Source organism: Pseudomonas trutticola BRTCR10 (assembly GCF_056155105.1).
On sequence record NZ_CM149552.1, the window covers coordinates 3,566,969 to 3,672,862 of the forward strand.

Annotated in this window: 129 protein-coding genes, 1 tRNA gene and 3 pseudogenes (2 of these 133 only partly in view); 59 read left to right on the forward strand and 74 right to left on the reverse strand. The window is 58.2% G+C overall.

All coding sequences use genetic code 11. The annotated features are described in order from the left end of the window. The 11 genes from ACVVH8_RS15980 to ACVVH8_RS16030 form a co-directional block, all read right to left on the reverse strand. A protein-coding gene (locus ACVVH8_RS15980) for a phage tail tape measure protein (protein ID WP_475224746.1) crosses the window boundary here: on the reverse strand, positions 1 to 1,165 show its 5' portion. 2,300 nt of this gene lie to the left of the window's left edge; 1,165 of the gene's 3,465 nt are visible here — the first part of the coding sequence; it begins with the start codon at positions 1,163 to 1,165; its stop codon lies off the left edge, out of view. A 10-nt stretch (positions 1,166 to 1,175) separates the two neighbouring features. Next, positions 1,176 to 1,445 (reverse strand): DUF1799 domain-containing protein, encoded by a 270-nt coding sequence (locus tag ACVVH8_RS15985; RefSeq protein ID WP_475231201.1) that lies wholly within the window; start codon positions 1,443 to 1,445, stop codon positions 1,176 to 1,178. A gap of 32 nt (positions 1,446 to 1,477) precedes the next feature. Beyond that, entirely contained in the window at positions 1,478 to 1,867 is a 390-nt protein-coding gene (locus tag ACVVH8_RS15990) for a phage tail assembly chaperone (RefSeq protein ID WP_475224749.1), read from the reverse strand. Between the two features lie 9 nt (positions 1,868 to 1,876). Further along, positions 1,877 to 2,524 carry a phage tail protein gene (locus tag ACVVH8_RS15995; protein ID WP_475224751.1) on the reverse strand — a complete coding sequence of 216 codons (648 nt, stop codon included), beginning with the start codon at positions 2,522 to 2,524 and terminating at the stop codon, positions 1,877 to 1,879. A 70-nt stretch (positions 2,525 to 2,594) separates the two neighbouring features. Continuing rightward, positions 2,595 to 3,014: a phage tail terminator-like protein gene (locus ACVVH8_RS16000; protein WP_475224754.1), complete on the reverse strand. Its 420-nt coding sequence runs from the start codon at positions 3,012 to 3,014 to the stop codon at positions 2,595 to 2,597. After that, positions 3,011 to 3,607 (reverse strand): hypothetical protein, encoded by a 597-nt coding sequence (locus ACVVH8_RS16005; RefSeq protein WP_475224757.1) that lies wholly within the window; start codon positions 3,605 to 3,607, stop codon positions 3,011 to 3,013. Before ACVVH8_RS16005 ends, ACVVH8_RS16000 begins: the two co-directional genes overlap by 4 nt. Then, positions 3,604 to 3,972, reverse strand: coding sequence for a hypothetical protein (locus tag ACVVH8_RS16010; RefSeq protein WP_475224759.1), 369 nt, complete (start codon positions 3,970 to 3,972; stop codon positions 3,604 to 3,606). Before ACVVH8_RS16010 ends, ACVVH8_RS16005 begins: the two co-directional genes overlap by 4 nt. A 16-nt stretch (positions 3,973 to 3,988) precedes the next feature. After that, entirely contained in the window at positions 3,989 to 4,492 is a 504-nt protein-coding gene (locus ACVVH8_RS16015; protein ID WP_475224761.1) for a DnaT-like ssDNA-binding protein, read from the reverse strand. 55 nt (positions 4,493 to 4,547) lie between these two features. Then, positions 4,548 to 5,138, reverse strand: coding sequence for a hypothetical protein (locus tag ACVVH8_RS16020; protein WP_475224763.1), 591 nt, complete (start codon positions 5,136 to 5,138; stop codon positions 4,548 to 4,550). Positions 5,139 to 5,182: 44 nt separating this feature from the next. Then, positions 5,183 to 6,145, reverse strand: coding sequence for a major capsid protein (locus ACVVH8_RS16025; RefSeq protein WP_475224766.1), 963 nt, complete (start codon positions 6,143 to 6,145; stop codon positions 5,183 to 5,185). Between the two features lie 12 nt (positions 6,146 to 6,157). Then, complete coding sequence (locus ACVVH8_RS16030; protein ID WP_475224769.1) at positions 6,158 to 6,886, reverse strand: hypothetical protein; 729 nt, start codon at positions 6,884 to 6,886, stop codon at positions 6,158 to 6,160. A gap of 159 nt (positions 6,887 to 7,045) precedes the next feature. On the opposite strand from ACVVH8_RS16030, the gene ACVVH8_RS16035 reads away from it, so the two are divergent. Then, positions 7,046 to 7,570, forward strand: a complete 525-nt coding sequence (locus ACVVH8_RS16035) for a hypothetical protein (RefSeq protein WP_475224772.1) — start codon at positions 7,046 to 7,048, stop codon at positions 7,568 to 7,570. Positions 7,571 to 7,584: 14 nt separating this feature from the next. Here the strand turns inward: ACVVH8_RS16035 and ACVVH8_RS16040 are convergent, their stop codons facing one another. The 7 genes from ACVVH8_RS16040 to ACVVH8_RS16070 all read right to left on the reverse strand — a co-directional run bounded on the left by ACVVH8_RS16040 (position 7,585) and on the right by ACVVH8_RS16070 (position 13,812). Then, entirely contained in the window at positions 7,585 to 8,673 is a 1,089-nt protein-coding gene (locus tag ACVVH8_RS16040; RefSeq protein ID WP_475224774.1) for a minor capsid protein, read from the reverse strand. Continuing rightward, a complete protein-coding gene (locus ACVVH8_RS16045) occupies positions 8,648 to 10,066 on the reverse strand; it encodes a DUF4055 domain-containing protein (RefSeq protein WP_475224776.1) in 1,419 nt (472 codons plus the stop codon). The genes ACVVH8_RS16040 and ACVVH8_RS16045 overlap by 26 nt, the downstream gene beginning before the upstream one ends. Then, complete coding sequence (locus ACVVH8_RS16050) at positions 10,063 to 11,364, reverse strand: terminase large subunit domain-containing protein (protein ID WP_435036862.1); 1,302 nt, start codon at positions 11,362 to 11,364, stop codon at positions 10,063 to 10,065. Before ACVVH8_RS16050 ends, ACVVH8_RS16045 begins: the two co-directional genes overlap by 4 nt. Then, positions 11,351 to 11,812, reverse strand: coding sequence for a DUF2280 domain-containing protein (locus ACVVH8_RS16055; protein WP_401296675.1), 462 nt, complete (start codon positions 11,810 to 11,812; stop codon positions 11,351 to 11,353). The genes ACVVH8_RS16050 and ACVVH8_RS16055 overlap by 14 nt, the downstream gene beginning before the upstream one ends. A gap of 32 nt (positions 11,813 to 11,844) precedes the next feature. Next, positions 11,845 to 12,468 carry a putative metallopeptidase gene (locus tag ACVVH8_RS16060; RefSeq protein WP_475224779.1) on the reverse strand — a complete coding sequence of 208 codons (624 nt, stop codon included), beginning with the start codon at positions 12,466 to 12,468 and terminating at the stop codon, positions 11,845 to 11,847. A gap of 661 nt (positions 12,469 to 13,129) precedes the next feature. Next, the gene (locus tag ACVVH8_RS16065) at positions 13,130 to 13,477 is read right to left on the reverse strand and encodes a hypothetical protein (RefSeq protein ID WP_475224782.1); all 348 of its coding nucleotides are present in this window, start codon (positions 13,475 to 13,477) and stop codon (positions 13,130 to 13,132) included. Further along, positions 13,474 to 13,812: an MFS transporter gene (locus tag ACVVH8_RS16070; protein ID WP_097090027.1), complete on the reverse strand. Its 339-nt coding sequence runs from the start codon at positions 13,810 to 13,812 to the stop codon at positions 13,474 to 13,476. The genes ACVVH8_RS16065 and ACVVH8_RS16070 overlap by 4 nt, the downstream gene beginning before the upstream one ends. Before the next feature lie 179 nt (positions 13,813 to 13,991). Here ACVVH8_RS16070 and ACVVH8_RS16075 point away from each other — a divergent pair, with 179 nt between their 5' ends. Then, positions 13,992 to 14,240, forward strand: a complete 249-nt coding sequence (locus ACVVH8_RS16075) for a DUF6555 family protein (RefSeq protein WP_475224784.1) — start codon at positions 13,992 to 13,994, stop codon at positions 14,238 to 14,240. Between the two features lie 4 nt (positions 14,241 to 14,244). Beyond that, the gene (locus ACVVH8_RS16080; RefSeq protein WP_475224786.1) at positions 14,245 to 14,484 is read left to right on the forward strand and encodes a hypothetical protein; all 240 of its coding nucleotides are present in this window, start codon (positions 14,245 to 14,247) and stop codon (positions 14,482 to 14,484) included. A gap of 328 nt (positions 14,485 to 14,812) precedes the next feature. Here the strand turns inward: ACVVH8_RS16080 and ACVVH8_RS16085 are convergent, their stop codons facing one another. From ACVVH8_RS16085 to ACVVH8_RS16135, 11 genes are all read right to left on the reverse strand, one after another. Then, positions 14,813 to 15,394: a hypothetical protein gene (locus tag ACVVH8_RS16085; RefSeq protein ID WP_475224789.1), complete on the reverse strand. Its 582-nt coding sequence runs from the start codon at positions 15,392 to 15,394 to the stop codon at positions 14,813 to 14,815. Continuing rightward, positions 15,391 to 15,972: a recombination protein NinG gene (locus tag ACVVH8_RS16090; protein ID WP_475224792.1), complete on the reverse strand. Its 582-nt coding sequence runs from the start codon at positions 15,970 to 15,972 to the stop codon at positions 15,391 to 15,393. The genes ACVVH8_RS16085 and ACVVH8_RS16090 overlap by 4 nt, the downstream gene beginning before the upstream one ends. Next, positions 15,963 to 16,238: a hypothetical protein gene (locus ACVVH8_RS16095; RefSeq protein WP_475224794.1), complete on the reverse strand. Its 276-nt coding sequence runs from the start codon at positions 16,236 to 16,238 to the stop codon at positions 15,963 to 15,965. The genes ACVVH8_RS16090 and ACVVH8_RS16095 overlap by 10 nt, the downstream gene beginning before the upstream one ends. Next, the gene (locus ACVVH8_RS16100; protein ID WP_475224797.1) at positions 16,228 to 16,635 is read right to left on the reverse strand and encodes a recombination protein NinB; all 408 of its coding nucleotides are present in this window, start codon (positions 16,633 to 16,635) and stop codon (positions 16,228 to 16,230) included. Before ACVVH8_RS16100 ends, ACVVH8_RS16095 begins: the two co-directional genes overlap by 11 nt. Next, on the reverse strand, positions 16,632 to 16,778 hold the full coding sequence (locus ACVVH8_RS16105; protein ID WP_475224799.1) for a hypothetical protein: 147 nt from the start codon (positions 16,776 to 16,778) through the stop codon (positions 16,632 to 16,634). Before ACVVH8_RS16105 ends, ACVVH8_RS16100 begins: the two co-directional genes overlap by 4 nt. Then, complete coding sequence (locus ACVVH8_RS16110; RefSeq protein WP_475224801.1) at positions 16,775 to 17,074, reverse strand: hypothetical protein; 300 nt, start codon at positions 17,072 to 17,074, stop codon at positions 16,775 to 16,777. The genes ACVVH8_RS16105 and ACVVH8_RS16110 overlap by 4 nt, the downstream gene beginning before the upstream one ends. Further along, a complete protein-coding gene (locus tag ACVVH8_RS16115; RefSeq protein WP_475224804.1) occupies positions 17,071 to 17,784 on the reverse strand; it encodes a replication protein P in 714 nt (237 codons plus the stop codon). Before ACVVH8_RS16115 ends, ACVVH8_RS16110 begins: the two co-directional genes overlap by 4 nt. Next, positions 17,781 to 18,524 carry a DnaT-like ssDNA-binding domain-containing protein gene (locus tag ACVVH8_RS16120; protein ID WP_475224806.1) on the reverse strand — a complete coding sequence of 248 codons (744 nt, stop codon included), beginning with the start codon at positions 18,522 to 18,524 and terminating at the stop codon, positions 17,781 to 17,783. Before ACVVH8_RS16120 ends, ACVVH8_RS16115 begins: the two co-directional genes overlap by 4 nt. Further along, positions 18,524 to 19,315, reverse strand: coding sequence for a Rha family transcriptional regulator (locus ACVVH8_RS16125; RefSeq protein WP_475224809.1), 792 nt, complete (start codon positions 19,313 to 19,315; stop codon positions 18,524 to 18,526). The genes ACVVH8_RS16120 and ACVVH8_RS16125 overlap by 1 nt, the downstream gene beginning before the upstream one ends. Positions 19,316 to 19,460: 145 nt before the next feature. Next, positions 19,461 to 20,078, reverse strand: a complete 618-nt coding sequence (locus ACVVH8_RS16130; protein ID WP_475224811.1) for a hypothetical protein — start codon at positions 20,076 to 20,078, stop codon at positions 19,461 to 19,463. A gap of 53 nt (positions 20,079 to 20,131) precedes the next feature. Continuing rightward, positions 20,132 to 20,344, reverse strand: a complete 213-nt coding sequence (locus tag ACVVH8_RS16135) for a YdaS family helix-turn-helix protein (protein ID WP_475224814.1) — start codon at positions 20,342 to 20,344, stop codon at positions 20,132 to 20,134. 99 nt (positions 20,345 to 20,443) lie between these two features. On the opposite strand from ACVVH8_RS16135, the gene ACVVH8_RS16140 reads away from it, so the two are divergent. The 4 genes from ACVVH8_RS16140 to ACVVH8_RS16155 all read left to right on the forward strand — a co-directional run bounded on the left by ACVVH8_RS16140 (position 20,444) and on the right by ACVVH8_RS16155 (position 22,910). Continuing rightward, positions 20,444 to 21,214, forward strand: coding sequence for a S24 family peptidase (locus ACVVH8_RS16140; RefSeq protein ID WP_475224816.1), 771 nt, complete (start codon positions 20,444 to 20,446; stop codon positions 21,212 to 21,214). Between the two features lie 31 nt (positions 21,215 to 21,245). Further along, positions 21,246 to 21,542 carry a DUF6388 family protein gene (locus ACVVH8_RS16145; RefSeq protein WP_475224819.1) on the forward strand — a complete coding sequence of 99 codons (297 nt, stop codon included), beginning with the start codon at positions 21,246 to 21,248 and terminating at the stop codon, positions 21,540 to 21,542. Between the two features lie 126 nt (positions 21,543 to 21,668). After that, positions 21,669 to 22,409: a hypothetical protein gene (locus tag ACVVH8_RS16150; RefSeq protein WP_045122897.1), complete on the forward strand. Its 741-nt coding sequence runs from the start codon at positions 21,669 to 21,671 to the stop codon at positions 22,407 to 22,409. Beyond that, positions 22,410 to 22,910, forward strand: coding sequence for a type II toxin-antitoxin system VapC family toxin (locus tag ACVVH8_RS16155; RefSeq protein ID WP_475224821.1), 501 nt, complete (start codon positions 22,410 to 22,412; stop codon positions 22,908 to 22,910). A gap of 86 nt (positions 22,911 to 22,996) precedes the next feature. Here ACVVH8_RS16155 and ACVVH8_RS16160 read toward each other — a convergent pair whose 3' ends face one another. Next, positions 22,997 to 23,218, reverse strand: a complete 222-nt coding sequence (locus ACVVH8_RS16160; protein WP_475224824.1) for a hypothetical protein — start codon at positions 23,216 to 23,218, stop codon at positions 22,997 to 22,999. Between the two features lie 135 nt (positions 23,219 to 23,353). Here ACVVH8_RS16160 and ACVVH8_RS16165 point away from each other — a divergent pair, with 135 nt between their 5' ends. The 11 genes from ACVVH8_RS16165 (at position 23,354) to ACVVH8_RS16215 (ending at position 28,829) form a co-directional block, all read left to right on the forward strand. Then, a complete protein-coding gene (locus ACVVH8_RS16165; RefSeq protein WP_475224826.1) occupies positions 23,354 to 23,590 on the forward strand; it encodes a hypothetical protein in 237 nt (78 codons plus the stop codon). A gap of 471 nt (positions 23,591 to 24,061) precedes the next feature. Beyond that, the gene (locus ACVVH8_RS16170) at positions 24,062 to 24,505 is read left to right on the forward strand and encodes a hypothetical protein (RefSeq protein WP_475224829.1); all 444 of its coding nucleotides are present in this window, start codon (positions 24,062 to 24,064) and stop codon (positions 24,503 to 24,505) included. 62 nt (positions 24,506 to 24,567) lie between these two features. Further along, entirely contained in the window at positions 24,568 to 24,840 is a 273-nt protein-coding gene (locus tag ACVVH8_RS16175) for a hypothetical protein (protein WP_475224831.1), read from the forward strand. Positions 24,841 to 25,400: 560 nt separating this feature from the next. Beyond that, positions 25,401 to 25,805 (forward strand): hypothetical protein, encoded by a 405-nt coding sequence (locus ACVVH8_RS16180; protein WP_475224834.1) that lies wholly within the window; start codon positions 25,401 to 25,403, stop codon positions 25,803 to 25,805. Further along, complete coding sequence (locus ACVVH8_RS16185; RefSeq protein WP_475224837.1) at positions 25,802 to 25,993, forward strand: hypothetical protein; 192 nt, start codon at positions 25,802 to 25,804, stop codon at positions 25,991 to 25,993. The genes ACVVH8_RS16180 and ACVVH8_RS16185 overlap by 4 nt, the downstream gene beginning before the upstream one ends. Next, positions 25,990 to 26,193, forward strand: coding sequence for a hypothetical protein (locus ACVVH8_RS16190; RefSeq protein WP_475224841.1), 204 nt, complete (start codon positions 25,990 to 25,992; stop codon positions 26,191 to 26,193). The genes ACVVH8_RS16185 and ACVVH8_RS16190 overlap by 4 nt, the downstream gene beginning before the upstream one ends. Positions 26,194 to 26,346: 153 nt before the next feature. Continuing rightward, entirely contained in the window at positions 26,347 to 27,084 is a 738-nt protein-coding gene (locus ACVVH8_RS16195) for a hypothetical protein (protein WP_475224844.1), read from the forward strand. Next, positions 27,081 to 27,644 (forward strand): siphovirus Gp157 family protein, encoded by a 564-nt coding sequence (locus ACVVH8_RS16200; protein WP_475224846.1) that lies wholly within the window; start codon positions 27,081 to 27,083, stop codon positions 27,642 to 27,644. The genes ACVVH8_RS16195 and ACVVH8_RS16200 overlap by 4 nt, the downstream gene beginning before the upstream one ends. A 7-nt stretch (positions 27,645 to 27,651) precedes the next feature. Next, on the forward strand, positions 27,652 to 27,894 hold the full coding sequence (locus ACVVH8_RS16205; protein WP_475224849.1) for a hypothetical protein: 243 nt from the start codon (positions 27,652 to 27,654) through the stop codon (positions 27,892 to 27,894). After that, positions 27,891 to 28,352, forward strand: coding sequence for a hypothetical protein (locus ACVVH8_RS16210; RefSeq protein WP_123587648.1), 462 nt, complete (start codon positions 27,891 to 27,893; stop codon positions 28,350 to 28,352). Before ACVVH8_RS16205 ends, ACVVH8_RS16210 begins: the two co-directional genes overlap by 4 nt. An 81-nt stretch (positions 28,353 to 28,433) precedes the next feature. After that, positions 28,434 to 28,829, forward strand: coding sequence for a hypothetical protein (locus ACVVH8_RS16215; protein ID WP_475224851.1), 396 nt, complete (start codon positions 28,434 to 28,436; stop codon positions 28,827 to 28,829). On the opposite strand, the gene ACVVH8_RS16220 is transcribed toward ACVVH8_RS16215, so the two are convergent. Together ACVVH8_RS16220 and ACVVH8_RS16225 are read right to left on the reverse strand one after the other, a co-directional pair. Then, a complete protein-coding gene (locus ACVVH8_RS16220; RefSeq protein ID WP_475224854.1) occupies positions 28,774 to 29,268 on the reverse strand; it encodes a hypothetical protein in 495 nt (164 codons plus the stop codon). The two genes, ACVVH8_RS16215 and ACVVH8_RS16220, sit on opposite strands and share 56 nt — an antisense overlap. A 72-nt stretch (positions 29,269 to 29,340) precedes the next feature. Next, on the reverse strand, positions 29,341 to 29,529 hold the full coding sequence (locus tag ACVVH8_RS16225) for a hypothetical protein (protein WP_475224856.1): 189 nt from the start codon (positions 29,527 to 29,529) through the stop codon (positions 29,341 to 29,343). Between the two features lie 82 nt (positions 29,530 to 29,611). Here ACVVH8_RS16225 and ACVVH8_RS16230 point away from each other — a divergent pair, with 82 nt between their 5' ends. Continuing rightward, positions 29,612 to 29,962, forward strand: a complete 351-nt coding sequence (locus ACVVH8_RS16230) for a hypothetical protein (RefSeq protein ID WP_103302240.1) — start codon at positions 29,612 to 29,614, stop codon at positions 29,960 to 29,962. On the opposite strand, the gene ACVVH8_RS16235 is transcribed toward ACVVH8_RS16230, so the two are convergent. The 4 genes from ACVVH8_RS16235 to ACVVH8_RS16250 form a co-directional block, all read right to left on the reverse strand. Beyond that, the gene (locus ACVVH8_RS16235; RefSeq protein WP_146041210.1) at positions 29,959 to 30,189 is read right to left on the reverse strand and encodes a hypothetical protein; all 231 of its coding nucleotides are present in this window, start codon (positions 30,187 to 30,189) and stop codon (positions 29,959 to 29,961) included. The genes ACVVH8_RS16230 and ACVVH8_RS16235 overlap by 4 nt on opposite strands. 152 nt (positions 30,190 to 30,341) lie before the next feature. Then, positions 30,342 to 30,563, reverse strand: a complete 222-nt coding sequence (locus ACVVH8_RS16240) for a hypothetical protein (protein WP_475224858.1) — start codon at positions 30,561 to 30,563, stop codon at positions 30,342 to 30,344. Between the two features lie 99 nt (positions 30,564 to 30,662). Beyond that, entirely contained in the window at positions 30,663 to 31,667 is a 1,005-nt protein-coding gene (locus ACVVH8_RS16245) for a fimbrial protein (protein ID WP_475224861.1), read from the reverse strand. Positions 31,668 to 31,931: 264 nt separating this feature from the next. Then, on the reverse strand, positions 31,932 to 32,171 hold the full coding sequence (locus tag ACVVH8_RS16250) for a hypothetical protein (RefSeq protein ID WP_475224864.1): 240 nt from the start codon (positions 32,169 to 32,171) through the stop codon (positions 31,932 to 31,934). Positions 32,172 to 32,257: 86 nt separating this feature from the next. Between ACVVH8_RS16250 and ACVVH8_RS16255 the strand changes: the two genes are divergently transcribed. After that, positions 32,258 to 32,890 (forward strand): hypothetical protein, encoded by a 633-nt coding sequence (locus ACVVH8_RS16255; RefSeq protein ID WP_475224866.1) that lies wholly within the window; start codon positions 32,258 to 32,260, stop codon positions 32,888 to 32,890. On the opposite strand, the gene ACVVH8_RS16260 is transcribed toward ACVVH8_RS16255, so the two are convergent. Next, on the reverse strand, positions 32,887 to 33,513 hold the full coding sequence (locus ACVVH8_RS16260) for a hypothetical protein (RefSeq protein WP_475224869.1): 627 nt from the start codon (positions 33,511 to 33,513) through the stop codon (positions 32,887 to 32,889). The genes ACVVH8_RS16255 and ACVVH8_RS16260 overlap by 4 nt on opposite strands. Before the next feature lie 112 nt (positions 33,514 to 33,625). Between ACVVH8_RS16260 and ACVVH8_RS16265 the strand changes: the two genes are divergently transcribed. From ACVVH8_RS16265 to ACVVH8_RS16275, 3 genes are all read left to right on the forward strand, one after another. After that, positions 33,626 to 33,997 (forward strand): HNH endonuclease, encoded by a 372-nt coding sequence (locus ACVVH8_RS16265; protein WP_475224871.1) that lies wholly within the window; start codon positions 33,626 to 33,628, stop codon positions 33,995 to 33,997. Next, positions 33,994 to 34,692 carry a hypothetical protein gene (locus ACVVH8_RS16270; protein ID WP_475224873.1) on the forward strand — a complete coding sequence of 233 codons (699 nt, stop codon included), beginning with the start codon at positions 33,994 to 33,996 and terminating at the stop codon, positions 34,690 to 34,692. Before ACVVH8_RS16265 ends, ACVVH8_RS16270 begins: the two co-directional genes overlap by 4 nt. Before the next feature lie 73 nt (positions 34,693 to 34,765). After that, positions 34,766 to 35,074, forward strand: a complete 309-nt coding sequence (locus ACVVH8_RS16275; RefSeq protein WP_475224875.1) for a phiTE_015 family protein — start codon at positions 34,766 to 34,768, stop codon at positions 35,072 to 35,074. Positions 35,075 to 35,245: 171 nt separating this feature from the next. On the opposite strand, the gene ACVVH8_RS16280 is transcribed toward ACVVH8_RS16275, so the two are convergent. Further along, on the reverse strand, positions 35,246 to 35,725 hold the full coding sequence (locus ACVVH8_RS16280; protein WP_475224878.1) for a hypothetical protein: 480 nt from the start codon (positions 35,723 to 35,725) through the stop codon (positions 35,246 to 35,248). A 122-nt stretch (positions 35,726 to 35,847) separates the two neighbouring features. On the opposite strand from ACVVH8_RS16280, the gene ACVVH8_RS16285 reads away from it, so the two are divergent. The 3 genes from ACVVH8_RS16285 to ACVVH8_RS16295 are packed head-to-tail and all read left to right on the forward strand — an operon-like array spanning position 35,848 to position 37,378. Then, positions 35,848 to 36,039 carry a hypothetical protein gene (locus tag ACVVH8_RS16285; RefSeq protein WP_475224880.1) on the forward strand — a complete coding sequence of 64 codons (192 nt, stop codon included), beginning with the start codon at positions 35,848 to 35,850 and terminating at the stop codon, positions 36,037 to 36,039. Positions 36,040 to 36,084: 45 nt separating this feature from the next. Further along, positions 36,085 to 36,327, forward strand: coding sequence for a DUF4224 domain-containing protein (locus tag ACVVH8_RS16290; RefSeq protein ID WP_212809057.1), 243 nt, complete (start codon positions 36,085 to 36,087; stop codon positions 36,325 to 36,327). Position 36,328: 1 nt separating this feature from the next. Beyond that, the gene (locus tag ACVVH8_RS16295) at positions 36,329 to 37,378 is read left to right on the forward strand and encodes a tyrosine-type recombinase/integrase (protein WP_475224882.1); all 1,050 of its coding nucleotides are present in this window, start codon (positions 36,329 to 36,331) and stop codon (positions 37,376 to 37,378) included. A gap of 107 nt (positions 37,379 to 37,485) precedes the next feature. Here ACVVH8_RS16295 and ACVVH8_RS16300 read toward each other — a convergent pair whose 3' ends face one another. The 4 genes from ACVVH8_RS16300 to ACVVH8_RS16315 form a co-directional block, all read right to left on the reverse strand. Beyond that, complete coding sequence (locus tag ACVVH8_RS16300; RefSeq protein ID WP_475224885.1) at positions 37,486 to 37,665, reverse strand: hypothetical protein; 180 nt, start codon at positions 37,663 to 37,665, stop codon at positions 37,486 to 37,488. 650 nt (positions 37,666 to 38,315) lie between these two features. Then, a complete protein-coding gene (locus tag ACVVH8_RS16305; protein ID WP_212809060.1) occupies positions 38,316 to 39,341 on the reverse strand; it encodes a sensor histidine kinase in 1,026 nt (341 codons plus the stop codon). 10 nt (positions 39,342 to 39,351) lie between these two features. Further along, positions 39,352 to 40,812, reverse strand: a complete 1,461-nt coding sequence (locus ACVVH8_RS16310) for an ATPase domain-containing protein (RefSeq protein ID WP_103302253.1) — start codon at positions 40,810 to 40,812, stop codon at positions 39,352 to 39,354. Next, positions 40,809 to 41,243 carry a hypothetical protein gene (locus ACVVH8_RS16315; RefSeq protein ID WP_401296748.1) on the reverse strand — a complete coding sequence of 145 codons (435 nt, stop codon included), beginning with the start codon at positions 41,241 to 41,243 and terminating at the stop codon, positions 40,809 to 40,811. Before ACVVH8_RS16315 ends, ACVVH8_RS16310 begins: the two co-directional genes overlap by 4 nt. A 266-nt stretch (positions 41,244 to 41,509) precedes the next feature. Between ACVVH8_RS16315 and ACVVH8_RS16320 the strand changes: the two genes are divergently transcribed. Together ACVVH8_RS16320 and ACVVH8_RS16325 are read left to right on the forward strand one after the other, a co-directional pair. After that, on the forward strand, positions 41,510 to 42,955 hold the full coding sequence (locus ACVVH8_RS16320; protein WP_177431356.1) for an ATPase domain-containing protein: 1,446 nt from the start codon (positions 41,510 to 41,512) through the stop codon (positions 42,953 to 42,955). 24 nt (positions 42,956 to 42,979) lie between these two features. Next, entirely contained in the window at positions 42,980 to 43,342 is a 363-nt protein-coding gene (locus ACVVH8_RS16325) for a response regulator (protein WP_103302255.1), read from the forward strand. Between the two features lie 69 nt (positions 43,343 to 43,411). Here the strand turns inward: ACVVH8_RS16325 and ACVVH8_RS16330 are convergent. From ACVVH8_RS16330 to ACVVH8_RS16340, 3 genes and pseudogenes are all read right to left on the reverse strand, one after another. Next, a pseudogene (locus tag ACVVH8_RS16330) lies at positions 43,412 to 43,561 on the reverse strand (EAL domain-containing protein); the annotation flags it as partial. A gap of 387 nt (positions 43,562 to 43,948) precedes the next feature. After that, complete coding sequence (locus ACVVH8_RS16335; RefSeq protein WP_212809062.1) at positions 43,949 to 44,383, reverse strand: hypothetical protein; 435 nt, start codon at positions 44,381 to 44,383, stop codon at positions 43,949 to 43,951. 267 nt (positions 44,384 to 44,650) lie between these two features. Then, a complete protein-coding gene (locus ACVVH8_RS16340; RefSeq protein WP_475224887.1) occupies positions 44,651 to 45,571 on the reverse strand; it encodes an EamA family transporter in 921 nt (306 codons plus the stop codon). 108 nt (positions 45,572 to 45,679) lie between these two features. On the opposite strand from ACVVH8_RS16340, the gene ACVVH8_RS16345 reads away from it, so the two are divergent. Continuing rightward, positions 45,680 to 46,462: an AraC family transcriptional regulator gene (locus ACVVH8_RS16345; RefSeq protein WP_475224890.1), complete on the forward strand. Its 783-nt coding sequence runs from the start codon at positions 45,680 to 45,682 to the stop codon at positions 46,460 to 46,462. A gap of 46 nt (positions 46,463 to 46,508) precedes the next feature. Here the strand turns inward: ACVVH8_RS16345 and ACVVH8_RS16350 are convergent, their stop codons facing one another. Beyond that, a complete protein-coding gene (locus tag ACVVH8_RS16350) occupies positions 46,509 to 46,757 on the reverse strand; it encodes a hypothetical protein (protein WP_475224892.1) in 249 nt (82 codons plus the stop codon). A gap of 106 nt (positions 46,758 to 46,863) precedes the next feature. After that, a complete protein-coding gene (locus tag ACVVH8_RS16355) occupies positions 46,864 to 47,529 on the reverse strand; it encodes a TIGR02466 family protein (RefSeq protein WP_475224895.1) in 666 nt (221 codons plus the stop codon). Positions 47,530 to 47,716: 187 nt separating this feature from the next. On the opposite strand from ACVVH8_RS16355, the gene ACVVH8_RS16360 reads away from it, so the two are divergent. Continuing rightward, a complete protein-coding gene (locus tag ACVVH8_RS16360) occupies positions 47,717 to 47,926 on the forward strand; it encodes a hypothetical protein (RefSeq protein ID WP_475224898.1) in 210 nt (69 codons plus the stop codon). A gap of 20 nt (positions 47,927 to 47,946) precedes the next feature. Here ACVVH8_RS16360 and ACVVH8_RS16365 read toward each other — a convergent pair whose 3' ends face one another. Next, positions 47,947 to 48,360, reverse strand: coding sequence for a cupin domain-containing protein (locus tag ACVVH8_RS16365; protein WP_475224901.1), 414 nt, complete (start codon positions 48,358 to 48,360; stop codon positions 47,947 to 47,949). A 123-nt stretch (positions 48,361 to 48,483) separates the two neighbouring features. Continuing rightward, positions 48,484 to 49,392 (reverse strand): transcriptional regulator GcvA, encoded by a 909-nt coding sequence (locus ACVVH8_RS16370; RefSeq protein ID WP_475224903.1) that lies wholly within the window; start codon positions 49,390 to 49,392, stop codon positions 48,484 to 48,486. Between the two features lie 109 nt (positions 49,393 to 49,501). Here ACVVH8_RS16370 and gstA point away from each other — a divergent pair, with 109 nt between their 5' ends. The 3 genes from gstA (at position 49,502) to ACVVH8_RS16385 (ending at position 52,831) form a co-directional block, all read left to right on the forward strand. Next, complete coding sequence (gstA, locus tag ACVVH8_RS16375) at positions 49,502 to 50,113, forward strand: glutathione transferase GstA (protein WP_475224905.1); 612 nt, start codon at positions 49,502 to 49,504, stop codon at positions 50,111 to 50,113. Between the two features lie 84 nt (positions 50,114 to 50,197). Further along, on the forward strand, positions 50,198 to 50,578 hold the full coding sequence (locus ACVVH8_RS16380; protein WP_123464338.1) for a RidA family protein: 381 nt from the start codon (positions 50,198 to 50,200) through the stop codon (positions 50,576 to 50,578). 264 nt (positions 50,579 to 50,842) lie between these two features. Beyond that, positions 50,843 to 52,831 (forward strand): peptidase U32 family protein, encoded by a 1,989-nt coding sequence (locus ACVVH8_RS16385; protein ID WP_103302264.1) that lies wholly within the window; start codon positions 50,843 to 50,845, stop codon positions 52,829 to 52,831. A 114-nt stretch (positions 52,832 to 52,945) separates the two neighbouring features. On the opposite strand, the gene ACVVH8_RS16390 is transcribed toward ACVVH8_RS16385, so the two are convergent. Further along, positions 52,946 to 53,020, reverse strand: a tRNA-Gln gene (locus ACVVH8_RS16390). Between the two features lie 318 nt (positions 53,021 to 53,338). Here ACVVH8_RS16390 and ACVVH8_RS16395 point away from each other — a divergent pair. After that, positions 53,339 to 54,367, forward strand: a complete 1,029-nt coding sequence (locus ACVVH8_RS16395) for an alpha/beta fold hydrolase (protein ID WP_475224908.1) — start codon at positions 53,339 to 53,341, stop codon at positions 54,365 to 54,367. Positions 54,368 to 54,580: 213 nt separating this feature from the next. Here the strand turns inward: ACVVH8_RS16395 and ACVVH8_RS16400 are convergent, their stop codons facing one another. The 8 genes from ACVVH8_RS16400 to ACVVH8_RS16435 all read right to left on the reverse strand — a co-directional run bounded on the left by ACVVH8_RS16400 (position 54,581) and on the right by ACVVH8_RS16435 (position 62,155). Beyond that, positions 54,581 to 54,937 carry a DUF6124 family protein gene (locus tag ACVVH8_RS16400; protein WP_475224911.1) on the reverse strand — a complete coding sequence of 119 codons (357 nt, stop codon included), beginning with the start codon at positions 54,935 to 54,937 and terminating at the stop codon, positions 54,581 to 54,583. Between the two features lie 118 nt (positions 54,938 to 55,055). Further along, positions 55,056 to 55,421: a DUF6124 family protein gene (locus ACVVH8_RS16405; protein WP_475224914.1), complete on the reverse strand. Its 366-nt coding sequence runs from the start codon at positions 55,419 to 55,421 to the stop codon at positions 55,056 to 55,058. A gap of 436 nt (positions 55,422 to 55,857) precedes the next feature. Continuing rightward, positions 55,858 to 56,652, reverse strand: a complete 795-nt coding sequence (locus ACVVH8_RS16410) for a nitrilase-related carbon-nitrogen hydrolase (protein WP_475224916.1) — start codon at positions 56,650 to 56,652, stop codon at positions 55,858 to 55,860. A 184-nt stretch (positions 56,653 to 56,836) separates the two neighbouring features. Continuing rightward, positions 56,837 to 57,859 (reverse strand): GlxA family transcriptional regulator, encoded by a 1,023-nt coding sequence (locus tag ACVVH8_RS16415; RefSeq protein WP_103302279.1) that lies wholly within the window; start codon positions 57,857 to 57,859, stop codon positions 56,837 to 56,839. A 50-nt stretch (positions 57,860 to 57,909) separates the two neighbouring features. Beyond that, positions 57,910 to 59,031, reverse strand: coding sequence for an agmatine deiminase family protein (locus ACVVH8_RS16420; RefSeq protein WP_475224919.1), 1,122 nt, complete (start codon positions 59,029 to 59,031; stop codon positions 57,910 to 57,912). 53 nt (positions 59,032 to 59,084) lie between these two features. Beyond that, complete coding sequence (locus ACVVH8_RS16425; RefSeq protein WP_475224921.1) at positions 59,085 to 60,188, reverse strand: extracellular solute-binding protein; 1,104 nt, start codon at positions 60,186 to 60,188, stop codon at positions 59,085 to 59,087. A gap of 2 nt (positions 60,189 to 60,190) precedes the next feature. Further along, positions 60,191 to 61,099, reverse strand: coding sequence for an N-carbamoylputrescine amidase (aguB, locus tag ACVVH8_RS16430; protein WP_475224923.1), 909 nt, complete (start codon positions 61,097 to 61,099; stop codon positions 60,191 to 60,193). 3 nt (positions 61,100 to 61,102) lie between these two features. Continuing rightward, complete coding sequence (locus ACVVH8_RS16435) at positions 61,103 to 62,155, reverse strand: agmatine deiminase family protein (protein WP_475224926.1); 1,053 nt, start codon at positions 62,153 to 62,155, stop codon at positions 61,103 to 61,105. A gap of 113 nt (positions 62,156 to 62,268) precedes the next feature. On the opposite strand from ACVVH8_RS16435, the gene ACVVH8_RS16440 reads away from it, so the two are divergent. After that, on the forward strand, positions 62,269 to 63,129 hold the full coding sequence (locus tag ACVVH8_RS16440) for a LysR substrate-binding domain-containing protein (protein ID WP_475224929.1): 861 nt from the start codon (positions 62,269 to 62,271) through the stop codon (positions 63,127 to 63,129). Between the two features lie 7 nt (positions 63,130 to 63,136). Here ACVVH8_RS16440 and ACVVH8_RS16445 read toward each other — a convergent pair whose 3' ends face one another. Beyond that, positions 63,137 to 64,297 (reverse strand): radical SAM/SPASM domain-containing protein, encoded by a 1,161-nt coding sequence (locus ACVVH8_RS16445; RefSeq protein WP_212809092.1) that lies wholly within the window; start codon positions 64,295 to 64,297, stop codon positions 63,137 to 63,139. A gap of 170 nt (positions 64,298 to 64,467) precedes the next feature. Here ACVVH8_RS16445 and ACVVH8_RS16450 point away from each other — a divergent pair. The 5 genes and pseudogenes from ACVVH8_RS16450 to phnE form a co-directional block, all read left to right on the forward strand. Beyond that, a pseudogene (locus ACVVH8_RS16450) lies at positions 64,468 to 64,569 on the forward strand (RidA family protein); the annotation flags it as partial. A gap of 167 nt (positions 64,570 to 64,736) precedes the next feature. Next, positions 64,737 to 65,600 (forward strand): putative selenate ABC transporter substrate-binding protein, encoded by an 864-nt coding sequence (locus tag ACVVH8_RS16455; protein WP_475224932.1) that lies wholly within the window; start codon positions 64,737 to 64,739, stop codon positions 65,598 to 65,600. Next, positions 65,597 to 66,394 carry a phosphonate ABC transporter ATP-binding protein gene (locus ACVVH8_RS16460; RefSeq protein WP_475224934.1) on the forward strand — a complete coding sequence of 266 codons (798 nt, stop codon included), beginning with the start codon at positions 65,597 to 65,599 and terminating at the stop codon, positions 66,392 to 66,394. The genes ACVVH8_RS16455 and ACVVH8_RS16460 overlap by 4 nt, the downstream gene beginning before the upstream one ends. Then, positions 66,388 to 67,212, forward strand: a complete 825-nt coding sequence (locus tag ACVVH8_RS16465; protein ID WP_315447230.1) for a PhnE/PtxC family ABC transporter permease — start codon at positions 66,388 to 66,390, stop codon at positions 67,210 to 67,212. Before ACVVH8_RS16460 ends, ACVVH8_RS16465 begins: the two co-directional genes overlap by 7 nt. Continuing rightward, on the forward strand, positions 67,209 to 67,976 hold the full coding sequence (gene phnE / locus ACVVH8_RS16470) for a phosphonate ABC transporter, permease protein PhnE (RefSeq protein ID WP_475224936.1): 768 nt from the start codon (positions 67,209 to 67,211) through the stop codon (positions 67,974 to 67,976). Before ACVVH8_RS16465 ends, phnE begins: the two co-directional genes overlap by 4 nt. Before the next feature lie 14 nt (positions 67,977 to 67,990). Here phnE and ACVVH8_RS16475 read toward each other — a convergent pair whose 3' ends face one another. The 4 genes from ACVVH8_RS16475 to ACVVH8_RS16490 are packed head-to-tail and all read right to left on the reverse strand — an operon-like array spanning position 67,991 to position 74,256. After that, positions 67,991 to 70,882, reverse strand: a complete 2,892-nt coding sequence (locus ACVVH8_RS16475; RefSeq protein ID WP_475224939.1) for a bpX6 domain-containing protein — start codon at positions 70,880 to 70,882, stop codon at positions 67,991 to 67,993. Beyond that, positions 70,875 to 72,704, reverse strand: a complete 1,830-nt coding sequence (locus ACVVH8_RS16480) for a hypothetical protein (protein ID WP_475224941.1) — start codon at positions 72,702 to 72,704, stop codon at positions 70,875 to 70,877. Before ACVVH8_RS16480 ends, ACVVH8_RS16475 begins: the two co-directional genes overlap by 8 nt. Beyond that, positions 72,704 to 73,138 (reverse strand): bpX5 domain-containing protein, encoded by a 435-nt coding sequence (locus tag ACVVH8_RS16485; protein WP_475224943.1) that lies wholly within the window; start codon positions 73,136 to 73,138, stop codon positions 72,704 to 72,706. The genes ACVVH8_RS16480 and ACVVH8_RS16485 overlap by 1 nt, the downstream gene beginning before the upstream one ends. Then, on the reverse strand, positions 73,135 to 74,256 hold the full coding sequence (locus ACVVH8_RS16490) for an AAA family ATPase (protein ID WP_103302293.1): 1,122 nt from the start codon (positions 74,254 to 74,256) through the stop codon (positions 73,135 to 73,137). Before ACVVH8_RS16490 ends, ACVVH8_RS16485 begins: the two co-directional genes overlap by 4 nt. 262 nt (positions 74,257 to 74,518) lie before the next feature. Here ACVVH8_RS16490 and ACVVH8_RS16495 point away from each other — a divergent pair, with 262 nt between their 5' ends. Both ACVVH8_RS16495 and ACVVH8_RS16500 read left to right on the forward strand, forming a co-directional pair. Then, entirely contained in the window at positions 74,519 to 76,198 is a 1,680-nt protein-coding gene (locus ACVVH8_RS16495) for an MFS transporter (protein WP_103302294.1), read from the forward strand. A 174-nt stretch (positions 76,199 to 76,372) separates the two neighbouring features. After that, complete coding sequence (locus ACVVH8_RS16500) at positions 76,373 to 76,591, forward strand: hypothetical protein (protein WP_103302295.1); 219 nt, start codon at positions 76,373 to 76,375, stop codon at positions 76,589 to 76,591. A gap of 285 nt (positions 76,592 to 76,876) precedes the next feature. On the opposite strand, the gene ACVVH8_RS16505 is transcribed toward ACVVH8_RS16500, so the two are convergent. Then, positions 76,877 to 77,263 (reverse strand): DUF1801 domain-containing protein, encoded by a 387-nt coding sequence (locus tag ACVVH8_RS16505; protein ID WP_103302296.1) that lies wholly within the window; start codon positions 77,261 to 77,263, stop codon positions 76,877 to 76,879. A 176-nt stretch (positions 77,264 to 77,439) separates the two neighbouring features. Between ACVVH8_RS16505 and ACVVH8_RS16510 the strand changes: the two are divergent. Further along, positions 77,440 to 77,718, forward strand: a pseudogene (locus ACVVH8_RS16510) (saccharopine dehydrogenase NADP-binding domain-containing protein); the annotation flags it as partial. On the opposite strand, the gene ACVVH8_RS16515 reads toward ACVVH8_RS16510, so the two are convergent. Beyond that, positions 77,684 to 78,433, reverse strand: a complete 750-nt coding sequence (locus tag ACVVH8_RS16515; protein WP_475224946.1) for a DUF72 domain-containing protein — start codon at positions 78,431 to 78,433, stop codon at positions 77,684 to 77,686. The pseudogene ACVVH8_RS16510 and the gene ACVVH8_RS16515 overlap by 35 nt on opposite strands. Before the next feature lie 119 nt (positions 78,434 to 78,552). Continuing rightward, positions 78,553 to 80,340 (reverse strand): thiamine pyrophosphate-requiring protein, encoded by a 1,788-nt coding sequence (locus ACVVH8_RS16520; protein WP_475224948.1) that lies wholly within the window; start codon positions 80,338 to 80,340, stop codon positions 78,553 to 78,555. 198 nt (positions 80,341 to 80,538) lie between these two features. Here ACVVH8_RS16520 and ACVVH8_RS16525 point away from each other — a divergent pair, with 198 nt between their 5' ends. Continuing rightward, a complete protein-coding gene (locus ACVVH8_RS16525; protein WP_315447214.1) occupies positions 80,539 to 81,309 on the forward strand; it encodes an APH(3')-II family aminoglycoside O-phosphotransferase in 771 nt (256 codons plus the stop codon). 21 nt (positions 81,310 to 81,330) lie between these two features. Here ACVVH8_RS16525 and ACVVH8_RS16530 read toward each other — a convergent pair whose 3' ends face one another. Then, positions 81,331 to 81,606, reverse strand: a complete 276-nt coding sequence (locus ACVVH8_RS16530) for a DUF2798 domain-containing protein (RefSeq protein ID WP_103302300.1) — start codon at positions 81,604 to 81,606, stop codon at positions 81,331 to 81,333. Between the two features lie 126 nt (positions 81,607 to 81,732). Here ACVVH8_RS16530 and ACVVH8_RS16535 point away from each other — a divergent pair, with 126 nt between their 5' ends. The 6 genes from ACVVH8_RS16535 (at position 81,733) to ACVVH8_RS16560 (ending at position 89,444) form a co-directional block, all read left to right on the forward strand. Then, positions 81,733 to 82,704: a LysR family transcriptional regulator gene (locus ACVVH8_RS16535; RefSeq protein WP_475224950.1), complete on the forward strand. Its 972-nt coding sequence runs from the start codon at positions 81,733 to 81,735 to the stop codon at positions 82,702 to 82,704. A 38-nt stretch (positions 82,705 to 82,742) separates the two neighbouring features. Beyond that, entirely contained in the window at positions 82,743 to 83,111 is a 369-nt protein-coding gene (locus ACVVH8_RS16540) for a hypothetical protein (RefSeq protein ID WP_475224953.1), read from the forward strand. Between the two features lie 49 nt (positions 83,112 to 83,160). Further along, positions 83,161 to 84,204, forward strand: a complete 1,044-nt coding sequence (locus tag ACVVH8_RS16545; RefSeq protein WP_475224955.1) for an alpha/beta hydrolase family protein — start codon at positions 83,161 to 83,163, stop codon at positions 84,202 to 84,204. Positions 84,205 to 84,802: 598 nt separating this feature from the next. Continuing rightward, the gene (gene yghU, locus ACVVH8_RS16550; protein WP_212809108.1) at positions 84,803 to 85,642 is read left to right on the forward strand and encodes a glutathione-dependent disulfide-bond oxidoreductase; all 840 of its coding nucleotides are present in this window, start codon (positions 84,803 to 84,805) and stop codon (positions 85,640 to 85,642) included. 289 nt (positions 85,643 to 85,931) lie between these two features. Then, the gene (locus ACVVH8_RS16555; RefSeq protein ID WP_212809109.1) at positions 85,932 to 88,112 is read left to right on the forward strand and encodes a TonB-dependent siderophore receptor; all 2,181 of its coding nucleotides are present in this window, start codon (positions 85,932 to 85,934) and stop codon (positions 88,110 to 88,112) included. Positions 88,113 to 88,250: 138 nt separating this feature from the next. Beyond that, the gene (locus tag ACVVH8_RS16560) at positions 88,251 to 89,444 is read left to right on the forward strand and encodes a GAF domain-containing sensor histidine kinase (protein ID WP_475224957.1); all 1,194 of its coding nucleotides are present in this window, start codon (positions 88,251 to 88,253) and stop codon (positions 89,442 to 89,444) included. A 15-nt stretch (positions 89,445 to 89,459) separates the two neighbouring features. On the opposite strand, the gene ACVVH8_RS16565 is transcribed toward ACVVH8_RS16560, so the two are convergent. Further along, positions 89,460 to 90,101, reverse strand: coding sequence for a LysE family translocator (locus tag ACVVH8_RS16565; protein WP_475224960.1), 642 nt, complete (start codon positions 90,099 to 90,101; stop codon positions 89,460 to 89,462). Positions 90,102 to 90,361: 260 nt separating this feature from the next. On the opposite strand from ACVVH8_RS16565, the gene ACVVH8_RS16570 reads away from it, so the two are divergent. Continuing rightward, positions 90,362 to 91,360, forward strand: a complete 999-nt coding sequence (locus ACVVH8_RS16570; RefSeq protein ID WP_103302309.1) for a zinc-dependent alcohol dehydrogenase family protein — start codon at positions 90,362 to 90,364, stop codon at positions 91,358 to 91,360. Positions 91,361 to 91,475: 115 nt separating this feature from the next. On the opposite strand, the gene ACVVH8_RS16575 is transcribed toward ACVVH8_RS16570, so the two are convergent. Beyond that, positions 91,476 to 91,817, reverse strand: a complete 342-nt coding sequence (locus ACVVH8_RS16575) for a YajG family lipoprotein (RefSeq protein WP_103302310.1) — start codon at positions 91,815 to 91,817, stop codon at positions 91,476 to 91,478. Positions 91,818 to 91,903: 86 nt separating this feature from the next. Further along, complete coding sequence (locus ACVVH8_RS16580; protein WP_475224962.1) at positions 91,904 to 92,542, reverse strand: ATPase; 639 nt, start codon at positions 92,540 to 92,542, stop codon at positions 91,904 to 91,906. Positions 92,543 to 92,711: 169 nt separating this feature from the next. Here ACVVH8_RS16580 and ACVVH8_RS16585 point away from each other — a divergent pair, with 169 nt between their 5' ends. The 4 genes from ACVVH8_RS16585 to ACVVH8_RS16600 all read left to right on the forward strand — a co-directional run bounded on the left by ACVVH8_RS16585 (position 92,712) and on the right by ACVVH8_RS16600 (position 95,812). Beyond that, positions 92,712 to 92,960 carry a hypothetical protein gene (locus ACVVH8_RS16585; RefSeq protein WP_103302467.1) on the forward strand — a complete coding sequence of 83 codons (249 nt, stop codon included), beginning with the start codon at positions 92,712 to 92,714 and terminating at the stop codon, positions 92,958 to 92,960. A 55-nt stretch (positions 92,961 to 93,015) separates the two neighbouring features. Beyond that, positions 93,016 to 94,044 carry an NADPH-dependent aldehyde reductase Ahr gene (gene ahr / locus ACVVH8_RS16590; RefSeq protein WP_103302312.1) on the forward strand — a complete coding sequence of 343 codons (1,029 nt, stop codon included), beginning with the start codon at positions 93,016 to 93,018 and terminating at the stop codon, positions 94,042 to 94,044. A gap of 107 nt (positions 94,045 to 94,151) precedes the next feature. Beyond that, complete coding sequence (locus ACVVH8_RS16595; RefSeq protein ID WP_475224965.1) at positions 94,152 to 95,309, forward strand: GGDEF domain-containing protein; 1,158 nt, start codon at positions 94,152 to 94,154, stop codon at positions 95,307 to 95,309. An 8-nt stretch (positions 95,310 to 95,317) separates the two neighbouring features. After that, positions 95,318 to 95,812, forward strand: coding sequence for a PaaI family thioesterase (locus ACVVH8_RS16600; RefSeq protein ID WP_315447194.1), 495 nt, complete (start codon positions 95,318 to 95,320; stop codon positions 95,810 to 95,812). Here ACVVH8_RS16600 and mug read toward each other — a convergent pair. Then, a complete protein-coding gene (mug, locus tag ACVVH8_RS16605; protein ID WP_475224967.1) occupies positions 95,809 to 96,321 on the reverse strand; it encodes a G/U mismatch-specific DNA glycosylase in 513 nt (170 codons plus the stop codon). The genes ACVVH8_RS16600 and mug overlap by 4 nt on opposite strands. 82 nt (positions 96,322 to 96,403) lie before the next feature. Between mug and ACVVH8_RS16610 the strand changes: the two genes are divergently transcribed. After that, positions 96,404 to 96,862: an N-acetyltransferase family protein gene (locus tag ACVVH8_RS16610; protein WP_475224969.1), complete on the forward strand. Its 459-nt coding sequence runs from the start codon at positions 96,404 to 96,406 to the stop codon at positions 96,860 to 96,862. A 146-nt stretch (positions 96,863 to 97,008) separates the two neighbouring features. Here the strand turns inward: ACVVH8_RS16610 and ACVVH8_RS16615 are convergent, their stop codons facing one another. Together ACVVH8_RS16615 and ACVVH8_RS16620 are read right to left on the reverse strand one after the other, a co-directional pair. Then, entirely contained in the window at positions 97,009 to 97,443 is a 435-nt protein-coding gene (locus ACVVH8_RS16615) for a hypothetical protein (protein ID WP_475224972.1), read from the reverse strand. Positions 97,444 to 97,586: 143 nt separating this feature from the next. Next, complete coding sequence (locus ACVVH8_RS16620; RefSeq protein ID WP_103302318.1) at positions 97,587 to 99,782, reverse strand: OsmC domain/YcaO domain-containing protein; 2,196 nt, start codon at positions 99,780 to 99,782, stop codon at positions 97,587 to 97,589. Positions 99,783 to 100,080: 298 nt separating this feature from the next. Here ACVVH8_RS16620 and ACVVH8_RS16625 point away from each other — a divergent pair, with 298 nt between their 5' ends. Beyond that, positions 100,081 to 102,726 (forward strand): bifunctional diguanylate cyclase/phosphodiesterase, encoded by a 2,646-nt coding sequence (locus ACVVH8_RS16625; protein WP_475224975.1) that lies wholly within the window; start codon positions 100,081 to 100,083, stop codon positions 102,724 to 102,726. A 31-nt stretch (positions 102,727 to 102,757) separates the two neighbouring features. On the opposite strand, the gene ACVVH8_RS16630 is transcribed toward ACVVH8_RS16625, so the two are convergent. After that, positions 102,758 to 102,973: a hypothetical protein gene (locus tag ACVVH8_RS16630; protein WP_103302320.1), complete on the reverse strand. Its 216-nt coding sequence runs from the start codon at positions 102,971 to 102,973 to the stop codon at positions 102,758 to 102,760. Positions 102,974 to 103,139: 166 nt separating this feature from the next. Here ACVVH8_RS16630 and ACVVH8_RS16635 point away from each other — a divergent pair, with 166 nt between their 5' ends. Then, positions 103,140 to 103,964, forward strand: a complete 825-nt coding sequence (locus ACVVH8_RS16635; RefSeq protein ID WP_103302321.1) for a suppressor of fused domain protein — start codon at positions 103,140 to 103,142, stop codon at positions 103,962 to 103,964. A gap of 145 nt (positions 103,965 to 104,109) precedes the next feature. Further along, positions 104,110 to 105,894: the 5' portion of a TonB-dependent receptor family protein gene (locus tag ACVVH8_RS16640; RefSeq protein WP_475224978.1), read on the forward strand. 345 nt of this gene lie beyond the right edge of the window; only the first 1,785 of its 2,130 coding nucleotides appear in the window; it begins with the start codon at positions 104,110 to 104,112; its stop codon lies off the right edge, out of view.

Below are 105,894 nucleotides of genomic sequence, written 5' to 3' on the forward strand. Positions count from 1 at the left end.
TGCCCGCAGCATTGCCAGTCAGGATGAGGGCCTTGCTGTATTCGTCTGCTTCTTTGCTGCCTTGGCTGTATCCATAGATCAGCGTTGCGGCAGCAGCAGCTGCGATCGCCACCGCCGCTGCCATACCCAGCAAACTCGCCGAAGCACCAGTCACGCTGGGAGTGATCGCGCCGACAGCTCGTTGTGCGTTCTCAGCGGCTTCTGCCGCAGTGTTTGAGCTTTCGGCCAGATCAGACAGGCTTTCGCCCGCATCACCTGCGTTGTTGGCAACATCCTTGGCATTGGTGGCGATACCGGCAAGCGATTCGCCCAGCACAGCTGCGCCAGCACCACCGGTGAACAGCGAGCGGAACTTGTCCCGCAGCGCCTCAAGGGTTGCACCAACACCGCCGAACGAGTCTTTGATCTGCCCACCCTGCTGGATGAGCACCAACAGCGGGTTTTGCCCGCCGGCCAGGCTGGTGAAAATGTCAGTGAATTGCGAAGGAAGCTGCCGAAGCGCAGCCTCGGTTTGTTTCGAGCTGGCACCGGTCTTTTTCAGCCCTTCATCGAAGTCGCCTAGCTTCTGCCGAGAGGCGTCGATTCGAGCGGAGTACTCCCGGAAGGTATCAGCGTCGATCAGCCCGGCCGCTTTGTACTTCTGCAACTGGGCCTGCTGCTGGTCCAGCTTATCGAGTGCGGCAATTGCGGGATTGATCTTGCCGAGCAGCGATTGCAGACCTTCGGCCTGAACACCAGTTGCAGCGGCTGCCCTCTTCGCCGCCTCGGCCTCTTTATCCGTCGAACCAACCAGTGCATCGGATTCGGCCTGCAAGCGCCGTTTCAGTGCCGCCAGGCTGCTGACCGACGATCCCGACGAATCCATTGCTGACGCATTCGTGCTGACACTGGTGGTCAGGCGCTGGTAATAGTCGCTCGACTCCAGCGAGGCCTTGGCCATCGCCGTCAGGCGCTTCATGGCGTCTTCTGTGGACTCTGACAGCTTGCCCTCGGCCGAGGCCAGGCCGGTTGATGCGGTTGCCGCTTTATCAAAGCCCGCCGCCACACCATCTGCCGCTTTCTCAGCCTTGGCGCCGGCCTGCGCGAGGCGCTCCAAATCCGTGGCGGCCTGGACTGCCTCGCCCGAATCAACGGCAAGACCTAACTGCGCAATTGTGCCCGACATGAGTGCTCCATTACTTCGATTCGCTCATGACGAGCAGTGCTTCGGCCTCCATTACCTGAAGGTCGGGAAAGGTCTCGGCGATTTGCTTTTTCTTCATTCCAAGGAAGCGGGCCACATCGCGAATGGACGTGTAGTCGAGCCCGGTGGCGCCGCACGCGCCCGTTCGCCACTGGGTGGACAAGGCATTGAAGAGGATGAAGGCCGGCCAGTTGTCCGGCCAAACCTCACAGTCGCTTTCGTAGTCCTCAGACGAAAACCCGAAAGCGTCTTGCCCTTCTATGCTCGGCTGATAAAGGGTGCGTGCGACGCTGGTCAGTTTCCCAGGCGGGCCGAAGAAAACGCTTTCTGATAGGCATCGACGATGGCGTCACCGGCACCCGCAGAGGTTTCGACCAGTTCGCGAATGGACTCTGGGCTTAACTTGTCGTCAAAGCCCCATCCGGCAACCAATTGAGTCACCTGCTCCACCTGGCGTTCGATGTGAGAGTCGGTGATCTCAACCAGGGTGAGATCTTCACCTTTGGCCTTGAATCGCTCCTGATCATCCTTGGCGCTCTCCTGCCAGCCCGCGAACAGCGTTGCGAGCTCCTTCCTATTCCGATATTTGAATTCGAACGGAACCTTGATGGTGGTGCCGCCCACTCGCGGGATGTCCACTTCAGCATTGAAGGTGGCATTCTGGGCAATCTTGAACCTGGCCATGAGTTCCCCTTACGCAGCGTATCGGATGAATTTGGCAACCACGGCAAACACTGCGGTGACGGCCATGATGTTGTTCTTTGTCAGCGAGGGAACGTTGTCGAAGGAGGCGTAAGCGTTGTAAGCAATGACACCGCCCGACGCGAGGTTCACGCGCACTGCACGCGGCCTCTTGTCGTCATCGGCATCCAGCAACACGTCGTTGTGTGGAAGCTCCGGGTCATCCGCCATAGTCAGCGTGAAAGACAGAGCAGATTTCGAGGTTGGCATCTGGTGATCGTCATCCTCCTCGAGAAACGAGTAGGTGACGTTTTGTTGCTCGCCCCCGGCCTTGCTCGAATCAGTGACCTGACTGATTGGGGTCCAAGTCAGAATTTTGCGGACAGACCCACCGCCGGCGCCTGCAATGAAGCGAGCCACGTTCAGCGTGTTGATCGATTCAAGAACGAAAGAGTCGGTGGTTACGCTTTTGACGCGGACAACACGATTGTTCAGGCGAGCCCAGCCGGACGTGACCTCAATGAAATCGCCAGCCTCCAGATCATGGCCCGCCGCCGACACGACGGCTTCTGAGGCATTGCTGATCGCTGTAAAAATGATCGGTGCGTCGTACGAAGCGGCGATGCCGACGGTAGAGCCATTGGGTAGAAAAACGGCCATTGGTGTTTCCTCTTCTCAGAAATGACAAAACCCGCTCAATGGCGGGTCTCGGGTTTGCCCAATGGGCGGATTAAGCGGTGGTGTCGGCTCGGTACTGGAACGACACGGGAACGGTGAAAGTTGTGTCGCCTGGAATGCCCGGGCCTTGGTCGACTGGTGTCATGGTCACCACGGTCAATGCGCCCTTTTGGTTCCGCTCGTACAGCGGAAAAAGCGCAGCGATCTGGTCAGCCAATGCCCCGGCCGCGCCACGGAATTTACCCGATGGCGTCACGATACTGACCTGAAACACGCCGGTGTAGAGCCTATGGTCGCCGCCGAGCGTGTTGCTCGCGGTGTCGGCCGGCAGCGTGTAAGCCCTCAGGTACGTAGCGTCGGCAACAGGTGTGTAAGACTCGTTCTCGACGACTACCTTCAGCGGTACCGGCAACGCTTTCGCCCATGCGATCAGCCTTGCCTCGTAGATCGAGGCGATGAGGTTATGACTCATACCTGGTTGTTCCTGATGGCTTCCAGCACGATCTGCTGGAAGCGGGCCACGGTGATGCGGACCATGCCGCCCGGTGCCTGGGTCGAATGCCCAAACTCCAGCGGGATCGCATATCCGAGGCTGTTGGTTATGTAGCAGGTATCGCCCGCCTTGAACTCGATCGCGCCGGCAACGATCCGTGCCGTTGATTTGGCCCCGCTCGGGTCGACTTCGTCGGTCGTGGTGCTGTCCGGTGATCCGATGCTGAACATCCAGTTGCCACGGAACCGGCCGCCGACGTAGCCACTCGGTGCAGTGATATCCATGCCATCTTTCAGTTTGCGACCTGGTTTAAGTCTGCCGGCTTTCGTCAAGTTGGCGGGATCGCTACGCAGAGCCGTGTTGTGATCGTCCACTGCCTTGTTGTACTGGGCGGAGACAGCGTTCTGCGCCCATATTTCTGGATTACCCACCGGAGACATGCGGATGACGCTGTTGCCGAGTTCGATGATGATCTCGCGAAGGCTGGCATCGATGGCTTCCGTAGCTTGGGCCGCGAATTCGGCGAGGCTGAGTGCAAAACTACCGGACTGGCCGGCGCCCGCGCGGCTCATGACCGCACCTGCAATTCATACAGGATCGGTGTACCGGCCGGATTCACTTCTTTCAAAGGCGGCACGATAGACCAAGTGCGCCCCTGAATGATCACCTTGTTCAAAAGATCCGGCACCCACTCCAGCCCCTGCGCGGCGATCTTCAGCTTCTTGTCGCCCTGCTTGATGAGGCTGTTGTTCTGGAATTCCTGACCAGTGAAGTCGAGCAGGATGCCTTTAGCGGTCTGTTCCTTGGTGCTGTCGGGAGGTGCCGAACCAGTTTCAGGGTCGTACTCACCGACGGTTGTCGCGCGAATGGTCACCGGCTGGCCGAACTCTGTGATCATCTCCAGGGCCATCACGGCCATTTCGTCGTAGAAGGCCATGGTGGCTCCGTCTCGGTTACGCTCGGACCGCGAAGAGGCCCCGCTTCTGTAGGTAGTCCGCAAACTGCGTGACGCTCGGACGATCCGGCGCCGCCGGCAATAGACGGCCGCTGGTATTCGGGATTGTCGCGTACTCGCGAGTTACCGCGCCTTCGACTCGCTCAAGTGTTACCGCGCCTTTGCGCTTCTCGACCGGGTCGACGTCGTCGGTGTGGATCTCCGCAGCCAGCGCCATCTGGCCGTACTGGATCCGCGCCGGCAGGTAGTTGTCGGGCTTGATTTCGTAATCTAGCTCGACGCCGCGGCGCGGCCAGGACAGGGACTGCTCGCTGTTGGTCTTCCGCCCTTTCCACGTCATGCCATCCATTGCAAGCGCGGCCCGGCGCAGCAGCGCTTCCTGTGCTGGCACTTCCACCGGAATGGTCACGCCGAACTTCACGGCGTACATGGTCAGATCCTCGGCTGATGCATAGCTTTCGGCGTCAGGCTTACCGGTACCGTCCTCGATGATGAGAGTCATGAATCAGCTCGTTGTATTGGTTGGGCCGGGCGCCGGTGAATGCGCACCCGAATAATTACGCCTGAGGCAGTTCCGAGATCGCTTTTTCAAGCGATTCTACCGAAGCATTCGCTCGATACGACACATTGGCGGCGTCGAGCTTCGCTTTGAGACCAGCGATCTTTTCGGCATTGTCGACCGGGTCCACCGCTGCCTTGAAACGGGCGACTTCAGCGCGGAGTGATTCAACTTCGCCAGTCAGGCCGTCACGTTCATCCGTTAAGGTTTCGAAACCTTCATGAATGGCTTTCAGTGCACCGAACAGGCGGATCGGCAGTTCGCCGGCGCGCGGGTGTTCCAGCTCCGACAGACCTTCGGCGGCTTCGATCAGTCGCTGGATTCCGTCACGCTCGGCGCGGAGTGTGGCGTTGTCCTGTTCCAGCCTGGCAATCGCGTCAGCATCACCCGAATCAACCGGCTGGCTGATCAAAGGCTTCAACACAGAAACTTCGACGCCCTGCGCCTCATACGCATTGACCACCTTCGGCCAGTCGCCAATCACAACTGCATGAGTCACACCCGCTTCAGGCCGATCAAAGTGCGCTGGATTGCGGTAACGCTTTTCCGGATCGAAATCCGAATTCTGCGTGGAGTAAACCAGTTCCATAAAATCTCCGTAGCGGCCATCGCTGGCCGCTGTCAGGGCAAGTATCAGCCGCCGGCTGGTGGCGTAGTGGTCAGAGTGATCAGCACGCCAGCAGTCACTTTGTTGCTATTGGAATGCTTGACCCAGTTCGCAGCCGAACCGACAGCGGCAAGCGTAGGGTTCGCACCACCAGCGGTTTCCTTCCAGCTGTACCCGAGAACATCGATGTTGACGGTGCCTTCAGCGCGGTAGCCGATACCCAAGTTCTCTTCGTCGTTCACAGCGTACGAACGGAAGCCCGGCGCCTGCGACTCGGTGATCACCACAGCGTTTGGCAACAGGCCGAAGATCACATCTGCGGGCGCGGTGTCGGTGACCAGCACCGGCTTGCCGAGAGTGCCTGGCAGGCCGCCATAGATGACAACACCCGCCTCTTCGTAGACCTTGTTCGCGATCGCCTCATCGACAATGTCGAAGTAAGCGCTGGAGTGCATGACCCACAGAGCAATTCGGCCGAACTTGTCGCCGAACTTGCGCATGCCGCGGGTGAGGGTCTTCTTGCCGTCGGTCTCAATGTTGGCCGAAACCACCATGTCAGCGTTGGAGCCGATCGAGGCGCGCAGCGCAGCAGTGGCGTACTGGATGAAACCTTCCAGAGTGGCGTCAGCAACGTCGGCGCCGATGATCTGGGAGAACTCGTCGACCGGACGACCACGACGCTTGAAGGCCTCTTCGGTGGTCTGGTAGGGACCGTACTTCCACGGCGCCTTGACGCCAACGGCTTCGCCCGCTCCGATCTTCTTTGCGGTCACCTTGCCGGTGGAGTTGACGTCGCGATGCTCCAGCGAGCCGCCAATTTTGTAAAAGGAGCGCTTGCGGAAGTCGCCTTCGATCAGCTCGTTGTCGAGCACGATCGCGCCGTTGGACGATGCGTTGAACACGTCGAGGTTGTCCTGGACACGCTCCAGATATGCGGTTTGCGCCTCATCGTTGTAGATGATCAGGTCGCTGTTCACAGTCGTTGCCATGGGTGAATCCCCTTACTTGGGCAATTGCAGATATGCGGTTTGGCCGTGCTTGCGCTGGTAGTCGCGCTTTTGCTCGGCAGTCATTTCGGAGCGTTTGAATGCAGCCTGGCCGCCACCCCCGCCCGGGGCTTGTGTCCCTGAAGCCCTTGGCCACAGATGAGGTGCGCTTTCGCGCAGTGATTCCGCCCATTCGAGCGGAGTCAGAGGGGTCTTGCCGTCTTTGCCGAGGATGACTTGGCCGGATTCATCAACGGCGACCGCTTCACCCTCTTCGTTCAGCGAGAACACGCCTTTGGCGCGCAGGATGATGTCGTCGGTTGCTTCCGGGAGTGCACCGGCTTTAAGCGCTGCACCGCGTACCGAATCGCCCAGGACTTTGCCCTGGAACTTGGCGGCGAATGCCTCGGCCTTCTCGGCGCGCGCTGTGACGGTCTTCAACTGCTTGTCGTAGTCGCCACGCAGGCGCTCGGTACGGCGGTTGAATACCTCGTCCACCTTCCCCTCAGTCAGCAGCTTGGTTTCCTCGTCCTGGCCGGCCCGGCTGAGCAGGCCTTTGACGGCGTCGATGTCGATGCCTTCGAACTGCGTTTCGAACTGAGTGAGCTTGCCGGTGGTGTCTTTCAGTTTGCCCAGCAGCTCGGTGTTCTTGGCTTTCAGGCCAGAAACGGAAGCTTCAACGGCAGTCGCGATAGCGGCCTTTATTGCCGGATTGTCCAGGTCGATTTCGTTTTCTTCTGCCACGTTGATGCACCCCTTGGGTATGTGTTGCCCGCTTTGCAGGCATTAAAAAGCCCCGCGAATGCGAGGCTGGAGAGAACGGTAAATTGCTCTACCGTAATGCGTTGATCTGGGTAGAATTGTGTAAACCGCCAGAATTACTAATGGAGTAGTACTCAGAAAATGAAATGGGAAACGATAAAAAAACTCACCCGTAATGGGTATGTCAGAGCGGGGGGGATCCTCACATTAGTTGGAAGCATCGCAACGGTTTACGGAGTCGTCTATCCCTCAGGTCCTGAGCACAACCCTAACCTTCTCGGGCGCTGGAAAAGCAACTACCAATATCCAGTTCCAGGCGGGACGGTCGCCTTCAGCGGCATCACTGAATACTTCCGTAACGGGCGATACAATGTGAACGGAACCCTCAAAATCTCAGGTGACGCGGCGGACAAGCCTTTTACTACTGTGTTGCTTTCAAGAGGCTCGGGGACCTGGATCGCTGATGACGAGTTTCTAACCATTACATTGACAGGCCTACACACTGAACCAGCTAGCGGATATTCACTCCCAGACATGAATAAGCAGTATGTTCCTGGCAGTTCAGATGAGTACCAGATCTTGTCCCAAGAACCGCAATATGTTGTGCTCCAAGGAAAAGATCCTTTCGGAAACCCAGTTAAGATCGTCAGTTACAGACCTCAATGAGCCGTGCGGGCAGGCTAAGAAATGCCTGCCCGTTCGAATGCCAAGGGCTCAAGCCGTTTCATCTCTACCAATTTCAAGGGTGCGAAGTTCCGATCTAGCTGCAGCTCAGCGAAGCGTTCGACGCTCAGTCCGCCCTCGCGAAAAAGCTTCGCCCGCACCGGTCCGATTGCCACGTCCTGAAACGACGCCGGCTGCTGTTGAAGCCAGTGGTAATAATCAAGGCTCGCACTGACCTGCCCTGCTCCATCTGCGCCGACCGACGCCCGCGTAGCGCCCTTGGCGAACATCTCACTGAGCTTGGTCAGCAGGACAAACGTAGTTCGGCAATTAGGGTGAAACGGCGGCCGCGGCCCGGACTCGACCGGAAACCGCCGCTTATCCATTGACCGACACTGCTGGCTGGTCTTGCTGTCCAGCGTGGCGACCATTTCGACTTCGGACACGATGTCCGTGTTGGCCTTGGCCACCTCCATGCGCGCCTGAGACGACACATGCTGAATCGCGGTGTGTACGACAGTGCTAGCATTGCGGTTGGTGGTGGCGAGAATCCCGTCCTTGTACCCAGCTGCCTTGGTGCCGCGAATGTTGCGGATGATCTGGAAGTTCGTTTGACCTTCGAAGAAGCCCTGCCGGATCGTACCGGTGACGCGCTCGCGCTCGGCACTGGTCCAGCCCTTGATGAACGACTTCAGCAGCTTACCGCCGCCGGTGCCGCGCACACTGAGAGGATTGGTCAGCACCGCGGTGCGGATAGCCGCTGCCGTCGGCGCAACCACATCCAACGAGACACCAACGGGCGCCGTTCGGGCTAGGCTCGACGCTTCAAACTCAGCCTCGTAGTTGGCGATGTCGATCAGGTCAAGGTTCAGTTGTGCGCTGTAGCGGTCGAAGATGCCTAGCAGCAAGCTATCGACCTCTTTCAGCAGCGCTTCCAGCCGCTTCACGTTGTACTCAGTCAGATCCGACTGGGTGAGCCTGTCGCGAATCGAACGGTCGACCTCCTTAAGGAAGGGAGCGAACTTACCGACCTCCCCTGCCTTCAGCTTTTCGAGGAAGACCGCGTGCCGAATCGTGGCGTCAAGGACTGCTTGGTTTACCGCCATCTTCTTTGCCCTCATCGTCTAGGCCCAAGCCGTCGCCCTGCTCTGCCAGCTCGCCATCGATCTGCTGGTCTGTGCGCTCAGGCGCGATCAAGCCCAACTTACGCAGATATGCCCGAAGATCCGCTTTGGCGAATCCACCGTTCTGCCAGAGGCCGACCAGTGCGGAGATCATTTGAGGATCTGCCGTCAGCTCCACGAATTCCTGATTGATCTGGTAGGCAACCTTGGCGTCGTCGACGCCCATGTAGGTGCAGCACCACATGATCGCCCGGGTATAGGCCTCACTGACGTTGGCCACGCAGCCGGCAAGCACCGAAGTCGATGCAGACTGATCACCACGGGCCTCGGTCGCTGTCTTGGACGAAAGAGAAGCAACGACCATTCGCGCGCCGAGCTCGATCATCATCTGGTTCTTGTCGGCCATTGCCTCCTTCACCAGCGTGTTCGGCAGTGGCTGGGCATAGCCGAACTGTCCGCCGGCAGGCAGCATCATCGGCGCACGGGAGCCGACGTAAACGCCGTTCTTCTCCATCCAGTCGCGCCACTGTTCATCCAGACCGGAAATCCATGGCTGGGCTTGGCCGCACCAGAAGACGCTGTCTTCATAGTCAGCGCTGTTCCGGTAGTGGCCCAGGTTGATCATGGCGATATCGTAGAGCGGCGACTCATCAATACTCGGATCGTTGTTCTGCGCGCCGACGAAGGTGAACGGAATCTCTTTCAAGCGCCCGGCTGTGCCTGTAGGCCTGAACTCTTCGACGACGGCCAACGGCCCGCCACCTTTCGGCCCGGATCTGCGCCAAACACGGCAAACAAAACCGTCGTTCTCAAGCGCCAATTCGCGGTATTGCTCGATCACCTTGAAGCCGAAACCGTCTTCGATCTCCGGCGACTCGCGCAGCACCACCAGAGTGAGCACGCTGTGCCCGCTCACCATCCCTGTACGCCAGTTGATGATGTCCTCGGCGCAATACGACAGGATCACGGAGTGGCCTCCGGCACCATCGTCTTGGTGATAGTCGACGTACAAACCATGCCGTCCCGCCTCAAGCACCTTTTCAAGCGTTCCCTGCGAGTGCTGGTAAATGCTCACCCCGGAGCCGTTGGCGTTGTCCTGCAGATACTCCATCTTCTTCGCAACGACCAACGTCGGGTCTTTGTGAAACGCCAAACCGAGCAAACCGTTTCGCGTATGGCCGGTAGCGTTCTTGAACACCGCCCGTTCGCAATAGGCCTTGTTTCGATCTACGTTCTCCGGCGACTTGTCGTGAGCGTTGATGTAAGGCAGTCGATCAACAACCCTGTGCTGACCGGCGCAAACATCGCGAACGGTCGACCAGCGATCCAGTGCTTCGATGTAGTCCGCCCGTTTGAAGGAGACGTCGTTGCTCATCGGGCGTATCCCATTTTGATAGCGGTGACCGGTTTGATGATCGGGTACTCGCGGTGAATGAAGTAACCGCCGCCGTCGTTGGCGTGGTCGTTCCCTTGGCTCTTGTCCGGCTCGCCGTTGGGCGCCCAGATCTGCTGTTCCAGGCCATCGGCGTAGGTCGGGCATGTAAACGGATTGACCAGATAACGCCGCTCGCCCTGCGCATTGCAGAACATGGCGTTCATGGCGTTGATCCGATCCTTCACCGGCGGGTTAGCCGCCGGCGCGATGACTGTGAAGCCGGCCTGCTTGAGCATGGCGATATCGGTGAGGCTGGCATTGACCGACTTGCGCGAATCGCCGGAGGCGTCCGGGTAGATCCGGATCTCGCAGGTCTTCTTGTAGTCGTTGCCGGTGTGCTCCCAGTAGCGTTCTTTGATCCGTCGGATCATGTCCGGCGTGTCGTATCCATCCATCAACTCGTCCACGGCGCGCGGCAGGCCCTGATCACGTTTGACGTGGGTGATCGCCGCCATCTTGCCGACGTTGAAGTCCATGCCGATGAACAGCGGCTCGCCGGGCTGGACGGTGTCGAAACACTGGTTCAGTTTGCGGTCGTAGGCGTGGTAGATCGATCCGGATGTCAGGTTGACGAACTGGCCGTTCAAGTACGCACGGATCAATTGCTCGGGGTACGACTCCATCAGCGAAGCGATGTAGTCGTCAGGCAGGTTCAGTTCGTTGTCAAAAGTGCTGGCCTGGATCAGGCCATACATTTCCTTCAAAACTGGCTTGTCGCGCAACTGCTTCACGAACTGGAGGAAGACGAACTTGAAGCCTTCCGGCGTTGTGGTTACGTCTACGCCGTTTTTCAGCCCGGGCAAGTTGTAACGCATCCGGGCAATGATCTTGCGCCAAGCCTGCTGAGCCTTTATCGACGTCAATACGTCCAGCTCATCCACCAGAGCGTGTCCGATCTTGAAGCCAACGATTGTTTGCGGCTTCTCCATGGACCGGCAAATCACAGTGCCGCGATATTGCCGGCCGCTGTAAATGTGAACCTCATGGTTCGCCTGGTTGATCTTGGTCTTCAGCCCCCAGTCGTATGCCACCTCCTCCATCGTGGGATAGAAGATGTCGCGGATCTGCGGGTAAGTCGGCGCGAAGTAGCCAGCATTGACGCCGGGCCACTCCATGAAATGCTTGCTCAGTGCTGAGCATCCGACCCAGGTCTTTCCCGAACCGAACCCAGCAACGAATGCGCGAAACTTGTGAGGCAACAGGAGGAACTGCGACTGCGGAACGTTAAGGCTCGGCATTCGGTTTCCTCGCATCCACTACGTCGACCTGAATGCGCGTCGGGATTGCCGGCTCATCGTCAGGTTCATCCTTCCGGTTGCGATTGACGTAGACGTCACCGACTTCCTTCGCGGCCTGCTCCAGGATCTGCATGGCGAGGCCGATGTTCTTCATCGTTTCGGCCCGCTCGACAAACCGGTTCATGGCTCGTAAGCGGTATGCACGGTTCGCGATCGGGATCTCGGCCGTTTCTTCGCGGAAGCGCTTGCGGGTATCTTCAAACACCGCTTTCCACTTCACGCCAAGGTCACGGCCAGCGTGTTTCGTTGGGTCGTACTGCTCACACTGCTGGCGAGACACTTCGACGCCGAATGTTTCCTTGACCGCCTGCACTACCTGAGTCGGCGTATCAAAGCAGGCCAACGCCTGCACAATGAAGCGCTTCACCTCATCTTTCAGGGCTGCCATATGGGTTGATTCCGTCAAGGTCCTGTCAAGGATCAGGCCGACTTGAACAGACAGGTTCCGCAGGCCCTCGCAATGTTCATTTTCCCCACCTCAGCAGGATTGTTTGCAGCGTCCACCAGCTCTTGAACCGCCGGGCTTGCACCGTAGCGGCGGACAACACCGACGAACTCTTCAACGTCGTGTCCGCGCATTTCAAGCTTGGGCAGGCCGTCTTGGGTGAACTTGGGTGCGCCGTACTGATCCTTCGCCTGGGCGATATGGAACAACTCATGTTCGACCAAGGCGCAGAAGTCAGCATCAGAACAGTCGGCGCAGTAGTCGGCAGCCAGAGTGATGATGTAGGCCGGCACTTCGCCGAACCAATCCCGCATTTGTTGCTCCATCCGGGCTTTCTGCCAGCCGCCGACGCGGAACGCTACCTGCTCGGCCTGGCCCACCACCGTCCTACCCTTCTTCGTGAAGCCGGCAGACGCCCACATCACACGAATGTCCGCATCGATCAGATGGGCGTGTTCTTCGTTGTGGATGCTGCCGGTGTCAGCAAGGATCTCGGCTTGGAGCCATTCCAATACTTCGGGGGCTGGCATCAGGCGGGTGCCGAAATCCGAAAGATCGGATAGCTCGACCAATGACGCAGGAGCACGCGGCCGATTCATACCAGAAGAACCTTCTCAATTCAGAGTTCGCCCCCAAAAGGGGGGCAGATTACCCGCCTATTTGCGAGCCAGCCCGGCCTAATGAGCGCTCATTAACCAACGAGGCTCACAGGATGAAAAACACGATTTACTTAGTACTTGCAGTAGCGGTCGTCATTTTAATGATCGCTCCGGAATGCGTAGAGCCCGGGATTGCTGCTTGCCTGCTCAGTAAGCCCTGACGTTTGCAATCTCGGCTGGGTAGGCTCGTTCGATAGCCTCCCAGTCGGGTTGCTTGGTTGTCATGGTTTTCCTTGAACTTTATGAACGCCAGAACTAGACCTAAGTTTCCAGCGCAGGGAGTAAGTGAAATGGCAGATCGATATATAGTGGTGAACGCACGGCCGCTTGATCGCAGCAGATTTGTAGTGAACGGTTGCGAAAATCATTTTAAGGCACGGGGCTTCCTTATTCTCGACAGAGAAGAAGATAGAAGACTCCCAGACGTCTTTCATTCCCGTGCTGAGGCGCAAAGTGAGTGTGACAGGAGAAATGGGGGGCTCATGGAGCGGCAGCGCTAATTTTCAACGCTCTAAGCATCTCCACTACGAGAAAAGACCAACGCGGTAACGATACCCAAAGTGTCGCGACACAATTTGATGATTCGCGAAACGAGTCGCGACTACTTGGATCGACGCTCGATACCTCCCGGGGTCTTTTCACAGCGCAGGCAGTGTTCGCAGTTCAGCGTACGGCACAGCCAGGTCTTCACCCGCTGCCACCAGATGACCATGAAGATGTGGCGCATACCGGCCAAGGCCAGCGCCACGTGCAGAGTGATCCCGGCGGTGGTCGGCCCCATCATGAAGATGTTCTGCTCCCGGCTCATCACAACGAAACCGCTGATTGCGATCGCCGAATAGATCAGCTTGCCGATTACACCGTCCCGCACTCGGCCGCTCAGAACACACCAGGTAGCCCACAAGGCAATCAAGCCGCAGGCGATGGTGTTGATCAGTTCAAGACTCATGGTGGATTGCCTCCCCCGAACCGCTGGCGAATGAGCGCCCAGAGGTCAGCGGCTTTGATGGCCCGGTTGATGGCTGCGAGCAGAGATCCGCCGAAGGTGCCCAGCAGAAAGCCAATGCCCGCGACAATCTTCGGCTCGGTCACACCCAAGTAGGTGCTGACCATGCTCGTCAGATACAGAGAGCAGGCAATGCCGGTAACCAAAAAGATCATCCAAGCACGCCAGTCGGCCAGATCGTCTTTGTGCCACCAGCTTGCGACGACAGCGCCGACCAGTCCTGCGATCAGCAATTCAAACCTGTCGATCTTATCGAGCAGGCGCTGCAATAACTCCATGCGCTCGACTCCGTGTGCATGATGGAAACGAAAAAACCTCTACAAATTAAGAGGCCTTGTATAGATAAAGACACAAAAAATGTGTTCAAAATCAGAAAATTAGGAACTGTCAGACAATTCTTTGAATCTTCTCTGCCAGCAGATATCACTAACTGATGAGCCAAGAAGGAGCAGTACTCGTGAGTCAGGTGAATATTTTCGTAATTGAGTACAAGCTCCACGGAAAACCGATGTCGTTTGTCATCCGAACCAAACTGATGAACAACGCGGAAGCTTGGCAATGGGCGAGCTGTGACGCCGGCATCGCTCCAATTCCCAAGCCGGGACGACCTCCTCTCAAACGGTTTTCAAAACCAATGGCGGAACGATTCGGCATCACCGACGTGAAGTGGCGGGAAACTACCGTCGTCACGTGGGAGGAGGTTTGAGAAAATGATTGACGCAATCGTTGGGCCACCCGATGAACACTCATGGGATGACCAGATTGATGCAAACACGGAGCTGTTTCGTAAAGCAGATCAACTTGACGAAACTGCCTACAACATCATCCAAAATGATCGAGACAATGCAGATGCTTGGGTGCGGTTTACCGAAGCCAAGGCCTGCGCTGACGCTTGCCGCACGGCCGCCTATCAAGACTGGATGAGGATAAAACGGTCAATGCGAAAATAAGTGCGCGCGTCTTTCCGCGCTGTCCGCCAAAGGCCTTCTCAACGTCGATGCCACATTGCATCGATCTCGCTGATCCAGTCTCGCGCCACCCTGAAGCAAATGGTGAGGTCAGGGTGCGCGGGCTGCCGGCGTTGATTCCGTACGTCGCACTATCCGGCTATTGACGTCCAGGCCTTCCCGAGGGATGTCCTGGCTACAGGTAAATTCGAGGCAATAAAAAACCCGGCGCGGTGGCCGGGTTTTCTTGAATCATGAGTAAGTTGCCGGAGGCAAAACTCTAACAGTGGCGAAATCATGCCATGAGCCGCACGGGAACGCAATAGGCCGCTCAAGCGGCCTCGCGCATTTCGTAAATCACGGCGGCAACCGGGCTCAAAGCGCGCCGATCAAGATCCTCGCAGCACTCGAAAATCAGCTGGATTACGCCACCCCAATCTCGCTCCCAATTGCATGATTCCAGCCGCAGCTCGTAGACCTGCCACATCCACGCCCGAAACTTCTCGGCGTTGGCCAGCGGGTCCTCGTTGGACGATTGCCCGCCTTGGTGCATGTACCGGTACCGGCGCATTACCCCCTTCACAACGTATTCCAGCTTCTCCCGCTTCGCCGCCGTCATGCGCGGCGATCGCGTTTGCACCAGCTGGAAAACAACCTCTTCCGCCGCTTCGCGGATGTCGTCGCTCTGTTCCGCCGCGTACATGAAGTCACCGAAGACGCGGATCTGCGGATGCAGCCGCGCGATGGCCGATTGGATGTGCCCAGCCAGTGCGCCGTGCACCGCATGGTTTGCTGTTGGGCCTCGCTCAGTGGTCTGCACTACCACGCCGAGCTGCACGACGTCGGAGGTCTGGCCGGGGGCCGGGTTGTACTTGCAGTCATGCCACGCCTGGCGCGCTGAGTTGATTTTCATGCTGCCTGCCCCTTTTTCAGTTCGCGGGTCTTGGCCCGGTACTCAGCCTTGATGGTTTTGATTTCTTCGACGGTGTACTTGCGGGGCTCATGAGGCCCTTCGAGCCATTCGACCTTTTCGGCGCCGATTCCCTGTAGGAGTGAGATTCGGTAATTCACCAGGTTGCCGGAGAGGTGCGTGTTGCATGGCGCGCATTGTTTCCAGACGTTGAACGGCTCGAATCGCAGCTCGGGGCTTGCTCCCACAGAGCGGTAGTGCCCCGCGTGGTATTGGCCTTCGTGGTGGCGACCGCAGCTCACGCATGGACGATCGGCATCACGCAGGCGGATCCACTCGTTGAATGCCGCCTGAGCTTCGCGCAGATGATCCGCCCTGCTCTTCAACTTCTCCTTGCGGACTTTGATCTCATGGCGCTCGCATTGACCGATGGCTTTACGGGCTTTCTCGCTGTTTGCCGGCGCGTGAGCCAGCGCGCATTTCGGACTGCACACCACCTGCGTGGTGTTGAACATCGGCGCGAACTTCTCGCCGCAGGCCTTGCACGTCTTCTTCTTCGCTTCCTTGAGGGCTACGCGCATGGTTCGGCCTCCTTGGCTTTCTGCTGCTCAAGGGCGAAGTCGCCACGCAGAGGCATCAGACTCGTTTCTGCAAATGGCAGGCGATCGCCAATTTCCCCGTGAGCACACCACCAGCCTTTGCGCATGGCGGGAATGGGATGGCGCGCGCAATTGAGGTTGTCGCCAGGGTTTATCGCCTTGTAGAGCTCAACGACGCTCCCAGCAGGAAGAATGGGCAAGCTGATGAGCGTCAACGCCAAGTCGCCCGGTTTGAAGTTATTGGTCATAGCGGCCGTCCCAGTGATCAGTTGCGCTCCACTTCACGTCATGCTCGGCGCCGAAGGCATGCATCAGCTCGAACAGATCGCTGAACCACTTCTGCGACTGCTTGCGGGTCGATACGGCCATCACGACGAATCCACCGTCGAGGCCAGGCTCCGCGCGCTGCTTCTCCAGCGAGGCACTGAAAAGGCACTTCCAGTCTTCACTGGTCAACTTCTTGCCGTGCCAGACCACCTGATCGGATATATCCTTGAGCATTGCCCACATCTTCCGGTTGCAGACGTCCGGGCGTTTCTCGTCGCGGATCACCACCACTTTTGGCTTGCTCAGATCGATAGCGTGCAGCACACCAGCCACGCGATTGGCGTCGCGGCGATCTCGGATCGTGTATTCGGGATTCATGGCAGCACCTCAAGCAATGCAATCCAGAGCGGTGAAAACACAATCAGCGAAAACGCCAGACCTGCAAGCACTCCCTGAAAAACGGCCATAGGAATGTGCTTGGCCGGCCTCCAGAAGACGAACCATTGCAGTAAGGAATTCATGATTTCATCTCCCTGCGCAGCGCCTCGTTTTCTTCCTGGAGTTGGTTGCACCTGGCCATCAAGTCAGCGCAGTCACCACGCAGCGAGCGGATGGCCCCCATGCCCGGGGATTCACGCAATTGCTCGTTCTCGGCAATGATGGCCAGCACAACCTCAGGAGGGAGAGCGTCTTGCAGCGCATCATCAGCTGCATAGAACCGCTCCTGATTTTCGATGCTGCAGCTGTCTTCCAGATAGGCTTCGTTCGCTGAAATCAAAGCAGCGCACAGCCGCTTCAGTCCGGTGTAGTCGGTCATGTCCTTTGCTCCGTGTTCTTCCTGCCGAACTTGGCCAACAACTGCGCCCGTGCTGCTGCGCCAGTAGTTGGAACGCCTTGAGTGGACAGCAGTCGGGCTTGGCGCTGGCTGGCGAACTCCTCAGCCAGTTCCAGTTCGCTCTTCTGGCTGTCGTGGCCAATGCCGGCGGCGATCTTTCCGTCGAGTGCCTGCCCGGCCTGAGCGCGACGTAGGATCACCTCGTAGTTGCGTTCGAATCTGGCGCGCATCCCCTTGTCTTCCTGCTTTGCCGATCGCAAGTCGAACAGGCCCGTAGCTTCCGCCGCGAGCCTCACCGCCTCATGGCTGTAGGTGCCCATCAGCGCTTCGAGCCAGGCATCGGCCGGCGCAGGCATGCCGAAGTCTTCAGGGCTCGGCATGCACATGGCGATGAACTCACCAACGCTCGGCGCGAAAGGCTTCTGGAGCTTGCGGCACTTCTGGATACCGAACTCGATCTGCTCCAAGGTTCGGATGCCAGCGTCGGCAAACTCCTTGATCCACTCGGCCTTTGCTGCGTCCAGCGCTTCAGTGGACGGCCACGCTTGGCGCCATGCCGGGAAGATCCCACGGAGGCGGCGGAACAGATCGTTCACCACCTCGGCCGTCTGCGGAGTCACCTGCAGTGGCTGGACATGATTGGCCGGCGGCAGGTTGCCCATGGTCGCCATCAGTTGGTTGACCGGTTTCATGGGCTCACCACAAGGTCACGGGCCCACTCAGTGCTATCGAAGTCAGGCTCAGCACTTGGGCGCGTCGGGAATGGCTTCACATTCGAGGCCGCCGCGCGATTGCGGTCGTTCAGCACCCACTTCACCAGCATCTGCACCCATTCGGCCTGAGTATTCACCTGACCGCGAGGTTCGTAGTGAGCGGTGAAAGCGCGTCGAGCATCTTCGGTGAACAGGTTCGGTGCTACGCCTGAGTGCACCGAATAGGTCTTGAGGAGCTTTTGATCAGGATGCCAGTCGAGGGTCATTTCGCTGGGCATGCGAGGATCGACAGCCTCGTGCGTAGAGAGAGGTTCTTTATTCTTCTCTTCTCTAGGTAACGCACCGCTAACGCTGGCAGCGTTACCTTTTGCGTTACCAGATTTGTGTTCTGCAACTCGGCGAGCAGTCAAAGCCCTGTTTTTGGCGGTCTTGCCGTTGTGGCGCTCGAAATGAGGCAGGCTGATAAGGCCGTCAACCTCAACCATCCAGTCGACCAGCTTCATGTATTCGCAGAAGTCGCTAACACCAACGAGACGGTCGAGTAACTTTTTGGTAACGCTTGGTGCGTTACCTGTTTCGGTTTGCTGATCGAACCAACCCCATACACGCATCAGTTTGCCGACTACCGCATCAGGGTCGATGTTGGCCCACTCCGCGATCTGGCAAACCTCTGGCTTATCCATGGTGCTAAGTTCAAATTTGATCCAGTCCCCGGCCATTACGCGGCCCTCAGTGCTTTGTCGTGAGTGAACAGGCCGTCCCAGTTCTTCTTCATGGGCAGCGCGCCAGACAAGTACAGGTCGTAGAGGCGCACGGCGCCTTTCTTGAGCAGGACCGGCGTGAAGGCAATGAACGGTTCTTTTCCATGTGGGGTGACTTCGTTCTGGTGCTCGGTCATGTACTTGTCACGGGCGTAGGACGCCACACGGAAGCGCAGGCCGGATTTGCTCTCGTTGTAGAGCCAGTTCCGGCCCTCTAGGTATTTGCCCACCTGCATGACGTTGACCCCATTTAGGCCCTTGCAGAATTGGGTGTGGGTCATCCCCTCCTTGAACAGGTTTTCCAGGGAGTGGATTTTCGAGGCCTGGGCTTCGACCTGGATGGTCAGCTGCAGGCGCTGCTGCTCAGCCTCGAAGGCGAGCTGAATGAGATCCATGCGGGAAAGTTCGCGGGGCTGGGCGATCTGCCCTTCAAGCTCCTGCCAGCGATCCACCAGCGCGGCGGTGAACTCCGGGCTGAGCTGAGCAACGGCAACGAAGCTGTCGCGCTTGCAGAGCCGGTACTGCTCGACTGTTTGCTTGAGGTGATTTTTAACTTCCACCAATGGTGGAAGTTGAATTACGCTCTTTTCCGCTAGGCGCTCGATCGTGCGCTTCACGCTATCGTGGCGAGCGCCAACCAATTCGGCGATCTCTTGAGAAGACATGGTGGTACGCGACACGTTTTCAGAATTCGAAAAACGTGTCGCGACATTTGTTGGGGTATTGCTGGAATTGGGTTGGCTCTGCATAATCGGGCCTCTCTAGTTTACGAATCAGCCGACCTCGACCGTCGGCTTTTTTGTGCCTGGGCTTTCTGGGGCTGCTACTTGAGAGTGCTGACCCAAAGACCCCTTTTTTGGTGGTGAACTCAGAATTCCGCGCATGCGCGGAAAATCAGGCAAGCTTCAAATTTGGTCGGTGTTTTGCGATCAGTGCTTCGGCCTTCCGTCCCAACTCCCCTGCCCGCGCTTCAACCTGACGGCATTGCTCGGCGAACGCCGGTAGGTGCGGCAGGTCCTCTTCACACATCACTTGGTCGTCGAAGACCTCGCTACCGGTATCGATCACGTCGCCCAGCGCGCGGATCAGCGCACCAAAGCTTTTGTTGGCACATTGGTCGCTCTGCATTTGGCGAGCGCCGGTCAGGCCGTGGCGACCGGCCAACTCGTTGATGCAGTGGTCGCGATACTCTGGCTCCAGAGCATTCACCCAGGACTCTTCCAGCCACGACGGCATCTCCTGATCTCCGGAGAGCCAGCGCTGTACGCGCTTCAGCCAGCGGCTGGTCGCTTTCACGAATTCGCCCACATCGTTCAGGCGCGCCAACTCATTGAAGTCCGGGACCTTTGCCTGGACGATCTTCGCGGCAGGAACTCGCAAGCAAATCTCTCGACTCAGCGCTTGGGCGAAATCGTCCTGGCTCAAGCTGGTGCGTGCGATTTGGTTTGTTGCATGCGCCACCAGCACCTGATCGCGGGTTTGGGCACTATGTCTTGGACTGGACGTTTCCATGGGGACTGCTCTCTTCTAATCTGGCTTCAACGGATTGGCGCGGCGGGTCGAGCTTACGAAGCGTTCCTCCACTGGATATCCGGAAGGCACTCTTGCCGAGTCACCTTTCCGCCTGTTGCGTGTTCAATTTCAATGGCGCGCTCCGCAGTGATGGAGCGGTCGCCAGAGATCAAACGAGAGAGGTAGCTCGCCGGAATGCCGAGGCTCAGGGCGAGGCGTTTTCTTCCGCCGCGCGGAAGCTGCTTTGCGTACGTGGGGAAGTCCATATGGATTTACCTTCTGGTTCATTTATGCATTAATTTACCATAAATGTTTACCAAGTAAAGGTAATTTCCCCAAAGGGAAATAAAGGTTCTAATGGGGAAATGGAAATCAAAGACATACGCAGAGCCCGGGTTCGCCAGATCATTGATCGAGACTTCGGGGGGAAAGACGCTGATTTCGCCGCCAAGGTGGATAAGCAGCCCTCATACATCTCCCGGCTCTTCACCGAGAAAGCTGAGCATCTCCGAAATATCGGGGAGAAGATGGCGCGCGACTTCGAGTTGAAGTGCGGGCTTGCGCCTGGTTCGCTTGATCGCCCACTGAGCGAGGGCGAGCTATCGGCAGCGTCTGTGTCTGGCGCCGCAAAACCTCGGCTTCAAGTAGAAATTCCGTTGTCCTCCATCGAGACTTGGGATGACGACACCCCGCTCGATGACGATGAGGTCTACGTCCCCTTCCTACATGAGGTGGAGCTGGCAGCCGGTTCGGGCAGATTTGCGATTGAGGAAAGCGCAAATTCGCGTCTGCGCTTCAATAAGAAGGACCTGCGCCACAACGGCGTCCAGTTCAGCAACGCGAAGTGTGTGAGGGTCGGTGGCAACAGCATGATGCCCGTGCTGCGCGACGGCGCCACGGTTGGCGTGAACGTGGGGAAAAACTCCCTGAGCGATATCGTCGACGGGGAGATGTACGCCATCAACCACAATGGCCAGCTCCGCGTGAAGCAGGTCTACCGTATCCCGATCGGGATTCGTCTGCGCAGCTTCAACCGTGACGAGCACCCGGACGAGGATTATACGTTCCAACAGATCCAGGAGCAGCAGATCTCGATCTTGGGGCACGTTTTTTGGTGGGCGATGTATTCGCGATGAAAACTCTTAAATTTGCACAGGGCTTGGTGAAATGGAGCTTCGAAATAAGATTCATCAAAACGCGGTCGGCTTGATCGCAGAAGCGAATCCAGCGGTGGTGCGAGAGGCGGAGAACGCCTCGGGAGCGGAGCTATGTGGCATGAGCCACGAGGATTACAAAAACCTTCGAATCACTAACATACTTACGAGCAAGGCCAAGTCGCTCGGCATTACTCCTTGGGAGTACCAGCTGAGGCTGGCGGAGGAAATTGGCATGGACGTAGCTTCCATTCGTGGTGAGGATGAACGCGCAGAAGCAGACGCCTTGGGCCTGAGTAAGTTGGAATAGAGGCTAATCCGGTCTGCGTGAAGGCTCCAAGGGTTGTGAGGGTGAGTTCTGGTGTAACGCGAGCAGAATGCCCCCGAACAAGGAAAGACATCGAAATTGGCAGGGACGCATGCCTATAATCAGCCTATGAAAAAGCCCAACGTTTACACTCTTCGAATAGTCGGTTCACACCCGAACAAGCTCACGCTTGAGCGGATGGCTGTCTATTTGGCTGAGTTGGCAAAGTTGATGGGTGAGAAAGACCAAGTCCATTTCGACAAACTTTCGACAGGCAGTGCTGCTCTCAAAGCTTGGACGGAAGACGAGGCAGCTCCACGCGTTTCAAAACGTCTCTCTCTCGCGACATCCCAGAGTAATCAGGCTCCGAAGGATGCTTTGACCGCCCTCGTAAGAATTAACGAACTCCTGATTCAAGATGGAACAAGGGGCGAGCTAAAGGATCCGTCCGGAGCGGTAATCTATCCATTCCCCGGAGGCAAAAAAATAGCCCCGGCGAAAGAGATCACCCTAGAGCAAGAAAGCACAATTACAGGCCAGGTTATAAAAATCGGCGGGCGAGACGACACGATCCCTGTCTTGGTAAAAGACAGCGATGGGCGAGAATACAATTGCACCATCATGGGGGCGCAGCTAGCCAAAGAGATTTCATCCCACTACCTCGGCGATCCGATTGAGCTAACCGGCAAAGGCAAGTGGAAAAGGACATCTAGTGGTCGCTGGGAACTTCTTCAGCTGAACGTTAAGTCATGGTCGCCGCTATCTGGCGATTGGGATGAGGCTTACGCATCCATGGAAGCCATAGGCCTTGGTTGGGCTGATGTTCCTGACGTGGAAGACTACCTGTCGGGACTAAGGAAAGGTCATTAATTGGTAATTCTGGACACCAATGCGTTGGTCCTGTTTTTTGGGAAGCGACTCAATTCGGACGACAGCCTGCGCATGCAGGGTCTCTTTCACGCGCTTCGTGCGAAGAGAGAGAGCGTAGGTATCCCTGCGCAGGTCTGGGCTGAGTTTCTCGATCAAGCCGGCGAGCGCGAGTTGAGTGCGACACAGAGCATTTTTAAAACAGCAGCCTTCAGACTCCTCCCCTATGACCTGAAGGCTGTTATGGAGACGGTTGAGGTGGTGAGAGCCGGTCGCTCTGCCAGGAAAGCTAGCAAGGGAGAGAAGCGCCCCAGACAGTCCGTTAAGGTCGATTGGCAGATCATTGCAATAGCTAAAGCCAATGGCGCTAGACTGCTAATCACAAACGACGTTGACATGCTCGCGGAAGCTCAGCGTTCCGGTATCTCATGCGCGAAAATCTGCGATTTACCGATTCCTGATCATCTCAGGCAACATGATTTGATGCTCGAGAAGAAATCGTAACCTTCACGGCTCGCTTTGACGCGCTTACACGCGCGCGTCCTTCGAAATGCCCGGCCTAGCGCCGGGCTTCTTGTTTCTGCCCTCCCCTATGTTCCGCCCTCTAGCCCTTCAGTTGACTGAGCGAACTTTTCTCCGGCCGTCCTCACGAGGTGACGCCATTCAGCTGCGGTGATCACCCCTTCTTGCTCCATCGTATCGGCCATTTTCAGAAGTTCGTCGTATTGGTGCTCGGCGTCCATTCGGATTTCTGGCGCCTTGAGTAGCTTTCGCCAAGCGGCCAGCGCCTGTTCTTTACGTTCGTTGATCATGGTGATTCACCTGCGGTTTGTGAATCGGTAGAGTCTGGCGGTTATCCGGCGTTCACCGATGGCGACTGGCGGCGCATTGGATGGTGGCGCTGAGCCATGAATGGTAAAATTTCATCTCATTACCGGAGGGATCCAATGATCAAAAAAGTACTAATCGGCCTGACAGCAGCAGTCGTTTTGTTTCTCGTCTATGGCGCTGTCGTTGGAAACACTCCGGAAGGAAAAGCAAAGGCAAGCGCGCGCGATGCCATTGACTTGTGCCATCGAGAAGAAAGTAGCTACACCGGCACTGCGGGAGCGAAAAGCATAATAAGTGGCGCGTGCCGCAAGCTTGAGAATGATTTCAGGAGGCAGTTCGGCCACGCACCTTAACCGTCCGAATTTGAGAAGCCCGCCGAGAGCGGGTTTTTTTACGCCTGCAAAAAATCAAAGATCTTCAATGATTTACCAGAAGATCCAGTTTGTTTACCAATTTATTTACCATTATGCATTGACAGGTAATTTCCAAATGGTAAATTTACCACACGCCGACGCAACACCGGCCCAGCAGCGAAAGCCGCGCAGTTCTTTAGCGACACCGCATCACCTTGCCGGATCACCACCGGCCCAGATTCAAAGGCAGCGATGAACCGGCCTCAACGGCTCAGAGGGTTGGCAACTGACCCGGGCGTGCAGCGTAAAACGTCGAAAGCAGTTATCCAGCGGGAGAACAAGCCGAAAGGCCCGCGGCTGGAGGAACAATTTGATTGAGCCGATGACGGCCGCCAGTAGCGGGTCACGGCGCCACAGATTTACTGATGCCGCTTCGATGAGGCGGCATTGGAAATCAACGGAGGCAGTCAGATGTTTAAATTTGAAAGTTTCACGGAGCAGGTTATGGCTTGCTTCATGCTGGGATTCCCTTTGGCCGGCCTGCTTTTACTGGGTGTTCTCGCGGGGATGATTTGGCGAAAAACCTGGGCATGGATTGATGACGCTGAGCCCAGTCGAAATCCTGTGCTCGAGTTGCTGGCAAAGCTGCGCGGGTGGACGCAATACACAACTCAGGGAACGAGCACGACCTATTTTTGGTGGAAGGACAGGGCGGGGGATTCGAAGCCAGACGTTCTGCTTCCTTTCATGGTGGTCGCGTTCTGCACGCCTCTCGCAACTTACCTCGGGATTAAGTTTTATCCGGTTCTTTTGGCGGCTCTCACGCTGGTGTTGATTGCTTATGTCGCTCGATTTGCCCGGCGCCACAGGAAGCTGTTCGACAAGCACCTGAAAGACCCTGAAGCGCACAAGTAACTGGCCTTTTCACTGATGCACCTGGTGACGGGTGCATTGGGAAAACAACCGGAGACAGCAGCATGCAAATCAATCAGCAGAAGACGGTGCAGGTGGACGTGACCGAGTTGCGCACCTGTATGAAGGTTCGTGATCAGGTATGCGCAACGCTTCACGACGCGCAGGGTGCTGAAGTTGCAGCCTACACAGGCTACGTTCCGGATTTCTTCCCGGGCGAGCACTACGGCGACTACCTGATGTTGAACATCGATCTGGAGACAGGACAGATCAAAAACTGGAAGAAGCCAGTCGCCGCCGACATCGAAAAGATGCTCGCTCAGGTCGATGACGACTGACCAAACCGCGCCACGACAGCCTGTCATTAACTGCCCGATCCTCTCTATGAGAGCGCATCGGGGTGCGATCTGAGGCTAAGTCTCGGGCAGCGGAAGAGCCAACCGGTCGCCTATAGGGCTACCCCTTCCGCCGAATGCCGGTTGAGCCCCGGACAGATCACACCCCGATGCGGACGCCAACCCAGCAGACGCTGGACACCTGCACTCAGCATCACCTGAGAACGGCGAGCGCCCGCCAAGATGCCAACGGCGCGCACAACGGGAGATGTCGCCATGAAGGAATGACGCACGGTTGCCGAGCAACAGCCTACCCGGCCGCTACAGTGCCGGGCGCTTGGGTCGACGAGAGAATATCGGCCCCGGAGAGCGCGCCTTGTCAGCGCCCCGCAGCGGGTATAGCCCACAGATCTGCTGGTGACATCAGCGCCGGACAAGTAACCGGCATCCCCTCCCCCGACACCACCCGAATGCACTCCCCTCCGCGCCCAACGGCAACCAGCGGAGCGGATGAGTGCATTGCGAGTTTTGTTGAATAACACCCCGCCACTCTGGAGACGACCATGTCAGCTCTACGCAAGCTCATCCCGGAAGACGACTTTCTCGACACGGAGGCAGGTCAGGAATGGCTGACCGAGTCGGTCGACGATTTACTTTATCGGCGCCATGTAGAGGCTCCAACTCCGGTAGGACGAAGCAAGGTTCTGGTCAACGCCGACCACTTACCGGAGGCGCTGGCGGATCACATGGCCGCGAACCCTGATCCAGATCGGTACATCGAGAAGATTTTGATCGAGCTGATCTGTCGCGGGGATGGCGGTGTACTGCACAGGTGGGCCGTTGAGGCAGTCGGCGGCGATCCGCAAATTATCCGGTCGCTGGCCGGCGACCTGGTTGCGGTGCATGCCAACGAGTACCGAAATGCCAAGCGCGAAAGCGATCGTGTGGAGATGGAGTGCGGGTTTTGAGCCCTCACATCCTGATCGACCAAGCCCTTGATGGCGTGTCGGCGCCCGCCGGCGAAGAAGACATCAGCTTGCTGGTACAGGGACTGATAACTCGCCTCTTCACGGACGGCGCCATCACCACCGACGAGTTCAACCACTACTGCAAACGCCTGCGTGACTCCTGTCAGCGGCGCAAGGAGGACTCATGAGTACGGCACCGGTTAAATCACTGATCGACGAGCAGCTCGAGGACATCAGCGCTCACAACCTTCGCGAGGCATATAGCCTGGCAGAGCGGCGCGGATTCTTCGGCGCACCAGTTGAGCAATACGCCGAGCCGGGTTACGGCGGTCGTGTTATTCAGGTGCTTCGCTATCGAGTGCAGACACAAGGCCCGTGCGATGAATGAACAACAGCGCGCCCGCCGGATTGTTTTCTGGCGTAGCTCATTCTTCGCGCTCGCCGCTTGCACTGCTCTCATGTTGTACGGCGCCCTCTCCGCGCCAATCCCCCAATAGCACACACCTTTCAATCGCTGCGCACCGCGCGGCAAGGATTCCTCATGTCCACGAATACGCGGATCTGGGATCAGGTCAACACGACCGATCCGAGTGCAACCAAGAACTTCACAGGAATGGGCGGCTTCAAGGGTACGGCCATCAAGCCGACCTACCTTATGCGCAAAGCCACCGAAGTGTTCGGCCCATGCGGTGAAGGTTGGGGCTGGACCATCCTTGAAGAACGATTCGACGAAGGCGGTCCGCTGCAAGCGCCGACCAAGGAATGGCCGACCGCGCCACTGATCAATGCGAAAGTCCACACCGTGCGAATTGAGCTTTGGTACCAGGGCGAAGGCGGACAGAAATGCACCGTGACGCACTACGGGCACACGCCGTTTGTCCTCCTGCAGCAAGGCAAGATCATCACCGATTGGGAGGCGGCAAAAAAGTCGCTCACAGATGCGATCGGTAAATGCCTCCAGCCCCTAGGATTCGCGGCGGACATCCACATGGGGCTGTTCGATGACGCCGCATATGTCGAGACGGTTCGGGATGAGGTGGCGTTGAACAAAGCTGAAGATCGGGTAGCAGAGGAAGATCGCCAGAAGCAGGAACGGCTGGACTACATCAAGTCGGTCATCGACAACATGGCCGGCGCTCAGTCCGCTCAGGAACTGAAGAAGATCCACGACGTCGCCGTGCGAAAGCTGACTATTCGAAAAGACACCAGAGGTGCCGAGCGCATTTCACTGGAGTGGAAGCGCATCACCGAAGCCACTGAGCGGGAGAACGCAGCATGACTCAACTGTACGCACTGACCGGCAAACTGGCCGAACTGCAGGCAATGGCTGACACCGACGATGAAGGCCTGAAAGAAGCTCTGCAGCATGCCATGGATGAAGTCCAAGGTGACTTCGAGGTGAAGGCCGACAATATCGTCATGCTGCGCCGCAACATAGAAAGCGACATCGACGCGATCGACAAAGAGGTCGAACGGCTGAACGAGCTGAAGCGCGTAAAGAAAAACAGCGTTACGCAAATCAGTGACTACCTCCGCCGGAACATGGAGGCCGCGGCGGTCAAGTCAATCAAGCGACCGCTGTTCACAATCACGCTGGCCCTGGCGCCTGAAAAGGTGATCGTCGACAAGGAAGACGAGATCCCCGATGACTTCATCGAAACGAAGACCGTGTTCGCTCCTGACAAAAAGTCGATTGCGGCAAAGCTCAAGGAAATCCGGGATCACAACGACGCGGTGCGCAAGCGCATAGAAGCCGGCGAAGACGCGGAGCATGAACTGCTACCGGAACCTGTCTGGGCTCACCTTGAGCGCGGCGAAAGCTCGATCCGGATCAAGTGAGGCCAGCATGATCAGTCTCAACCTCAACGCCGTTCGAGCAAAGCAAACTGAGTCGGATGAAATCGCCGCTGCGATGGCCGACTTCTGGGCGCGGCCCGGCAGCACCTTCAAAGAGCTGCCGGCGACCCGGATAAAGCCCAGACCTTCGCGGCGCAACTGGGTAGACCCTGAAACGGTCCTCAAACGTCGCCCGAAGCCGATATCGGCCTCTGACCGCAAGGCCCTGCGAAAAATGGCGGACTCGATATGAGCAAGCGCAAACCATGCAATCGTCGGGTGCAGATCGAGCGCAGCATGCGCGCCCTGGTCAACACCCACCACGCAGCTGTGATCAACATCGATCCAAGCGGCCTTCAGGTCATGATCAACTGGAAGAACGGCAAGCAGATCCTGTCGAGAGCGGTTTCCGACGCGCTCTGCGATGTCGCGCACCGCTGGACGATCTACATCGCGGGCATCTGCGTCCGTCAGGACGGCGCCCAATACATCAAGTCGATCGACATCAAGCCCGACGGCGTACACCTGGTGGAAAGGCTCTCGGATGTCCTTGAGCATTTCTACGAAGAGGTGAAGGCCGACTGCAACCCAAATCACCGCGTCGGCATGGGCTGGCTGGCCGTGCCCGGTGACACGCCGGTGCCCGAAGCACGGTTATCGGCGCTGCTGGCATCGGTCGGCGCCTGGCATCAGGTGAAGGTCGCAGCGTGAGACGAACCATCAACCGGGCGCACCAGCGCCGCCGACAGACCTGGCTGGACTTTCCGGCCAGCGGAATTGAAGAGGTAGGCCATGGGCGAGGAAAAGGAACTGACGGAGGAAGCCAAGAAGCAGCGCAGGAAGCGCGAGAAGGCTGCAGCAAAGGACGCTGCATTGGGCGTCGAGAAGTTTACGGTTGAAGTGGCCGGCGTGTTCAAGCCTGACCTGAAGCGGGTCATGGCAGCGCACGGCATCAACAATCAGCAGGACATTCACCAACGGCTTTTGAAGAACCTGATCGACGCTAACTTCGAAACGCAGGCTTGGATGCTGCGGAATGTCACGACACCTTATGAGCCAAGCGAAAAGGTGTCGCGAGCATTTTACGAAAGGAGCATGGCCGATATTGCAGCTGATCCGGGGGATGAGATCATTAAGCCTCCCGACCCAACTCTCGAAGAAAAGCCTTCCTTGCTTCCTCGCCTTTAACTTCATCCGGCTCGACAAACTTCCATACATCATTCATGTTTTTGGTAAGTCTGAGCATTGCTGGAGTATTCAAAAATCTTGCAAAGTCCTCTGGACTGGACAGGCTTTTCCTTATCCCGTAAATCTCGCTGGAGATCAGGTAAGTGTTTTCCACCGATACTGCGGAAACCTTCCGCAATTGATCGCGTATTGCCTCTACTTCTTCTCGCGCAACACGGGTCGCCTGGACGTCTCGCTTTATCGATGCCTTCCAGAGAGTTATTTCTGTGATGCTATCGCCAAAAATCAAGGCCGCTGAAACTAGCAACCACAAGATCGCGACAGCACTGAAGGCGCCAAAATCGATCGCGCTAGAAAGATATGCGATTGGCAGAGCCACGACCGATATCCCGAGAAGCGCAAAGCCACAGCGCCCAGTCAGCCCTAACTTATTTTGCATCAAGCCCCCCTTTCATTTCCGGCTCCATGCCGGGCCGAACACAAATACCGCAACGGTCAGCAACATGCCAGCTCAGACAAAGCTGGGCGCCTCAACCAGCCGGTGCCTAGACTCCATGTAGCTGGCCAGGTCGATCACCTCCCGAAGGAACACGACCACCTCCAGCTTCACTGCGTCGTCAGGTAGCCCTATCCGTTTCAGCATTGCTTTAGCGTCCTCTTCGATCGCCGCCAGGGCATCTACATCGCTCTTCAACCTCATGTCGGCCTCCTGCCAGTGTGAGCTGGGAGAATAGATACAACATCTGGTGACTTGCCGGCCAGCGAAATTGAAGAGGTAGGCCATGGCCAAGACTGGGCAAGAGCGATCGGCGAAGGCCGTGCTGAAGCGGATCGAGTTCGACGAGAAGGACTTGCGGCACCGTTGCAGGCTCGGCACGCGGCAGAAGCTGGAAGAGCTCATGGCCTGGAACGAGGATACCGAACAAGCTTCGGTGATTGAAGGCTGTCTACGCTATGTACATTCGCTTGGGCCAGATGGTGCGCGGGATGCTTTGAAAGCGCGCCACGAAATCGTAATTAGCGAAAACGTGGCGCGTGACTTTCGCAATCAAAGCTTGGTGGGACTGAAGCGTGATCCGGGCGACGAAGTCATCACGCCGGATTTAAATTTGGAGGGAGCGGAAGGATTTTAACCCTCTGCGGAACTGTCCGGCAGCTGCATTACTCGTCCGACTCTTAACAATTGAATATCGATCGCTCCCAGCGCCGCCCCGCCCCATCCAAATGCTGCTGTTATAGCCATCAAAATTACTCCTAGATCGATATGGTAAATGAGTGGAATTCCATCAGGTAATGGAAAGCCGCACAACGTCACTAGGCTCGATGCAATAAAAAAATAGCTTAAGAGTTTTTCTTTCACGCGAGCTGTTAGCCCGTGCTCATGAGAAATCGCCGCTAAGCGATCACTGTAGTGGTCGCGATCTTACACCGCAGACACCATCGTTATCAAATTATGCCACCACCGGTCACCGAGGGAGGCACCTTAGTTTGCTTTACCTTTCATGGCGGTAATCAATCCAATAACGCCACGCTCGCTGCGCGATATCGCACAGGTCGTGTGTTGCGCCGCCCTTGGCGCCGTTGAGAAATTTCATTCTTGAAGGTGAACAGCAGAAAGCTGTACACAGCGCCGAGGCTGCCCACCAGCAGCACCCACGCAAAAATGCGCAACAGGTGTCGCGCCGCATGGGGTGTGGACAGGAAAGGGCCGATCTGACGCAGGTAATTCTTCAATCGAATGCCCGCACGGTAGAGGCGGCCGGGGGTGGCGAAAATCAGACAACTATTAAAGAGTGTGCGCAGGCAGCTGGCTATGCCAGCGCATCAATGGATTCAAAGGTAACTCATGACAAACGCGATATTTGCGTTAGCTGATCCGGCGCGCATTCCCTTGTCAAACCCACCATTTCCACCTGTTGTAGCAGTGCGAAAGTACCGAGCGCTCAGAGGGATTTTTAAGTTGCCTCCAGCCGAAGAATAGTCCGTGAATACATAGCTTTGATGTAAAACGATCGGGTTTCCGTCACTGTTGAGTATTTGCAAGGCCACACCCTGAGCAGTCGAATCGGCACTCAGCTTCACGATACCCCGCGTGGAGTTTTGAGAGGGGGAATCTGATGTGGGCTTGAGGGTGTAAGTCACTTTTTTTATGCCTGCCGGGCAATTGTTGAGACTGATGTCAAATTTGACGGGCTCGGAATACGATCCGTTATTGGCAAAGATACTTATGTCATGCGAACCCATGTCGACTCTGATGTCAGGCGTTTCACAGGATTGAGGCACAATCGTTGTGCCATTGGTCGCCATTGCTAGTGGTGATACACCGTCTGCATGAAAAACCCCGAGTGTTCCTGCCGGGATTTTCTGTGCATCGAATACATCCGCTATTTTGATTAGTCGTAGCACGTGTCTTGTGGTGTCCCATCCGTATCCGCCCGCCTCTCGACGAATACCCGGATAAATGGGTATGGTTACATTGTCTTTGAAGGACCACTGCCATGCGAGCCCGGTGTTTCCGATTGCGTAAACAAGGTCACCCGATTTAGACACACCGACATTGTTCTGAACACCATATGAAAACTCGTTAGTACATTTATACGAACTTGGCGTTGGTCCCATTGTGAGTGGAGGGCTTTCATATACTACGGTGCCGTTGGGTGTATCACGAGGAATCGAAAGTGTAGCGGGTACTTGCATAGTGATAGTTGTTTGATGATGATTGGGGTAGAAGGAGCAATTTGCCGCGACCGCGTAGTTTGAAGCGAAGAGCAGCGTCAGACATAGCGTATGAATCGCTTTCGTTAGCGGGACAGGGCGATGGAATTCGAAACGCTTCATGGAGAGGGCTCTACGTATCGGTCAATGAGTGGCGTACGTTAGCCATGCTGAATGGTCTTGGGCATCAGGCGATTCTTAAAAAGCACTTGCCCTTAGCGGTGGGTTTAGTACGAAGCTGGCGGCAGCAGCCCGAAGCATTTTGCTCGAACGAAAACGAGCCTTAACAAGGTGGGCCTGGGCATCGAAAGCCAGCGCAAATTTTCGCTCTTCCTCACCACCCTCCACCGCCCGGGTACGACCCGACTTATGAAATAGGGCAGCACCTTAATAATGCTGCATCAGCCGTCCAGTTATATTGCTGTCGATCAGCGGGATGATGCCGCTGCCCTGCTGATCGGCTAGCCACCGCCGTGACAGATAAATATCAAACTTCAAGATGTTTCGTTTGAGTAGCTCTGTTGCTGTTCCAGTGATCCGGTACAACCCGCACTCCGGGCACGGAATTTCCTCGATGTCTGGCAGCACAACTGGTGCAACGCTATTTCCGCAGATGTAGCAGCTCATGGCGATCCTTCCCGGTAATCGCGGAACTGTACCTGATCCATTCACCTCACTCCACCGCCCGGGCATGCCCCGGCATAGGACGCCCCATGCCCACAGAAAACAAGATCGCTGAGCCGGCACCGAGCCTGGCAACTGGTCATCACCTCGATGCAGCCACTTGGGCCGACTTTGTCCAGCGCCTGCGTTATGACTGCAAAGGCAAGCGGGTGCACGATCATTGCACCGCTGACGCAATCTTCATTGTTGAAGCCAAACGCATCGTTTCCGGGCTGGACATGGATTACACCGAGCAGCGCATGGTGTATTGGGACAGCGGCGAGTCGGCAGCATATTCGGTGAAGGAATACTGGGACCAGTTGTCCAGCTATCAAAAAAGCCAGCTCAATATAAAGATGCAGGACTGGTCTGAATGCCAGTTCATGAAAGCCGATGAGTCGGATCAGTGGTACGTGATAGGCGAGCTGCCCGAACATACCGTCAACGGCTGGGACGAGCGCTGGGAGTACATCAACGCCCACTTCACGTACGCGGCCGCCGAAGCATTCATCAAGCGCAAGAAGCACGACTACCGCGACGGGATGCGGGTCTACGTCGAATCGCAGTATTACGCCTGGGAATTCAATGCCATCAAGGAGGCGATCCTCGACGGCACGCTGACCTACACGCCGAAGGCGAATATGAATGCCCTCGGCTTGGCGAAAAGCAACGGTGTAAACTAATTATTCATGCCAGCAATCTTTTTTAGTTTAGTAAAACCCACTGTATGAGTTAATCGCCCCATTACTTGGATATTTTGCACAACACGATGCACTGGATCACCAGGATTAAATACATACGACTCAAACTCAATAATTTTAATTATCTCCGCCCTTTGCTTTTGATATTCCTGGTCATTTAAATCACTCGTTTCCAATCTACACAAACGCTCTTGAGCAACGACAGCCTTTGAGTTAACAGAGGCCATAAAACAAGACCTCATATCAACCCTCGCCTCGCTGATTTCGGAACAGGCGAGGAAAAATTTGTTGAAAGCGACAAGATCATCGGTAGATAGAGAAGAAACGAAAAAATGCTTGTTCGCTTCCCAATTTCTCGCCCCTTGAATGTTCCCCATAAATCTATCAAAGGTGTTTCGTTGCAGGACATCACCAATTACCCGTTCAGCATGGCGAATATCCATTATCAGTATTATGGCTGCAACTCGTCTTTCGGCTCGCTTTTGTAGGCCGTATACAACTAATGCTACTAAACCAACAATGAGGGTGATGGCCCCATTAAACCATAAACTAAAATCCATATCGCACCCCATCGCCATATTCAAATGAAGGTTGTCACCCTGCATTAAAGGGTGCTTCCGTAGCCTTTAGGTTAGTCGCAAACCGTCAAAACTCTCGCTCAAATTTGCTTTAACCCTCCCTCCTTCAAAGTCAGCCGCTATAGCGGCAAGGATACCTATGCGCCTGAAGAAAGCTGAGCGCGAGCAAGTGCGTCTGAAATACGGCGGGCACTGCGCCTACTGCGGCGTGCTTCTGGGTGAGAAGTGGCACGCCGATCACTTCGAAGCAGTGCGGCGCGGCACCAGCCCTCGCTGGGAAGGAAACGCCGAGCGACCGGAAAAACACAACCTTGAAAACATGATGCCCGCCTGCGTGACGTGCAACCTCAGCAAGGCGCATATGCCGCTCGAAGCTTGGCGCGGCTGGCTGGCCGGACACGTCAAAAGCCTCAACCTCTACCACCCCAACTACCGCATGGCCAAGGCCTACGGGCTTGTCGTCGAGACGGGCGCGGCGGTGGTCTTCCACTTTGAAAAGGTGAATTCATGAGCAACGTCAAGGAACGGCCGATCCTGTTCTCGGCCCCGATGGTGCGCGCCATTCTGGATGGACGGAAGACGGTCACGCGGCGACCGGTCAAAGGATTGTCGACCAGCTTCGCAGTGACAACCGCCGCTGACGAATCACCACTGAACGGCGTCTGCTGGAACGTCGGCGGCCCAATTATCCGCTGCCCATACGGCAAGCCCGGCGATCGGATGTATGTCCGCGAAACGTTCAATCGCACCAATCCTAGTGGCGCGGAAGGCGTTTATTACTACCGCGCTGACGGGGAGTTCCCGAAGAGCATCGGCGGCGGGAAGTTCACCGATGCCGAATCATGGAAGCCTTCGATTTATATGCCGCGAGTAGCCAGCCGCATCCTGCTGGAGATCACCGACGTGCGCGTCGAGCGGCTACAGGACATCAGCGAAGACCAGGCCAAGGCTGAAGGATGCTTCTTCACCGACTACGGCAAAGCCTGCTTTCACAGCGGCAAAGGTGTCCGAGACGCCGCGCATTGCGAACTGCCGGATTCCACTCACCAGCAGCGCAATGGCTGGATGTGGGACGAGACGACCAGTCACGAACAATGCCTTGGCTCCGCGCGCAACGCCTTCGGCAACCTCTGGCAAACGACCGGCGGCGACTGGGCCGCCAACCCGTGGGTCTGGGTCGTCGAGTTCAAGCGGGTGACGCCATGATCACCAAGTGCTTACTCGGCTGCACCCTCTTCTTCTGGCTTCCATTGGTACTGACCATAAAGGCGGTGATCGGATGAACAACGATTTACACGGAGCATTCAAAAGACGCAGAGCGGCACTCGCTGGAACGCTGCTCCAGGGCGAAGACTGGACAAAGGCATTCAGTAGAGCTGACGAAATTCTTAGCTTCGATTGCTTCAAGTCTGGGTGGCAAGCTTCCCGCGAGGAACTGGTGATCGAACTGCCGCCAGCACCATCCGAGCCCGAAGAGCCAGAAGAAGCCATCGACGACAGCTACATGGACGCCTACCACGCAGCAAAGGGTATGCGCCATGCCTGCTCGAAAGCCATCGAATCCGCCGGACTGAAGGTAACGCCATGATCGCCCTCGCGTGGTTCGACTACGTGTACTGCTACAAGGGAACGAAGTGATGAGCCCACCTTCAATAGGTCGGAGTGTGTCCATACATCTAAGAAGATGTTTGTGCAGACTCACTGAGTCCATGTGCAGTTCACTTTGTCGAGCCATCGTTTTGCTTTTGAATTTAGGATGTCAATTTGGCAGCTTTCTTACAGGTTTGTCTTGATCTTCGGGGTACACGTAAGGGAAAAGTTTCTTGTCCAAGATAAGAGCTATAGCGGTCCCCTCCATGTAACCGTTTACGCAGCGGTTACCAGCGGGTGCGGCCCCTCTCCAGGGGACGATGTGCAAATCAACTTTAGTAATACCAGTCGCCCCCAGAGCATTTGCCTTGAATTTCAACGTATTCGTCAGTATCTGAACGTTCCCATCAGTTAGAAGCCCCGCCATACACATTTTTATGTGTACCTCTTTGAGTACCGTCCCGAAGCTCTCTGGGGTGCCGCCATACGCGCTATGTACCTCATGCACATTTGCCTTAATGCTCTTCCACTCCGCTTCGGAAGCGGTCGCAGCAGTCTCTATGTCGTCACGCCGTGTATCCGGCAAATGGCTTCCGCATCCAAAGAGAGAACCAATTAGAACAGCAAGGCCGACAGCATAAAAACGCATCCATGAAACTCCCTAATTAGAAAGCCTCAAATGATAGCAGTCAGCTATCCGATAGAGCGACTCTCAGCCTAACTCCTACCCCACGCAAGAGCCTGCCGGTTTACGGCGGGCGAGGAATTCGTATGGCTTTCATTATCCCCACAGCAGTGAAATGTCCGAAGTGCAACTACACCGGACACGGCCAGCTTCTGACAACTCAAGCCAGTTATTGCCCACATTGTTTCGATGAATTTATCAAGAAGAACGTGCCGCACCTGGTGGCAGATCCTGATGGCAAACCATTCGACCCGAACAGTCAGGTAATAAACCTGTAACCCTTCACCACTTCTGCCGCCACGCGCGGCATGGAGCAATATCTCATGGAAACCGAAATCCTCTCTGACGAGGAGCTGGCCGAACTCACCGGTTACAAGGCCCGGGCATACCAGCGCCGCTGGCTGATTGATCGCCAATGGGTGTTCGTCGAAAGTCGCGGCAAACGCCCGCTGGTGGGCCGCATGTATGCCCGCATGAAGCTGGGCATGATCAGCCCTACGATTGCCGATCCGAGCCCGCCGCCGGCTGCACCGGTATGGACACCCGACTTCTCGCAGGTGAATTAATATGCGCCCCCGCAAGACCGAAACCCGCAATTTGCCTCCCCGGATGTATCAGTGGACAAGAATAAGAAAGAGCGGAAAGGTGTGGGTCGCCTATTACTACCTGGACATGACAGGCAAGGCGATCCCGCTGGGCAAGGATCTGGATTTGGCCAGGATCAAATGGGCGGACCTGGAGGCGAAGGAAAAGCCGCTCGATTTGCGTACCATGAAGGGCATCTTTGACCGATATATACGCGACATAGTATCGAAGAAAGCACCGCGTACGCAGAAAGACAACCTTTCGGAAATCAAGCAGCTCCGTCCAATGTTCGATAGCGCTCCCATCGACTCTATAACCCCTGCAACTATCGCCGGATACCGCGACGCGCGTACGGCCAAGGTTCGAGCAAATCGCGAGATTGCCACCCTATCGCACGTTTTCAACATTGCTCGGGAGTGGGGTCTGACAACGAAAGAAAACCCCTGTCAAGGTGTGCGCAAAAACAAGGAAACGCCGAGGGACTATTACGCGAATAATGTTGTTTGGGATGCTGTTTACGTAAAGGCAGCTCAAGAGCTGAAAGACGCGATGGACTTGGCCTATCTGACCGGGCAACGACCGGCAGATGTCCTGGTCATGAGGAAGGACGATGTCGAGGGAAATTACTTGGGTGTGCAGCAGAACAAGACACACAAAAAGCTGCGTATCCAGATGACTGACGGTGATGAGCCAAACAGCCTGGGCCTGTTGATCGGGAAAATGGCCGAGCGCAATGCTCAGCACATTTGCAGCTATTTGATTGTGAGCGCACGCGGCAAGCGGATGACGGCGAAGATGCTTCGCGATCGATGGGACGACGCCAGAGAAAGGGCCAAGAAAGAAGCTGAAGAAAAAGGCGATGTTCAGCTGGCGGAGAAAATCGGAGGCTTTCAGTTCAGAGACATCAGGCCGAAAGCGGCGTCGGAAATCCTCGACGTCGGCGATGCGAGCCTACTCTTGGGGCACACCAAAGGAGACATTACCGAGCGCGTCTATCGAAGAGTTGGCGCCATTGCCAAGCCATCGAAATAGCCCCAAAAACCGTTACAAAACTCAAAATCCGCCCCTTGTAGAATGCGGGCTGTAGAGGTTTAAAAAAATAAACGTATCGTAACGAAAAGCGGCTACAGGCCCCGGTTTCATTGGCTTTGCATATCGGTCTTGAAAACCGTCGACTGTAACAGGTCCATGAGTTCGAATCCCATCGCCTCCGCCATCTTATGTACGACAAAGCCCTGATTATTCAGGGCTTTGTCGTTTCTGGCGTTCAGGAATTTTGCTCCTCTCTTTATGGATCGTTTCCGCATCTTTTCGGTCATTTCCGCAACCCTGCTCTTCTGCCACCGCTGCTTCCCCCCTCCGCCGCCAGGTAGCCGACCACTGAGCCGAGACCCATGCGTTTGAGCAAAGGCACTGCCACCACGGCGGCGGCAAGCGAAGTGACGACACTCAACACTTGTCCTGCATTGCCTTCAGCGTCCATGGCATTGACCCTCATCCCACATCAGGATCGGTAATGCGGCCAAGGCCAGGCGTGTTGAGCGAAGCTTGGGTCTAAAGCGCTCAGTTCCCCAAACGCTTCTGGACCCAGCAAAAGATCCGAAGCGCCCACCAAGAGCGCTCGTTGCGATTGGGGGAAGGTCTTGCTTTGAAAGCCTGGACGAGTATTCATGGTGATTCCTGAAGACTCTCGATTCGTCCGCTCTTCAGACCCGTTAAAAACAGACTCAGATCCAACAAAAAAGACAGGATCGGCTTGGCATCACCCGCGTCGTAGCTATGGGTAAACAATCGGGCTTGAAAATCGCAGCGTTCAATCTGGCCACCTGCGGTGCCGTGAAGGGCCGTAAAAGGGGGGGGTGAAATTGCCACAAGTCGAGAAAGCGAAGTCAGCCAGACGGATAGCTGTTGGTGCAGATGCATCACAGCCGTGTAAGACCTCTGGAAACCCTCTTTCTCCTAGACGCCGTCAGTGGTTCACTCGGGGGAGCCTCATTACGAACTCACTTCCCTGCCCCTCTCCCGCACTGGTACCAATCACCGTTCCGCCGTGGGCTTCGATCAACTCACGCACTACGGTCAAACCAATACCCAGCCCTGCACCATTGAAACCAACCGCGTGAACATCCTGTACAAATGGCTCGAAAATGAACGGCAGTGCTTTCGGAGTTATACCTATCCCGGTATCACGAATGCGTATCTCCAGATGTTCGACTTCAATCGTCGCAGTAAGGGAGACCGTGCCATCAGCAGGCGTATATTTGGCGGCGTTACCCAGTAGATTGCCAAGAATTTGAGCGAGGCGCGCTGGATCGCCATTAACCATCAATGCGCGTTCCGGCAGTTCCGAGCTGAAAGTCAAACCGTGAGCAACCATGACCGGGGCACAGGCATCTATCGCCTCATGAATGATTTGAGCCATATCGACACGTTGGCAATCAAGGCGAAACTTGCCGGTGCTGGCGCGGGCGATGTCGAGCAAGTCTTCGACCAACCGGGACATCTGCTTCACCTGCCCCTCTATCAACAACTGCATGCGCGGCAATTCTTCACTTGGTACACGTACCAGCCGGCCAGCAATCATGCTGATGGGGGTCAGAGGGTTGCGAAGTTCGTGTGCAACCAGGTTGAGGAAGTTGCGTTGCTGTTCCAGCGCATGTTCAGCGGCCGCCTGCAGTTCCTGGGCACTCAGTGCGGCTATCACCAACTGCTCGTTTGCCTCGCGCATCTCGAGGTACATTTGCTGCTCTGCCTGGGCCATTGTCGGATTTTCCGCATCCGACTGCGCCGACAGAATTGACAGCACCAACTGCTGATTGGCTTCAATCAATTGCTCAACATGGTGACTATCGACGAGTTGGGCATTGGCCTGGTTGAGTTCCTTATGAACCGCTGCCAGCACCGCACGCGCCGCGACCGTTTTCTGGCCGAGAAGGAACAGTTCGCGTGCTGCAGTCGCTATGGCTTGCTCATTCTTGCCGTGACCCTCGCTCATGATATTTCGCTCATCCTTCGAATGTGACCGTACGCTGCTGGGTAGGTCGCCCCCCTAACAAGCCTTCCCTGTCCGGCAACATTTCGCCGATCTGCAAGCCATCATCATCTATCTGGTACAACCTCAGCTCATCAGAATGAGCGCTGGCCCGAACCTTGACCACGGCCATGATGCGCAACAAGCGGCTCTGCACTTCTATGTAGCGCTGGACGATGATGGCGTCGGTGAGAAACGCCGTGCCGTAAGGACTGAAACGCAGATCGGTGTAGCGATCCTCCAACTCGGAGGTCATCAATACACTGACACCTGCACTAGTAAGAGCGGTCACCATGCGAGACAGCGACTCACGAAAGTCTTCTCGAAATGTCGGGGCCAACGCCAGTTCGAAGCCTGACAGGGAGTCAATCACTACCCGTGTAGCCTTCAGCCGATTGATCTCACTCAATAGCAAATGGACGATTTCGTCGATGGATAAGTCCGGCGCGCGGCTATCGACCAAACCGACCTTCCCGCTCTCAATCAACCCGGCGAGGGTGGCGTTCTGAGAGTGATTGGGGCGCTGCTCAAATACCGCGATCACGCCGGTCTCGCCATTGCGCGCACCCTCTGCGAGAAAGGTCGCAGCAAGAATGCTTTTGCCCGAGCCCGATGGCCCGGCCACCAGTAAGGAATAACCACGGGGCAAGCCGCCGCCGAGCATCTCATCGAGTTTGGGCACACCCATTTTCAGGCGCTGGACCGGAAAGGTCAGAGGGGCTTCGATCGGGTTGAGTTGGGCAGGCGCAAAAACCTTGATGCCCGACGTGGCGATGCGGAAGGTGTGCAGCCCCGGCAGCGTCGGCTGGCCGCGCATCTTCATGATTTCCATCTTGCGCACCATGGAATTGCGCTGAACGCTCTGACGCAACCAGATAAGGCCATCGGCGACAGTGAAAATCGGATTGGTGTCGGTTTCGCTGAAGTACTCGCCAATCAGGAAGGTTGTTGCCTGCCAAGTGGTCATCAGCATGCCCAGTTGCTGAACGAACTGCGGCAGATTGTTGTTCGGGTTGTCCTGTGTCTGGCTCGCAAGCACAACTGAACGAAACGAGTCGACGAACACCAGCGCCGGAGAGTGTGCCTCGACCTCAGCGACGATTCGGCGTAACACCTCATCCAAATCCCCTGCCAGGGTGTCACTGGCCAGGTTGATGTAACGGATCGACTGATTGATGGCTTCGTCGTCGAAAAAGTCGAATTGCTGTTGATACCGCAGCATTTTCAACGGCGGTTCGCCAAGCACGGTGAAGAACAATGCCGGGCGCTCGGGAGTCGCCAGGGCGAACATCATTTGATGCGCCAGGGTTGTTTTGCCACAGCCAGGCGGGCCGGCGATCAGGTTGAACGAGAACTCCGGCAAACCCCCGCCCAGCACCTCGTCCAGTCCTGGCACTCCGGTGGCCAAGCGCTTGATAGTCACTTTGGTGTTCATGGCGAGTTTTCCTGCGCAGATGTGTCGCTCAAAGAAGGTTTCCACACGTCACGAAGCAAGCGTGCGGTGAGCGAGGGCCCGATCAGGGTAGTGAGCAGTTCGTAGAAGGTGGTCAGAATCACTTCACCAAACAACAAGGCATCTGCTTCGCTTTCTGTAACGAGTTCAGAATTAAGAGCGCTCAGATCCAACGCTGTTTGCACACGTTCAGATATGTTGGCCAAGTGCGGCTGACGTGAGGCGCAGAGATGAAGGCTGCGTCGATACAGAGCTGCAACCCCCTGCTGACCAATGATGGGGGTAAGTGCTGTGTGCATAGCCTCCAAAATCGAGACAGTCGCTAGCGCGATGCACGCAGTATCAGCATTGGGGCCAACCCGGTGCGCCAGAGCAGCTACGATCTGGCGGCTCTCTTCGTTTAGCGCGGACATGGCTAGCTGATTTCTGATGGGCAGGTCTCGATAGTACACCCTATATCGCATCGCAGAGACTCAATTGGCCAGAGAGCCTTCTTTACTTTCAATTCCTGTAATTTATCGACCATATTGAGGTTTTTGGGCTGCAGATTTAAGAGAACGAATAGCTTTACCGGCACTGCTGCGTGAAACGTCATTGAAGTGTCGATAGCCCCAGCGCAGAAATGGCGTTAGCATCCTACGCATTCGGTTTAACAGCATGTTTTTCAGATCAGGGTCGCATTGTGGAAAAGTTGAATCGCCTTCAGAGTGGAATCGAAGGCCTGGATGCTCTGCTCAAGGGGGGGCTGGTCTCAGGTGCTTCCTACATTATTCAGGGGCGCCCAGGGTCTGGCAAAACCATCCTCGCCAACCAACTTGGATTCCATCATGCGCGCAACGGCGGCCGTGTTCTGGTAGCGACACTCCTTGCCGAATCCCATGACCGACTTTTTCAATTTCTGTCCACCTTGAGTTTTTTCGACTCGTCTAAAGTTGGCGCTGAAATCCAGTTCGTCAGCGCATTCGATACCCTGGAAAACGAAGGCCTGGATGAAGTGGTTAAACTGCTGAGGCGTGAGATCAGCCGACAGAAGGCCACGGTCATGGTCGTGGACGGCTTGCTCAACGCGCGTTCCAAAGCCGACTCGCCAATCGACACCAAGAAGTTCATCTCTGAACTGCAAGGCCACGCCGCATTTGCCGGGTGCACCGTATTGTTTCTCACCAGTTCCCGACTGGATGACGGCAGCCCCGAACACACCATGGTTGATGGTGTGATCGAAATGGGAGAAGAGCTTTATGGCACACGCTCGGTGCGTCGTATTCAACTGCGTAAAACTCGTGGTAGTCCAGCACTGACCGGACTGCACGAGTGCGAGATCACCGAGAACGGTCTGGTGGTTTATCCGCGCCTGGAAAGCCTCTACAGCCACCCTACTTCGCCCGATAGCGCCAACATGACGCGTATCCCCAGTGGCATTCGTTCACTCGATGCCATATTGGGTGGCGGGTTGCACAGTTCCAGTGTGACCTTGGTCATCGGCCCGTCAGGAATCGGCAAGACGACGCTGGGTCTCAAGTTCCTGAGTGAGTCGACGGTGGAGGCACCGGGCCTGCATTTTGGTTTTTATGAAAGCCCGGAGCGGTTACGCCTGAAGGGTCAATCACTCGGGATCGACATCAAAAGCATGGAAGAAAGCGGTGCGTTGAGCATCGCCTGGCAACCTACCACCGAAGGTCTCCTGGACGGCTTGGGCGCAAGACTGTTGAGCCTCGTTGAAGAAAAGGGCATCAAGCGGTTATTCATCGACAGCCTGAGCGGTATGACACGGGTCTCGACGAATCCGGCCCGAATTACTGACTTCTACAGTGCACTCATGAACGAACTGCGCTCCAGGGGCGTGACAGTTTTTGCTTCCTGGGAAATGCGTGATCTGTTCGGGTCCGAGGTCAGCGCGCCGAACTCTGATCTTTCCAGCATCGTCGATAATCTGATGCTGATGCGCTTCTACGAGAATCATTCTGAACTAAGCAGGACTATTTCCATTCTGAAAGTAAGAGATAGCTCTTATGACCCTTCGCGATTTGAAGTGGTCATCCGTGACCAAGACGTTGATCTGAAAAAGGCTTCAAGAAATGAACCGCCAGTTTCTATTCCTACAGCGCTGCCAGGTTCATCTTCCTAGGTTTTTGATTCAGGCTGAATTCCCATGACCACCATCTTGGTCGTCGACGACGAATATTTGATTGCTGATATTCTCGGCTTTGCGCTGGAGGATGACGGCTTCATGGTAGTGAAAGCCAGCAATGGCAAAAAAGGGCTCGAGGTGCTTGAGCGAGAGCGGCCTGACCTGATCATTACCGACTTCATGATGCCTGTCATGGACGGACTCGAATTTGCCAAGGCCGTTCGCGCCTTGCCGTCGGCCAACCTCTTGCCGATCATTCTGATTAGCGGCGCGCAAGCGCACCTGGGCATGGAGAGGTCTGATCTGTTCGATGCTGTCCTGGAAAAGCCATTCAACATCGATTCGATCCTTGCCACTGTAAGGCGACTTCTGGCTGCACAATGACACCGGATCAAATCCATCTTCAAGACTGAGTTTACCCACACTCCCCTGCACGCTTGATGGTATGTAGCAACCTTTGAGGAAATCCGCTTGAGACGTGGCTTCGACACCTTCGGCGACCACCGTCAGACTGAGGTGATGGGCCATGGCAATAATGCCTTGGTCGATCGCTGCATCGTGACAGTCGGTGGCAATTTCCTGGATGAACGAGCGGTCGATCTTTTCGACGCAGCGATCCGACATTGCGCCAGCTCTCGGAAAGGGCTTTCTTTCACTAAGGTCAGGAACTGACAGTTGGATTCGGTTTTGTTCCAGCAACTGAACTGGTACGGTTTCTGACAAGCGCAGACTGAGATTGATAGTGTCGCGACCGAGCAGCGACTTGGTCGCGTAATCCTCCGTCGACGGAAGATAACAGGGGGGAATGGATTTTTCGGTGGAATCGAGAATCAGGGCGGAGCGGCAACGCTCATAACTCAGGAAACTACATGAGCCTCGCCCTGTCCGCCCCTGCCCTCATTCACTCCAGCGCACCACAATTACGGGATACCGCAAAAGTTTCATTTAGCGCACGAAGAGTGAAGAGGATGCAGTGATGACAACTGATGCTTAAACTGCGCGCTTCGGAGTAGGCGCATCAATGACGGACTGCAAGATCGTTGCGAAAATCTTATAGCTGTAACGATCTTCCTCCGGACTGACGAGAACCGCCCCGTCAGCGTTCAATACTGCCCCGTCATGACGAATGCTGAATCTTCCAAGCTGCGATCTTTCTCCTCCTTGACACAAAAACAAAACAGCTTCCGCCAGCCCTGCTTTCTCGGAAGAAATCGGATTGAGCTCAATCGAAAACTGTTTGCCCAGCACCTCACCCTCGATGCTGCGTTCTTTCGCAATGACAGAAGTCATGCCCATAAAATGATGAGTCGACAAATCTTGCCAATGCCCAACCTGATCAAGGATATGAGCGGAAGCACGAGTCCAATCCCTGTTAACGGTTGAGATGTTACGAAGAAAGTAACTAGGGTCCTGCATGAATTCCACTGCGCCAGCTCCGATTGAGTCCGTTTTAACCGAAAAAATTAAAACATTTCCGTTGTAACCGAAGTGTAACCAATTTGACATCACGCCGCACATATCCAATCACGAAGACCAACCTTCAAAGGTCGACACGAACCAATGATTCTGAAATCGAGTGATACCCAAAAGTTCGCCCGGCTCCTGAACAAGGGTTCTAAACACTCTAGTCATTGGGTTTCGCTTCGACTATGGACACGATTGGAGCAAGGCACGATCTTCCGGGTGATTTTGCTATTCGTGAACGCCCCTGATCTGATCGTTCAACGTGCGCCCGTTTGTGCGGAGACGTCCCCACACTGCCTGAGCGCTGCCGGAACCCAAGGCAAGTGCCAGCAGGACCAGCCAGATCAAGGCCCAATTGGACGGACTCGGTTTTTGACCAAGAATGACCATTGAACTGGCGATGCCAAATATCGGAATCAACAATGACAGCGGTGCCACCCGTGACACCGGATATTCCCGCAACAACAGATTCCAGCCCCAATAACTGAAGTGCGTCGCGGCATAGACCTGGAACGCCAGTGAAAACAGCGTCATCGCATTGAGCTGCGCGGGTAACGCGGTAAACGGCGCCGAGCCATGTAACAGCCATGTCATCAGCAACAGGGGAATGGGTGGAAACAGACTCGCCCAGACCACGAAGGCGAAGATCTCACGCACCTTTGACACTTTGATAATGATGTTGCCGATGCTCCATGCCACGGCGCTGCCAATGACCAGCGCAAAACCTGCCGTCGATGCGTCACCGGGCCTGCACAGCACAATCCCCATCAACCCTGCGGCAGCCAGCCCACTCGCCAGCCATTGCAGTCGTCCCACGCGCTCGCCGAACAACAGCACACCCCAGCCCAGAGTGAAAAATGCACTGAGCTGGATCAGCAGCGATGCCGTACCGGGCGGCACGCCCCATGCAATCCCCTGGTTGATCATGGCCCACATGGCGACGCCGAAAATCAGTCCGTAAGCCGCCACCCAATGGAAGGCTACACGGGGTCGCTCGACGATAAAAACCCAAGGCAGCGCCGCCAGCGCGAAACGCAACGCGGTCAGCAAAAGCGGGTCGATGCCGGCCAGACCCAGTCGAGTCACGGGGAAGTTAATTCCCCAAACGGCCGTCACCAGCACGGCGAGTAAAAGATGTTTCTTCTGCATGGTCAGGCATTTCCAGAGTCGAGCGTCATTGCTCGTACCTGAAGAAATATGCCGACAATCAGCCTGGCCCGCTTTCAACTGCAGGCCAGACTTCATTAGAATCGGGCCATGCGCGAAATAACCCTGCCTCCCTACGAAAACACATCGCACGATGCAGTCGTGACGGCGCGGGAATATGCCGACGGAACACTGTTCCCGACCCACGATCATCCGCGTGGGCAGTTCGCGTACGCGGCTAAGGGAGTCATCACCGTGTTCACCGAGCAGGGCAACTGGGTGGTTCCGCCCCAGCGCGGCGTATGGGTTCCGGCGCAACTGTCGCACGCGATGCAGATGCGCGGCCCTGTGACCTTGCACAACACCTATATCGACCCCGCTGCCGCGCAGCGACTCGGTTTGTCCGAGCATTGTCAGGTCGTAGAGGTGTCGCCGTTGCTGCGGCAGTTGCTGTTGAAGGCAATCGAAGTGCCTGCGGGATACTCCGCCGAGGACCGAGATGGCTTTCTGATGGGATTGTTGCTGCATGAAATTGCCGCAATGCCCGCCCTGTCACTCAATGCCCCGCTTCCGGCCGAGCCACGTCTGGCGTTGGTCTGCCGCGAGTTCCTCGCCCGGCCTTCGCTGGAGGTGGGGATCGATGATATGGCGCGACGCACGGGAATGAGCCGCCGCAGCTTCACCCGCCATTTTCGGCTGCACACCGGTATCAGTTACGTCGAATGGCGCCAACAGGCGTGCCTGCTCGCGGCGATCATTTTGTTGGGGGAAGGTCAGTCGATCACAGAGGTCGCCATGGTCTTGGGTTACAGCAGCTCAAGTGCTTTTGCGACGGTTTTCAAACAGGTACTGGGCGAAGTGCCGAGTCGGTACTTCTCAAGTCAGCCGCAATAGAAACCACTGACACCCCAAAGGATTGAGGTGACCAGATGAACGCAAGTCAGTGGTAATCCTCTCCGGCGACTGCGCGCTGGTAAGCGACATCGGCCTCCCTGCGCAGATCGCGCCATTCGGCCCAACTCACCATGCCCAGCCGATCCATTTCATCCGACTGACGCAACAATTCGTCGTGATAGGCGTCCGGGCAGTCCATGCGCAGCTGCCTGTTCTCCAGTGCACGATGCCAGGCATCGAGGGCGAGCAACCGTGAGGCTTGCGCTGGCGTCAGTTGATTCTTGAAGGCATTCATTTCACTCACCCCGAATATTTCCCGGTTGAGCAAGCGATCTCGAAATAGGTTCAAAGCGTCTGATGAGAGACCACTGGACGTGTGTTCGTGACCTTCGGCTGACCGCTCAGGTGCCGAAGTTGAACGCAATGGAGATTCGCGGTCTGGCCCCTTGAAATCGCTGGACCGAATGCATCAGCCACGACGGGAACATGAGGAATGTCCCGCTTTTGGCCGCACACGTCGTGCTGAAACCCGCAGTGATGCAGCCTTCGACTCTCATGCGCAACGCAGGATTGTAAGTCGATGCAACCATGCCGCGTGGATCTATAAACTCAAGATCACCGCCAACGTCCGGATCATCCTCGCGGCCGCCATCATCGACCCAGTACACCCCTGACCAGAACGCACCGGGGTGACCGTGGAGTGCATTGCTGTGACCCGCTTCGTTGACGTTGGCCCAGGCATTGAGCTTCCATTCGAAAGCGGGCTCGGTCAGCCCGTATTGATCGCTGTGCACCGCTGTCAGTTGAACGGCAAACTCTTTGGCAAATCTGACCAGAGCATTGCAGGCGTCCCCGCCCCACGCCGGGAAATCACTCGAGGATTGCCAGCCGCCGTCATTGCTGCGCTGTGCACCGTTGCGATCTTTGGCCATTCGCCGGGTAATCAGGGTTTTCAGCTCGACGTTGAGCTTTTCTGCATCCGGATACTGAATACTTGCCAGCGGCGTTGTGAACAGTCGACGAATCTTTATCAGTTGAGGGTCTACCCGATTACAAGTCGACGGCATTGGCGATTCTCTACAGGACATTCGTTACAACAAACTATATGCGGCGCCCTGTAAGACTGAAGTAAACCTTTGTTAAAAATAGCGTTGAAAAAGTTAAATAGCGGATGGTGCAACTATGCTTTCAACTTCACAGCAATCCGCCATCGTGCTAAAACGCCAGCCTCCAGTCGTACAGGAAAGTCTCTGAATGCCCAAGACACAGCCAGCCACCCGAGAGGCCGCAACCGCCGCTGACATCGAGCGCTCTATTCAGGCCTTGAACAAAATGGCCGAACGCCTGTGGGGCGATGGTCGAGAAGCGGAAGCCAAAGCGTTGCTCGACGCGCTTGATGCGTTAAACCGGGCGCTCGACCGGATCAGAATTGGCGAACGCCGCCGAGCGGCGACACTCCATTGAAACGCCGCAAAAGCGCAACGCTACGGCTTGAGAATCAACAACGGCTCGCCTTTCTTCACAATATACGTCGCCAACTCTGAGCCCTTGTCAACGCCTATGTTGCTGGCGATATGCGCAACACCCTCCGGGATAAACAGCGAATCCCCAGCCTTCAGCGTCACGGGCGCCCTGCCCTCCAGTTGATATTCGAAGGTGCCGTTGATCACGAACGCCACCTCGACACCGGGATGCGCATGCCGTGGCGAGGTCACGCCCGGTTCGAAATCGACCCGTGCCTGAATCACTTCGCGATCGGCGGCGCCGAGGTCCTGGCGTACCAGATCGGTACGGCTCAGACCTTGCTGCCAACTCTTGGGTGTTGCGTCAGCGGCATGTGCGGCGCCGGCCAGGGACGCGAGTATTGCAGCGGTAGCCAGAAACAATGGACGGCGCATGATGTTGACCTCTCGAACGTAGTGGTGGTGTGACCGCTACTTTGCGCAAGGCATGTAAGGGTTATGTGTCGTAAACCTGCCGTTTGTTATTGGCGTGTGTCCCCGGCCGGGATTGATACACGCTTATACAAACGTTTCGCTGCTTTGCTGCATTGCCAGCAGCCATGTTCTCAGGGCGACGATTTTCTTCGAGTCCGCTGTTTCATGCGGCGTCACCAGATAGAAACCCAGATCGTCTTGCAGACGCAGATCAAACGGCGCCACCAGTCGGCCCGCCCGCAGATCATCATCCACATAGGTTGAGCGCCCGATGCATACGCCCTGCCCGTCGACGGCGGCCTGCACCGCCATCATTGCCAGATCGAAGGTCAGCCGTGGCGCTTCGGCCAGTCGAGGTGGCTGCCCTGCCGCGCGCAACCAGAGGTTCCAGTCGCCGGCGGTCATGCCACTGACTTGCAGCATCTTGTGGTTGATCAAGTCTACGGGTGTGTTCAGTGCCTTCGTGCCGCTGAGCAATGCCGGACAGCACACCGGAAAGACCTCATCGGACATCAGGAAATCAGCGCGCAAGCCCTTCCAGTCACCTCGACCATAGCGAATCGCCGCATCAATACCGCCGTGACGAAAATCCACCAGATCGGTGGATGCACTGACCCGCACATCGATTTCAGGACAGGCCTTTTGAAACGCCGGCAGGCGCGGCAATAGCCACTTGGACGCCACTGACACCAACGTGCTGATGGTCAGCACATCGTTATTGCGCACCGCCAGCAACTGCTCCGTCGAATAGCGCAATTCATGGAACGCCGAGCGCACGCCCGGCAAGTAGGCGTGCCCGCTTTCAGTCAGCGCCAGGCCGTCCTTGAGCCGCAGAAACAGCGGCACACCCAGTTCTTCTTCGAGTCGGCGGATCTGGTGACTGATGGCGGTCTGGGTGACGTTCAGCTCTTGCGCAGCCTTGGTAAAGCTCATGTGGCGAGCGGCACATTCGAAGGCTCTCAAACCATTGAGAGAAGGCAACCTGACCACCATGTGACGCTCCATGCTCATGAGATTTTGTCATACGCTACCACTCGAAATGACCTTTGCGAAAGCTTCGGCGACGGTGGATTCTGGCGCCTTCTTTCAGCAAGGAACCGCCATGAAACTGTATTTCGCGCCGATGACCTGCTCGCTGTCACCGCACATTGTGCTGCGGGAACTCGACCTGCCCTTTGAACTGATTCGCGTGAACAACCAGAGCAAACGCACAGCAGACGGATGCAACTTTCGGGAGATCAATCCCAAGGGCTATGTTGCTGCGCTGGTGCTGGATAACGGTGAGGTGCTGACGGAGGGGCCGGCGATTGTGCAGTTTCTCGCCGACCAAGTTCCCGGGAACGCATTGGCGCCGGCTCAGGGCACTTGGGAGCGCACGCGTTTGCAGGAACACCTGAATTTCATCAGCAGTGAAATCCATGGCGGCAGCGCGCCGCTGTTTAACAGCGAGATCCCGCAGGCGGTCAAGGCGATCTTCAAACACACCCTGCTCAAGCGGCTGGACTTTCTGAGCCAGATGCTTGCGACGCAGGATTACCTGATGGGCACATTCGGTGTCGCCGATGCTTATCTGTTTACCGTGCTGCAATGGCTGCCGGTGTTCAAGATCAACATCGAGCAGTGGCCGACGCTCGCTGCCTACATCAAGCGCATTGCCGAACGACCGAGCGTGCGCGCGGCCATTGCAGCAGAAGAAACCACACTGCCGGTCTGATCTTTGCCGTTTGCCTTAACGGGCCATGTCGCCCGTGAATCTGTAAACTGGCGCGATCCTTACTCACTCGAACAAGAGATCAGCATGGCCAACCAAGACATCACCTTTACCCCCGATCCGGACGCCGACTCCATTTCCTCCGACGTCGCGACCTTCGGTGGAATCATGGTCTCCACCCAGATCCCGACCCGGGCTGATGGCAGCCTGGAACTGGGCGGCATCACCGAACAAAGCGAATGCACGCTGCAAGCACTGAAGGTTGCGCTGGAACGCGCCGGCAGTTCGATGGATCGGGTGATGCATCTGACCATCTACCTGACCGACATGGCTGACCGCGCGGCATTCAACGAGGTGTACAAGCGCTTCTTCGCCAAGCCGTGGCCTGTGCGTGCGGCGGTCGGCGTTGCCTCGCTGGCCGTTGAAGGCATGCGCGTGGAAGTCACCGCAATGGCCGCCAAGGCCTGACCCGATGTTGTAAACCACTGTGGGAGCTGGTGTCGTACGCAAGGTTTTGTGGCGGTACAAACATTGTGGGAGCTGGCTTGCCAGCGATGGCGTCGGCACATCACACATTAAAGTCGCCTGATACTCCGCTATCGCTGGCAAGCCAGCTCCCACAGGTTTTGGTGTCGACCATTGCATCTGTGCCATCGGGCAGCACAGGCGTGCCGGGCGCGCGTTTCGCGGCTACAATGCGCGCCTAACCGTGACAGCCTGACTAAAAAAACTATGTCCTTGCCCAAGCATCATCTGGAATTGCTCAGCCCTGCCCGCGATGTCGCCATCGCCCGTGAGGCGATCCTGCACGGCGCCGACGCCGTGTACATCGGTGGCCCGAGCTTCGGCGCCCGCCACAACGCCTGCAACGAAGTGAGCGAGATCGCCGATCTGGTGGAATTCGCCCGCAAGTATCACGCGCGCATCTTCACCACCATCAACACCATCCTGCACGACAACGAACTGGAGCCGGCGCGCAAGCTGATCCATCAGTTGTACGACGCCGGGGTCGACGCGCTGATCGTTCAGGATCTGGGCGTGATGGAGCTGGACATTCCGCCGATCGAATTGCACGCCTCGACCCAGACCGACATCCGCACTCTGGAGCGAGCGAAGTTCCTCGATCAGGCCGGTTTCTCGCAGTTGGTTTTGGCCCGTGAGCTGAACCTGCAAGAAATCCGCGCCATCGCCGACGAAACCGACGCCGCCATCGAGTTCTTCATCCATGGCGCGTTGTGCGTGGCGTTCTCCGGCCAGTGCAACATTTCCCACGCGCAGACCGGGCGCAGCGCCAACCGTGGCGACTGCTCGCAGGCCTGCCGTTTGCCGTACACCCTCAAAGACGAAAAGGGTGGCGTGATCGCCTACGAAAAACACCTGCTGTCGATGAAAGACAACAACCAGAGCGCCAACATCCGTGCCCTGGTCGAAGCCGGTGTGCGCTCGTTCAAGATCGAAGGTCGCTACAAAGACATGGGCTATGTGAAGAACATCACGGCCTATTACCGCCAGCGCCTCGACGACGTGCTCGAAGATCGTCCGGACCTGGCCCGCGCCTCCAGCGGCCGCACCGCACACTTCTTCCTGCCGGACCCGGAAAAGACGTTCCACCGTGGCAGCACCGACTACTTCGTCACTGATCGCAAGATCGACATCGGCGCCTTCGACTCGCCGACCTTCACCGGTCTGCCGGTGGGCACCGTCGAGAAAGTCGGCAAGCGTGACATGCAGGTCGTGACCCACGAACCGCTGTCCAACGGCGATGGCCTGAACGTGCTGGTCAAGCGTGAAGTGGTCGGTTTCCGCGCCAACATCGCCGAGCCAAAAGGCGAGTTCGAGGAAGACGGCGAGAAGCGCTATCGCTACCGCGTCGAGCCGAACGAAATGCCCGAAGGCCTGTTCAAGCTGCGCCCGAGCCATCCGTTGAATCGCAACCTCGATCACAACTGGCAACAGGCGCTGCAAAAGACCTCTTCCGAGCGTCGTGTGGCCCTGAGCTGGTTCGCCCGTCTGCGCGAAGAACAGCTGGAAATCACCGCTACGAGCGAAGAAGGCATCAGCGCCAGCGTCACCCTCGCCGGTCCGTTCGGTGTGGCCAACAAGCCTGAGCAAGCGCTGGAGCAATTGCGCGATCTGCTCGGCCAGCTCGGCACCACGCAGTACCACGCCACCGACATCAAACTCGATGCGCCACAGGCCTTCTTCATCCCCAACTCGCAGCTTAAATCCCTGCGCCGTGAAGTGATCGAAGCCCTGACTGCCGCCCGTGTCGCCGCGCATCCGCGTGGCAGCCGCAAAGCCGAAACCAGCCCGCCGCCGGTGTACCCGGATTCGCACCTGACGTTCCTCGCCAACGTGTACAACCAGAAGGCGCGCGACTTCTACCACCGTCACGGCGTGAAGCTGATCGATGCGGCGTACGAAGCGCACGAAGAGCCAGGCGAAGTGCCGGTGATGATCACCAAACACTGCCTGCGCTTCTCCTTCAACCTGTGCCCGAAACAGGCCAAAGGCGTGACCGGCGTGCGCACCAAAGTCGCGCCGATGCAGTTGATCCACGGCGATGAAGTGCTGACGCTGAAGTTCGATTGCAAGCCGTGCGAGATGCACATCATCGGCAAGATGAAAGGCCACATCCTCAACCTGCCGCAACCGGGCAGCGTGGTCGGCCACATCAGCCCTGAAGACCTGATGAAAACCATCCCGCGCGCACCGCACTGAGTGGTTGGCGAGTACGGTGCTTCGGCGCCGTACCCGCTTGCCCCGCTTTGCCTGGCCAAATCGCAGGCATAAAAAAACGCCAACTTCTTGCGAAGTTGGCGTTTTGTTCGAATATGGCAGGGGCGGCTGGATTCGAACCAACGCATGGCAGGATCAAAACCTGCTGCCTTACCGCTTGGCGACGCCCCTACTGCTCTGTCCAGCGCCTCGTTGAGGTTCGCTGTGAGAACGGGGCGCAATTTACCAAGGTTTTTTTACTTTGTGAAGCGCGAAGTGAAATATTTTTTGTTTTAAAACAGCGACTTATTATTTTTGACCGATTCAGGTCAATGATCAGCCTGTTTCGCGGTGTGTATCACACTGTGTACGAACCCCGCCGCGATACATCGCCATTCAACTACGCCCCTCTTCGACACAGCTCAGATACGTCCCCGCGCTGAAATACAACCAAGGTTTGAAGGATTCATTCAGAACCCTTGGCCAAAGGCTCGCACAGGAGACGTCACCATGAAGATGGCACTGCACACCCGCAAAACCGCTTTCGGAATTTCGATGCTGGCGCTGTCGCTGTTCGGCGCTTTTGGCACGGCTCAGGCGCAAACCACCGAACCTGCTTCGGTCAGCTACTCCGCGCCCTCGCCCTTTGGCGCGTTGAAACATGTGAAGGCCGGTGTGCTCGACGTGGCCTACGCCGAAACTGGTCCGGCCAATGGCCCCGTGGTAATTCTGCTGCACGGCTGGCCTTACGACATTCACAGCTATGACGAAGTCGCGCCGCTGTTGGCGGCAAAAGGATATCGGGTGTTGATGCCGTATGCGCGGGGTTATGGCGACACGCAGTTCCTCTCCAAAGACACCCTGCGCAACGGCCAACCGGCGGCGCTGGCCAGTGACGTCATCGATTTCATGGACGCGCTGAAGATCAAGCAAGCGGTACTCGGCGGTTATGACTGGGGCGCACGTTCGGCGGACATCGTCTCGGCGCTATGGCCGGAACGCGTGAAGGCGCTGGTCTCGGTCAGTGGTTATCTGATCGGCAATCAGGCCGCCGGGCAGAATCCGCTGCCGCCCAAGGCTGAATTGCAATGGTGGTATCAGTTCTACTTCGCCACTGACCGTGGCCGCGCCGGTTACGAGAAAAACACTCATGACTTCGCCAAGCTGATCTGGCAACTGGCGTCACCGCAGTGGAAATTCGACGACGCCACCTTCGACCGCTCTGCCAAAGCGCTGGAGAACCCGGATCACGTCGACATCACCGTGTTCAACTATCGCTGGCGTCTGGGCCTGGTGCAGGGCGAAGCGAAATACGCAGCACTGGAACAAAAACTGGCCACCGCGCCCTCGATCAGCGTGCCGACCATCACCCTTGAAGGCGACGCCAACGGCGCACCGCACCCGGCGCCCGAGGATTACGCCAAGCGTTTTACTGGCAAATATCAGTTCCGCTTGATCAACGGCGGGATTGGCCACAACTTGCCGCAGGAAGATCCGCAGGCGTTTGCGAAAGCTGTGATCGACGCCGATCACCTGTAGAAAAAAAGCAGTCAGCCGCAAGGGCTGACTGCTTGATTATTTGAGGGCGGGATTGAGGCCTGAGGGATGGTCACGTTTTGCAGATTCTTTGCCTGAACTAGCGTTATCGCGAGCAGGCGAAGGCCTACATTTGAAATGCGTTCCCCCTGTAGGAGTGAGCCTGCTCGCGATGACGCCCGGCCAGACACCATCAACCCCGACTAACGTGCGCGATCACTCGATCGGCACAACAAGATCCAACGCCTTGTTCACCGCCAACTCTCCCAACATGACCACTTGCGCAATGCCCAGCAGCGTATGGCGGTTTGATCCCTCCAGCATCCCGGCAAAATTGCCGAGCATGACCGAGGCGGACGCCAAGGACCCGCAAGCGTTGGTCAGCAGCGACTCAGTGTCTGCTTGCGGGTTTGCCATGAACAGAGCGTTGGGCGTGTAGGGTGTGGCCACGATCGCGGCAGGCAACAGGTAATGATCAAGCGCCCGCTCGGCCGCTTCGTGGAGCTTTCTTGAATTGGGCGATGCGTACGGCGATACCAGGTCTGTGACCGGTGGTTCGGGTGGCTGAGACATCAGCTGAAACTCCAGACAAGAACCGTTTGAGGTTCTTTGATAGAAGGCGTGAAGCGTCGCGATCGCGGACGCTTCTGTGCAATGAGGGGGCACGCCCCCTCACCCATCTGCGCTGCGGCTAGTTCGGCAAGCGCTGGTTGTCCAGGACTCGACCGACCACCAGCTCGCTGAGCATGATCACCTGTTGCAGGATCAGCATCTTTCGGCGTTGCGAACTGTCGATCGAGTCGGCAAGTTCACGGGCCATGTCACTGGCGGAAGACAAGGTTTCAGTCGCCTCGACGAGCAGCGTTTCGTCATCCACCGTCGGGTCAATAAGGTAGATCCTGCCGGTCTTGCGGGTGGGGATTGAAGTCTTCAGTGCTGAGGGATTGAGGTAGAAGTTGATGGCGCGTTCTGTGGCCTCTTTGATGTTCTGAGGTTCGAGCGCGGCGTCGTAGGGGATTGGGTCGGATTCTGGTGGGTTCGGCGTAATTTTGAACATAGATGACACTCGCTTAGCAAAAAAATAAGGAGCCATCACTCACGCTACCAAACGAGGGTGGTGACCATTACGCAGGTTGGTAGACCGGTCTAAGCGAGTAAACCCCGGCGCTCCCGAAGGAGCCCCACGCATGGCCACCATATAAAACCGAGCCCCGTAAAGAGGCTGCATATAGCGGCGCATAACGCTTAGAAGACGGGCTACCAAACCCGATCACTGTTTTGCAGTGACGGGGAAAAGATACAGCCCGCCTCAAGGCGCGTAAGCCGGCGGATTCTGGCGTACGCGTAGGTAACGGCGCAAGGTGTTGTAGCCGTTATGGCGTAACAGTGCGTGTAAGTTAAACGCGTGCGCGAAATGGCGTTTAAGCAGCCTGCATGCCCTGGTGCTGGGATGCCTTGGCAGAGTTGGGCCAGATCGCGTTATTGCCATCAGTTCATTTTAAGTGTGGGCCTGATAAAGCGTAGCGGCTTGCCTCTGCCATCAAGTCATCGCACATAGGATTCGCCTTGAGGACGTGTGCAGCCGGGTCGATTATCGACAAACCCAGCGACGTCTCTTCTGTGGCGCAAGTCCAGACTTCTCCCATAGGCCCGACAATCTGGCTTTCACCTCGGAATGTCGCCTCCTCCCCTTCATACATTTCCACACCCGTACGATTGGCACAGATAAGCGGGGTAGCGTTTTCCATTGCGCGAATGCGCGCAAGCTGTGTTGTCCAAGGCCCACCATAGTTGGCTGGACAACACAGTAACTGCGCGCCCTGACGTACCAACAGGCGAGCGGCTTCTGGCATCCAAAGGTCGAAACAGGTCAGAACACCGAAACGGCAGAATCCGTCATCGAAACACTCCAATGAATCGCCTGGGGTGAAGATCAGCTTTTCTATACGAGACAGGTGGCACTTGCGTTGCTTGCCCAGCCAGCGTCCTCGCGATACGACAATCGCCGTATTGTAGATTTGATCGCCGTCACGCTCGGCGATACCCGCAATCAGCGTTGCATTCTTCTGTGCCGAAAGTTGCAGTAAGAATTGCGCCGTCGGCCCATCGAGCGGCGATTCAGCATGAAGAAACAATGCCTCACGCGAGTCGTGAAAGTAGCCGATGGTGCAAAGCTCGGGCATTACCAAGAGATCAAATTGTGCCGAGCCAACGGCATCGCGAATTTTATTGAAGTTTGCTGCTGGGTCGCCAAATGAAACCGGGTACTGCAAAAAAGCGGTCAGCATGAATTCTTCCAACCATTTTGGGGAGGGGTCTGGGCCCGGAATTATCTTGCATTGGGCGGCGTCAGGTCTGGACTATTTCTTTACCGGATGTCAGGCAAGCCACCCGCGCCGCATCGGACCAGTCAACCGTAAACAACGTCGGTCTGGAAATACCGAAGTGAATTTGGGCTGGTAACGGCTTGGGTTATTTGACCAGCCGTTTCTCTTTTGACGGGCGATAACCAAAATACGAGCTATAGCATTTGCTGAAATGACTCGGCGAGACGAAGCCACACGCCACCAGCACTTCCACCTGCGACAACTCGGTGTGTTGCAACAGTCGCCGCGCCTCGGTAATCCGCAGTTCCAGGTAATAACGCTGCGGGGTGGTACCCAGTTGTTCCTTGAACAAGCGTTCGAGCTGCCGGCGGGATCGGCCGGCGTAAACCGCCAGTTGCTCCAGCTCCAGCGGCTCCTCAAGGTTGGCATCCATCAACTTCACCACTTCACGCAACGGCGCACTGACGCAGATGTTTTCATCCGGTTTGATCCGCCGATACCGCGACTCTTCAAACGCCAGAATGTCTTCGATACCTTCGACCAACGCCTTGCCGTGCAAGCTCTTGATCCAGTCGAGCGCCATGTGGAACGCCCCGGACGGACTCGAGGCCGTGAGCCGGTCGCGATCGATCACGTAAGGCTCGCTGCTGACCTGAGTGGACTTGGCAATTTCAGTCAGGGCCGGGCGATGTTCCGGGTGAATCGCGCAGCGGTAACCGTCAAGCAATCCGGCGCGCCCGAGAAACCATGCGCCGTTCCACAAACCGGCGAGGGAAACGCCCCGCTCCGCTGCCGCCCGCAACAGGCTGGTCAACTCATCCGTTGCCTTCAGCTCGGTTCGATAACCACCGCACACCACCAGCAAATCCAGATTATCCAGCGCCGCCAGATCAATCCGTGCATCCGGGCGAATGACCAAACCCAGATCACTGACCACCTCACCCTCACCCAATCCGAACGTACGCGAAGCAAACAGCTCTGCCCGCAACAGATTGGCGGTGATGATCGTGTCCAGCGCCTGAGTAAAGGCCGGCAGCGAAAAGTGTTCGAGCAGCAGGAAACCGGTGCGGGTCATGCGGGTGTCAGCGGATTGCTCATTCAGATAGCGGAGGTTTTTCCCCTTCATGCCTCCGCTGAATTGGCGTCGTTCGATCAAGGTCGGGTCCATCGGTCATGTTGTTATCCGCCGATAGTTGGCCTGATCCGCCTCAGAGTCAATCACGCCTGTGGCTGATGGCTCGTGACGCAGTGAATACCGCCGCCTCCAGCCGCGATTGCATCGATGTTGAGTTGGACAATTTCACGCTGCGGATACAGCTCGGACAACAGGTCAAACGCCTTTTTGTCCGCCGCTTTGTCGCCGAATTCCGGCGCGATGATCGCGCCATTGATCACGAAGTAATTGATGTACCCGGCGGCGAAATCCGCATTGTCCTTGTTGAACTTGCTTTTGCGCGGCTTGAGTGGCGGCGAAATCGTATGAATCTGCAATTTGCGCCCGTCGGCATCGGTGGCGTTCTTGAGGATTTCCAGGTGCGCCTCAGTGACCTTGCGATCATAGGATTCAGGGTCGGTGTCGAGGTTGGCGAGCACCACGCCGGGCTTTATAAAGCGCGCATAGAAATCGACGTGGGCATCGGTGATGTCTTTGTTCTTGATCCCCGGCAGCCAAATGATTTTGCGCAGGCCCAGACGTTCCTTCAATTCAGCCTCGACGTCAGCCTTGCTCCAGTCCGGGTTGCGGTTGCTGTTGATCCAGCTGCTCTCGGTCATGATCCCGGTGCCGTGGCCATCGACTTCGATGCCACCGCCCTCGCCCACCAGCTCGCTGCGCTGATAGGTCGCTTGCGCATCGTCGGCCACAAGTCGGGCGACTTTCGCGTCTTTGCTGTGCTGCTGTTTGTTGCCCCAGCCGCTGAAGTTGAAATCCACGGCACCGAGCCCGCCCTTGTCGTCGATGACGAAATTGGCGCTGATGTCGCGCATCCAGATGTCATCGAGTGCAGCGGTGACATAAGTGATGTTGCGTGTGCCGCAGAATTCTTCGGCGATGCTGCGCTCGTTCTGGCGGCAGAACACGGTGACCGGTTCAAACCGGGCGATGGCGCGGGCGACGCGGCCGAGGGCTTCCTGGACGTCTTCGGTGAAGTCTTCCCAGATGGCATCTTGCGCGCCGAAGGCGATGTAGGCGCGCTCGTGTTTATCGCCCTCGTCGGGCATGAACCAGCGGCCCTGCGCAGCGGCGAACACTGTGCGCGGCGACAGGCCGAGGCCCATCACCGCTGCACTGACACCGGCAACCACCGAGGCTTGTTTGATGAAATCGCGACGAGTCGTCATGTGTACTTTTCCTGAATATCGGTGAAGGCCGGCGCTTGCTCGCCGGCCGTGAATCATTGGCGGGTGGCGGTTTTGAATTTGGTCCAGGTGCGCATACGCGCTCGCATGTCGGCCTGGGAAATGTCCTTGCCGGTAATCAACCGAGCATAGGTCGCTTCGTCGAGGTAGATGTCCGGGTTGTCGCGCATCACCGCATCGACACTTGCCCGCGCCTTGGCGCTGGATGTCGGGTAACCGGTGGCATTGCTAATCGCCGCCATGTTCTCCGGGCGCATGACGAAGTTGATGAACGCATAGGCGTATTCCGGGTGTCGGGCGTCGACGGGAATGGCCATGGTGTCCATCCAGATCGTCGTGCCTTCACGCGGCACTCGGTACTGGAATTTGGTGCGCTTGCCGGCGCTGTCCGAGGTGCGTTGCGCCTGGGTCATGTCGCCGCTGTAGCCGAGGGACAGGCACAGATTGCCGTTAACCAGATCGGTCACCGGTTGCGACTGGAACTTGCGAATGTACGGCCGCAGTTTCATCAGCAAATCACTCGCTGCCGCCAGATCCGCCGGTTTGGCGCTGCGCGGATCGCGGCCGAGGTAATTGAGCACGACGGCGAGCACTTCGTCCGGCGAGTCGATCACCGAGATACCGCAGTTGGCGAACTTCGCGGCCAGCTCCGGTTTGAACAGCATGTCCAGACTGTTGACCGGCGCATCGGCCATGCGCTGTTTGATCTGCTCCTCGTTGTAGGTCAGGCCGATGGTGCCCCAGGTGTACGGCACCGTGGCTTTTTGCGAGTGCTCGTAGTGGCTGCGCAGTTTCTGCAAACCGGGCTCGATGTCATCCATTGCCGTCAGCTTCGCTTGATCCAGCGGCATCAGGCTGCCGGCGCGCACTAGGCGCTCGGCCACGGTGTCGCCGGGGAAGATCAGGTCGTAACCGCTGCCGCCGGACAGCATCTTCGCCTCTAGCGTTTCGCTGCCATCGAGAACGTCGTAGATCACCTTGATCCCGGTTTCGGCGGTGAAACGGCTCAGGGTGTCTTCGGCGAAATAATCGGCCCAGTTGTACAGCCGCAGGGTCTTGTCTTCGGCATGCAGTGACGGCATGAAGCAGGTCAGTGCCAGGCCTATCGCGCCGAGCCAGCGTTTGTGGTGGATAACCATAATCAAACCCCTTGAGTGTTCCAGCGTGCATGAAGGTGGCGGCCGTCCTGACTCAGCAGCGGCCCGTACATGTCCGGGCGACGATCGCGGTAGATGCCCCAGTTCAAACGCTCTTCGCGCATGGCGGCCAGATCGAGGCTGTGCAGCAGCACGCCGGTGCTGTCGCGGTCGGCTGCGGCGAGCAATTGGCCCTTGTGATCGCTGATGAACGATGAGCCGTAGAAGCTCATTTGCAGGCTCGGATCGATCGTCGCGACTTCTCGGCCAACTCGATTCGATGCCACCACCGGCAGTAGATTGGCGGCGGCGTGGCCGCGCATGGTCATCTGCCAATGGTCGCGGGAATCCAGCGTCGCGCAGCCCGGTTCAGAGCCGATAGCCGTCGGGTAGAGCAAGACTTCCGCACCCATCAACGCCAGGCACCGCGCCGTTTCCGGGAACCACTGATCCCAACAGATGCCGACGCCGAGGCGGCCAAACGCGGTGTCCCAGACTCTGAAACCGGTGTCGCCGGGGCTGAAATATTCCTTTTCCTGATAGCCGATGGCGTTGGGGATGTGGGTCTTGCGATACACCCCCAACAGGCGCCCGTCAGCATCGGCCACGCTTAGCGAATTGAAGTAGGCATTACCGGCCTTCTCGAACCAGCTCAGCGGCAACACCACGCCCAGCTCCCGGGCCAGTGCGGCGAAGCGATCCAGCACGCGGCTGTCGCGATACTCCTCGGCCAGCGCCATGTGTTTATGGTTTTGTTCGATGCAGAAGTACGGCGTGGCGAACAGTTCCTGCAACAGGATGACTTGCGCGCCCTTCCCCGCAGCTTCCCGCACCAGACGTTCCGCCTGATCAAGATTGCCGGGTAAATCCCAGGTGCACGGCATCTGGGTTGTGGCGATGGTCAGTAGCGTCATCGTTCACGCCTCCAGAGGCCAGGCTGGCTGCTGCTGGGTGATGCAATGCACACCGCCACCGCCATGGGCCAGATTATTGATCCGCACCGGCACCACTTCACGACCGGGGAAGGCTTGCTTCAGTACTTTCGCCGCAACGTGGTCGGCCTCGATACCGTAGGCCGGCATGATGATCGCGCCGTTGGCGATGTAGAAATTGGTGTAAGAGGCGCAGAACACTTCGGCCTCGGTGTCGACCGCCTCGGAGGCTTCGAACAGTTCGATCAGCTCGAATTTACGGCCCTGGGCATCAGTCGCCAGTTCCAGTGCGCGGCGGTTTTCCCGAGCCACTTCGGCATACACCGAGCTTTGGTCATGGGTCGCATCCACCAGCAGCACACCCGGACGAGCGAAGGCGCACACGCCATCGACGTGGCCATCCGTGACGTCGCCAGTGACATAATCCGGATCGCCCGGCAGCCAGATGGTTTTCTTCACGCCGAGCAGGCGGCTGAAGATTTCTTCCATCTCGGCTTTGCTCATGCCCGGGTTGCGATTGGGGTTGAGCAGCACCGATTCGGTGGTGATCAGCGTGCCTTCGCCGTCGACATGAATCGCCCCGCCTTCGTTGCTCAGCGGCGTGCCGAAGCATTCCAGGCCCAAGTGATTGAGCGCACGACGCGCCACGCTTTCATCCAGATCATGCGCCGACTTGCCGCCCCAGGCATTGAAGCGCCAGCTGACTCCGGCAAGCCCAAGTTGCGCATGGCAGACAAAGCTTGGACCGGAATCACGGAACCAGCTGTCGTTGACCGCCAACGGGATCAACTCGACGTTCGGCCCGCACAAGGCTTTGGCGCTGGCGATAGCCGAGGGATCGACGACCATTTTTACCCGTTCGAAGCGGGCGATGGCATTGGCCACGCCGGCAAAATCCTGCTGTACCAGCGGCAAGGTCACACCCCAAGCGGATTGCCAAAGGGCCTCGTTATGTGGCCAGACCATCCACGTCGCCGCGTGCGCCACCCATTCGGCCGGCATCATCCAACCGCTGTTTTTAATGTTGTCGTGCTGCATGATAAGCCTCGTCAGTTAAGCTGTTGTGTTCAATGGCACCTATGCTACGGGCCATAAAAACAGCGAACAAACGATGGATTTAGCGCACAACTGATTAGAGGAACTTATCGATCATGCTCAAGCACTGGCCCCCACTCAGCTCGCTGCGCGGCTTTGAAGCCGCCGCCCGGCTGGGCAGTTTCCACAAGGCTGCCGACGAGTTGCACCTCACGCAGTCGGCGATCAGCCAGCAGATCCGCAGCCTGGAGACGTATCTGGAACAACCGCTGTTTTTCCGCAACGGTCGCAGCGTGGCGCTCACCGATGCCGGTAATGATTTGCTCAGCACCACGCAGGCGATGCTGCAGCAACTGGCGGTCGGGATTCGTCGTCTCGGGCAGTATCAGAAGCCCAATCAACTGGTGCTCAACACCACACCGGCGTTCGCCCGGCATTGGCTGTTGCCGCGACTGGGGGCGTTTCGCCGGGAGCATCCGCAGGTCGATCTGTGGATCTTCAGTACCGATGAAGTTCCGGACATGACCACGCAGACCATCGATCTGGCGGTGCGCGACGACATCAGTTCGCAGGCGGAGTGCAGCTTCAAAGTGCTGTATGCCGATCGTCTTTATCCGGCGTGCCATCCAAGCGTGTTGGAGCTGCCCGCCGCGCAACGCACGACGTTGCATGGTGAGCGGGAAATGGACTGGAGCCATTGGGCGGTGGAGGCAGGCATTGATGTCGGCCAGCAGGATCAGGGGCTGAATTTTTCCGATCCGGGATTGCTGCTCGATGCCGCTTGTTCAGGTCTCGGTATCGCGCTGGTGAGTCAGTTGCTCAGCCGGCAGGCAAGGGCTGACGGCGTGTTGCAGCCATTGGTCGAGGGCACCATTCGCGGGCCTAACTGGGCACTGCTGACTCACCGCGACAGTGAAAATGACCCGATGGCCCAGCGTTTTACCGCGTGGCTATCGGATCATCTGCAGTCAGCCTGACTGGCGATCAAACGACTGAAAAGGCACCGGCACCGACTCTTTCTTCCAGGCGTCCAAACAGCACGTAGTGCTGATAGCCACTGGAGAAGGAGCCGTTGTGAACGGCCTGTCGGACGTCGTCATTCAATTGAAGGTATCGGGCTTCATCGAAGTTTTCGGCACTGACTTCACCGGCCCGGCCAAGTTGTTCGCTATCAATCGGCAAACCCGCAATGCTGCGCTGCTGGAAATCGATCATGCGATTGATCGCATGACTTTCAAGCGCGCCCTTGCCGGGATACATCGCGTAGATGTGCATCCCTTTGTTGACGCACCGATCGCACATGTCGACGCAGTTTTTCTGGGTGTTTTTACGCTGCATCAACTCGTCGACAGCGATGTCGAGATACTTGCCGACCTGGTATTCGCTTTGATTGAAGATCGTGCAACACAGCACTGTATTGCCGTTGCAGTCGATCACCAGCCAATTGTCCTTGAGCGTGCACGCTTGTTTGTGGAAGTTCTGCACAACATTGACCAGATCATCGTAAGGCGGCAATGCCAGCCTTTTCAGGGTCTCGTGGTCGGTTTCAGTCACCGAAGGATCGTGTTCGACAATGGCCAGCACTTTTTCCAGCGGCATCATCACGGAATAACCCGTGCCGAATGTGAAGCCGAGACGCTCACTGAACTCGCGCATCAGCATTTCTTCTTCGAGGTTGTCCAGATAACGATGGTAATAAACGTCGATCCGGGTATTCAGACCATGCTGCTGCACGAGTTCACTGAGGGTGATCATGTTCTGTTTTACAACTTCGATATCCCCCCCGACATGCCCCTTCGAGTAGGTCTCCTGGTAAAACCCTGACAGCGAGATACGAAAGAAACCCGGCTCGGCCAACAAGGCTTTTTCCATGTTTTTGGCCAGGTTCAGGTTAGTGCTGACGCCACTGTTGATGCCCGCCGCATTGATGATCTCGATGAACTCGCCGATCTTTGGATGCACCAGAGGCTCAGTCCAGTTGTAGAGAAAGATAGAGCTGACGCCTTCACGCTTGGCTTTCTCGACGATCGCCCGGAACATGTCGAGCTGCATGGCTTTTTTGTAGTTGAGGTTTTCCGAGTTACCCATCGGACAAGAGGGGCAGCTCAGATTGCAGGCGCCGACGATATCGATGTACATATTCATGTGAAATTCCTTGAACCCAGAGCTTTTCTGGTCAACGCCTCAGGTCTGCGGGACGCCAGCAGTGTTGGTTATTTGACGGCTTCGGAGCGAGCTAGCAAAAACTGCACCAGTCACTCTCTACGCCATTAACTTCACCACCCAATCGATAAACACTGCTCTCGCAGGCCTGAGGCGATGCGCCACATCCGACCGTAACCGCCGTCGGCGTGACGTGGTTGTACGGCTTCGATTTCGAGATCAAGGTGATAGCCAGGGTCCCCGAAACACACTGACCTCTCCCGCAGGAGAAACGTGGCGTAAAACATCACCGGCCGTCGTAGCTGGTCTTTGAGCCACCGGCTGCGTATAACCTCGCCGTTTCGTCTACCCTGACTTTGCGCCTGCGCCGATTGTTCAGTACAGGCGCACCGACATTGACGCTCATGAAACGGAGATCTCCATGCTCAAGCGAACCCTGGCACTGACGGCCGGTCTGGCCCTGTCTCTATCCGCACTGGTGACGCACGCCGCTGACGTGTTGAAAGTCAGCGCCATTCCCGATGAAGCCCCGACCGAATTGCTGCGCAAGTTTGAGCCGTTGGGTGCTTATCTGGAGCAGCAATTGGGCATGAAAGTGCAATTCGTGCCGGTGGCCGATTACCCGGCAGTGGTTGAAGCGCTGGCCACCGACCGTCTCGACATGGCCTGGCTGGGCGGTTTCACCTTTGTTCAGGCACGCTTGAAGACTGACGCCACCACCCCGGTGATTCCGCTGGTGCAGCGTGAACAGGATGCGCAGTTCACCAGCAAGTTCATCACCGCCGACCCTAATGTCAAAAGCCTTGCCGACCTGAAAGGCAAGACCTTCGCCTTTGGTTCCGTCTCCTCGACTTCCGGCAGCCTGATGCCGCGTTATTTCATGCTGAAAAATGACGGCATCAAGCCTGAAGCGTATTTCAGCCGCGTCGCCTACTCCGGCGCCCATGACGCCACCGTGGCCTGGGTGCAGGCCGGCAAGGTCGATGCCGGTGTGTTGAACGCCAGTGTCTGGCAGAAACTGGTGGATGCCGGCAAGGTCGACACCAACAAGGTCAAAGTCTTCGCCACCACCCCGCCCTACTTCGATTACAACTGGACGGTGCGTGGCACGCTCGATCCGGCACTGGCGGCGAAGATCAAAAAAGCCTTCCTCGATCTCGACCCGGCCAACCCCGGGCAGAAGAAGATCCTCGATCTGCAAGCGGCGACCCGCTTCATCGACACCAAGCCTGACAACTACAAGGGCATCGAGGAAGCCGCCCGCGCTGCCGACCTGCTGAAATGACGCTTCGCCTTAACCAATGCAGCCTGCGCCACGCCAATGGGGTCGATGCGCTTCGCGGTATCGACTTGCAGATTGGCGTTGGCGAACAGGTCGCTATCATCGGCCCGTCCGGGGCCGGTAAATCGACATTGCTCAATCTGCTGGCCACCGCTCTGCGGCCGAGCAGCGGTGAGGTGGAAGTGCTGGGCGAGCGCGCCTGGCACTTGTCGGCTCAAAAGCGGCAACGCCTGCGTGCGCGGATCGGCCTGGTGCATCAGGCGCCGCCCCTGCCGTTGCGTCAGCGCGTGGTAACGGCGGTGCTGGCCGGCAAACTCGGGCAATGGAGTCTGGGCAAAAGTCTGCTGAACCTGCTGCATCCGCTGGACGTGCCCGGTGCCCGTGCGGCGTTGGCGCGACTTGATCTGGGCGACAAACTGTTCGCCCATTGCCAGCAATTGTCCGGCGGTCAGTTGCAGCGAGTCGGCATTGCGCGTGTGCTTTATCAGGCGCCGAAAATTCTGCTGGCGGATGAGCCGGTATCAGCGATGGACCCGGTGATGGCCGGGCACACCCTGTCGATCCTGTCGCGCCATGCCCGCGAACACAAGGTCACGCTGGTGGCGAGCCTGCACGCGGTAGATCTGGCGCTGTCGCACTTCCCGCGCATCATCGGCTTGCGTGACGGGCAGATCCTCTTCGACAGCCCTGCCGATCAAGTCAGCCGAGCGATGCTCGACGCGCTGTACGCCAACGAACAATTGCAATCGCCAGCCGTTGCGCTCGCGCCTTTGACTGTGCAGATCCCACGATGCTGAGAGCCGATTCACGCGATCCCGCCGCCTGGCCACGTTTGCTGCTGACGCTGTTGGCGATTGCTTTACTGTGGCCGGGAATCCAGCTCAGCGAACTGGATCTGCGCGTATTGCTGCCCGACAGCCAGAATGAAATGGGCCGGTTTGTCGCGCAATTCTGGCCGCCTGCGCACGATGAAGCTTTCCTGCAGTTGCTGTTCAAAGCCACCTTGCAGACTTTGGCAATCGCCACCGCCGGCATGGCGTTGGCGCTGCTGTTGGCCGTTCCCGCCGGCCTGTTGGCGAGCCGTGCCTTGTCGCTGTCCGCTGCTTCACGCGGCGGGGTGCCGAGCCGCCTCGGCCGCTTGTTGCGCTGGCCGGTGCGCGGTTTGTTGATTTTCCTGCGCAGCGTGCCGGAGATCGTCTGGGCGCTGTTGTTCGTGCGCGCGGTAGGCCTCGGGCCGGCGGCGGGTGTGCTGGCGATTGCCATCACTTACAGCGGCATGCTCGGCAAGGTCTACGCGGAAATTTTCGAATCCACCGACCAGCGTCCGGCGCATGCCTTGCTGCAATCGGGCAGTGGTCGGCTGGCTAGTTTTGCTTACGGCATCCTGCCCAACGTCGCCGCAGAACTGCTGTCGTACACGGTCTATCGCTGGGAGTGTGCGATCCGCGCTTCGGTGGTGATGGGCTTTGTCGGCGCCGGTGGGCTGGGCCAGCAGATCGACCTGTCGATCCGCATGTTTGCCGGTGGTGAAGTCGCGAGCATTCTGCTGACTTTCCTGCTGTTGGTATTGGTGGCCGATCAACTCAGCCGTTTGTTGCGCTGGAGGCTGGCATGAATCGTCTGATCAATCTGTTGCTGATCGCCGGCATCGCTTTGGCGGTTGTTGCTTCGTTCGCTTATCTGAGCCTCGATCTGGGCGAGTTGGGCAGTGCCACCAGCCTCAAGCAGATGGGCGCGTATGTGCAGCGCTTTCTCAGCCCGGACTTGAGCGCCGATTACCTGAAAGCGATCGTCCATGGCTCGATGGAAACGTTAGCCATGTCAGCCTTGGGAACTTTGCTCGCGGCGCTGTTCGGCATCGTCCTCGCCCTGCCTGCCGCCGGGCGTTTCGGCTGGCCGTTGCGCAGTGCTGCGCGCCTGTTGCTCAATGGTTTGCGGGCGATTCCGGAACTGGTCTGGGCGGCGCTGATGGTGCTCGCCGCTGGCCTCGGCCCCAACGCCGGCACCCTCGCCCTCGCCCTGCATACCACTGGCGTGCTTGGCCGGTTGTTCGCCGAAGCGCTGGAAAACACACCGCCGCAACCGGCCGAGGCGATCCGCTTGCAGGGCGGCAACCCGATGCTCGCGTTCTGCTACGGCACCCTGCCCAACCTTGCCCCGCAACTGCTCGCCTACGTTCTGTATCGCTGGGAAAACAACATCCGCATGGCCAGCGTATTGGGATTCGTCGGTGCTGGCGGACTTGGGCAAATGTTGTATGTGAGCCTGAGCCTGTTTCAGGAAGCACAGGCGAGCACGGTGATCCTGGCGATGCTGGTGCTGGTGTTTGCGGTCGACTGGTTGAGTGCGTGGAGCCGCCAGCGCTGGGTCAAAGCGTAGGCGGCCGGGCCGGATCAGTTCAGTGAAATGTTGTGTTGAGTGGCGGTGTCGACGTTGATATGGCTCAAACGCCCGTGGAGATCGAACAGCAAGTAATCGGCGCCGACACAACGCATCTTCACACCTTGCACAGGCCATTGCAGAGTGGCGCAGAGACGGTCGCCAGGAAGGTGGATGAAGTGCCAGCGCATATCCTGATCGACGGTCAGGTATCTGATGACCAGCCATTGGCCCTGCAAATAAGCATCCATCAGATCGATTTCATAAAGGTCCAGCCCGGGCAAGCGATAGTTCTTGCGCCCGTCAGGCCACGCCAGCTCAAGAACATTCCCGGCAACATTAAGATGTGCCTCGATCACTCGGCCATCGGCGTCGAGCAGCCGGAAATTGTCCGCGGGCATGTGCGGCAGTAAATCCCGGCTCATCAACCGACGCTCGGGCAATCGGTAATGCCACAGGTACGTACCTTTCTCCCCAGCGTTCAACCACAGATATTCGTTGTGCGCGTCATCGTTCAGGCCACCGACGTGAGCCGGCAAATCGCTGACATGCCACAGCGTTTCGAATCCATGATCGACATCCACCACCCGCACCTGCCGCCCCCGGCCGAGGGTCCAGGTCAAACCGTCGAATGATCGGGCGAACACATCGAACATTTGCACGCCCAGGTCCGTCGCGCTGCGCGTGACCAGATCGAGCTTGCTGATGCGCCAGACATCATCGCGGCGGGCCAGCACCAGCACGACCTGACGGTCATGGGCCAGCACGATGTTGTGTGCCGGCACCGAAAAATGACACAGGGTCTGGCCGTGCGCATCGATAACCACCGCCCCCGCCTCGCCCAACGCGAGTAAGTAACGCCCATCCTCCAGCGGCACCGCGTCGAGAATCTTGCGGTTGCCCATGAACGGGGCTGTCCATTCAAGTGGCTCACTCACCTTCGACAGCGGGACGCTTGCGGCGAGGGTCGGCAACGCCCCCGGCAGATCGGCCTGCAACAACTTGTCCTTGCTCATGCTGACCAGTGCCTGCAATTGCTGATGCGACAAGCGCCCATGGCCGTCGATCTGGTCGGCCAACACCGCGTGCACGATGGCACCGGCCAGCCATGCCAGTGCATTCACGTGCGTCTTGTGCTGCAACAAAATCTCGGCCAATGCCGCGCGCTCGGCGTGGCGCGCCGGATCATCGCGCAGTTGCTCGACCCACTCGGCATACGCCTGCAAGGTATCGGGCAACAGCGCGGCCCGTTTGACCAATGCGCCCAACGCCAGCGCGCCTCCCGCCGCTTCGGCATCCAGCAGCCACTGGGCGGCGCGTTTACGCTCCGCGCTCAGCGGCCAGATCACTTCGACGGCCTGTAGCCAGAGGCCCTTGCGGGTCAGCGATTCGGCCCATTCCAGACGCAAACGGTCGGCGCTCTCTGGCCACTTGCCTTGCAGCAATGTCACGGCGGCGGCAAACGCATTGTCACGTCGGGCGACCAGCAAGGCGCGCTGCCAGTTATCGGCCAGACACAACAACCGTACGATCATCGCGGACGGCATATCCCAGGCCAGCGCGAGGTCGGCGGCTTGTTGCAAGCGGCCGTGCTTCTCCAGATAGTCGAGCGACTCCTGACGCACCTTGAGCAGTTCGGCGAGCACGAAGACCGCTTCTTCAATGCGGCCCGCGCGATCAAGGCGCTCAAAGGTCTGCCGGTAGACCTGCCGCAGATGCGCTTCCATGTCGTGTTCGAACCGGATCGAGCGCGTGGGCCCACGGCTGTGGTCGATCATCAGATCCTGACGTCGCTGCGGCGTACCGAACGATTGCTCGCCGCTGCTTTGCTCGCTGCCCAATGGAATCGCGTGACGCAGCGCCTCTGCGAAATCGCCGTCCTCGAACATCTCGAGCATGCGCCGCATGTAAGCGGCTTGGCGCTTGCCATACAGGGCCGAGAGGCGCGAATTTTCAGTCAGGCGTGTCACCCAGCGCCGCCAGCGCGAGGGCTTGGCTTTGGCCGGTGTGGCGCGGGGTTCAATACCTGGTTCGGCGGCGCGGGGTGCCGCAGGCTGCACCGGCACCGGCCGGCGCAACACGTGGCGCAACCCGGCCAATATCAAGGTCAGGGCAATACCACCGATCAATGTGCCGACCACGATGCCGCTGATTTGCACCGATACCGGCGTCGCTGTCTTCGCCGGCAAGCCTTGCAGGCCAGGATTTTGCCCCTGCGACCCCATCCAGAAAATCGCTATCAGAATCACCAGGGTCACGCTGAGCTTCAGCCACGGCAAAGGCGTATCGGCCGATTGCGTCCAGCCGGTTTCTTTCGCCGTGACGGCTTGATAGACCGGCCCTTTCGCAGCTTTTTGCTGGCGATCAAGCAAGGCCTGCATGACCTGTTCCTGCTCGGGACTGACCGGACGCAACGCGTCGCCGAGAATTTCCCGAACGTCGGTGACCACGGCCACGGGTTCAAGCACTGGCTCCGGCAGCACGTTTCGGCAGTCATAGGTGTCGAGCAAAGTGAGGCCATTGATATCAAGCCAGTCACCCGGTGCCAGGGCCTCGGCATCGCGCAAATATTGGGCACTGACGTGACTGCCGCGCACCAGCCAGATATCGGCGGCCGGCAGGCTGCGCATCTCCTGCGGATCGAGCAGCGCCGAACACAGTGTGTTGCCTTGGCGAATCAGCGGCCAACCGGTCAATGCCTCGCATTGCACGGCGATGGGCTGGCGAAAACGCAGCAGATCACCGTCGGCGAAACGGTAGGCCCGGGCCTCGGTTTGCCAGTGTTCGAGGAGCTGCCGGACGCGTTCGGCCTCGCTGAAACGCTCGGCGGCGAACCACAGGCCTTCAATGTGTTGATGACCGGTCAACAGCGGGCGGCGGATCAACGCTGCGTTATGCTCAAGCATCGCTGCCGTCCTTGTTTTCCGGATGTTCATTACAAATGATCTGCAAACGCAGGAGGCGTTGCGGGACCGCGTACACCAGCAGTTCGCGGGCCTTGGTCAGCACGGCGATCACGCCGCTCAGCGGGCAAAAGCTGTATTTGACGATGGGGGCGGCGGTGGTAAACAACATGCGCTGACCGCCTTCGCAGTACACAGCGATAGCGTGCTGGTTGGGGGCAAGCAACAACAGTGAATAACGCTCGTTGTCCTCTTGCAGCAGGCCGATGCCCTTCCAGCCGGGAGCCAGCACGATGCGTTCGATTTCCGAGGCCGCGCCCTTGGCTGACACCACGCCCCAACTCTCGCACCCGTCGCTTATCCTCAGCACCGCGCAACCGCCAAAGCCCCTGCGCCACAGGGGACTGGCGGCGAACAGCACCTGATCGACTTGACTGGCGAGACCTACCACATGCGCCGCCGTGACATCGCCGTCAGCGTTGACCGAGTGCGTGTGCAATCGATCACCCTCACGGCGTGCATACACCACGACGTCATTGTCAACCTTGGCCATGCTCAACACGTCCGCCGCTAAGCGGTGGGTGCGCCGGGTTTTGGGTTTGGCCGGCGTACGGCCGGTTTCCACTACCCAGAACGCCAGATGACCCTGGCCGTCGAGCAGAAACAATCGGCCCGTCGACTTATTGCGCAACCCGGCTACCGGCAGGAGCGACGCGGTGCCTGGCGGCAGCTTGAGTTCTTCAAGGCCCGGTTTGTCGACCGGTTTCAGCCCGGGCATGCTCCAGAACGTCAATTGCCACTGATCACTCAAAACGGCGCCCAAGGCCTTGCCGTTGAAGGTCGCCGCCAGTGCCGTTTGCTGCGCAGACCATAGACTGTTGCGGATTTCGAGGGGTTTCTTCTGGTTGTGCACCGGTAGCTTGATCACCACCATGCCGGGCTCACCGAGCAGTTTCAGGGCGACATGCGTACCCGCGCTGGAAATCACCGGCTGCAAGGTCAGCGACACTCGCGGGACGCGGCCCTTCGCGGTCGGTGCGGCTGCGACCACTTCACCTTCGAAATGGCCTTTGAGCAACTGCAAGGCCAGGCGCTCGTCGGGAAGCGGCAGCGACACTCGACGAGCGCCCGCCGCGTGCAGAGCCACCGACAGACTGCGTCCGTCGAGGCTGCGCGATACCTGCACGCGATGGCTGCAGGACAGGCCTTCGGGCGCGGGCAAGCGCTGCCCCACCAGCCAGCATTCGCCGACGGGCTCCGGTTGCGCATTCAAGCCGTCACGCCAGGCCTGCCAGTGCCCGGCGTCAACGGTTTTAAAGGTACGGGCGCTGAGCAAGCGTTTGAGCTGTGCAGCGCTGTCGAGGACATGCAGCTGCGGCGCCTGCTGCAAAATGCCCCAGCGCAGCTCGGCGCCGGCGTCTTTGGCGCGACGTGCAAGGAGGATCAGCAAGGCCATGTGCACCAGACGCGCAGCGCCCAGTTGCAATGGCCCGGCATCGAACAATACGACCATCAAGCGACTGGCCTGATGCGAGCGGTATTGCGGCGCGAGAAACAGATGCTCGCCCACCACGGCCCTGCGCAAAAACTCATCAGGCACTTCATCGGCCAACAGCCATTCACTCGACAACAAACGCTCATAAGGGCCGCGACGTTGCAGATCGGCCAAGCCATCGGGCTCGGGCACGCCGCCCTGCTGTTGGCCACGCAGCGGACCGAGCAGCGGATCCAGACGCCCGAACAGGTGGGCAAACAGCGGCAGTTGTGCCGGAGCAAACCATTGCAGCCAGTCGCGCCAGGGTTGCAGCGATTCAGGTAATTGCATCAGCGGCCCGCCCAGTAAGCGCCAATGCGCTGCAAATGCTGCGTCGTCACCGGCAACAAACGATCCAGCGGCACCACGGCGGCGGGCTCGCGCCAGAGCAGCAGCGGCGCCCGGGCGAATCGGCTGGACAGCGCCTGCCCCAGCAGGTCTGTCGGGCGGTCGGGCTCCCAACTGGTCGGCAGCCACAGTCCCGGTGCACGTTCGTCCATCGCCGCATACGCCACGCCGTCGACCCACGGCAGATCCGCCGCGACACCGGTCACCACCAACACGTCGCGATTGGCCGTGGCCTGCAGGCCCCCGGCCTGTTCCTCGGGGATCAGCAACAAGCGTGCGTGCAAACGCCGTGCTACGTCGCCCCACGCCACGGCGGCCTGGGGCTCGACCGGAGTCTGCCGTGACTGCCAGGCCCAACTCAGCGGTTTGATCGTCATGCCGCAGACGTCAGCAGACGCGCCACCTGACCGCGCACGTCCTGCAACGACGACGGAATGGTCTGATCATTGAAGTTGGCATCAATCTCACGCAGCAGGCCTTCAAGCAAGGCACTGGCCGGTGGTTCGCTGCGGGCCAGATACTCCTCGCCGGTTTCCAGCAAGCGACTGAGCCGCGACAGTGGTTGCAGGGTCGCCTCTTCCACCGCGCTGAACAAATGGCTGTTGCTCGACTGCGCGAAGATCTCGCGCAGCACTTCGCGGCCATGTTGTTGGGTTTCCTTGGTCGGCAGTACATACAGCAGCGGCCACAGGTCCGCCTCGCTGGCTTCAAGTCGCCCGCCGAGTAACGCCGCTGCGGCGATCAGGCGCTGGGATTTGACGATGCGCCGATCCGACAACTGAATGCCAGCCTCGCGCAGACGCCGAATGGCCTGGGCCAGTGCCGGGCGCACGGCAGTCAGATCGACGTTTTTCAGAGCCTGGCCGAGGGTGTCGAGTTGGCTCAGGCCCAGCAGTTGCTGCACCGGGCGCTGCTCGGACTGCCAGCCACCGGCGAGCATCGCTTCGAGCTGATTGTCTGGCACCGATTCGACAAACAGGTGCAGCAGGAAGCGGTCACCGAATGCCGCCAACGCTTCATCATCCGGCAGACCATTGGAGGCGCCGACACACACCCGCAACGGGCACTGGATCTGCGTGTGGCCACGGCGGAAGCGGCGTTCGTTGAGCACGCCGAGCAAAGTATTGAGGATCGCCGTCGAACCGAGGAAAACCTCGTCGAGAAAGACGATATCGGCTTCCGGCAGCATGCCGCTGACGTCCGTTTCCACCGTGCCTTCGCGCAGCTTTTTCAGGTCGACCGCGCCAAACAGCTCCGAGGGTTCGGTGAAACGCCCCAGCAGGTATTCGAAATAGCGCCCGCCCATCGATTGCGCCACGCGCCGCACCACCGCACTTTTCGCCGTACCGGGTGGGCCGATGACCAGAATGTGCTCCTGCGCTACAGCGGCCAGCACAATCAGCTCGGCCAATTGCTCGCGCCCCACCAGCCCCTCGGTGGCGACCCGCACGGCCTGACGGATTTGCGCGGCAGCGCTCTGCAATGAAGCGTTCATGGACATCTTCCCTGAAAGTGGTTTTTTGATGGGTGGCTGACCGGCTGCTATCGGCCGCCGGCAGTTGATCTTTAATCGACGCCTTTGGCGAGTGGATATCTGCCAGAAGCTGATTATGCTTCAGGAAACCGTGCAGCAATGCGCGGCCGTCAGACTGTGCAGGTTTCACGCGAGAGCAATGCGGTATACGCCACAAGGCCAGAGTGCGATAGCGGTATCGGGGGACTCCGGCCTACGACAATAAGCACGACGGAGAGCACCCATGGCTACAATCGACACAGCATCCACCGGCAGTCCACCGCGCAGCGGCGGCATCACCAAGGAGGAGCGCAAGGTCATCTTCGCTTCGTCCCTCGGCACGGTGTTCGAGTGGTACGACTTTTACCTCTACGGCTCACTGGCGGCGATCATCGCCAAGCACTTCTTCGCCGGTGTCAACGAAACCACCGCGTTCATTTTTGCCCTGTTGGCGTTCGCAGCGGGGTTCGCGGTGCGGCCGTTCGGCGCGATCGTGTTTGGCCGGCTCGGCGACATGATCGGGCGCAAGCACACGTTCCTGATCACCATCGTGATCATGGGTGTCTCCACGGCGATCGTCGGTTTGCTGCCCGGCTACGCGACCATCGGTGTCGCCGCGCCCGTTATTCTGATCACCCTGCGCTTGCTGCAAGGTCTGGCGCTGGGCGGTGAATATGGCGGCGCGGCCACTTACGTCGCTGAACATGCGCCACGCAATAAACGCGGTTTCTTCACCTCATGGATTCAAACCACCGCGACCCTTGGCCTGTTTCTGTCGCTGCTGGTGATCCTCGCTTGCCGCACCGCGCTGGGCACCGAAGCGTTCGAAGCCTGGGGCTGGCGGATTCCGTTTCTGCTGTCGATCCTGCTGCTGATCGTCTCGGTGTACATCCGCCTGCAACTGAGCGAGTCGCCGGTGTTCCAGAAAATGAAGGCCGAAGGCAAGGCGTCGAAGGCGCCGCTGACCGAATCCTTCGCCCGCTGGGACAACCTCAAAGTGGTGATCATGTCGCTGCTTGGCGGTACGGCCGGGCAAGCAGTGGTCTGGTACACCGGGCAATTTTATGCGCTGTTTTTCCTGTTGCAGACGCTGAAAATCGACCCGCAGACCGCCAACCTGCTGATCGCCGGTTCGCTGCTGATCGGTACGCCGTTCTTCGTGATCTTCGGCAGCCTCTCCGACCGCATCGGGCGCAAGCCGATCATCATGGTCGGGTGCATGCTGGCGGCGCTGACCTACTTTCCGATCTTCCATGCGTTGACCCAGTACGGTAACCCCGACGTGTTCATCGCCCAGGAGAAAAACCCGGTCAAGGTGATCGCCAATCCCGATCAGTGTTCGTTCCAGTTCGACCCGGTGGGCAAGGCCAAATTCACCAGTTCCTGCGACCTGGCCAAGACCCTGCTGGCGAAACGGGCGATCCCTTATGAGAACGTGATCGCCGAACCGGGCACCGTCGCGCAAGTGCGCATCGGTGACAAAGTCGTTGAGAGCTTCGAGGGCAGCGCCCTGCCCGCCGCCGACTTCAAGACCCGCAACGACGCCTTCACCGCAACCCTTGGCACTGCACTGAAAGAAGCGGGTTATCCGGAAAAGGCTGACCCTGCAAAAACCAACTATCCGATGGTGTTGCTCCTGCTGACCATCCTGGTGATCTACGTGACCATGGTGTACGGGCCCATTGCGGCGTGGCTGGTCGAGCTGTTCCCGACTCGCATCCGCTACACCTCAATGTCACTGCCCTATCACATCGGCAACGGCTGGTTTGGCGGTTTCCTGCCGACGGTGGCGTTCGCGATGGTGGCGGCCACCGGGGATATCTACTACGGGCTGTGGTACCCGATCGTGATTGCGGTGATGACGGCGATACTCGGCACGTTCTTCCTGCCGGAAACCAAGGATCGCGACATCCTCAAGGATTGAACTGACCTCAGGCCGCTGGAATGCGGTCAACCTGTGGGAGTGGGCTTGCTCGCTCCCACAAGGGGTTGGTGTTAACGCGGAACTGGCGTTTTCACCGTCGGTTCGCAGTCGAAAAAAAATCGAACGCTCGTCGCAGTGCTACCTCCAATGTTTACACCCATGGAGGTCAACGATATGAACAGCAACGACGACAAAACCCCGAACGCCCCACCTACCGATACATCGGGCAAACCCGTGAACGTGGTCGAGCGCGATTTGCAGGATCGGGACGATGACACCCGTGCTGTGGACGAGGTCATCACGCCTTCCTCCACTCGCGTCAAAGAGCAGGATGCTGAAGAGCTGCAGCGCAAGGTCGATGAGATTGAGCGCAAGGTTGCGGATGGGAATTGAGATTCATGGTGATTGTTGGATTCACCCCCTCACCCCAGCCCTCTCCCCCAAGGGGGCGAGGGGGAAAGGGAGCCGACCGAGTACAGTTCAGAACCTGAGTTCGACTCTAAAGCTCAGTTCGGGTACCTCGAAAGAACAGAACACCATGGTCAGTCCCCTCTCAATCTAGGAGAGGGGAAAGTGAGCCGATCTCTAGTGGGATCAAACCTGAGTTCGGCGCGACAGTTCAGGTCGGTGTATCACGAAAGAACAACGCGATCAGTCCCCTCTCCCTCTGGGAGAGGGTTAGGGTGAGGGCTTCGACGTATTCAGTTTCACCGCCTCTCGAATCAGTGCCACCAAGGCCTTTTCATCAATCTCCTCGCCCTCATGCACATCAATCGCCCGCCTTGTATTGCCTTCAAGACTTGAATTGAACAATCCCGTCGGATCTTCCAGCGACGCACCTTTGGCAAAAGTCATTTTCACCACTGCCTTGTAAGTCTCACCGGTGCAGATAATCCCGCCATGCGACCACGTCGGCACGCGCCATTTCCACTCTTCGACTATCTCGGGATCAGCCTTGTGCATGATCGCGCGGATCTGTGCCAGGGTTTCACCGCGCCAGTCACTCAGGTCCTTGATGCGCTGATCAATCTGCACTGATGCAGCGATTGCTTCTTCGTTCTTCATGACGTGTCCTCAACGTCTTCGGGTGCAAAAACTCTAGACGGTGATCAGACAGTGGTCGAGTTACCACGCGACAGCGCGCATTCATGAGCCTCGCTCATCAGCTTATGCAGCAATCACCGTATTGTTGAGCGAACACCCGCTCTATGGGTTGGCGCATCACTTTGAGGAGAGACGCCATGCCCACCCCGACCAACGTTATTGTCGTCATTGGCGCCGGTTCGATCGGCCAGGCCATTACCCGTCGCGTCAGTGTCGGCAAGCACGTCGTGCTGGCGGATTTGAAGCAGGACAACGCTGACGCTGCTGCCCGCGTCCTGCTTGATCCCGGTTTCAAAGTGACCACCTGCATCGTTGACGTGGGCTCTCGCGAATCCATTCAGGCGTTGGTCACCGGCAGCGATTTCCTGATGGATGGCGGCGTTACTGCGGCGTACTGGTACGGCGATCTGGCGCCGGAATAAGCAGCGCTTTGGCCAGGCTCAACGCGTTGCCGATCGCGGCGCCGCTGGCGGTGTTGTCGAAGATGCACCAGGTTGCGGCGCCCTCCTCTGAGGCGATCTGCAACGCTCGCGCAATTTGTTGCAGGTACGGCAAATCGTAGGCGCTGTGGTAGATGCGCGGTGAACCGTGCAAGCGCCAATACTTCGTGCCCTGCCAGCCTCTCGGTGAAGCGTCATTGCTGATACGCGAGGGGTCTACCGCCGCTTGGCTGATTTGGTACTTGATCAAAAGCGCTTCGCCGCCGACCCATGATTCGTGGCGCGGCTCCAGCACCACAGGCCCGGAGAAACGCTGGCGCAGTGCGCTGAAAAACCCTTCGGCAACGGCCGCATCAAACGCCAGAGACGGCGGTAACTGCACCAGCAGGCAGCCCAGGCGATCGCCTGATCCGCTGCACTGCCCAAGGAATTCATCCAGTGCCGCCTCACAGCCGATCAGGCGCAGTTCATGGGTGATGTGTTTGGGGATCTTCACTGAAAAAGTAAAACCGTCCGGCACCGAATCCGCCCAACGTTCGTAGGTCTGTCGGCGATGCGGGCGATAGAACGAGCTGTTGATTTCGACGCTGTTGAATTGCGCGGCATAGCGCTGCAAATGCGTGCCGTCAGCCGGGAATGCCGGCCAATGTTCACGCGCAAGACTCCAGCCTGCACAGCCGATGAAAATCAATTGCCTGCCTCCATTCCAATGTAGGAGCTGCCGCAGGCTGCGATCTTTTGATGTTGTTTTTGAAGATCAAAAGATCGCAGCCGTCGGCAACTCCTACAGTTTTCGCCAGGAAATTCGGGTTATTTTTTGCCGGGCAGTACCGAGCTCAGCACTTGCTTGGCGGCTTGGACGATGATTCCGGCCTCATCCGGATCGCCCTTGAGCAAGGTCGTGGCGAATTTCTTCGCCTGCTCAAGCTTGATGTGCGGTGGCAGCGGCGGCACGTTCGGATCGGTCTTGAATTCGATCAACACCGGAACGTCCGAGGCCAATGCCTGCTCCCAGGCCGCGGCGACGTCTTCTTCGCGATCAACAAAAATGCCCTTGAGGCCGATGGAAATGGCGAACAGGTGATACGGCACATCCGGGATACTCTGCGACGCTTCGAACTTGGGATCGCCCTCCATCACCCGCTGCTCCCAGGTGACCTGATTGAGGTCTTCGTTGTTGAACACCGCGCAGATCCATTTCGGGCTTTGCCACTGCCGCCAATATTTGGCGACGGTGATCAGCTCGGCCATGTTGTTCATTTGCATGGCGCCGTCGCCCACCAGGGCAATCACCGAACGCTCGGGGTAGGCGAATTTCGCCGCAATCGCATACGGCACCGCGGCGCCCATCGAGGCCAGACCGCCGGACAGCGAGCACTTCATGCCACGGCGGATTTTCAGATCGCGGGCGTACCAGTTGGCGCACGACCCCGAATCGCTGGTGATGATCGCCTCGTCCGGCAGGCGCGGTGACAACTCGTACACCACCCGTTGCGGATTGATCGGTCTGGCCTTGGCCATGGCGCGTTTTTCCAGAGTTTTCTCCCAGGTGCCGCGCCAGCCTTCGACCTTCTTGCGCCATTTGCCCGAGGTTTTCTGTTCCAGCAGCGGCAGCAACGCGGCGAGTGTTTCAGCCGCGTTGCCCTGCAGATTGACCTCCATCGGGTAGCGCAGACTGAGCATGTCTGGCTGCAAGTCGATCTGCACGCCCCGCGCCTGACCTTCCTTGGGCAAAAATTCCGAATACGGGAAACCCGAGCCGATCATCAGCAACGTGTCGCACTCGGTCATCAGTTTGTAGCTGGGCTCGGTGCCGAGCAGGCCGATGCTGCCGGTGACCCACGGCAGATCGTCGGGCAGCACGGCTTTACCGAGCAAGGCTTTGGCGACTCCGGCGCCGAGTTTTTCGGCGACGGCGATCACTTCATCCGTGGCTTGCAGAGCGCCGGCACCGACCAGAATTGCGACTTTTTCACCGGCATTCAAAACCTCGGCGGCGCGCTGCAAATCCGTCTCGTACGGCAGCACTCTCGGCTTGCTGTACCCGACGCCGGAATGTGCGGTGCCGTGGGCCCGGGCCGGCGCTTCGTAGGGCAGATCCTGCAAATCATTGGGCAGGATAATCGCCGTGACGCGGCGTTCGCCGACGGCCGTGCGCACCGCGCGGTCGAGCAAGTGGCGCACTTGCGACGGTGCCGAAGCTTGCTGCACAAAGGCGCCAGCGACGTCCTTGAACATCGAGACCAGATCCAGCTCCTGCTGGTAGTGGCTGCCCAGTGCAGTGCGCGCCTGCTGACCGACAATCGCCAGCACCGGCATGTGGTCCATCCGCGCATCGTAGAGCCCGGTAATCAGGTGCGATGCGCCCGGCCCTGAAGTCGCGATGCACACACCCAACTCCCCGGTGAACTTGGCGTGGGCCGAGGCCATGAACGCGGCCATTTCTTCATGGCGCGCCTGAATGAATTCGATCTTTCCCTTGGCCCGGTCGAGCGCGCCGAACACGCCATTGATGCCGTCACCCGGATAACCAAAAATCCGCGTGACGCCCCATTGGCTGAGCCGCTCAACCAGAAAATCTCCAACTGTCATCGTCATCGTGTTCCTCGCCTTTCACCGGTGCATGGAGCATTCCCGGCAGTGCATCCGCCGAGAGGTGTAAGGGTCTGGACAGTCGGGCTGGCGACGAAGTTTCGATTGATTTGCCAGGGCAACGCCCTGCCCCGGTGTTTGCGCGCAAAATCACTGGCGCGGCACAATGCGCCTCATCAACAGATTTACAAGGGACGAATCGACATGGAATTACCCGCGATATGGCACCCGCGATTCGCTGACGCACAGATCGAACAACAAACCATCGGTGAGTCCCGCGCCGATGTACTGCGGATTACGCCGGCGGGTTCAGCGCCGCTGTTTGTGAAGTCTGAACAGGTGATGACCTGGGGCGAACTGCCCGGTGAAGTGCAGCGGTTGCGCTGGCTGGCAGAGCAGGATCTCCCGGCGCCTCGGGTGCTCGACACCACCACTGAAAATGAGCGCAACTGGTTGCTGATGACGGCTGTGCCCGGTCGAGATCTGGCCAGCAGCGCGCATCTGGCACCGGAGCAGATCGTGACGCTCGCGGCCACAGCCTTGCGATCACTGCACGCGGTCGCCATCGACAGCTGCCCGTTCGATCACCGCCTCGACGAAAAAATCGCCCTCGCCCGCGAGCATCTGCTGGCGGGCCTGATTGACGAGGAAGACTTCGACGATTCACGTCTGGGTCGCAGTGCTGAAGCGGTGTTCCAGCAAATGCTCGCCGAGCGTCCTGATCACGAGGATCTGGTGGTGACCCATGGCGATGCGTGTCTGCCCAACCTGCTCGCTGACAATGGCAAGTTCAGCGGGTTTGTCGACTGCGGGCGACTTGGCGTCTCTGACCGTTATCAGGACTTGGCGTTGGCCGCCAACAGCATTACCTACAACCTCGGCGAGCAGTGGGTGCCAGTGTTTTTCGAGGCCTATGGCGTAGAGCCTGATCTGCAACGGATTGCCTTTTATCAGTTGCTTGACGAGTTTTTCTGAGGCGCCGGAAGCGTTCAGCACTCAACGATGCGGATGCACCGTCCACGCCACCAGTTTGATCACGACGGGCCGAACAACAAGGATGCACAGAAATGCCACCGGCATCGCCAGTTTGTACGCGTGCAGCGCATTACTCAGGTAATCGTTATCAATGCCGGAGTTGGCGGCGGTGATCACCAGTGACATCAGAAACGCCATGATCGTCGCCATGTACAAGGCAAACACATAGGGCGTGGCACGCGGTGACAGCTTGCGACGGCTGACAATCAAAGCATCGGTGCTGGTTGTTTGATTCATATGGCGTTTCCATCCATTGACAGGGAGCGGGCACCTTAACAAGCGCGACTCCCCTCAACTAGACGGCTAATCGTAGGTACTTTATAAAGCACAACTTACGAATCAAACCGTCTCGGCAGGCCATGGATGAATCTCTTAGCGGCAATTGCCAGTTTTATCAAAGTGGTGGAATCGGGCTCCATTGTCGGCGCCGCCAAAGCCCTGGGCGTCAGTGCGGCAGCGGTGAGCCAGACGATAAATCGGCTGGAGACGCATCTCGGCGTGAGACTTCTGCAGCGCACCACGCGGAGCATGGCGCTGACTGAAAACGGCGCGGTGTACTACGACAAGGTCAAGCGTATCGCGGCAGATCTGGAGTCGGCGCAAAGCTCAATCAGCAACGAACAGACCGAGCTGCAAGGTCGGCTGAGCATTGCCTCCACTTCTGCATTCGGACGGCATGTGCTCGCGCCATTGATCGCCGGGTTCGCGGCGCTGCACCCGCGCCTTCTGCTGGAGCTGTCGACCACCAACCGCAAGATCAATCACATCCAGGACGGCATCGACTTGAGCCTGCGGATCAAACCGCAACTGGAAGATGGCATTGTTGCGCGCAAGATCGTTTCGCTGCCCTTCATCATGTGCGCCGCCCCAGCCTATCTGGAGCGCGCAGGCACGCCGCGATCGCCGGACGATCTGCAAAACCATGCGTGCCTGGCGTTCCGTTACCCATTGGACGGACGCTTTCTTCGTTGGACTTTTTCGCGGGACGGCCAGAGTTACGAGGCCAATATCAATGCCACGACCATCAGCGATGACATCGATGCACTGGCGCAGATGGCGGTCAACGGTGCGGGCATCACGCGGCTGGCCGAATTCGTGGCGGCGCCGTACATCTCCAGCGGCCAACTGCTGCCGCTGTTTCAGAACCACGACGGAGCAGGTCACGGCTTTGTCGAGCGAATGGACATTTATGCCTGTGTGCAGGAGCGTGCGGCGATGACGCCGAAGGTCAAGGCATTCATGGACTATCTGATCGAACACTTGAAGATGCGTTGGCCGCAAGAAGATGCTTTGACCGCACCGTTTCAAGCATCCACTGACAAGGAGTTGCTGTGAACACATCGCGTTATGCCAAGGGCTCCGGCCGGCCTCCCGTGCATCTGGCCTCGATAAATACAGAGGGCTCGGCGGCAGGCCATCTGGTTTTTGCTGGCGGTGTTTCCGGGGACCGACACGTACCCTTTTGCTCTCACGACGAACTGCTGGGCATGCTCAAAGACCTGATATGTGCGCGTGTACCTTTTTCGGTTGGCGGCATGTGTCCCGGTCCAGCGGATGAAGTCGGTTTGCTGATCGACAACGCAGAGCTGACGGGACCCTGCATCGAGCTGTCCTGGACCGGCTCGCAGCAATGGATTGTGCGCGAAACTGCCAACGCTTCTGGCGAATGGCAGCAAGAACCGGACGCCAGCGAAATCGCCAATCTGATTTTCAATCCTGACTCGCTGAAGCGCGCCGATTAAGGCAAAGTCCACCTCGCCAATCGAGGCTCATCACGGAAGATAAAAAACAATGAAACATGCTTTCGGCGCCCTGCTTCTTTTCTGCCTGACCACCCACGTATTCGCTGACGGGAATCCTGTCGGTTTTCAGCTCTCGACCCTGGCGGACGCGAGCAATGAGCGTCCGTTGGAAATGGTCGTCTGGTACCCAGCCGGTGCAACCACTGCCGCGCCGGAACTGGTCGCCGACAACCCGGCGTTTGTCGGTGTAATGGTCGCGAAAAATGCGCCACCGGCTGCCGGTGAACACCCGTTGGTAGTGCTCTCACATGGTTACCGCGGCAATTGGAGCAACCAGGCATGGCTGGCCAGCGCGCTCGCGCACCAGGGTTATATCGTCGCGGCGGTCAATCATCCCGGCAGCACCACGCATGACCGCAGCCCTCAGGCGGCGGCACAGTTATGGCTGCGTCCTGCGGATGTCAGTCGAGCCATCGATGCGGTGACGGCACAGCCTGAAAAATTCGGTACGGTCGCGAAACCTCGCATTGCCGTCGTGGGCCACTCTCTCGGCGGCTGGACCAGCCTGGAAATCGCTGGCGCACGTTTCGACACCGAGCGTTTCACCGAAGACTGCAAAGCCCATTCGCAGTTGGCCAGTTGTTCCGTCTATCAGCAGATGAATCCCGCCAGCAGAGCGGATTCGAAGACTCGACTGGCCGCCGACTTGCACGACAAACGCGTCTCTGCCGTGGTTTCACTGGACCTCGGTCTGTCACGTGGTTTCACCGATGCCAGCCTTGCGGCACTGCCTGTTCCGGTACTGGTCATCGCAGCGGGCGTGCCGTCGCAAGACCTTCCCGCTCAGCTTGAGTCCGCCGATCTGGTCAAGCGACTGCCGAAAACATCGAGCCAATACGTCGAGATCAGCGACGCCAGCCACTTCAGTTTCATGTCGCCATGCAAGCCTGGCGCGATGGCAATGCTCGAAGAAGACGCACCCGGCGACGGCATCATCTGCACCGATGGCGACGGCGGACGCGCGCGCACGGAAATCCAGCAACAGACGATTTCGCTGATCAACGAGTTTCTGGCGCGCTCTGCTGCGGGTTGAAATCGGTCAGGTGTTGATCACCAATAAGGGAACACGCCACACAGGGCATTTCCCTTATAGCCATACAGAAGCGGCCCCCAATACATGAACGGCCCACACGCATAAAGAGGATTGGACATGTGCTGGCCGCTCTGCAGCTTGCACACCGGCAACTTCAACGGGATGGGCACGACCGCCCAAAGCGTAATCCCGCACCATTCTCGCGGGGTCTCGGCAGCGACGGTTTGCTGCTCAGAGTGCGGCAGCGGGCCCAGCGTTGAAACTGACGCTCCGACACAGCCGGTCAGCATCAGTATCAGGGCGGTCAGGCAGGAAATGGCTTTGAGGGGAAGTTGACTTCGCATTGCGGGTTTTATCCGTAAATCCAATCGCCCGGCGCTCCAATCGACAGCGCCAGCATCCTTGAGGGTGAAAAAGCGGCGATTGTAACCGCCTGATGAAAAAAGAAATTATCGGGTCTCTGGTTTATTTTCCCGTGACCAGAAAAGGCTCGACGCCTGTGCATATCGTGATGTAACGATAAATCGAGCTGGCATCCATCGGTATTTTTCCCTACGGTGTTCATCTGTTCTCAGCCAGTCACGATGAGGTCCGTTTCATGAGCAAAGCGCCCTACGTTCCGCCCAAGGTCTGGAAAAATGAAGCGCCATCCGGTGGTCAGTTCGCCAGTATCAACCGCCCGATTGCCGGGCCGACCCATGAGAAAACGCTGCCGGTGGGCAAGCATCCGTTGCAGCTCTACTCGCTGGCCACGCCCAACGGGGTGAAGGTCACCATCCTGCTCGAAGAGCTGCTGGCGCTGGGGCACAGCGCCGCCGAGTACGACGCTTGGCTGATCCGCATTGGTGAGGGCGATCAATTCTCCAGCGGTTTCGTCGAGATCAATCCGAACTCGAAAATCCCTGCACTGCTGGACCGCAGCGTCGAGCCGCCGATTCGGGTGTTCGAGTCAGGCTCGATCCTGCTGTATCTCGCGGAGAAGTTCGGCGCATTCCTGCCCAAGGATCCGGCAGGACGCACCGAAACCCTCAACTGGTTGTTCTGGCAGATGGGCGCTGCGCCTTACCTGGGCGGCGGGTTCGGGCATTTCTATGCCTATGCGCCGGAGAAAATGGAATACCCGATCAATCGCTTCACCATGGAAGCCAAGCGCCAACTGGATGTGCTGGATCGACGTCTGGCCGAAAGCCCCTACCTGGCCGGCGAGCACTACAGCATCGCCGATATCGCGGTCTGGCCCTGGTACGGGCAGTTGGTGCGCAACAATGTTTATTCGGCGGCGGAGTTTCTCGCAGCCGATGAGTACACCCATGTGCAGCGCTGGGCAGAGGCAATCGCCCAGCGCCCGGCGGTCATCCGTGGGCAGCGCGTCAACCGCACGTGGGGTGATGAAGCGAGCCAGGTGCCTGAGCGCCATGACGCTGAAGACCTGAGCTGATCCAAGCGTTCCCCTCCCTCTGACCGCGCCCGATCAAACTTCATGTTGATCGGGCGCGGTCGCGCAACTTGGCCCTTCTGCACCCTCTCCTGGATCTACTGATTTCCACCAGTGGCGTTGATTTGTGCCGTGGCGGTGATCGTTTCCCTTCGCCGCAAATGTGAAAAATTTGTTAACCAATTGAAGTCAGTACCTTTCTTCAACCGAATCAATCTGACATGCTAATGCGAATACTTCTTACATGCATGTGCATCAGATTCGTTTTGGTAATTTTTGGGGAAGCAGATTGATGTCGTTTCACACCCGCCACCGCCGTTCGAACCTCTCACCCAACCTGCTGGCACTCGCCATTGGCATGGTCAGCCTCTCATCCGTTTCAGCTGATGAAGCTCCACCGCCATCGCCGGAAAATGCTGCCCCTCCCGCCACGCTGGAACTCGGCGCGACCGAGATCGGTGCTACCCAGATGAGCAGCACCACCGAGGGTTCGCAGTCTTACACGACTGGCCCCATGCAGACCGCGACCAAGCTGTCGCTTACCATGCGCGAAACGCCTCAAGCCGTCACCGTCATCACCCGTCAACGCATGGATGATCAGGGCATGACCAGCATCAACGACGTGGTGCGCGGCACGCCGGGCTTGTTCCTCAACCAGTCCAGCGGTCCGGGCCGACAGGCTTACAGCGCGCGCGGGTTCGACATCGACAACATCATGTACGACGGCCTGCCCAGCTCCTATCAGCCTTACTCGATGGCGGTGCAACCGAACCTGGCGATGTTCGACCGGGTTGAAATCGTTCGCGGCGCCACCGGCCTGGTCACGGGTGCCGGCAACCCGTCTGCCGCCATCAACATGGTGCGTAAACGCCCGACGGCCACGCCCCAGGTGACGCTCACCGGCGCGGCTGGCAGTTGGGATGATTATCGCGGCGAGATCGACGCTTCCGGCCCTTTGAACGACAGCGGTACGTTGCGTGGCCGTGTGGTGGGCTCCTATCAGGGCGCCGACAGTTTCCGCGACAAGGAACAAAACGATCACGGCCTGTTCTACGCCATCGGTGAAGCCGACCTGAGCGAAAGCACCACCGCGACTCTGGGTTTCTCCCGGCAAAATGAACAGACCAACTACTTCTGGGGCGGGTTGCCGATCGGCACCAACGGCCACCACCTTGATCTGCCCCGCTCCACTTACCCCGGCACCGACTGGGAAAACAAGAAACTGCAGATCGACACGGTCTTCGGCGAAGTCGAGCATCGCTTCGACAACGACTGGAAGCTGCACGTCGCCGGTTCTTCCTCGACGCTCAACGGCGAGTTCTCCGGCACTTACCTGTCGCGCTACAACGGCCCGCTGGAAACCACCGCTTACCAATCGCACAACACCGACAAGCAAAACGCTTTCGACGGTTTTGCCAGCGGCCCGTTCGAAGCCTTCGGCCGCACCCACGAACTGGTCGTCGGCTCCAGCCATCGCGTCTACGATGCGACCTCCAAGGAGTACGATCCGTACACCACGGCCTGGCCGATCGGTGCGCCAAAGCCGGACTTCGTGCGTGACGGCAAAACGCGCAGCGTTGCCACTCAGGACGCCGTTTACCTCACCACCCGTTTGAGCCTGGCCGATCCGCTGACGCTGATCCTCGGCAGTCGCCTGGACTGGTATGACTACGATGACCGCACCGGCGACGGCGACTACAAGGTCACCCGCAACCTGACGCGTTATGCCGGCCTGATCTACAAGCTGGACGAGCATCATTCCGTCTACGCCAGCTATACCGACATCTTCACCCCGCAAACCTCGAAGGATCTTTCCGGCAAAGTGCTGGACCCGATCGTCGGTGAGAACTACGAAGTCGGCATCAAGGGCGAATATTTCAATGGCGCCCTCAACGCCAGTCTGGCCGTGTTCCAGATGGACCAGACCAACCGCGCAACCCTGGCGGAAAATCAGTTCGGTTGCCCGGTCATGACCTGCTACAACGGCTCAGGCAAAGTGCGCAGCCAAGGCATCGACATGGAACTGCAAGGCGCGCTGACCGAAAACTGGCAGCTGGGCGCTGGCTACACCTACACCCGCGCGCACTACATCAAGGATGAAAACCCGGCCAACAATAATCAGAAATTCAAAACCGACACACCCGAGCACCTGTTCAAGGTCTCGACGGTGTACCGCTTCCAGGGCCCGCTACAAAAACTCCGCGTCGGTGGCAACGTCTACTGGCAAAGCCGCATGTACAACGACGTCGCGCTTGCCAATGGCGGCAACTATCGACTCGAACAAGGCGGCTACGCGACCACCGACCTGATGGCCGGATACGAACTCACCAAGCACCTCGACCTGCAAGTCAACGCGAACAATATCTTTGACCGCGTCTACTATTCCGCCATCGGCAGCAACATCACGTGGGGTTCCAACGACAACTACGGCAATCCGCGCAGTTACATGCTGACCGCCAAATACAAGTTCTGAGTCGCGCACGCCGGCGACGACACTGGCCAAGGGCGCCCCGGAAAATCCGCGGCGCCCTTGGCGTTCCTGCACCTGGCCCATTAGCAATAGGCGACAAGAAGCGATAGTCTCTGCCCGACATCATCGCGAAGCGCCCCCATGACCAACCCAGAGTTCACACCAGACATTGAAGCCATCCGCAGCATTGATGCGGTGCCCGTGATCCTGAGCATGGTCAAGCACCTCACCGGCATGCGCTTCGCCGCTGTGGCTCGGGTCACCGAAAGGAACTGGGTGGCCTGCGCGGTCGACGACTCCATTGATTTCGGGCTCAAACCCGGTGGCGAACTGGTACTCGAATCGACCATCTGTCACGAAATCCGCCAACACAAACAACCCGTGATCTTCGGCCATGCCAGCCTGCATCCGCTGTTTTCGCAACATCACACGCCGAGAACCTATGGGCTGGAGAGCTACATATCCATTCCCATCGTCAAAGCCAACGGCGATTTTTTCGGCACGCTCTGTGCGATCGATTCCGTACCGGCCAATCTGGACGAACCGGCCATTGCCAAGACGCTGACGCTGTTCGCCCAACTGATTGCCATGAGCCTCGACACGCAAAGTCGTCTACTGGCCACCAAAACCGCACTCGACAATGCCAATGAGCTGGGTCGGCTGCGCGAGCAGTTCATCGCAGTGCTCGGGCATGACCTGCGCACACCGCTGAGCGCCATTCGCATGAGCGCCGACCTGCTGGAAAGCAAGACCGAAGACAAACGCTCGCTGAATTTCATTGCGGCAATCCGCAACAGCTCGGTGCGCATGGGGGTGCTGATCGAAAACATCCTCGACTTTGCCCGGGGCCGCCTCGGTGGCGGGATTCCGGTGCAGCGCAAACTGGTGGACGACTTGCAGCGCACGCTGCTGCTGACCCTTGAAGAAATCAAGGTGACCCATCCACAGGCAATCATCAGCCATGCACTGGATGTACCGGCGGGGGTTTACTGCGACGCGTTGCGCATCAGCCAGTTGCTGTCCAACCTATTGGGCAACGCGGTCACCCATGGTTCAACCGATGCGCCGATCGTCCTCCAGGCCTACGCCGAGAACGACGAGATTGTCATTTCGCTGACCAACCAGGGCACGCCGATTCCGGCGCAATTGATGCCACTGCTGTTTGAGCCCTTCTCCCGATCCGAAGCCGGGCAGCGTTGCGAAGGCCTGGGCCTGGGGCTTTACATCGCCTCGCAGATTGCGGCGGCACACAACGGCACGTTGAGCGTGACCTCGGACATTGAATCGGGAACGCGATTTGTGGCGCGGTTCCCGGCACAGTTCAAATGGGTCTGATCCCCCGCCCCGCCCTTACGCCGTCTGCCGGCGCATCGTCAGGATGGCCGCACCAAAGCCGATAAAGGTCGTCCCCACGACTCGACTGACCCAGCGCGACAGCGCGGGCCGGGTCAATACGCCTTTGGCCCGCGATGCGATCGCGGCATAGACGCTCAACGACGACACCGATAACGCCATGAAGATCGCGGTAAGGATCAGAAATTGCGGCAGCAACGCCGCGCCCTGATCAATGAACTGCGGGAACAGCGCGGTGAAAAACATCGTTGCCTTGGGATTGGTTACGGCGGTCAGAAAGGCTGATTTGTAGAGCTTGCCGCGAGTCGGGCGCGGCTTGTTCGCGTCGCCCTCGAGAGCGTCCGGGAGCATCGGGCCCTTTTTGAACAACTGCTTGACCCCGAGGTAGAACAGGTAGCCGGCACCGATGATCTTCACTGCATTGAACAGCCACTCGGAACTCGCCAATACAGCGCCCAAGCCGAGCATGGCCGCGGCTGACAGGCAAAACAGACCACTGGCATTGCCCAGTGACGACCAGATCGTGCTGCGTTGCCCGTGGGCCAGACTGTAATTGATCGCCATCAGCGTGGCGGGGCCGGGGCTGGCGATGGCGATCGCAGCGACCAGGGTAAACGCCAGAATCGAGTGAGAATCCATTTTCAATGCTCGTGGTAAGTGGTGGGCTGCATATTACAGGAGCCGGGCGCGCTGTCAGGCCCGGCTGCTTGCTTTTCAACGGCTATGACTTCCTCTGAGCCACGATTGCCTGCCGAGGAGAGCGCTATCCGCATGGACACGCGTAATCGTTTCGAACCCGCAGAATCTGCCTACAGGCCGCGTCCACCTTCGGGGGGTCGACAAACCTCCGCTCAGCTACCACCATTGCCCTCTCCTTAAAAATGACAGCGAGGCGTGTAATGAGCCAACCGACTATTCGTGCGTTGATCCTGGATGACTACGCCAATAACGCCTTTCGTGAAGCGCAGATCAGCCGCCCGCAGCCGCAAGCCCATGAAGTGCTGGTGCGTGTCGTCGCCAGCGGTGTGAACCCGATCGACTACAAGATTCGTTCCGGCAATGCGCCGTACGCCATGCCGGAACTGCCGGCGATTCTCGGCACGGACATGGCGGGTGTCATCGAAGCCGTAGGCGCCGACATCCAGCATCTGGCCGTGGGTGATGAGGTTTACGGGATGGTCGGAGGCGTGCGCGGCTTGCCCGGCTCACTCGCCGAATACATCGCTGTGGATGCCGATCTGGTGTCGCGCAAACCCAAGAATCTGGACTTTCGCGAAGCGGCAGCGATCCCGCTGGTGTTCCTGACGGCCTGGGAAGGTCTGGTGGATCGCGCCCATGTCCAGGCCGGGCAGAAAGTGCTGGTGCATGGCGGTGCCGGCGGTGTCGGTCACATGGCGGTGCAGATTGCCAAGGCACTCGGCGCCGAGGTGTTCGCCACGGTCTCGCCGGGCAAGCGTTCGATTGTCGAAGGCTACGGCGCCACAGCCATCGACTACCGCGACGTGCCGGTCGAGCAATACGTGAATCAGTACACCGCCGGCAAAGGTTTCGATGTGATCTATGACACAGTCGGCGGCAAGAGCCTCGATGACGCTTTTGCTGCGATTCGCCTGTATGGCCACGTCACCAGTTGCGCGGCGTTCGGCACCCACAACCTGGCCACCGGTTCGCTGCGCAGTGCGACGCTGTCGGGGATTTTTGTGTTGCTGCCGATGCTTACCGGCACCGGACGCAAGCACCACGCCGAGATTCTCGGTTATGCCACGCGATTGATCGAGGAAGGCAAGGTCAAGCCATTGCTGCATTCGCAGCGTTTTACCCTGAGTGAGGCGCGTCAGGCCCATGATGCGGTGGAGCAAGGCACGGGCGTCGGCAAAGTGGTGATCGATATCGTCTGAACCTCAACGATTGCAGGCAAAAAAAAGCCCCGCGACCGAATGAAGGCACGGGGCAAAAAATTGGTTGGTTGCGGCCAACCAAAGGAGCTCTGTCAGATACGGTGAACGGGTGAAATCAGATGCAGTCCTGAGCCGCCCGCTCAAAACTCGACGGCAGGAAGTTCGAGGCCAACAGGTGACGCTCATAGAGAAACACCTTGCCGCCACTGCCGGCCTTGTAGGCTTCCAGCACGTTGTCCGCCGCCACCTTGCTCGGAACGACGATCCGGTAGCTGCGCTGGGTCTGCGACACAGTCGGGTTCAGTGCGCTGCCCTGCAACTTCGGCACCACGCAATCGGCGTACTGAGCCGGCGTCTTGCGGGTCTGCAAGGTCAGGGTCGGGTCGTTCGGCGCGGAGGCACAACCGGCAAGCAACAAAGAAGCAACTGTCATGGCAGGCACGAATAAAGGACGCATCGGTGTAATCCTGAAAATAAAGGTTCGGTTCAACCGGCAACGGTCCAGCTTCACGGCGCCGCCGCTGCCTTTTATGTTTTAAGTGTTCAGCTTGCGGACACCAACGCCTTGAGTGAGCTGTCGAACTGCTTCAATGCGTTGAGTTGCAAGTCCCGTTGTTTCTCGATCTGCGCAGCGATTTGCGGCGCTGCCTGGTTGTGGACCCAGACCGATGGCAGCTGTTTTTCCACCGCCCCTTCGGCCTTGCCGATGTATTGCAGGTCGGCATCGTAGAAACGTGCAGTGAAACGCGCTTCAACCAGGCTGTTGCGTTGGGTCAACAGGCGATTGAAGGTGTCGAGCTTCACCACCACATCCGGATGGGCCTGGACCAACGCATCAAGGCTGTCGTAGACGGTCACGGACAAGAACTGTTGCTGCAACGAATTCACCAGCCAGTCGATGGCCAATTCCGGATCGGAGCTTTCGACGAAGGCTTCGCGAATCCGCGAGTCGAGCGCATCTTTCGCGCCGTTGACCGCCATGTCGTGGTAACGCTCAAGGTATTGCAGGTTGTCCAGGGTGTTTTCGCTGTACAACACACCGACGGTCTGCGAGTGCTGCAACGTGGCACTGCTGCCCGTGATGGTTTGAAAATGACACGACCGGGCATCGTCTGCGTAGGTCGGTGCAGCGGCAGAGCCCATCAGCAGTGCGGCCAGCGCCAGTCGAGTCAGAATGTTCATCGCGCAAATTCCTTGAGCTGCGTTTCGATGGAGGCGATTTTCCGCCCATTGCCGCGAAAGCAGAACTTGCGTTTCGTGATGGTCACTATTACTTCTAGCGATAGTTGCGCGACGTGCAGACTGATACACACTCAAACACAACTAGAAAAACATGAATGAGGAACCCTCCTTGAGAACGTTTGACCTGATCCGAGATGCCGTTCTGCCCGATTTTCGCGAGCGGGTGGCTGAATACCTGGTCCAGTACGAAAGTGTATTGCTCAATAGAAACGACGCCGACCCGCAACTCATTCGGGACACCGCCCATGAGTTGCGCGGTTACTTGCGCGGCCTCAACACCACGCGGGTATTGGGTATGGCGTACTGGGAGGAGCTGGATCGACGGGTCGTCGATACGTGGCTCGCGCCGGACGAATGACCGACTAGACTTTCCGGGCTGCCAATGTCCCTGTCTGTTCACCCGGAGGTGTCCCATGAGCAACACCGAACCCACAACGTTCAACGGCTGGGCCGCGACCGCTGCCGGCGCGCCACTGGAGCGTTACAGCTATGACCCCGGTGCATTGGGCGAAGAAGAGGTCGAAGTCGCTGTGGAATATTGCGGTGTCTGCCACTCCGACCAGTCACTGATCGACAATGACTGGGGCATCAGCCGCTATCCGTTCGTCCCGGGCCACGAAGTGGTGGGCAAGATCGTGCGCATGGGGCCACAGGTACGCGGTCTCGAACTGGGTCAGCGGGTCGGGATCGGTTGGTACAAGGGCAGTTGCATGCACTGCTCGTCCTGTATCTCCGGCTCACAACAACTGTGCGGCACTGCGCAACCGACCATCATCGGCAGCAACGGCGGGTTCGCCGACCGTTTGCGCGCGCACTGGGCGTGGGCGATTCCGGTACCCGAAAAGCTTGATCCGGCGCTGGTCGGGCCACTGTTCTGTGCAGGCTCGACGGTGTTCAACCCGCTGCTGCAATTCGGCGTCAAACCCACCGACCGGGTCGGCGTGGTCGGCATCGGTGGCCTCGGTCATCTGGCGCTGCGCTTTCTCAATGCCTGGGGCTGCGAAGTCAGCGCATTCACCTCATCGCTGAACAAGCAGGACGAAGCCAAACGTCTTGGCGCGCATAACGTCGTCGCCTCAACCGACAGCAACGCGTTGAAAGCGATTGCCGGCACTCTGGACTTCCTGCTGATCAGCGCCAACGCCGACCTTGACTGGCCGGCCATGCTGGCCACCCTGCGCGGCAATGGCCGGTTGCACTTTGTCGGCATTGTGCCCAGCGCCATCCCGGTGCATGTGTTCGATCTGATTCCGCAGCAAAAGTCGCTCTCCGCCTCGCCGGTAGGCTCGCCGGGCACCATGGCGACCATGCTGGAATTCTGTGCGCGGCACCAGATCCTGCCGCAAGTCGAGATGTTTCCCATGAGCAAAGTCAACGAGGCGGTCGAGCATCTGCGTAGCGGCAAGGCGCGCTACCGCGTGGTGCTGGACGCCAGTCAATAAAACAACGGCGCGTCGGCCATTGCCGGACGCGCCGCCCCTCCTGCCAAAACAGCCCCGAACGCTTACAATCGCCCGTCTAACTGCCAATCAGACAGGCTCTGCCAGAAATGCCGCTCGACCCTCCTACGATGTTGACTATCTCGATCGCCCTCGCCGCCGCCGCGGCGCTGTATCTGGCGATCGAGTGGCGCAGTATTCGTGAGCCCTCGCTACTGTTCTGGAGCGCTGGTTTCGCCACGATTACCGTGGGTTCAACCCTTGCCCTGCTGCGCAGCATTGGCTTTGTGTTGATCGGCATCTGGTTCGCCAACGGCCTGTTGGTGACCGCCCACTTTCTGTTTCTGCTGGGTGTTGCACGCTTCACCCAGACACGCCTGTCTCGCGGCTGGTCGCTGATCTTTGTCATTTGGCTGGTCATGCTGGTGTTGCCGGAAGGACCGCTGTGGTCGAAGGTGATGCTGGCGGCCAACTCGCTGCTGGTGGCGCTGTCGACACTCAAGGCGAGTTTTCTGCTGCGCCCCCACGGCAAGTCGCTAAGCGTCGGTGCGGTGCAACTGCGCTACGTCTTGCTGGCCCACGGGATTTTCTATGTTCTCAAAGCGCTGACCGTGATGATTCCCGGCACGCTCATCGATCTGGCGGCGTTTCGTGGCGAGATCATTCAGATCTCGCTGGTCGAAGGCACCATGGCGATCATGCTGATTGCGCTGTCGATGACCGGCACCGAACGCTACCGCCGCGAAAAAGAGATCGCCCGTCTCGCGGCCCGCGATCCGCTGACGGCCCTGTACAACCGCCGCGCCCTCGAAATGCGCGCACCGCGCTTGTTGCAGGACACCTCGCCGCAACGTCCCGGTGCTCTGTTGCTGATCGATATCGACAATTTCAAACTGGTCAACGACCAGTACGGCCACACCGCCGGCGACCGCTTGCTGATCGCCTTGAGCGAGTTGATCCGCGCGCTTCTGCCCCGTGAAGCGCTGACGGCGCGTCTGGGCGGCGACGAGTTCGTGATCCTGTTGGCCCATGCCTCCAATGAACGCATAGTTGAACTGGGCGACGCCTTGCGCGAGCAATTCCTGACAACCTCTTCACAGACATTCCCGACGCCTGACGCCGTGACGCTGAGCATCGGTGCCACGATTTTCGACACACCGCCCGCCAGTCTCGCCGCACTGATCGAACAAGGCGACGCCGCGCTCTACGAATCCAAACGCGGCGGGCGCAACCGCATTCGCCTGACCGGGCGCACCACTCCAGGATGACCATCCCCATGTCCAGCTTCGACACCTCACTGCAAGACAGCGCCGCGCCCGAGGGCGTTTGCTATGGCTGCGGCGGTCGCAATCCGCACGGCCTGCACATCAAAAGCCGCTGGCACGAAGACGGCATCCACGTTGTCGCGGAACATCTGCCTGAGGCGCAATACTGCGGCTGGCCAGAACTGGTTTACGGCGGGCTGATCGCGATGCTGGTCGATTGCCACTCCAACTGGACCGCAATGGCTTATCACTACCGCGCAGAAAACCGCGATCCTGGGACCCTGCCGCGCATCGACTGCGTCACCGGCAACCTTGGTATCAAGTTCATCAAACCGACGCCGATGGGCGTAGCGCTGACCCTGAAGGCGAAAGTCGAAGGTGAAGTCGGGCGCAAGACCCGGGTGATCTGCGAGGTGTTTGCAGGGGACGTGCTGACAGCGGTGGGCGACTCGGTGTTTGTGCGGGTCGACACCGCGCAGTTGGCAGCGTCGGCGCAGGGACGCTAAGGCCTGACGGCCAGACGAAGTGCTCGATACGCCGTCACCAATTGCTCCTGCGTGAACGCCAGATTGCGCCCGCTCGGATTGGGCAATACCCACACCGCGGCCCCACCAAAGGTGCTGTCCTGACGCCCCCACTGCACCTCACGCTGACCGGACAACGCGGCAAACGCCGCTTTGCCCAGAAACGCGACAAACCCGGGGGCGTAACGCCTGATCTTTAGCTCGAAGTTGGCGGCAGCGGCATTGAATTCATCCAGGGACAGCTGATCCGCTCGCGCCGTCGGGCGATCCACGACAGCGGTCAATCCGCAGTGATATTGCAGGATCGTCCGGTCATCTTCCGGGCGAATCTCTTCAGGCGTGAACCCGGCCAGATGCAGCGTGCGCCAGAACCGGTTGCCACGGCCGGCGAAGTGATGTCCCTGTGCGGCGGCCAGCAGGCCGGGATTGATGCCGCAAAAGATCACCGAAAGATCATTCACAAGAATGTCCACAAGCCCCTCACCTGCCATATCGTTCCCTTTTTGCTATTTTCACTCGGGCATTGCCCCGTATAGAGCCACGGAAGGTAGCGTAAACCATGGAGCCATCTCAATGAGTCAGCAGATTCGCCTCGCAACCGGCGACGATGCCCCGGCAATCAGCGAGATCATTATCGCCGCCCTGCGTGAATCCAATGCCCAGGACTATTCGCCAGAAATCATCGATCAGGTAGAGAAAAGCTTCTCTCCTGCGGCGATCCTGCAGTTGTTGAATCAACGTCGGATGTTTGTGGCGACAATCGATCAGCACGTTGTTGCAACGGCCAGTCTTGATCGGGATGTGGTCAGAAGCGTGTTTGTTGCTCCGTGCCATCAAGGCGTCGGAATCGGCAAAAAGCTGATGGATACCCTTGAGTCAATCGCCATCAAGGAAGGCGTACAGCGTCTGCGAGTGCCCTCCTCCATTACCGCCGAAGCCTTTTATGCCTCGCTGGGCTTCGAGAAAATCCGCGATGAGTTTCATGGTGTCGAACGCACGATCATCATGGAGAAACGCCTGGGCCAGTCCTGACGCTACACTGAACTGTGGCGAAGGCTTGTCGGATCGTCGCTGCGTCCCGCCGGGGTGTGCAGCGGCCCCTCTTATAAAGAGCGGGCCAGCGGGAGCAAGCTCCCTCGCCACAGGTACTCAGTCACAGGTGTTTCGCTGGTTTGGGTTCAGCCCGCCACGCTGGCTGCCTCCGAATGCAGCTTTTGGTAGCGCTCGATCAACGCAACGACTTCCTTTGCACCGTAGCAGCGGAATTTGACGCTGCCGGCGTCAGTGTCCAGGCGGATGACTTTGGTAAAGAACCCGCCTTCGTTGCAAACATTGCGAATCAGTTCCAGGGGAATCTCAATGTCCAGCGAGCCTTTTTGCACCATGCGGTTCAAAACATTGGCACTCAGGTGAACCGCCGTCTCGGTCAGCAGCATTTTCCCGCCCACCCACAAACCACCGTAGGCTTTTTCGAAGGACTTCATCACGCGGGCCAACACGTCGACATCGCCGCTGCCGACGATGTCATACACAGCGCCAACCCTGTCGTAATTCACCTCCACACCGGTCACCAGAAAGTTGACCAGCTTCGACTTCACCACTACTCCAACCATCTGCGTGTCTCCATCACTGAGGGCATTCCATTAATTCAGAGGGTTTCGAAAGCCTTGCATCACCACTGCGGCGAGGAAGTGTGCTCCCTCGCCGCAGTTAGTCAGCGCCACAGTCTATTCAAGTGCCTGCACTATTTATGGTCTCAAGCCGTGAAGTTGGCCCGCGCCGAATGCAGCTTCTTGTAGCTCTCGATCAAGCGCAGATGCCGGTCCAGTCCTTCCAGCTTCATGCTCGTCGGCGTCAAACCATAGAAGCGCACGCTGCCGTTTACCGAACCAATGGCCGCGTCCATGCGCTCGTCGCCGAACATGCGGCGGAAGTTGGTTTCGTAGTCAGCCAGCACCAGGTCCTCGTCCAGTTCCATCTCCAGCACCACGTTCACCGCTTGATAGAACAAGCCGCGTTCGACGGTGTTGTCGTTGTATTGCAGGAAGGCTTCGACCAGGTCTTTCGCTTGATCGTACTTCTGCAAGGCGAGGTAGATCAGCAGGCGCAGTTCGAGGATGGTCAACTTGCCCCACGGCGTGTTGTCATCGAACTCGACGCCGATCAGCGTAGTGATTTCGGTGTAATCGTCCAGCTCGCTGTTTTCCAGGCCCTGGGCGAGGTTACGCAGGCCGACTTTGCTCAGGCTGTGCAGGTTGAGGATGTCGGCACGGAATTGCAGGGCTTTGTTGGTGTTGTCCCAGATCAGGTCTTCGACCGGGTAGATCTCCGAGTAGTCTGGCACCAGAATCCGGCAGGCCTTGGCACCGATGTGCTCATAGACCGCCATGTAGACTTCTTTGCCCATGTCTTCGAGGATGCCGAACAGTGTTGCGGCTTCCTCGGCGTTGGAGTCTTCGCCTTGACCGGAGAAGTCCCACTCGACGAATTCGAAGTCTGGCTTGGCACTGAAGAAGCGCCACGACACCACACCGCTGGAGTCGATGAAGTGCTCGACGAAGTTGTTCGGCTCGGTTACAGCCTGACCCGAGAAAGTCGGCTGCGGCAAGTCGTTCAGACCCTCGAAGCTACGACCCTGCAACAATTCGGTCAGGCTGCGCTCCAGCGCCACTTCCAGGCTTGGGTGCGCGCCAAACGAGGCAAACACACCGCCGGTGCGCGGGTTCATCAGGGTCACGCACATCACCGGGAATTCACCGCCCAGCGACGCGTCCTTGACCAGCACCGGAAAGCCCTGTTCTTCCAGACCCTTGATACCGGCCAGAATGCTCGGGTACTTCTCGAGCACTGCCTGCGGCACATCCGGCAGGGCCATTTCACCTTCGAGGATTTCGCGTTTGACCGCGCGTTCAAAGATTTCCGATAGGCACTGCACCTGCGCTTCGGCCAGCGTGTTGCCAGCGCTCATGCCGTTGCTGAGGAACAGGTTTTCGATCAGGTTGGACGGGAAGTACACCACTTCATTGTCGGACTGGCGCACGAACGGCAGCGAGCAGATGCCGCGCTGGGTGTTGCCGGAGTTGGTGTCGTACAGATGCGAACCGAGCAGCTCGCCATCGCGGTTGTAAATGCCCAGGCAGTATTCGTCGAGGATTTCGGTTGGCAGCGCGTCTTTCGGGCCGGGCTTGAACCAGCGCTCGTCCGGGTAATGCACGAACTCGGCATTGGCGATCTCTTCGCCCCAGAACTGATCGTTGTAGAAGAAGTTGCAGTTCAGCCGCTCGATGAACTCGCCCAGCGCCGAGGCCAGCGCGCCCTCTTTGGTCGCGCCCTTGCCGTTGGTGAAGCACATTGGCGAGTGCGCGTCGCGGATATGCAGCGACCAGACGTTAGGCACGATATTGCGCCACGACGCGATTTCGATCTTCATGCCCAGGTCGGCGAGAATCCCCGACATGTTGGCGATGGTCTGCTCCAGCGGCAGATCCTTGCCGGCGATGTAAGTGCCCGCTTCTGAAGTGGAGTGCGGCATCAACAGCGCCTGAGCATCGGCGTCGAGGTTTTCCACCTCTTCGATGATGAACTCGGGACCGGTCTGCACGACCTTCTTCACGGTGCAACGGTCGATGGAGCGCAGGATGCCCAGACGATCCTTCTCCGAGATGTCCGCCGGCAGCTCGACCTGGATCTTGAAGATCTGGTTGTAGCGGTTTTCCGGATCGACAATGTTGTTCTGCGACAGGCGAATGTTTTCGGTGGGGATGTTACGCGTGTCGCAGTACAACTTCACAAAGTAAGCCGCGCACAAGGCCGACGACGCCAGGAAGTAATCGAACGGTCCCGGTGCCGAGCCATCGCCCTTGTAGCGAATGGGCTGATCGGCGATCACCGTGAAGTCGTCGAACTTGGCTTCAAGTCGAAGGTTGTCGAGAAAGTTGACCTTGATTTCCATGCGGGATTACCAGAATACGGCTAAACGAATGGCGGCCATTATCCGGTTTTTGAGCGGGAAGTCTTGTGCTTTCGGGAATCGCCGCTGACCGGCGCCACGCGGTTTACGGGCCGCAGATGCATGCCCGCAGCGAGTTTTGCGGGTCAGTCGTCAATTGTTGCAAACACGCCAAGGCAAAGACTCGTCGGGTTCACTACGCTTCTACAGATTCGGATCAATGCAATCGCGAAAAAGAATCTGAACATTGTGCACGCGCCACTGTTCCAGATTCAGAAGACTGCGGATCAAGGACGAGCGAATGGATATTTCCAGTTATGCGGCGCCTGCTCCACCCCGGCAAAGCGCCGTCACCCGGCGCCTGGCGGTCGCCGTCGGCGCACTGTTTGTTACGGGCGTGATTGCTGCGACCGTTGCCCTGCTCGGTATCGCCAACCGGCTCGACAGCGAAGAAATCAACAAAACCCGGTTCTATTCCGCTCGCGCCGTGGAAAACCGCATCACTGCGTCAAAAAACTACATCACCAGTTACGCCAACTGGACCACGGCTTATGAGCACCTCGGCGATCAGGTCGACACGAACTGGGCCTATACCGAGCAAAATGTCGGCAAAACCCTGTTCACCACGGACGGCTATGACGGCGTGTTTGTGCTGGATCGCGAGCGGACCAAATACGCGGTGGTTCGTGGGCAAATGCTCGACTCGGACATCTCCGCGTTTCTCGGGGCCAGTGCCGCGTCGCTGCTGGATCAGGTGCAAAGCCAGAGCGATCTGACCCAGGCCGTCAGCAGCTACGCACTGTTCGAGGGCTGGCCGGCACTGGTCTCGGCGGCGACGATCCTGCCCAACGATGAACGGCCACTGGACCCCGCGCAGAAAGCCTCGGTGCTGGTGTTCGTCGAGAAGCTCACCCCGACCAAGCTGCGCAAGATCGGCAGCGGTTATGGCTTGAACAACCTGACTCTGGCACTGGATGAAACCCTTGATCCGGCCCGACCTCGGGTATCGCTGGACAACACGGGTTACAGCCTGATTGCAGATCTGGAACGCCCGGGGCGCCAGTTATTGTGGTCATTGCTGCCCACCCTCGGCGCAACAATGGTGGTGCTGATGTTGCTGACCGCGTACTTCTTTCGCCACGCCTTGCGCTCATCGCAATACGTCGACAAAAGTTTTGCAGTGATGCAGAGCTCGAATCTGGCGCTGGAAAGCGCCAACCGTGGACTTGAAGCCAGTGAAGAACGTTTTCGTGCGGTGGCAGAAGCCGCTTCGGACTGGATCTGGGAAGTTGATCGGGATCTGTCGCTGACCTATTTATCGGCACGGTTCAGTGAAGTGACCGGTTATCCGCAAACCTTCTGGCTAGGTCAAGGCATCAGCCAACTGTTGTTCTGCGACACCACGCCGCTGGAACTGTGGCTGAAAAAACTCACTGAAGAAGGCCATGCCAGCGACTTGCGTTGCACCTACCGCGACCATTCCGGCCAGCAACGTCACTGTCGCCTCTCCGCGCGCCCGATCTTCGACAAGCATGCCGTCATCGGTTATCGCGGCACCGCCAGCGACATCACCGACGAAGTCGCCGCCCATGCACAGATCCAGCACCTGTCCATGCATGATGCCCTGACCGGCCTGCCCAACCGCAACAAACTGGCGCGTTATCTGGATGAGGCACTGATGCTTCGCGAGCACGCGCCAGCGCTGTCATTGTTGATGATCGATCTGGACAACTTCAAACCGATCAACGACTCACTCGGCCACCCTGCCGGTGATGCAGTGCTGCAAGAAGTCGCCGCCCGCCTGCGTGAATGCACCCGCGACGACGACATTGTCGCCCGTCTCGGCGGCGACGAATTCGTCGTTGTGCTCAACGGTATGGACAGCCGCCACGAAATCGACAAGTTCTGCACACGCCTGATCGGCAGCCTGCACCAACCGGTGATCTTCGAGGATCATCCGCTGCACATCGGCGCCAGTATCGGCATCGCCCTCAGTCGCCGCCACGGTTTCGCCCCCGGCGAGCTGATCCGTTACGCCGACATCGCGCTGTATCAGGCCAAATCCGAGGGCAAGAACACCTGGTGTTATTTCGAAGCGCACATGAGTGACCAGATCCAGACGCGCCGGCAACTTGAGGACGATATGCGCCACGCGCTCAAGCACAACGAATTCGTCCTGCACTATCAACCGCGCTACAAGGTCGACGGCAAGCAGATTGTCTCGGTCGAGGCACTGGTGCGCTGGCAACATCCAACCAAGGGCCTGCTTGGGCCGGACCTGTTTATCCCGCTGGCGGAGCAGACCGATCTGATCGTCCCGCTCGGTCGCTGGGTGTTGCGCGAAGCCTGCGAGACGGCGTTGAGCTGGCCGGAAGACATTCTGCTGTCGGTCAACCTGTCCCCGGCGCAGTTTGCCGTGACCGACGTGGTTGAGGATGTCCGCGAAGTGCTGGTTGCCACACGTTTTCCGGCGAGTCGCCTGGAGCTGGAAATCACCGAAAACGTCATGCTCAACGATACCGACGGCGCGCTGACCACCATGAATGCGCTGAAAGAACTGGGCGTGCGCCTGAACATGGACGACTTTGGCACCGGTTACTCGTCACTGGGTTACCTGCGCGCATACCCGTTCGACGGGATCAAGATCGACAAGCGTTTTATCGCCTCGATCAGCAGCGGCGCCAATGACCGGGCGGTGGTGCAAGCCATCATTGGTCTGGGCAAAGCCATGGGCCTGACGGTCACCGCTGAGGGCGTCGAAACCGAAGAGCAACTGGATATTCTTGGCGTGGATCAGTGCAATGAAGTGCAGGGGTATTTCATGAGCCGCCCGATCGACAAAGCGGCGTTCGCACGCCTGTTGCAAACGTCGAGAAGCGCACAGCCGGCGAAGCCGAAAGCAAAAAAAGACCGCTCTCGCAGCGGCCTTAATCTGGAGGGTTTATAACGCCGATCAACCGGTATTCGCATGGGCCGTTTCAGCCGGGTGTCTGATCCGCATCGCCCCGGAACACGCTGCCCGCATCCCGCACCAGTTGCCGCCATTCGGCGCTGGTGATCAGTCCCTGCTCCTCCATTTCATCGGCTGCCTTGAGCAACTCGTCATACTGCTCCTCCGGGTCCATCCGCAGTTGCGACTGCGTCGCCAGTTTGCGCCATGCCGCCAGTAATTCTTTCTTGCGCTGATCGAACATAGGTTTTTCTCGTGAAGGACTCACTCGGTAGAAAGAAACGTCCTCCCGGAGGTTCAGCGCAGTCGACGGGCGGATTACCGCACCTGTGATCTTCCTCACATATCCGGCGCTCTGTATCATTCGCCCCCTCCCCCGACGCTGCACACCAAGCCCGCAAGGAACGCGCATGAACTTCTTCAAAAAGCTGTTCACCTCATCGAAAAAACCTGCCATTCAGGCCCCGGAACACGCCGAAGAGCACATCGAGTCGTTCGGTTATGACGACCTGAGCGAGGCTGAAAAAGCCAACTTCGCCGAGCGTGAAGCCAGCCAGAAAGCCCTGGATCGGCATTGGAATGCTATCGGGACCAGCGAAAAAGACGTCCTTGGTTACATGATCAGCCCGAGTTTCATGGGCGGCCCCGACTGGCCATCAACCCGGCAAGCCTACCGCGTGGTGCGTCGTGGTGACTCGATCATCCTCACGACCGAAGGCATGTCAGACCCGTTCGATGGCGCCGAAGGCATGGGCAATGGTTTCGAGATGGAGTTGTTCATCGAAACATCGGACATTCCCGAGCACGCGCTCGGCGCGCCGGGTGACGTCGACCCCTTCCAGCGCAGTTGGGCATTCGAGCTGTTGAAACACCTCGCGGCCGAAGTGGCGCACGCTGGCGGGCTGGTCCATCGGCTGGAGAAATACGGTTCGATGTCGTATGAAATTCCGGGCTTCAGCAAATCGGATTACATGAGCGAGCAACTGCCCGCGCATTTCGTCACCGACGACGACATGACCGGCATGGTGATTGGCGCTCCCGAGCCGGATTTCTCCACCCGCATCGATGACATGCCTTTGTCGCCGGTCAGACTGGTCTGCGTGACATTGATCACCGCTGCCGAGCTCGAATACATCCGTACGGGTGGGCAAAGCGCGCGGGATGATCTGGTTGCCCGCCTGAAGGAAGCCGGTGTCGGGCATATCAGCCGTCTTGATCGCGCCAGCGTGGTGTGACCCGGCGCGTCGCTGGCCCGCAGTAGCGTTGTTGCCACCGCGCGTGTCGGTTTTACCGGCAGAAAGCAAATTCCCATGTGTTTCCTTCGTTCTTTCTTACGTCGCAATGTTCATTGCCTGCCCCTGTCTGCCTGGAGTTTTCTCGATGTCCGCGACCAAATCCCTGACCACTGCCCTGCTGGGCCTGGCCCTTGCCTGTCCGGCGATGGCTGAGACTCAAGGTCTGGAACTGGGACAAGTGCTGATTTCGGCCGAGGATCGCAGCGGCTCGGACGCGGCAGTCGAGGACGCCAAGTCCCGGCTCGAGCAAGTGCCCGGGGGCACCAACGTGGTCGATATGCGCCAGCCGTTGCAGGGCCGCGTGGCGAGCAATCAGGATGTCTTGGCCTATCAGCCGGGGGTCTATGCGCAATCGGCGGGCAACGAAGGGGTGAAGATTTCGATTCGCGGCTCGGGCATCAATCGGGCACCGGGCGCGCATGCTTCGGGGCTGTACACGATGCTCGATGGCTTGCCGCTGACCGGCCCCGGCGGCACGCCTTACGAATTGCTTGAACCACTGTGGGTCGACCATGTGGAAGTGCTGCGCGGTGCCAACGGCTTTGATCGTGGCTCGCTGGCCTTGGGCGGCGCCATCGATTACGTCAGCCACACGGGCTACGACGCGCCGAAACTGCAAGTGCGTTACGCCACCGGCAGCCATGGTTATCAGCAGCGTCAGGTGAGTTCCGGGCAGGTGCTGGGCGACTTCGATTACTACATGTCGCTGACCGATTCGAACGCCGACGGCTATCAGGATCACACCGCCAGCGAGAGCCAAGGCGTGATCGCCAACTTCGGTTATCGCTTCAACCCGAACCTGGAAACGCGCTTCTACATTCGTTATCGCCAGACCGACAACAACCTCGCCGGGCGCGTGACCAAGCATTCCATCGAACATGACCCGCGCGCGGCCAACCCGGCTTATGTATCCCGCGACGACAGCCGCAAACAACCGGGCAGCACCTTCATCGGCAACAAGACCACGTTCTACATCGACGACGACTCGAGCATCCAGACCGGCCTCGTCTACCACGACTATCCGATGGACCTGCGCGAAGGTCCCAACCGCTTGAAGGTGGCCTACACGGATGTCAGCGGCACCTTCGATTACAAGCGCCGCGACACCTTGTGGGGCATGGAAAGCCGTAGCAATGTGGGCCTGCGCGTGACCAAGCACTTGCCCAATGACGGCGCGAGCGAGCTGGTGCGCATTCCTACCGCGCCCAACACATCTGGCTATGCGCCCGGCACTCATATGCGCAACTTCACTTATCAGGGTTCGGACACTGTCCTGCATTTTGGCAACGATCTGGAAATCGCCGACGACTTGTGGCTGACCACCGGCCTCGCCGCCATTTATACCCGCCGCGAAAGCGCCGTTACCTACCCGCAAGGCGGCGGTAAAACCAGCATGAACGACTGGGACTACGCCCCCCGCCTGGGCCTGCGTTATCAGGTAACCCCTGATCTGCAAGTATTCGGCAACCTTAGCCGTTCGGTCGAAGCTCCGCACCCGTGGTCGCTGATCTACAGCTCCAACGTTCGCTTCCCGAAAGACAGCGGTGCGGCGACCGGCACCCAGCGCGACCCGATCAAACTGCAAAACCAGACCGCCACCACCCTCGAACTCGGCGGTCGCGGCGACAGCGCCTTCGGCGAATGGAGCCTGGCCTGGTATTACGCACAAGTGCGTCACGAATTGCTTTCCGTGCTGCCCGACGCCAACGCGGTCACGCCTTATGAGCTCAACGCCAGCCCCACCGTACATCAAGGCGTCGAAGCCAGTTTGAACAGCAAACTCTGGTCAGCCGATGACGGCCGCCAACTGAGCCTGCGTCAGGCGTATACCTTCAGCGATTTCCACTACCGCGATGATGATCGCTTCAGT

Excerpts from the sequence above, each read along its gene's own strand:
- ACVVH8_RS15990 (WP_475224749.1), bottom strand. The coding sequence starts at position 1,867 with ATGGCCAGGTTCAAGATTGCCCAGAATGCCACCTTCAATGCTGAAGTG.
- ACVVH8_RS15995 (WP_475224751.1), bottom strand. The coding sequence starts at position 2,524 with ATGGCCGTTTTTCTACCCAATGGCTCTACCGTCGGCATCGCCGCTTCG.
- ACVVH8_RS16000 (WP_475224754.1), bottom strand. The coding sequence starts at position 3,014 with ATGAGTCATAACCTCATCGCCTCGATCTACGAGGCAAGGCTGATCGCA.
- ACVVH8_RS16005 (WP_475224757.1), bottom strand. The coding sequence starts at position 3,607 with ATGAGCCGCGCGGGCGCCGGCCAGTCCGGTAGTTTTGCACTCAGCCTC.
- ACVVH8_RS16010 (WP_475224759.1), bottom strand. The coding sequence starts at position 3,972 with ATGGCCTTCTACGACGAAATGGCCGTGATGGCCCTGGAGATGATCACA.
- ACVVH8_RS16015 (WP_475224761.1), bottom strand. The coding sequence starts at position 4,492 with ATGACTCTCATCATCGAGGACGGTACCGGTAAGCCTGACGCCGAAAGC.
- ACVVH8_RS16020 (WP_475224763.1), bottom strand. The coding sequence starts at position 5,138 with ATGGAACTGGTTTACTCCACGCAGAATTCGGATTTCGATCCGGAAAAG.
- ACVVH8_RS16025 (WP_475224766.1), bottom strand. The coding sequence starts at position 6,145 with ATGGCAACGACTGTGAACAGCGACCTGATCATCTACAACGATGAGGCG.
- ACVVH8_RS16035 (WP_475224772.1), top strand. The coding sequence starts at position 7,046 with ATGAAATGGGAAACGATAAAAAAACTCACCCGTAATGGGTATGTCAGA.
- ACVVH8_RS16040 (WP_475224774.1), bottom strand. The coding sequence starts at position 8,673 with ATGGCGGTAAACCAAGCAGTCCTTGACGCCACGATTCGGCACGCGGTC.
- ACVVH8_RS16045 (WP_475224776.1), bottom strand. The coding sequence starts at position 10,066 with ATGAGCAACGACGTCTCCTTCAAACGGGCGGACTACATCGAAGCACTG.
- ACVVH8_RS16050 (WP_435036862.1), bottom strand. The coding sequence starts at position 11,364 with ATGCCGAGCCTTAACGTTCCGCAGTCGCAGTTCCTCCTGTTGCCTCAC.
- ACVVH8_RS16055 (WP_401296675.1), bottom strand. The coding sequence starts at position 11,812 with ATGGCAGCCCTGAAAGATGAGGTGAAGCGCTTCATTGTGCAGGCGTTG.
- ACVVH8_RS16060 (WP_475224779.1), bottom strand. The coding sequence starts at position 12,468 with ATGAATCGGCCGCGTGCTCCTGCGTCATTGGTCGAGCTATCCGATCTT.
- ACVVH8_RS16065 (WP_475224782.1), bottom strand. The coding sequence starts at position 13,477 with ATGAGTCTTGAACTGATCAACACCATCGCCTGCGGCTTGATTGCCTTG.
- ACVVH8_RS16070 (WP_097090027.1), bottom strand. The coding sequence starts at position 13,812 with ATGGAGTTATTGCAGCGCCTGCTCGATAAGATCGACAGGTTTGAATTG.
- ACVVH8_RS16080 (WP_475224786.1), top strand. The coding sequence starts at position 14,245 with ATGATTGACGCAATCGTTGGGCCACCCGATGAACACTCATGGGATGAC.
- ACVVH8_RS16085 (WP_475224789.1), bottom strand. The coding sequence starts at position 15,394 with ATGAAAATCAACTCAGCGCGCCAGGCGTGGCATGACTGCAAGTACAAC.
- ACVVH8_RS16090 (WP_475224792.1), bottom strand. The coding sequence starts at position 15,972 with ATGCGCGTAGCCCTCAAGGAAGCGAAGAAGAAGACGTGCAAGGCCTGC.
- ACVVH8_RS16095 (WP_475224794.1), bottom strand. The coding sequence starts at position 16,238 with ATGACCAATAACTTCAAACCGGGCGACTTGGCGTTGACGCTCATCAGC.
- ACVVH8_RS16100 (WP_475224797.1), bottom strand. The coding sequence starts at position 16,635 with ATGAATCCCGAATACACGATCCGAGATCGCCGCGACGCCAATCGCGTG.
- ACVVH8_RS16105 (WP_475224799.1), bottom strand. The coding sequence starts at position 16,778 with ATGAATTCCTTACTGCAATGGTTCGTCTTCTGGAGGCCGGCCAAGCAC.
- ACVVH8_RS16110 (WP_475224801.1), bottom strand. The coding sequence starts at position 17,074 with ATGACCGACTACACCGGACTGAAGCGGCTGTGCGCTGCTTTGATTTCA.
- ACVVH8_RS16115 (WP_475224804.1), bottom strand. The coding sequence starts at position 17,784 with ATGAAACCGGTCAACCAACTGATGGCGACCATGGGCAACCTGCCGCCG.
- ACVVH8_RS16120 (WP_475224806.1), bottom strand. The coding sequence starts at position 18,524 with ATGGCCGGGGACTGGATCAAATTTGAACTTAGCACCATGGATAAGCCA.
- ACVVH8_RS16125 (WP_475224809.1), bottom strand. The coding sequence starts at position 19,315 with ATGCAGAGCCAACCCAATTCCAGCAATACCCCAACAAATGTCGCGACA.
- ACVVH8_RS16130 (WP_475224811.1), bottom strand. The coding sequence starts at position 20,078 with ATGGAAACGTCCAGTCCAAGACATAGTGCCCAAACCCGCGATCAGGTG.
- ACVVH8_RS16135 (WP_475224814.1), bottom strand. The coding sequence starts at position 20,344 with ATGGACTTCCCCACGTACGCAAAGCAGCTTCCGCGCGGCGGAAGAAAA.
- ACVVH8_RS16140 (WP_475224816.1), top strand. The coding sequence starts at position 20,444 with ATGGAAATCAAAGACATACGCAGAGCCCGGGTTCGCCAGATCATTGAT.
- ACVVH8_RS16145 (WP_475224819.1), top strand. The coding sequence starts at position 21,246 with ATGGAGCTTCGAAATAAGATTCATCAAAACGCGGTCGGCTTGATCGCA.
- ACVVH8_RS16150 (WP_045122897.1), top strand. The coding sequence starts at position 21,669 with ATGAAAAAGCCCAACGTTTACACTCTTCGAATAGTCGGTTCACACCCG.
- ACVVH8_RS16160 (WP_475224824.1), bottom strand. The coding sequence starts at position 23,218 with ATGATCAACGAACGTAAAGAACAGGCGCTGGCCGCTTGGCGAAAGCTA.
- ACVVH8_RS16165 (WP_475224826.1), top strand. The coding sequence starts at position 23,354 with ATGATCAAAAAAGTACTAATCGGCCTGACAGCAGCAGTCGTTTTGTTT.
- ACVVH8_RS16170 (WP_475224829.1), top strand. The coding sequence starts at position 24,062 with ATGTTTAAATTTGAAAGTTTCACGGAGCAGGTTATGGCTTGCTTCATG.
- ACVVH8_RS16175 (WP_475224831.1), top strand. The coding sequence starts at position 24,568 with ATGCAAATCAATCAGCAGAAGACGGTGCAGGTGGACGTGACCGAGTTG.
- ACVVH8_RS16180 (WP_475224834.1), top strand. The coding sequence starts at position 25,401 with ATGTCAGCTCTACGCAAGCTCATCCCGGAAGACGACTTTCTCGACACG.
- ACVVH8_RS16190 (WP_475224841.1), top strand. The coding sequence starts at position 25,990 with ATGAGTACGGCACCGGTTAAATCACTGATCGACGAGCAGCTCGAGGAC.
- ACVVH8_RS16195 (WP_475224844.1), top strand. The coding sequence starts at position 26,347 with ATGTCCACGAATACGCGGATCTGGGATCAGGTCAACACGACCGATCCG.
- ACVVH8_RS16200 (WP_475224846.1), top strand. The coding sequence starts at position 27,081 with ATGACTCAACTGTACGCACTGACCGGCAAACTGGCCGAACTGCAGGCA.
- ACVVH8_RS16205 (WP_475224849.1), top strand. The coding sequence starts at position 27,652 with ATGATCAGTCTCAACCTCAACGCCGTTCGAGCAAAGCAAACTGAGTCG.
- ACVVH8_RS16210 (WP_123587648.1), top strand. The coding sequence starts at position 27,891 with ATGAGCAAGCGCAAACCATGCAATCGTCGGGTGCAGATCGAGCGCAGC.
- ACVVH8_RS16215 (WP_475224851.1), top strand. The coding sequence starts at position 28,434 with ATGGGCGAGGAAAAGGAACTGACGGAGGAAGCCAAGAAGCAGCGCAGG.
- ACVVH8_RS16220 (WP_475224854.1), bottom strand. The coding sequence starts at position 29,268 with ATGCAAAATAAGTTAGGGCTGACTGGGCGCTGTGGCTTTGCGCTTCTC.
- ACVVH8_RS16225 (WP_475224856.1), bottom strand. The coding sequence starts at position 29,529 with ATGAGGTTGAAGAGCGATGTAGATGCCCTGGCGGCGATCGAAGAGGAC.
- ACVVH8_RS16230 (WP_103302240.1), top strand. The coding sequence starts at position 29,612 with ATGGCCAAGACTGGGCAAGAGCGATCGGCGAAGGCCGTGCTGAAGCGG.
- ACVVH8_RS16245 (WP_475224861.1), bottom strand. The coding sequence starts at position 31,667 with ATGAAGCGTTTCGAATTCCATCGCCCTGTCCCGCTAACGAAAGCGATT.
- ACVVH8_RS16250 (WP_475224864.1), bottom strand. The coding sequence starts at position 32,171 with ATGAGCTGCTACATCTGCGGAAATAGCGTTGCACCAGTTGTGCTGCCA.
- ACVVH8_RS16255 (WP_475224866.1), top strand. The coding sequence starts at position 32,258 with ATGCCCACAGAAAACAAGATCGCTGAGCCGGCACCGAGCCTGGCAACT.
- ACVVH8_RS16260 (WP_475224869.1), bottom strand. The coding sequence starts at position 33,513 with ATGCAGGGTGACAACCTTCATTTGAATATGGCGATGGGGTGCGATATG.
- ACVVH8_RS16265 (WP_475224871.1), top strand. The coding sequence starts at position 33,626 with ATGCGCCTGAAGAAAGCTGAGCGCGAGCAAGTGCGTCTGAAATACGGC.
- ACVVH8_RS16270 (WP_475224873.1), top strand. The coding sequence starts at position 33,994 with ATGAGCAACGTCAAGGAACGGCCGATCCTGTTCTCGGCCCCGATGGTG.
- ACVVH8_RS16275 (WP_475224875.1), top strand. The coding sequence starts at position 34,766 with ATGAACAACGATTTACACGGAGCATTCAAAAGACGCAGAGCGGCACTC.
- ACVVH8_RS16280 (WP_475224878.1), bottom strand. The coding sequence starts at position 35,725 with ATGCGTTTTTATGCTGTCGGCCTTGCTGTTCTAATTGGTTCTCTCTTT.
- ACVVH8_RS16285 (WP_475224880.1), top strand. The coding sequence starts at position 35,848 with ATGGCTTTCATTATCCCCACAGCAGTGAAATGTCCGAAGTGCAACTAC.
- ACVVH8_RS16290 (WP_212809057.1), top strand. The coding sequence starts at position 36,085 with ATGGAAACCGAAATCCTCTCTGACGAGGAGCTGGCCGAACTCACCGGT.
- ACVVH8_RS16295 (WP_475224882.1), top strand. The coding sequence starts at position 36,329 with ATGCGCCCCCGCAAGACCGAAACCCGCAATTTGCCTCCCCGGATGTAT.
- ACVVH8_RS16300 (WP_475224885.1), bottom strand. The coding sequence starts at position 37,665 with ATGACCGAAAAGATGCGGAAACGATCCATAAAGAGAGGAGCAAAATTC.
- ACVVH8_RS16305 (WP_212809060.1), bottom strand. The coding sequence starts at position 39,341 with ATGAGCGAGGGTCACGGCAAGAATGAGCAAGCCATAGCGACTGCAGCA.
- ACVVH8_RS16310 (WP_103302253.1), bottom strand. The coding sequence starts at position 40,812 with ATGAACACCAAAGTGACTATCAAGCGCTTGGCCACCGGAGTGCCAGGA.
- ACVVH8_RS16315 (WP_401296748.1), bottom strand. The coding sequence starts at position 41,243 with ATGTCCGCGCTAAACGAAGAGAGCCGCCAGATCGTAGCTGCTCTGGCG.
- ACVVH8_RS16325 (WP_103302255.1), top strand. The coding sequence starts at position 42,980 with ATGACCACCATCTTGGTCGTCGACGACGAATATTTGATTGCTGATATT.
- ACVVH8_RS16340 (WP_475224887.1), bottom strand. The coding sequence starts at position 45,571 with ATGCAGAAGAAACATCTTTTACTCGCCGTGCTGGTGACGGCCGTTTGG.
- ACVVH8_RS16345 (WP_475224890.1), top strand. The coding sequence starts at position 45,680 with ATGCGCGAAATAACCCTGCCTCCCTACGAAAACACATCGCACGATGCA.
- ACVVH8_RS16350 (WP_475224892.1), bottom strand. The coding sequence starts at position 46,757 with ATGAATGCCTTCAAGAATCAACTGACGCCAGCGCAAGCCTCACGGTTG.
- ACVVH8_RS16355 (WP_475224895.1), bottom strand. The coding sequence starts at position 47,529 with ATGCCGTCGACTTGTAATCGGGTAGACCCTCAACTGATAAAGATTCGT.
- ACVVH8_RS16360 (WP_475224898.1), top strand. The coding sequence starts at position 47,717 with ATGCCCAAGACACAGCCAGCCACCCGAGAGGCCGCAACCGCCGCTGAC.
- ACVVH8_RS16365 (WP_475224901.1), bottom strand. The coding sequence starts at position 48,360 with ATGCGCCGTCCATTGTTTCTGGCTACCGCTGCAATACTCGCGTCCCTG.
- ACVVH8_RS16370 (WP_475224903.1), bottom strand. The coding sequence starts at position 49,392 with ATGGTGGTCAGGTTGCCTTCTCTCAATGGTTTGAGAGCCTTCGAATGT.
- gstA (WP_475224905.1), top strand. The coding sequence starts at position 49,502 with ATGAAACTGTATTTCGCGCCGATGACCTGCTCGCTGTCACCGCACATT.
- ACVVH8_RS16380 (WP_123464338.1), top strand. The coding sequence starts at position 50,198 with ATGGCCAACCAAGACATCACCTTTACCCCCGATCCGGACGCCGACTCC.
- ACVVH8_RS16385 (WP_103302264.1), top strand. The coding sequence starts at position 50,843 with ATGTCCTTGCCCAAGCATCATCTGGAATTGCTCAGCCCTGCCCGCGAT.
- ACVVH8_RS16395 (WP_475224908.1), top strand. The coding sequence starts at position 53,339 with ATGAAGATGGCACTGCACACCCGCAAAACCGCTTTCGGAATTTCGATG.
- ACVVH8_RS16400 (WP_475224911.1), bottom strand. The coding sequence starts at position 54,937 with ATGTCTCAGCCACCCGAACCACCGGTCACAGACCTGGTATCGCCGTAC.
- ACVVH8_RS16405 (WP_475224914.1), bottom strand. The coding sequence starts at position 55,421 with ATGTTCAAAATTACGCCGAACCCACCAGAATCCGACCCAATCCCCTAC.
- ACVVH8_RS16410 (WP_475224916.1), bottom strand. The coding sequence starts at position 56,652 with ATGCTGACCGCTTTTTTGCAGTACCCGGTTTCATTTGGCGACCCAGCA.
- ACVVH8_RS16415 (WP_103302279.1), bottom strand. The coding sequence starts at position 57,859 with ATGGACCCGACCTTGATCGAACGACGCCAATTCAGCGGAGGCATGAAG.
- ACVVH8_RS16420 (WP_475224919.1), bottom strand. The coding sequence starts at position 59,031 with ATGACGACTCGTCGCGATTTCATCAAACAAGCCTCGGTGGTTGCCGGT.
- ACVVH8_RS16425 (WP_475224921.1), bottom strand. The coding sequence starts at position 60,188 with ATGGTTATCCACCACAAACGCTGGCTCGGCGCGATAGGCCTGGCACTG.
- aguB (WP_475224923.1), bottom strand. The coding sequence starts at position 61,099 with ATGACGCTACTGACCATCGCCACAACCCAGATGCCGTGCACCTGGGAT.
- ACVVH8_RS16435 (WP_475224926.1), bottom strand. The coding sequence starts at position 62,155 with ATGCAGCACGACAACATTAAAAACAGCGGTTGGATGATGCCGGCCGAA.
- ACVVH8_RS16440 (WP_475224929.1), top strand. The coding sequence starts at position 62,269 with ATGCTCAAGCACTGGCCCCCACTCAGCTCGCTGCGCGGCTTTGAAGCC.
- ACVVH8_RS16445 (WP_212809092.1), bottom strand. The coding sequence starts at position 64,297 with ATGAATATGTACATCGATATCGTCGGCGCCTGCAATCTGAGCTGCCCC.
- ACVVH8_RS16455 (WP_475224932.1), top strand. The coding sequence starts at position 64,737 with ATGCTCAAGCGAACCCTGGCACTGACGGCCGGTCTGGCCCTGTCTCTA.
- ACVVH8_RS16460 (WP_475224934.1), top strand. The coding sequence starts at position 65,597 with ATGACGCTTCGCCTTAACCAATGCAGCCTGCGCCACGCCAATGGGGTC.
- ACVVH8_RS16465 (WP_315447230.1), top strand. The coding sequence starts at position 66,388 with ATGCTGAGAGCCGATTCACGCGATCCCGCCGCCTGGCCACGTTTGCTG.
- phnE (WP_475224936.1), top strand. The coding sequence starts at position 67,209 with ATGAATCGTCTGATCAATCTGTTGCTGATCGCCGGCATCGCTTTGGCG.
- ACVVH8_RS16475 (WP_475224939.1), bottom strand. The coding sequence starts at position 70,882 with ATGCTTGAGCATAACGCAGCGTTGATCCGCCGCCCGCTGTTGACCGGT.
- ACVVH8_RS16480 (WP_475224941.1), bottom strand. The coding sequence starts at position 72,704 with ATGCAATTACCTGAATCGCTGCAACCCTGGCGCGACTGGCTGCAATGG.
- ACVVH8_RS16485 (WP_475224943.1), bottom strand. The coding sequence starts at position 73,138 with ATGACGATCAAACCGCTGAGTTGGGCCTGGCAGTCACGGCAGACTCCG.
- ACVVH8_RS16490 (WP_103302293.1), bottom strand. The coding sequence starts at position 74,256 with ATGAACGCTTCATTGCAGAGCGCTGCCGCGCAAATCCGTCAGGCCGTG.
- ACVVH8_RS16495 (WP_103302294.1), top strand. The coding sequence starts at position 74,519 with ATGGCTACAATCGACACAGCATCCACCGGCAGTCCACCGCGCAGCGGC.
- ACVVH8_RS16500 (WP_103302295.1), top strand. The coding sequence starts at position 76,373 with ATGAACAGCAACGACGACAAAACCCCGAACGCCCCACCTACCGATACA.
- ACVVH8_RS16505 (WP_103302296.1), bottom strand. The coding sequence starts at position 77,263 with ATGAAGAACGAAGAAGCAATCGCTGCATCAGTGCAGATTGATCAGCGC.
- ACVVH8_RS16520 (WP_475224948.1), bottom strand. The coding sequence starts at position 80,340 with ATGACGATGACAGTTGGAGATTTTCTGGTTGAGCGGCTCAGCCAATGG.
- ACVVH8_RS16525 (WP_315447214.1), top strand. The coding sequence starts at position 80,539 with ATGGAATTACCCGCGATATGGCACCCGCGATTCGCTGACGCACAGATC.
- ACVVH8_RS16530 (WP_103302300.1), bottom strand. The coding sequence starts at position 81,606 with ATGAATCAAACAACCAGCACCGATGCTTTGATTGTCAGCCGTCGCAAG.
- ACVVH8_RS16535 (WP_475224950.1), top strand. The coding sequence starts at position 81,733 with ATGAATCTCTTAGCGGCAATTGCCAGTTTTATCAAAGTGGTGGAATCG.
- ACVVH8_RS16545 (WP_475224955.1), top strand. The coding sequence starts at position 83,161 with ATGAAACATGCTTTCGGCGCCCTGCTTCTTTTCTGCCTGACCACCCAC.
- yghU (WP_212809108.1), top strand. The coding sequence starts at position 84,803 with ATGAGCAAAGCGCCCTACGTTCCGCCCAAGGTCTGGAAAAATGAAGCG.
- ACVVH8_RS16555 (WP_212809109.1), top strand. The coding sequence starts at position 85,932 with ATGTCGTTTCACACCCGCCACCGCCGTTCGAACCTCTCACCCAACCTG.
- ACVVH8_RS16560 (WP_475224957.1), top strand. The coding sequence starts at position 88,251 with ATGACCAACCCAGAGTTCACACCAGACATTGAAGCCATCCGCAGCATT.
- ACVVH8_RS16565 (WP_475224960.1), bottom strand. The coding sequence starts at position 90,101 with ATGGATTCTCACTCGATTCTGGCGTTTACCCTGGTCGCTGCGATCGCC.
- ACVVH8_RS16570 (WP_103302309.1), top strand. The coding sequence starts at position 90,362 with ATGAGCCAACCGACTATTCGTGCGTTGATCCTGGATGACTACGCCAAT.
- ACVVH8_RS16575 (WP_103302310.1), bottom strand. The coding sequence starts at position 91,817 with ATGCGTCCTTTATTCGTGCCTGCCATGACAGTTGCTTCTTTGTTGCTT.
- ACVVH8_RS16580 (WP_475224962.1), bottom strand. The coding sequence starts at position 92,542 with ATGAACATTCTGACTCGACTGGCGCTGGCCGCACTGCTGATGGGCTCT.
- ahr (WP_103302312.1), top strand. The coding sequence starts at position 93,016 with ATGAGCAACACCGAACCCACAACGTTCAACGGCTGGGCCGCGACCGCT.
- ACVVH8_RS16595 (WP_475224965.1), top strand. The coding sequence starts at position 94,152 with ATGCCGCTCGACCCTCCTACGATGTTGACTATCTCGATCGCCCTCGCC.
- ACVVH8_RS16600 (WP_315447194.1), top strand. The coding sequence starts at position 95,318 with ATGTCCAGCTTCGACACCTCACTGCAAGACAGCGCCGCGCCCGAGGGC.
- mug (WP_475224967.1), bottom strand. The coding sequence starts at position 96,321 with ATGGCAGGTGAGGGGCTTGTGGACATTCTTGTGAATGATCTTTCGGTG.
- ACVVH8_RS16610 (WP_475224969.1), top strand. The coding sequence starts at position 96,404 with ATGAGTCAGCAGATTCGCCTCGCAACCGGCGACGATGCCCCGGCAATC.
- ACVVH8_RS16615 (WP_475224972.1), bottom strand. The coding sequence starts at position 97,443 with ATGGTTGGAGTAGTGGTGAAGTCGAAGCTGGTCAACTTTCTGGTGACC.
- ACVVH8_RS16620 (WP_103302318.1), bottom strand. The coding sequence starts at position 99,782 with ATGGAAATCAAGGTCAACTTTCTCGACAACCTTCGACTTGAAGCCAAG.
- ACVVH8_RS16625 (WP_475224975.1), top strand. The coding sequence starts at position 100,081 with ATGGATATTTCCAGTTATGCGGCGCCTGCTCCACCCCGGCAAAGCGCC.
- ACVVH8_RS16630 (WP_103302320.1), bottom strand. The coding sequence starts at position 102,973 with ATGTTCGATCAGCGCAAGAAAGAATTACTGGCGGCATGGCGCAAACTG.
- ACVVH8_RS16635 (WP_103302321.1), top strand. The coding sequence starts at position 103,140 with ATGAACTTCTTCAAAAAGCTGTTCACCTCATCGAAAAAACCTGCCATT.